The organism is Streptomyces sp. CB02980 (genome assembly GCF_014451325.2).
GTDB lineage: Bacteria > Actinomycetota > Actinomycetes > Streptomycetales > Streptomycetaceae > Streptomyces.
In genome coordinates, this window is sequence record NZ_JACSCH020000019.1 from 54,013 (window position 1) to 169,355 (window position 115,343).

Annotated in this window: 89 protein-coding genes and 4 pseudogenes (1 of these 93 running past the window's edge); 44 read left to right on the plus strand and 49 right to left on the minus strand. The window is 71.7% G+C overall.

The annotated features are described in order from the left end of the window. Nucleotides 1-49 precede the first annotated feature (49 nt). From E0F75_RS31735 to E0F75_RS31745, 3 genes are all read left to right on the plus strand, one after another. A complete protein-coding gene (locus E0F75_RS31735) occupies nucleotides 50-2,242 on the plus strand; it encodes a discoidin domain-containing protein (protein WP_229314407.1) in 2,193 nt (730 codons plus the stop codon). Between the two features lie 27 nt (nucleotides 2,243-2,269). Next, entirely contained in the window at nucleotides 2,270-3,376 is a 1,107-nt protein-coding gene (locus tag E0F75_RS31740; RefSeq protein ID WP_229314408.1) for a DUF1996 domain-containing protein, read from the plus strand. An 82-nt stretch (nucleotides 3,377-3,458) separates the two neighbouring features. Further along, a complete protein-coding gene (locus tag E0F75_RS31745) occupies nucleotides 3,459-4,877 on the plus strand; it encodes a GH1 family beta-glucosidase (protein WP_374115463.1) in 1,419 nt (472 codons plus the stop codon). A 31-nt stretch (nucleotides 4,878-4,908) separates the two neighbouring features. Here E0F75_RS31745 and E0F75_RS31750 read toward each other — a convergent pair whose 3' ends face one another. The 8 genes from E0F75_RS31750 to E0F75_RS31785 all read right to left on the minus strand — a co-directional run bounded on the left by E0F75_RS31750 (nucleotide 4,909) and on the right by E0F75_RS31785 (nucleotide 12,869). Next, entirely contained in the window at nucleotides 4,909-5,136 is a 228-nt protein-coding gene (locus E0F75_RS31750) for a hypothetical protein (RefSeq protein WP_229314409.1), read from the minus strand. A gap of 46 nt (nucleotides 5,137-5,182) precedes the next feature. Continuing rightward, nucleotides 5,183-5,407 carry a DUF6479 family protein gene (locus E0F75_RS31755; protein ID WP_229314410.1) on the minus strand — a complete coding sequence of 75 codons (225 nt, stop codon included), beginning with the start codon at nucleotides 5,405-5,407 and terminating at the stop codon, nucleotides 5,183-5,185. A gap of 114 nt (nucleotides 5,408-5,521) precedes the next feature. Further along, the gene (locus tag E0F75_RS31760; protein WP_229314411.1) at nucleotides 5,522-6,622 is read right to left on the minus strand and encodes an aldose epimerase family protein; all 1,101 of its coding nucleotides are present in this window, start codon (nucleotides 6,620-6,622) and stop codon (nucleotides 5,522-5,524) included. A gap of 34 nt (nucleotides 6,623-6,656) precedes the next feature. After that, the gene (locus E0F75_RS31765; RefSeq protein WP_229314412.1) at nucleotides 6,657-7,769 is read right to left on the minus strand and encodes a LacI family DNA-binding transcriptional regulator; all 1,113 of its coding nucleotides are present in this window, start codon (nucleotides 7,767-7,769) and stop codon (nucleotides 6,657-6,659) included. Between the two features lie 90 nt (nucleotides 7,770-7,859). After that, nucleotides 7,860-8,915, minus strand: a complete 1,056-nt coding sequence (locus E0F75_RS31770; RefSeq protein WP_229314413.1) for an ABC transporter permease — start codon at nucleotides 8,913-8,915, stop codon at nucleotides 7,860-7,862. After that, nucleotides 8,912-9,886, minus strand: a complete 975-nt coding sequence (locus E0F75_RS31775) for an ABC transporter permease (RefSeq protein ID WP_229314414.1) — start codon at nucleotides 9,884-9,886, stop codon at nucleotides 8,912-8,914. Before E0F75_RS31775 ends, E0F75_RS31770 begins: the two co-directional genes overlap by 4 nt. Beyond that, nucleotides 9,883-11,574 carry a sugar ABC transporter ATP-binding protein gene (locus E0F75_RS31780; protein WP_229314415.1) on the minus strand — a complete coding sequence of 564 codons (1,692 nt, stop codon included), beginning with the start codon at nucleotides 11,572-11,574 and terminating at the stop codon, nucleotides 9,883-9,885. The genes E0F75_RS31775 and E0F75_RS31780 overlap by 4 nt, the downstream gene beginning before the upstream one ends. 203 nt (nucleotides 11,575-11,777) lie before the next feature. Beyond that, complete coding sequence (locus E0F75_RS31785; RefSeq protein WP_229314416.1) at nucleotides 11,778-12,869, minus strand: ABC transporter substrate-binding protein; 1,092 nt, start codon at nucleotides 12,867-12,869, stop codon at nucleotides 11,778-11,780. A 613-nt stretch (nucleotides 12,870-13,482) separates the two neighbouring features. Between E0F75_RS31785 and E0F75_RS31790 the strand changes: the two genes are divergently transcribed. Further along, the gene (locus E0F75_RS31790) at nucleotides 13,483-16,788 is read left to right on the plus strand and encodes a LamG-like jellyroll fold domain-containing protein (RefSeq protein WP_229314417.1); all 3,306 of its coding nucleotides are present in this window, start codon (nucleotides 13,483-13,485) and stop codon (nucleotides 16,786-16,788) included. Between the two features lie 87 nt (nucleotides 16,789-16,875). On the opposite strand, the gene E0F75_RS31795 is transcribed toward E0F75_RS31790, so the two are convergent. The 7 genes from E0F75_RS31795 to E0F75_RS31825 all read right to left on the minus strand — a co-directional run bounded on the left by E0F75_RS31795 (nucleotide 16,876) and on the right by E0F75_RS31825 (nucleotide 39,580). Then, the gene (locus E0F75_RS31795) at nucleotides 16,876-17,322 is read right to left on the minus strand and encodes an immunity 26/phosphotriesterase HocA family protein (RefSeq protein WP_229314418.1); all 447 of its coding nucleotides are present in this window, start codon (nucleotides 17,320-17,322) and stop codon (nucleotides 16,876-16,878) included. Further along, a complete protein-coding gene (locus E0F75_RS31800) occupies nucleotides 17,319-25,616 on the minus strand; it encodes a SpvB/TcaC N-terminal domain-containing protein (protein ID WP_229314419.1) in 8,298 nt (2,765 codons plus the stop codon). The genes E0F75_RS31795 and E0F75_RS31800 overlap by 4 nt, the downstream gene beginning before the upstream one ends. Nucleotides 25,617-25,728: 112 nt before the next feature. Further along, nucleotides 25,729-26,892, minus strand: a complete 1,164-nt coding sequence (locus E0F75_RS31805) for a kelch repeat-containing protein (RefSeq protein ID WP_229314420.1) — start codon at nucleotides 26,890-26,892, stop codon at nucleotides 25,729-25,731. Continuing rightward, a complete protein-coding gene (locus E0F75_RS31810; RefSeq protein ID WP_229314421.1) occupies nucleotides 26,889-28,157 on the minus strand; it encodes a kelch repeat-containing protein in 1,269 nt (422 codons plus the stop codon). Before E0F75_RS31810 ends, E0F75_RS31805 begins: the two co-directional genes overlap by 4 nt. A 27-nt stretch (nucleotides 28,158-28,184) precedes the next feature. Beyond that, nucleotides 28,185-29,426, minus strand: coding sequence for a kelch repeat-containing protein (locus E0F75_RS31815; RefSeq protein ID WP_229314422.1), 1,242 nt, complete (start codon nucleotides 29,424-29,426; stop codon nucleotides 28,185-28,187). Continuing rightward, on the minus strand, nucleotides 29,423-38,878 hold the full coding sequence (locus E0F75_RS31820; protein WP_229314423.1) for a neuraminidase-like domain-containing protein: 9,456 nt from the start codon (nucleotides 38,876-38,878) through the stop codon (nucleotides 29,423-29,425). The genes E0F75_RS31815 and E0F75_RS31820 overlap by 4 nt, the downstream gene beginning before the upstream one ends. A 270-nt stretch (nucleotides 38,879-39,148) precedes the next feature. Continuing rightward, nucleotides 39,149-39,580: a subtilase-type protease inhibitor gene (locus tag E0F75_RS31825; RefSeq protein ID WP_229314424.1), complete on the minus strand. Its 432-nt coding sequence runs from the start codon at nucleotides 39,578-39,580 to the stop codon at nucleotides 39,149-39,151. A 437-nt stretch (nucleotides 39,581-40,017) separates the two neighbouring features. Here E0F75_RS31825 and E0F75_RS31830 point away from each other — a divergent pair, with 437 nt between their 5' ends. Together E0F75_RS31830 and E0F75_RS31835 are read left to right on the plus strand one after the other, a co-directional pair. After that, nucleotides 40,018-40,848, plus strand: coding sequence for an alpha/beta fold hydrolase (locus E0F75_RS31830; protein ID WP_229314425.1), 831 nt, complete (start codon nucleotides 40,018-40,020; stop codon nucleotides 40,846-40,848). 181 nt (nucleotides 40,849-41,029) lie between these two features. Continuing rightward, nucleotides 41,030-41,725 carry a hypothetical protein gene (locus E0F75_RS31835; RefSeq protein ID WP_229314426.1) on the plus strand — a complete coding sequence of 232 codons (696 nt, stop codon included), beginning with the start codon at nucleotides 41,030-41,032 and terminating at the stop codon, nucleotides 41,723-41,725. Nucleotides 41,726-41,735: 10 nt separating this feature from the next. Here the strand turns inward: E0F75_RS31835 and E0F75_RS31840 are convergent, their stop codons facing one another. The 12 genes from E0F75_RS31840 to E0F75_RS31895 form a co-directional block, all read right to left on the minus strand. After that, entirely contained in the window at nucleotides 41,736-42,356 is a 621-nt protein-coding gene (locus E0F75_RS31840) for a LysE family translocator (RefSeq protein WP_229314427.1), read from the minus strand. A 149-nt stretch (nucleotides 42,357-42,505) separates the two neighbouring features. Beyond that, nucleotides 42,506-43,957: a glucose-6-phosphate dehydrogenase gene (zwf, locus tag E0F75_RS31845; protein ID WP_229314428.1), complete on the minus strand. Its 1,452-nt coding sequence runs from the start codon at nucleotides 43,955-43,957 to the stop codon at nucleotides 42,506-42,508. 176 nt (nucleotides 43,958-44,133) lie between these two features. Next, entirely contained in the window at nucleotides 44,134-44,976 is an 843-nt protein-coding gene (locus E0F75_RS31850) for a universal stress protein (RefSeq protein ID WP_229314429.1), read from the minus strand. A 125-nt stretch (nucleotides 44,977-45,101) separates the two neighbouring features. Continuing rightward, on the minus strand, nucleotides 45,102-45,992 hold the full coding sequence (locus E0F75_RS31855) for an oxygenase MpaB family protein (RefSeq protein WP_229314430.1): 891 nt from the start codon (nucleotides 45,990-45,992) through the stop codon (nucleotides 45,102-45,104). Between the two features lie 146 nt (nucleotides 45,993-46,138). Further along, nucleotides 46,139-46,570 (minus strand): gas vesicle protein K, encoded by a 432-nt coding sequence (locus E0F75_RS31860; RefSeq protein ID WP_374115464.1) that lies wholly within the window; start codon nucleotides 46,568-46,570, stop codon nucleotides 46,139-46,141. Further along, nucleotides 46,567-46,782: a gas vesicle protein gene (locus E0F75_RS31865; RefSeq protein ID WP_229314431.1), complete on the minus strand. Its 216-nt coding sequence runs from the start codon at nucleotides 46,780-46,782 to the stop codon at nucleotides 46,567-46,569. Before E0F75_RS31865 ends, E0F75_RS31860 begins: the two co-directional genes overlap by 4 nt. Then, nucleotides 46,779-47,642: a GvpL/GvpF family gas vesicle protein gene (locus E0F75_RS31870; RefSeq protein WP_229314432.1), complete on the minus strand. Its 864-nt coding sequence runs from the start codon at nucleotides 47,640-47,642 to the stop codon at nucleotides 46,779-46,781. The genes E0F75_RS31865 and E0F75_RS31870 overlap by 4 nt, the downstream gene beginning before the upstream one ends. After that, complete coding sequence (locus tag E0F75_RS31875) at nucleotides 47,639-48,151, minus strand: gas vesicle protein (protein ID WP_374115465.1); 513 nt, start codon at nucleotides 48,149-48,151, stop codon at nucleotides 47,639-47,641. The genes E0F75_RS31870 and E0F75_RS31875 overlap by 4 nt, the downstream gene beginning before the upstream one ends. 22 nt (nucleotides 48,152-48,173) lie before the next feature. Beyond that, nucleotides 48,174-48,422: a gas vesicle protein GvpG gene (locus E0F75_RS31880; RefSeq protein WP_229314433.1), complete on the minus strand. Its 249-nt coding sequence runs from the start codon at nucleotides 48,420-48,422 to the stop codon at nucleotides 48,174-48,176. Nucleotides 48,423-48,440: 18 nt separating this feature from the next. After that, on the minus strand, nucleotides 48,441-49,157 hold the full coding sequence (locus tag E0F75_RS31885; protein WP_229314434.1) for a GvpL/GvpF family gas vesicle protein: 717 nt from the start codon (nucleotides 49,155-49,157) through the stop codon (nucleotides 48,441-48,443). A gap of 3 nt (nucleotides 49,158-49,160) precedes the next feature. Next, the gene (locus tag E0F75_RS31890; protein ID WP_229314435.1) at nucleotides 49,161-49,628 is read right to left on the minus strand and encodes a gas vesicle structural protein GvpA; all 468 of its coding nucleotides are present in this window, start codon (nucleotides 49,626-49,628) and stop codon (nucleotides 49,161-49,163) included. A gap of 27 nt (nucleotides 49,629-49,655) precedes the next feature. Then, the gene (locus E0F75_RS31895) at nucleotides 49,656-50,018 is read right to left on the minus strand and encodes a gas vesicle protein (protein ID WP_229314436.1); all 363 of its coding nucleotides are present in this window, start codon (nucleotides 50,016-50,018) and stop codon (nucleotides 49,656-49,658) included. 200 nt (nucleotides 50,019-50,218) lie between these two features. Between E0F75_RS31895 and E0F75_RS31900 the strand changes: the two genes are divergently transcribed. Both E0F75_RS31900 and E0F75_RS31905 read left to right on the plus strand, forming a co-directional pair. After that, the gene (locus E0F75_RS31900) at nucleotides 50,219-51,184 is read left to right on the plus strand and encodes a histone protein (RefSeq protein WP_229314437.1); all 966 of its coding nucleotides are present in this window, start codon (nucleotides 50,219-50,221) and stop codon (nucleotides 51,182-51,184) included. Between the two features lie 3 nt (nucleotides 51,185-51,187). Then, complete coding sequence (locus E0F75_RS31905; protein WP_229314438.1) at nucleotides 51,188-52,315, plus strand: SRPBCC family protein; 1,128 nt, start codon at nucleotides 51,188-51,190, stop codon at nucleotides 52,313-52,315. A 95-nt stretch (nucleotides 52,316-52,410) separates the two neighbouring features. Here E0F75_RS31905 and E0F75_RS31910 read toward each other — a convergent pair whose 3' ends face one another. After that, a complete protein-coding gene (locus E0F75_RS31910; protein WP_229314439.1) occupies nucleotides 52,411-52,584 on the minus strand; it encodes a CsbD family protein in 174 nt (57 codons plus the stop codon). Between the two features lie 96 nt (nucleotides 52,585-52,680). After that, nucleotides 52,681-52,854 carry a hypothetical protein gene (locus E0F75_RS31915; protein ID WP_229314440.1) on the minus strand — a complete coding sequence of 58 codons (174 nt, stop codon included), beginning with the start codon at nucleotides 52,852-52,854 and terminating at the stop codon, nucleotides 52,681-52,683. A 243-nt stretch (nucleotides 52,855-53,097) separates the two neighbouring features. Here E0F75_RS31915 and E0F75_RS31920 point away from each other — a divergent pair, with 243 nt between their 5' ends. The 6 genes from E0F75_RS31920 to E0F75_RS31945 all read left to right on the plus strand — a co-directional run bounded on the left by E0F75_RS31920 (nucleotide 53,098) and on the right by E0F75_RS31945 (nucleotide 58,222). Continuing rightward, nucleotides 53,098-54,054: a TIGR03557 family F420-dependent LLM class oxidoreductase gene (locus E0F75_RS31920; protein WP_229314441.1), complete on the plus strand. Its 957-nt coding sequence runs from the start codon at nucleotides 53,098-53,100 to the stop codon at nucleotides 54,052-54,054. A 152-nt stretch (nucleotides 54,055-54,206) separates the two neighbouring features. Then, complete coding sequence (locus E0F75_RS31925; protein WP_229314442.1) at nucleotides 54,207-54,431, plus strand: DUF6480 family protein; 225 nt, start codon at nucleotides 54,207-54,209, stop codon at nucleotides 54,429-54,431. A 40-nt stretch (nucleotides 54,432-54,471) separates the two neighbouring features. After that, complete coding sequence (locus E0F75_RS31930) at nucleotides 54,472-55,017, plus strand: DUF5709 domain-containing protein (protein ID WP_229314443.1); 546 nt, start codon at nucleotides 54,472-54,474, stop codon at nucleotides 55,015-55,017. 439 nt (nucleotides 55,018-55,456) lie between these two features. Next, nucleotides 55,457-55,909, plus strand: a complete 453-nt coding sequence (locus tag E0F75_RS31935) for an SRPBCC family protein (RefSeq protein ID WP_229314444.1) — start codon at nucleotides 55,457-55,459, stop codon at nucleotides 55,907-55,909. Next, nucleotides 55,902-57,491, plus strand: a complete 1,590-nt coding sequence (locus E0F75_RS31940) for an NAD(P)/FAD-dependent oxidoreductase (RefSeq protein WP_229314445.1) — start codon at nucleotides 55,902-55,904, stop codon at nucleotides 57,489-57,491. Before E0F75_RS31935 ends, E0F75_RS31940 begins: the two co-directional genes overlap by 8 nt. Before the next feature lie 407 nt (nucleotides 57,492-57,898). Then, the gene (locus E0F75_RS31945) at nucleotides 57,899-58,222 is read left to right on the plus strand and encodes a plasmid stabilization protein (RefSeq protein ID WP_229314446.1); all 324 of its coding nucleotides are present in this window, start codon (nucleotides 57,899-57,901) and stop codon (nucleotides 58,220-58,222) included. 92 nt (nucleotides 58,223-58,314) lie between these two features. Here the strand turns inward: E0F75_RS31945 and E0F75_RS31950 are convergent, their stop codons facing one another. Then, nucleotides 58,315-58,941 (minus strand): flavodoxin family protein, encoded by a 627-nt coding sequence (locus E0F75_RS31950; RefSeq protein ID WP_229314447.1) that lies wholly within the window; start codon nucleotides 58,939-58,941, stop codon nucleotides 58,315-58,317. A 155-nt stretch (nucleotides 58,942-59,096) separates the two neighbouring features. On the opposite strand from E0F75_RS31950, the gene E0F75_RS31955 reads away from it, so the two are divergent. The 4 genes from E0F75_RS31955 to E0F75_RS31970 all read left to right on the plus strand — a co-directional run bounded on the left by E0F75_RS31955 (nucleotide 59,097) and on the right by E0F75_RS31970 (nucleotide 62,758). Next, nucleotides 59,097-59,258: a hydrophobic protein gene (locus tag E0F75_RS31955; protein ID WP_229314448.1), complete on the plus strand. Its 162-nt coding sequence runs from the start codon at nucleotides 59,097-59,099 to the stop codon at nucleotides 59,256-59,258. Nucleotides 59,259-59,518: 260 nt separating this feature from the next. Next, the gene (locus tag E0F75_RS31960; protein WP_229314449.1) at nucleotides 59,519-59,923 is read left to right on the plus strand and encodes a hypothetical protein; all 405 of its coding nucleotides are present in this window, start codon (nucleotides 59,519-59,521) and stop codon (nucleotides 59,921-59,923) included. Between the two features lie 82 nt (nucleotides 59,924-60,005). Continuing rightward, complete coding sequence (locus tag E0F75_RS31965) at nucleotides 60,006-60,698, plus strand: DUF6766 family protein (RefSeq protein WP_229314450.1); 693 nt, start codon at nucleotides 60,006-60,008, stop codon at nucleotides 60,696-60,698. A gap of 764 nt (nucleotides 60,699-61,462) precedes the next feature. Continuing rightward, on the plus strand, nucleotides 61,463-62,758 hold the full coding sequence (locus tag E0F75_RS31970; protein WP_229314451.1) for a sodium:proton antiporter: 1,296 nt from the start codon (nucleotides 61,463-61,465) through the stop codon (nucleotides 62,756-62,758). A gap of 321 nt (nucleotides 62,759-63,079) precedes the next feature. Here E0F75_RS31970 and E0F75_RS31975 read toward each other — a convergent pair whose 3' ends face one another. Both E0F75_RS31975 and E0F75_RS31980 read right to left on the minus strand, forming a co-directional pair. Continuing rightward, entirely contained in the window at nucleotides 63,080-63,289 is a 210-nt protein-coding gene (locus tag E0F75_RS31975) for a CsbD family protein (RefSeq protein WP_229314452.1), read from the minus strand. Nucleotides 63,290-63,312: 23 nt separating this feature from the next. Further along, nucleotides 63,313-63,909 (minus strand): type 1 glutamine amidotransferase domain-containing protein, encoded by a 597-nt coding sequence (locus E0F75_RS31980; protein ID WP_267499807.1) that lies wholly within the window; start codon nucleotides 63,907-63,909, stop codon nucleotides 63,313-63,315. Nucleotides 63,910-64,183: 274 nt separating this feature from the next. On the opposite strand from E0F75_RS31980, the gene E0F75_RS31985 reads away from it, so the two are divergent. Continuing rightward, nucleotides 64,184-65,146: a SigB/SigF/SigG family RNA polymerase sigma factor gene (locus E0F75_RS31985; protein WP_229314454.1), complete on the plus strand. Its 963-nt coding sequence runs from the start codon at nucleotides 64,184-64,186 to the stop codon at nucleotides 65,144-65,146. Here E0F75_RS31985 and E0F75_RS31990 read toward each other — a convergent pair. Next, complete coding sequence (locus E0F75_RS31990; protein ID WP_229314455.1) at nucleotides 65,094-65,567, minus strand: ATP-binding protein; 474 nt, start codon at nucleotides 65,565-65,567, stop codon at nucleotides 65,094-65,096. The genes E0F75_RS31985 and E0F75_RS31990 overlap by 53 nt on opposite strands. A 13-nt stretch (nucleotides 65,568-65,580) precedes the next feature. After that, nucleotides 65,581-65,970: an STAS domain-containing protein gene (locus E0F75_RS31995; RefSeq protein ID WP_229314456.1), complete on the minus strand. Its 390-nt coding sequence runs from the start codon at nucleotides 65,968-65,970 to the stop codon at nucleotides 65,581-65,583. Between the two features lie 204 nt (nucleotides 65,971-66,174). Here E0F75_RS31995 and E0F75_RS32000 point away from each other — a divergent pair, with 204 nt between their 5' ends. Then, nucleotides 66,175-69,141, plus strand: coding sequence for a HAMP domain-containing protein (locus E0F75_RS32000; RefSeq protein WP_229314502.1), 2,967 nt, complete (start codon nucleotides 66,175-66,177; stop codon nucleotides 69,139-69,141). A gap of 43 nt (nucleotides 69,142-69,184) precedes the next feature. On the opposite strand, the gene E0F75_RS32005 is transcribed toward E0F75_RS32000, so the two are convergent. Continuing rightward, nucleotides 69,185-71,488 carry a SpoIIE family protein phosphatase gene (locus E0F75_RS32005; protein WP_229314457.1) on the minus strand — a complete coding sequence of 768 codons (2,304 nt, stop codon included), beginning with the start codon at nucleotides 71,486-71,488 and terminating at the stop codon, nucleotides 69,185-69,187. A 702-nt stretch (nucleotides 71,489-72,190) separates the two neighbouring features. Continuing rightward, nucleotides 72,191-72,346, minus strand: a complete 156-nt coding sequence (locus E0F75_RS32010) for a hydrophobic protein (protein ID WP_229314458.1) — start codon at nucleotides 72,344-72,346, stop codon at nucleotides 72,191-72,193. Between the two features lie 253 nt (nucleotides 72,347-72,599). On the opposite strand from E0F75_RS32010, the gene E0F75_RS40175 reads away from it, so the two are divergent. The 6 genes and pseudogenes from E0F75_RS40175 (at nucleotide 72,600) to E0F75_RS32040 (ending at nucleotide 76,234) form a co-directional block, all read left to right on the plus strand. After that, complete coding sequence (locus E0F75_RS40175) at nucleotides 72,600-72,734, plus strand: hypothetical protein (RefSeq protein ID WP_267499808.1); 135 nt, start codon at nucleotides 72,600-72,602, stop codon at nucleotides 72,732-72,734. Between the two features lie 47 nt (nucleotides 72,735-72,781). Next, a complete protein-coding gene (locus E0F75_RS40780) occupies nucleotides 72,782-73,186 on the plus strand; it encodes an STAS domain-containing protein (RefSeq protein WP_374115466.1) in 405 nt (134 codons plus the stop codon). Nucleotides 73,187-73,284: 98 nt separating this feature from the next. Next, nucleotides 73,285-73,746 (plus strand): hypothetical protein, encoded by a 462-nt coding sequence (locus E0F75_RS32020; RefSeq protein ID WP_229314460.1) that lies wholly within the window; start codon nucleotides 73,285-73,287, stop codon nucleotides 73,744-73,746. A 140-nt stretch (nucleotides 73,747-73,886) separates the two neighbouring features. Further along, nucleotides 73,887-74,357, plus strand: a pseudogene (locus E0F75_RS32025) (SRPBCC family protein); the annotation flags it as partial. A gap of 329 nt (nucleotides 74,358-74,686) precedes the next feature. Next, nucleotides 74,687-75,272, plus strand: a pseudogene (locus tag E0F75_RS32035) (HAD family hydrolase). Nucleotides 75,273-75,352: 80 nt separating this feature from the next. Further along, complete coding sequence (locus E0F75_RS32040) at nucleotides 75,353-76,234, plus strand: XRE family transcriptional regulator (RefSeq protein WP_229314461.1); 882 nt, start codon at nucleotides 75,353-75,355, stop codon at nucleotides 76,232-76,234. Between the two features lie 113 nt (nucleotides 76,235-76,347). Here E0F75_RS32040 and E0F75_RS32045 read toward each other — a convergent pair whose 3' ends face one another. Next, nucleotides 76,348-77,685, minus strand: a complete 1,338-nt coding sequence (locus E0F75_RS32045) for a family 43 glycosylhydrolase (protein ID WP_229314462.1) — start codon at nucleotides 77,683-77,685, stop codon at nucleotides 76,348-76,350. Nucleotides 77,686-78,522: 837 nt separating this feature from the next. Between E0F75_RS32045 and E0F75_RS32050 the strand changes: the two genes are divergently transcribed. Next, on the plus strand, nucleotides 78,523-79,458 hold the full coding sequence (locus E0F75_RS32050; protein ID WP_229314463.1) for a hypothetical protein: 936 nt from the start codon (nucleotides 78,523-78,525) through the stop codon (nucleotides 79,456-79,458). 149 nt (nucleotides 79,459-79,607) lie between these two features. Then, nucleotides 79,608-80,084, plus strand: coding sequence for a peptidase inhibitor family I36 protein (locus tag E0F75_RS32055; RefSeq protein WP_229314464.1), 477 nt, complete (start codon nucleotides 79,608-79,610; stop codon nucleotides 80,082-80,084). Between the two features lie 227 nt (nucleotides 80,085-80,311). On the opposite strand, the gene E0F75_RS32060 is transcribed toward E0F75_RS32055, so the two are convergent. Both E0F75_RS32060 and E0F75_RS32065 read right to left on the minus strand, forming a co-directional pair. Then, entirely contained in the window at nucleotides 80,312-80,674 is a 363-nt protein-coding gene (locus E0F75_RS32060) for a hypothetical protein (RefSeq protein ID WP_229314465.1), read from the minus strand. Between the two features lie 485 nt (nucleotides 80,675-81,159). Further along, the gene (locus tag E0F75_RS32065) at nucleotides 81,160-81,843 is read right to left on the minus strand and encodes a bifunctional 2-polyprenyl-6-hydroxyphenol methylase/3-demethylubiquinol 3-O-methyltransferase UbiG (RefSeq protein WP_229314466.1); all 684 of its coding nucleotides are present in this window, start codon (nucleotides 81,841-81,843) and stop codon (nucleotides 81,160-81,162) included. Nucleotides 81,844-82,160: 317 nt separating this feature from the next. On the opposite strand from E0F75_RS32065, the gene E0F75_RS32070 reads away from it, so the two are divergent. From E0F75_RS32070 to E0F75_RS32100, 8 genes and pseudogenes are all read left to right on the plus strand, one after another. After that, on the plus strand, nucleotides 82,161-83,573 hold the full coding sequence (locus E0F75_RS32070; protein ID WP_374115467.1) for a cytosine permease: 1,413 nt from the start codon (nucleotides 82,161-82,163) through the stop codon (nucleotides 83,571-83,573). A gap of 334 nt (nucleotides 83,574-83,907) precedes the next feature. Further along, nucleotides 83,908-84,000, plus strand: coding sequence for a putative leader peptide (locus E0F75_RS40785; RefSeq protein ID WP_353963885.1), 93 nt, complete (start codon nucleotides 83,908-83,910; stop codon nucleotides 83,998-84,000). Nucleotides 84,001-84,282: 282 nt separating this feature from the next. Then, nucleotides 84,283-85,086 (plus strand): annotated as a pseudogene (locus tag E0F75_RS32075) (sulfatase); the annotation flags it as partial. Between the two features lie 154 nt (nucleotides 85,087-85,240). Then, a complete protein-coding gene (locus tag E0F75_RS32080) occupies nucleotides 85,241-86,035 on the plus strand; it encodes an SDR family NAD(P)-dependent oxidoreductase (protein ID WP_229314469.1) in 795 nt (264 codons plus the stop codon). Nucleotides 86,036-86,254: 219 nt separating this feature from the next. Next, nucleotides 86,255-89,041, plus strand: a complete 2,787-nt coding sequence (gene lanL, locus E0F75_RS32085) for a class IV lanthionine synthetase LanL (protein WP_229314470.1) — start codon at nucleotides 86,255-86,257, stop codon at nucleotides 89,039-89,041. Nucleotides 89,042-89,086: 45 nt separating this feature from the next. Then, nucleotides 89,087-89,242 (plus strand): VenA family class IV lanthipeptide, encoded by a 156-nt coding sequence (locus tag E0F75_RS32090; protein WP_229314471.1) that lies wholly within the window; start codon nucleotides 89,087-89,089, stop codon nucleotides 89,240-89,242. A gap of 126 nt (nucleotides 89,243-89,368) precedes the next feature. Further along, the gene (locus E0F75_RS32095; RefSeq protein ID WP_374115468.1) at nucleotides 89,369-90,538 is read left to right on the plus strand and encodes an ATP-binding cassette domain-containing protein; all 1,170 of its coding nucleotides are present in this window, start codon (nucleotides 89,369-89,371) and stop codon (nucleotides 90,536-90,538) included. Continuing rightward, nucleotides 90,535-91,452, plus strand: coding sequence for an ABC transporter permease (locus E0F75_RS32100; protein ID WP_267499829.1), 918 nt, complete (start codon nucleotides 90,535-90,537; stop codon nucleotides 91,450-91,452). Before E0F75_RS32095 ends, E0F75_RS32100 begins: the two co-directional genes overlap by 4 nt. 58 nt (nucleotides 91,453-91,510) lie before the next feature. Here E0F75_RS32100 and E0F75_RS32105 read toward each other — a convergent pair whose 3' ends face one another. The 4 genes from E0F75_RS32105 to E0F75_RS32125 form a co-directional block, all read right to left on the minus strand. After that, nucleotides 91,511-92,365 (minus strand): DMT family transporter, encoded by an 855-nt coding sequence (locus E0F75_RS32105; protein ID WP_229314473.1) that lies wholly within the window; start codon nucleotides 92,363-92,365, stop codon nucleotides 91,511-91,513. A 245-nt stretch (nucleotides 92,366-92,610) separates the two neighbouring features. Then, on the minus strand, nucleotides 92,611-94,326 hold the full coding sequence (locus E0F75_RS32110; protein WP_229314474.1) for an alpha/beta fold hydrolase: 1,716 nt from the start codon (nucleotides 94,324-94,326) through the stop codon (nucleotides 92,611-92,613). 14 nt (nucleotides 94,327-94,340) lie between these two features. Next, a complete protein-coding gene (locus E0F75_RS32115) occupies nucleotides 94,341-95,978 on the minus strand; it encodes an alpha/beta hydrolase (RefSeq protein WP_229314475.1) in 1,638 nt (545 codons plus the stop codon). 669 nt (nucleotides 95,979-96,647) lie between these two features. Then, nucleotides 96,648-98,915: an MMPL family transporter gene (locus E0F75_RS32125; protein WP_229314476.1), complete on the minus strand. Its 2,268-nt coding sequence runs from the start codon at nucleotides 98,913-98,915 to the stop codon at nucleotides 96,648-96,650. Between the two features lie 175 nt (nucleotides 98,916-99,090). Here E0F75_RS32125 and E0F75_RS32130 point away from each other — a divergent pair, with 175 nt between their 5' ends. The 4 genes from E0F75_RS32130 (at nucleotide 99,091) to E0F75_RS32145 (ending at nucleotide 103,451) form a co-directional block, all read left to right on the plus strand. Next, complete coding sequence (locus tag E0F75_RS32130; protein WP_229314477.1) at nucleotides 99,091-100,263, plus strand: histidine kinase; 1,173 nt, start codon at nucleotides 99,091-99,093, stop codon at nucleotides 100,261-100,263. Beyond that, the gene (locus tag E0F75_RS32135) at nucleotides 100,238-100,900 is read left to right on the plus strand and encodes a response regulator transcription factor (protein WP_229314478.1); all 663 of its coding nucleotides are present in this window, start codon (nucleotides 100,238-100,240) and stop codon (nucleotides 100,898-100,900) included. The genes E0F75_RS32130 and E0F75_RS32135 overlap by 26 nt, the downstream gene beginning before the upstream one ends. 254 nt (nucleotides 100,901-101,154) lie before the next feature. Further along, nucleotides 101,155-102,849 (plus strand): serine/threonine-protein kinase, encoded by a 1,695-nt coding sequence (locus E0F75_RS32140; RefSeq protein ID WP_229314479.1) that lies wholly within the window; start codon nucleotides 101,155-101,157, stop codon nucleotides 102,847-102,849. Then, complete coding sequence (locus tag E0F75_RS32145; RefSeq protein ID WP_229314480.1) at nucleotides 102,846-103,451, plus strand: hypothetical protein; 606 nt, start codon at nucleotides 102,846-102,848, stop codon at nucleotides 103,449-103,451. The genes E0F75_RS32140 and E0F75_RS32145 overlap by 4 nt, the downstream gene beginning before the upstream one ends. Before the next feature lie 160 nt (nucleotides 103,452-103,611). Here the strand turns inward: E0F75_RS32145 and E0F75_RS32150 are convergent, their stop codons facing one another. Next, nucleotides 103,612-104,334: an alpha/beta hydrolase gene (locus E0F75_RS32150; protein ID WP_229314481.1), complete on the minus strand. Its 723-nt coding sequence runs from the start codon at nucleotides 104,332-104,334 to the stop codon at nucleotides 103,612-103,614. A 296-nt stretch (nucleotides 104,335-104,630) separates the two neighbouring features. Here E0F75_RS32150 and E0F75_RS32155 point away from each other — a divergent pair, with 296 nt between their 5' ends. Both E0F75_RS32155 and E0F75_RS32160 read left to right on the plus strand, forming a co-directional pair. After that, nucleotides 104,631-105,074, plus strand: a complete 444-nt coding sequence (locus E0F75_RS32155; protein WP_229314482.1) for a DUF6325 family protein — start codon at nucleotides 104,631-104,633, stop codon at nucleotides 105,072-105,074. A 39-nt stretch (nucleotides 105,075-105,113) separates the two neighbouring features. Continuing rightward, on the plus strand, nucleotides 105,114-105,407 hold the full coding sequence (locus tag E0F75_RS32160; RefSeq protein ID WP_229314483.1) for an SHOCT domain-containing protein: 294 nt from the start codon (nucleotides 105,114-105,116) through the stop codon (nucleotides 105,405-105,407). 43 nt (nucleotides 105,408-105,450) lie between these two features. Here E0F75_RS32160 and E0F75_RS32165 read toward each other — a convergent pair. The 4 genes and pseudogenes from E0F75_RS32165 to ligA form a co-directional block, all read right to left on the minus strand. Then, nucleotides 105,451-105,878 (minus strand): annotated as a pseudogene (locus tag E0F75_RS32165) (MerR family transcriptional regulator); the annotation flags it as partial. A gap of 163 nt (nucleotides 105,879-106,041) precedes the next feature. Continuing rightward, the gene (locus E0F75_RS32170; protein WP_229314504.1) at nucleotides 106,042-106,704 is read right to left on the minus strand and encodes a triacylglycerol lipase; all 663 of its coding nucleotides are present in this window, start codon (nucleotides 106,702-106,704) and stop codon (nucleotides 106,042-106,044) included. 174 nt (nucleotides 106,705-106,878) lie between these two features. Then, nucleotides 106,879-107,487: a TIGR03086 family metal-binding protein gene (locus tag E0F75_RS32175; RefSeq protein ID WP_229314484.1), complete on the minus strand. Its 609-nt coding sequence runs from the start codon at nucleotides 107,485-107,487 to the stop codon at nucleotides 106,879-106,881. 237 nt (nucleotides 107,488-107,724) lie between these two features. Further along, nucleotides 107,725-109,806 carry an NAD-dependent DNA ligase LigA gene (ligA, locus tag E0F75_RS32180; protein ID WP_229314485.1) on the minus strand — a complete coding sequence of 694 codons (2,082 nt, stop codon included), beginning with the start codon at nucleotides 109,804-109,806 and terminating at the stop codon, nucleotides 107,725-107,727. A 264-nt stretch (nucleotides 109,807-110,070) separates the two neighbouring features. Here ligA and E0F75_RS32185 point away from each other — a divergent pair, with 264 nt between their 5' ends. Both E0F75_RS32185 and E0F75_RS32190 read left to right on the plus strand, forming a co-directional pair. Beyond that, nucleotides 110,071-113,136, plus strand: a complete 3,066-nt coding sequence (locus tag E0F75_RS32185) for a DUF4132 domain-containing protein (RefSeq protein ID WP_229314486.1) — start codon at nucleotides 110,071-110,073, stop codon at nucleotides 113,134-113,136. A 323-nt stretch (nucleotides 113,137-113,459) separates the two neighbouring features. Next, nucleotides 113,460-114,152, plus strand: coding sequence for a D-Ala-D-Ala carboxypeptidase family metallohydrolase (locus tag E0F75_RS32190; RefSeq protein ID WP_229314487.1), 693 nt, complete (start codon nucleotides 113,460-113,462; stop codon nucleotides 114,150-114,152). Nucleotides 114,153-114,234: 82 nt separating this feature from the next. On the opposite strand, the gene E0F75_RS32195 is transcribed toward E0F75_RS32190, so the two are convergent. Next, a protein-coding gene (locus tag E0F75_RS32195; protein ID WP_229314488.1) for a sensor histidine kinase crosses the window boundary here: on the minus strand, nucleotides 114,235-115,343 show its 3' portion. 160 nt of this gene lie beyond the right edge of the window; only the last 1,109 of its 1,269 coding nucleotides appear in the window; the start codon falls outside the window, past its right edge; its stop codon occupies nucleotides 114,235-114,237.

Here is a 115,343-nt window from a genome sequence, read left to right on the forward strand (position 1 = left end):
CGCGCCGCCCGGAAGGCGATCCCCCTCCCCCCTCCGTCCAGGAGCCGCCATGACCGCGAACCACTCCCCCACGACACGAAGGCGCGCCGGCGCGCGCAGGCGCACGACGGCCTCGCTCGTCTCCGTCGGTGCCCTGCTCACCACCGCCCTCTCCTCCGCCACGCTGCTGACCGCGGCGCCCGCCACCGCCGCGGAGACCCTCCTCTCCCAGGGGAAGACCGCCACCGCCTCCTCGAACGAGGGCGCCGCCTGGGCCGCCTCCGCCGCGGTCGACGGCGACCTCACCGGAACCCGCTGGGCGAGCCAGTGGAGCGACGCCCAGTGGATCCAGGTCGACCTGGGCAGCAGTGCGGACATCAGCCGCGTCGTCCTGAACTGGGAGGGCGCCTACGGCAAGGCGTACGACATCCAGCTCTCCGACAACGGGACCGACTGGCGCACCGTCAAGTCCGTGACCGCGGGCGACGGGGGCACCGACGAGCTCGCGGTGACCGGCAAGGGCCGCTACGTACGCCTCCAGGGGATCACCCGGGGCACCGGCTACGGATACTCGCTGTGGGAGTTCCAGGTGTACGGCGGCGGATCCACGCAGCCCGAGCCCGGCGGCGCCGTCCGCGTGAGCGGCACCCAGGGCAACTGGCGGCTGACGGTGGGCGGGCAGCCGTACACGGTCAAGGGCGTCACGTGGGGCCCCGCGATGGCCGATGGCCCCCGCTACATGCCGGACGTGAAGTCCATGGGCGTCAACACCGTCCGCACCTGGGGTACCGACGCCGGCACCAAGCCGCTGCTCGACGCGGCGGCCGCCAACGGCGTCAAGGTGATCAACGGCTTCTGGCTCCAGCCGGGCGGCGGCCCGGGCTCCGGCGGCTGCGTCGACTACGTGACGGACAGCGCGTACAAGAGCACCATGCTCACCGAGTTCGCGAAGTGGGTCGACACCTACAAGTCCCACCCCGCCACCCTCATGTGGAACGTCGGCAACGAGTCCGTCCTCGGTCTGCAGAACTGTTACGGCGGCACCGAGCTGGAGGCCCAGCGCAACGCGTACACGACCTTCGTGAACGACGTCGCCAAGAGGATCCACTCCATCGACCCCGACCACCCCGTGACCTCCACGGACGCGTGGACCGGTGCCTGGCCCTACTACAAGCGCAACGCGCCCGACCTGGACCTCTACTCGATGAACGCCTACGGCGACATCTGCGGGGTCCGTGAGGACTGGGTGGAGGGCGGCTACACCAAGCCGTACATCATCACCGAGACCGGGCCGGCCGGCGAGTGGGAGACCCCCAAGGACGCCAACGGCGTCCCCGACGAACCCACCGACGTCCAGAAGGCCGACGGGTACACCAAGGCCTGGAACTGCGTCACCGGCCACCAGGGCGTCGCGCTCGGCGCGACCGTCTTCCACTACGGCACCGAGCACGACTTCGGCGGCATCTGGTTCAACCTCCTCCCCGACGGCCTGAAGCGCCTCTCGTACTACGCCCTCAAGAAGGCGTACACCGGCTCCGTCGCGGGCGACAACACCCCGCCGGTCATCAGCGGCATGACGGTCACGCCCGCCGGATCCGCGCCTGCCGGTGGCGAGTTCACGGTGCGCGCCGACGTCCGCGACCCCGACGGCGACCCCGTCACCACCAAGATCTACCTGAGCGGCAACTACGCCAACGGTGACAAGCGCCTGATCGACGCGCAGTACCGCTCCCTCGGCAACGGCGCCTTCGCGGTCACCGCGCCCGAGAAGCTCGGCGTGTGGAAGGTGTACGTCCAGGCCGAGGACGGTCGCGGCAACGCCGGCATCGAGACCAAGTCCGTCAAGGTCGTCGCCCCGCCGGTGGCCGGCACCGACATCGCCCTGAACCGGCCCACCACCGCCTCCTCCGCGCAGGCCTCCTACGGCGACTGCCCCTGCCCGGCGACCAACGCGACCGACGGCAACGCCGCCACCCGCTGGGCCAGCGACTGGAGCGACCCGCAGTGGATCCGGGTCGACCTCGGCTCGGTCCGGTCCTTCAACCGGCTCCAGCTCGTCTGGGACCCGGCCTACGCCCGCGCCTACGAGGTCCAGGTCTCCGACGACGGCGGCACCTGGCGGACCATCCACGCCACCACCACCGGCAACGGCGACATCGACACCATCGAGACCGGTGCCACCGCACGGTACGTCCGGCTCCAGCTCACCGCACGCGGCACCGGCTGGGGCTACTCGCTCCACGAGTTCGGCATCTACAGCTGACCCCCTGAGGAGAACGAGGAGATCACGATGAGAATCCGCGGCCGGACCCTGTCCGCCCTACTGCTCAGCGCAGCCCTGGGCGTCTCCGCCCTGACGGTGAACACCTACACCGCGGCCACCGCCCACGGGGAGACCACCGCCCCGTCCGCCGTCGCCCACGGGGCGCACGCGGCGGGCGCCGCCAACGGCCACGTCATGGCGGCCTCCGCGCTCCCCTCGGGGGACGACGCCGACGGCGACGGCTACATCCCGGCCGTGCCCCAGGTCACCGGTGTGACCCCGTCCACGGCCACCCCGCCCCCGGCCTATCATCACGAGTTCCAGGCCGGCTGCTCCGTCACCCACACCGCGCCGGACGACCCGATCGTCTATCCGGGCCAGTTCGGCAAGTCCCACGACCACACGTTCATGGGCAACACCTCCACCGACGCCGCCAGCACCACCGGCTCGCTCTACGGAGGCAGCACCACCTGCAAGGCGCCCGCGGACGCCTCCGCGTACTGGATGCCCTCGCTGTACAACGGCGACCAGAAGATCCTGCCCGTCGGCCCGCAGGTCATCTACTACAAGGCGGGCGTCACCGACTACCGGAGCGTCCGGCCCTTCCCCAAGGGACTGCGGTTCGTCGTCGGCAACCCGATGCAGACCGCCCAGGAGTTCCGCAGCCACAAGGGCTTCGTCGAGGGCTGGGAATGCGGTGACAGCTTCTTCAACACCGACATCCCGGCGAGCTGTCCGAGCCGGCCCGACGTGCAGCTCAACCTGCGCATGCAGGCCCCCAGCTGCTGGGACGGCCTGTACCTCGACACCCCCGACCACAAGAGCCACATGGCGTACCCGGTGGTCAAGCCCGGCACCAACGACAACATGTGCCCGGCCTCCCACCCGGTCGCCCTGCCGATGATCGAGTTCAAGATGGCGTGGCCCGTCAACGGCGACATGAGCCAGGTCCGCCTGGCCAGTGGTCGCGGCTACTCCTTCCACTACGACTTCTTCAACGCGTGGGAGGAGCGCACCCTCAAGGCCCTCGTCGACCACTGCATCGTCGGCGGCCTGCAGTGCGACACGCGGGGCTTCGACCTGTACCGCCCCGAACGCGGTGTCGTGCTGAACGCGGACCACCGCCTGCCCTGATCCGTCTCCCGTACCCGGCCCGGACGCCCGCGAGGGCGCCCGGGCCGCTTTCCCGTCCGCCTCTCGGCACCAGGAGGATCCCGTGACCGCCCCCGCCCCGTCCGCCACCGCCCACCACGACGCGCTCATCGACCTCCTCCCCCCGCACTTCCGCTTCGGTGCCGCCACCTCCGCCTTCCAGATCGAGGGGGCCACCGCCGAGGACGGCCGCACCCCGTCCATCTGGGACACCTTCTGCCGCGTCCCCGGGGCCGTCGACAACGGCGACACCGGAGACCTGGCCTGCGACCACTACCACCGCATGCCCGAGGACGTGGCCCTGCTCGCCGCCCTCGGCCTCGACACGTACCGCTTCTCCGTCTCCTGGTCCCGCGTCCAGCCGCACGGACGAGGACCGGCCAACCCGGCGGGGATCGGCTTCTACGACCGTCTCGTCGACGAGCTCCTCGCGCACGGCATCACCCCCTGGCTCACCCTGTACCACTGGGACCTGCCCCAGGAGCTCCAGGACGCCGGCGGCTGGCCCGCCCGTGACACCGCCCACCGCTTCGCCGACTACGCGGAACTCGTCCACGAGCGCCTCGGCGACCGCGTCGCCCACTGGACCACCCTCAACGAGCCGTTCTGCTCGGCCGTCCTCGGCCACGTCGAAGGCGTCCACGCGCCCGGAGGCCGCTCCTTCGCCGACGGGGTGCGCGCCGTGCACCATCTTCACCTCGCCCACGGACTCGCGGTCCAGCGCCTGCGCTCCGCCGCCCGACGGCCCCTCGACCTGGCCGTCACCCACCTCCTCGGCACCAGCCGGCCCGCCACCGACTCGGCGGCCGACCGCGAGGCCGCGCGCCGGGCCGACGCCCTCGGATTCCGCTTCTACCTCGACCCGATCCTGCGTGGCCGGTACCCGCAGGACCTCGTCGACGACCTGGCCGCCCGCTCCGTCGAGATCCCCGTCAGGGAGGGCGATCTGGAGATCATCAGCAGCCCCGTCGACACCCTGGGGGTCAACTACTACCGCTCGATGCGCACGTCGGGGGTCGACGAGAACGGCGCCTCCACCGACGCACGCGGCATCCCCGTCACCCGGAACCTGCCGCACGGCGGCCTGCCGGTCACCGGCCTCGGCTGGGAGGTGATGCCGCACGACCTCGCCGACCTGCTGCTGCGCATCTCCCGGGACTATCCCGGCACGCCGATGGTGGTCACCGAGAACGGCGCCGCGTACGAGGACGTTCCCGACGCCCACGGCTTCGTCGAGGACGCCGACCGCACCGCCTACCTCGCGTCCCACCTCGCCGCCGTGGCCGAGGCCCGCAGCCGGGGCGCCGACGTCCGCGGCTACTTCGCCTGGTCGCTCCTGGACAACTTCGAGTGGGCGTACGGCTATGACAAGCGCTTCGGTCTCGTCCGCGTCGACTACGCCACCCAGACCCGTACGCCCAAGCGCAGCGCCCTGTGGCTGCGCGACACGGCCCACCGCGTCCGCGGTGGCGCACCCGGGTGACGCGATCTGGGGGACCCGGGGAGGTCGGGCGTCACGCCTCCTGCTCCCGGGTCTGTTCCTCGCGGCCGAGGCCCGGGCGCTGACGCTTGGCCCGGTGGCCGCCGGCGCCCGCCCGGTCGGTGTCACCGGCGCGGCGCGTCACGGCCGCCTCGGCGTCCTCGCGCGCCTCCTTGTCACCGCTCTCACCCTCGGCCCCCGCCGGAGTGGTGGGGGCGGTGCGGCGGTCCCGCCGCTCGTCCTCGTTCGCCCTTTCCTTCACGTGGTCCTCCTTCGGGGATCCTCATCGGTCCGGCTGCGGGGCATCCTCATCGGTCCGGCCGCTCGTCCGGCGCGGTCCAGGAGTCCCGCCTCGCCTCGGCCGCCGGCGGCTGGGCGACACCGGCGGACGCCCGTCTGCGGGCCGCGCGCCGGGAACCCCACCAGAAGGCGGCGATCAGCAGGACGGCGACCACTACCCCGATCAGGATCAACAGCAGGGCGGGTGAGCCGGAGGCGGCCAGGTCGGAGGCGGTGACAGTCGAGAAAGGCATGGGCACCCTTCCTGTCGGGAACGGATCAAACCGTCTGAGTTCCGCTGCTACCCCCCGGCATCGGAATCAATCACGCGGTTCCCGAGGCGCTCGGGGCGAGCTCTTCCTCCGGCCTCAGCTCGGCCGCTGCGGGCCCCGCTCCGCCCCGCCGTCGAGGTGCGGGAAGCGGAACTCCGTACGCCGGTGTGCGGTCGTGCCGGGGCGCACCACCGCGCTGGGGTACTCGGGCCGGTTGGGGGCGTCGGGGTAGTGCTGCGTCTCCAGGCAGACCGCGCCATGGCGTTCGTGGGCGCGCCCCGTCCCGTCGGTGAGGGATCCGTCCAGGTGGTTGGCTGTGTAGACCTGCACACCCGGTGCCGTCGTCCACACCTCCATGACGCGGGTCTCCCCCGGAGCGGTCAGCCGGGCGGCGTACATCAGCGGACCCGGCTCTCGTCCCGACAGCGCCCAGCAGTGGTCGTACCCGCCGGCCCGGCTGATCTGTTCGTCCGCCGACCGGACGCAGTCCCCGAGCAGCCGGGGGGACGTCAGATCGAAGGGCGTGCCCGTCACGTCCTGGAGGGGGCCGAGCGGAATGCCGTCGTCGTCGACCGGCAGATAGGCCGCGGAGTCGACCTGGAGCGTGTGGTCCAGGACGTCCCCGGCGCCCGCCAGGTTGAAGTAGGCGTGGTTGGTGAGGCTGACCACGGTCGGGCGGTCGGTGGTCGCCGTGCAGTCGATGGACAGCGTGCCGACGGAGTCGAGGGAGTACGTGACGGCGACGTCGAGAGCGCCGGGGAACCCCATGTCGCCGTCGGGGCTGTGCAGCGACAGACGGAGTGCGGCCGTGTCGCCGTCCGTGAGGGGGCGGGCGTCCCACACCCTGGTGTCGAACCCTTCGGGACCGCCGTGCAGGGCGTGGCCGCGGTCGTTCGGGGGGACGTGGTGCGTGGTGCCGTCGAGGGTGAAGCGGCCGTGGGCGATGCGGTTGGCGTAACGGCCGATCAGCGCACCGAGGTACGGGCCCTTCTCGGCGTACTGGTCCACCGAGGTCAGCGACAGGACCACATCGGCCGTGCCGCCTTCGGTGTCGGGCACGCCGAGGGAGTGCAGGACGCCCCCGTACGTGAGGATCTCGGCGTACACGCCGGAGGTGGACTCCAGCCGCCAGAGGCCGACCTCCTCTCCGCTCGGGGCAGTGCCGAACGGCCGGTGGCGGACGGTGGGTCGGAGCATGGCGAGTCCTCAGGGCGAGCGGATGGTCGGACGGTCAGGCGGCCGGTTCGGACGGGCTGTCGTCGCCGGGTCGCGGGTCGGGGGCGGGGTCGGGGTCTGGGTCCGGGCCGGGGTCGGGGCCGGGTCGGCGGTCCGTGCGGCCGCCCCCGGTGGACTCCCGTACGACGAGCTCGTAGCCGGGGCTGATCCTGCGCGGCTCGGAGTCCGACCGGCCGCTGAGCCGCTCGACCAGGCGGTCCACGGCGAGGCGGGCGATGGCGTGCTTGTCGGGGGCGACGGTGGTGAGGCTGATCGCGCCGAAGCGGCTTTCCTCGATGTCGTCGAAGCCGACCACGGCAATGTCGTCGGGGACACGGAGGCCGCGTTCGGTGAGGGTCCGCATGGCGCCGAGGGCGATGAGGTCGTTGTACGCGAAGACCGCGTCGGGCCGTTCCCCTCTGTCCAGGAGCTCCGACATGGCCGTCGCGCCGTCGGAGCGGCCGTAGCCGTCCGTGGCGACGACCAGCGTCTCGGCCGGCTCAAGTCCCGAGGCGACGAGCTCCTCCCGCCAGCCGCGCAGCCGCAGGTGCGCGGGCCGGCGCTCGCGATCGGTGCGGGAGCCGAGGAACGCGATGCGGCGGCGGCCCAGGCCCACGAGGTGGCGGACCGCCTCGCGTGCCGCCGCCACGTTGTCGATGGCGATCTGGTCGTACGGCGCCGCGTACTCGCGCTCGCCGAGAAGCACCAGGGGCGAGGTCTCCTGCCGGGCGACCAGATCGGCCGTCTCCAGATGGATGGGGCTCAGGATCAGCCCGTCGATGACATGGGAGCGGAACTCCTGGCAGACCAGCAGTTCCCGCTCGCGCAGCCCCGCGGTGTGGTCGACGAGGACGGTGTAGTCGTGCTGGGCGGCGGCGTCGATGATGGCGCCGGCCAGCTCCGCGAAGTACGGGTTGCCGAGCTCGGGCACGGCAAAGGCGATGATGCCGGTACGCCCCTTGCGCAGATGCCGGGCGGTGAGGTTCGGCCGGTACCCGAGCTCGTCGATGGCCTGTTGCACCTTGGCACGCATCTGAGGCGTGACGTGGGGGTAGTTGTTCACGACGTTGGACACGGTCTTGATCGACACGCCTGCCCGCTGCGCGACGTCCTTGAGGCTGACGCCCACGGCACTCCTCTGATTCGGCTCTGGGTCGGTTCTGGATCGGCTCTGGCACGGCTCTGGAACGGCTCTGGTTCGAGCATGATCCGTCCCCCGTCAGACCGTACTTCGGCTCCGCGACAGGTAGCGCTGCGCGACCACGACGAGGATCAGGAATCCACCGCTCACCACCGACTGGTACGAGGAGTTGAGCGTGCCGATCTGGTTGATGAGGTTCTGGATGACGGCGAGCAGCAACACCCCCCAGAGGGTGCCGCTCACCGAACCGGCTCCGCCCACCAGCAGGGTTCCGCCGATGACGACGGCGGCGATCGCGTCGAGCTCCATGCCGGCGCCGATGATCGTGACACCGGAGGAGAGCCGGGCCGCGTTGACGGCCCCGGCGAGCCCCGCGAGGAGTCCGCTCAGCAGGTACACCGTCACCTTCGCACGGGCCACGGGCAGGCCCATCAGGGTGGCCGCGTCGCTGCTGCCGCCGACGGCGAACAGCGTCTGGCCGAACGACGTGCGCTGGAGGACCAGCCCGCCGGCGGCGAAGAGCACGAGTGCGATGAGGATCGGATGGCCGAAGCCTCCGATGCTGCCCTGGCCGAGCTCCGCGAACGCCGAGCCCTTGGGGACCAGATACGTGGTGGCGCCTTCGTCGGTGAGGGCGAGCAGCAGCCCGCGGGCCCCGAGGAGGGAGGCGAGCGTGACGATGAAGGGCGCCATGCCGGCCCGGGCGATCAGCAGACCGTTGACCAGGCCGATCGCCCCGCAGGCCACGAGTGGTACGAGGAGGGCGGGCAGGATGCCGTACGGGGAGGCCCAGGCGGCGAGCACTCCGCCCAGTGCGAAGACCGAGCCGACGGACAGGTCGATGCCACCGGTGATGATCACCAGGGTCATGCCGAGCGCGACGACGGCCAGGAACGACGCCTGCACCGTCACCCCCCGCGCGTTGTCAAGCGTGGCGAACGTGGGGTAGACGAAGGAGGCGATCACGACGACGAGGAGCAGGACGGCGAGGACGCCCTGGCGCTGCACGAGCGCGGCGAGCCGTTCCCGGCCGGAGACGTCGGCCCGCCCGCGGTCGGCGGCGGCACCGCTCCCGGTGGGTGCGGAGGGCGTGGTGCCCGTCCCCGGTGCGGCGAGCGAGGAGGTGGGGTTCATCGGGATCGGCGCTCCCGTGCGACGTAGACGGCGGCGATGATGATGGCCGCCTGGGCTATCTGGGCGGTGGAGTCGGGCAGGTCGTGCTTGACGAGCGTGGCGCGCAGCAACTGCATCAGCAGCGCACCCGCGACGGTGCCGAGCACCCGGATGGATCCGCCGCTCAGCGGGGTTCCGCCGACGACCACCGCGGTGATCGCGGACAGCTCCATGAGGGTGCCCAGGGATGACGGGTCGCTCGCGGTGAGGCGTGCGGTGGCCAGGATGCCCGCGAGGGCGGCGAGCACCCCGCACAGGACGTACACCCCGGTCAGCACCCGCCTGACGGGCAGTCCGGAGAGGGCGGCCGCGGACCGGTTGCCACCGATCGCGACGACCTGGCGCCCGAAGGTGGTCCGGTGCACGAGGAAGGCCACCGCGAGCGCCAGTACGGCCGCGATCAGGACGACCAGCGGGATGCCGAGGAGGCTGCCGGTGCCCAGCGACAGCAGGTCGGGGTTGACGATCTGCTTGAGCTGGCCGTCCGCCATCACGAGCGCGATGCCGCGGCCGCCGACGAACAGGGCCAGGGTGGCGACGATGGGCTGCAGTCCGACGACGGATACGAGGGCGCCGTTCACCGCCCCGACGACGGCGCCGGCGAGGAGCGCGATCAGCAGGGCGGGCACGAGGCCGTAGCCCAGGTACAGCGGCAGAAGTGCCGCTGCCAGCGCCATGGCCGACCCCACGGAGAGGTCGACTCCTTCGGTCCCGATCACCAGGGCCATACCGAGGGCAACGATGACGATCGGAGCGACCTGGATCAGCTGGGTGCGGAGGTTGTCGACGGTGAGGAAGTGCTCGGTGAAGAGGGCGTTGAACAGCAGGAGCGCGGCCACCGCCGCGTACACGCCGTACTCCTGGAACCACGCCGGGGCACTGCGCCGTACGGAGCCGCCGACCGGCGGCGCCGCGGTCATCTGGGTGGTCATCGGGGGTCCTCCTCGGCGTCCTTGGCCCTGCCTGCGGGCGTGGACGCGGCCACGGTCGCGGACACGGTCTCCGTCGCGGTTGCTGCATCCGTCGCTGGTGCTGTCGTCGCTGTCGCTGTCGCTGGAGAGTGGTCCGCCAGGACGGCGAGCAGCTCGCTCTCCGACACCTGGTCCCCGGTCAGTTCACCGGCCGTGGCGCCGTTCCTCAGGACGACGATCCGGTCGGAGCCCTCGACCAGCTCCTCGATGTCGGACGAGATCAGGAGGACGGCGAGGCCCTCCTGGGCGAGCTCGTCGATGAGGGCCTGGACCTCGGCCTTGGCACCGACGTCGATGCCTCGCGTGGGCTCGTCGAGCAGCAGTACCTTGGGTTCGAGGCACAGCCACCGGGCCAGGAGCACCTTCTGCTGGTTCCCGCCGGACAGTTCGCCGACCTTCTGCTCGGGGCTGGAGGCCTTGATCCGCAGCCGCTTCACGAAGATGTCGACGACACGGTCCTGCTGCACGCGGGAGACGATGCCCGCGCGCGAGAGCCGGGGCAGCGCCGCGAGCACGATGTTCTCGCGCACCGAGAGGCCGGGCACGATGCCATCGGCCTTGCGGTCCTCCGGCAGCAGGCTGATCCCGGCGCGGATGGCGCTCGCCGAGGACATCCGGTCGAGCGGCGCGCCGTCGACGGCGATCCGCCCGGTGTCCAGCGGCTGGGCGCCGGCGAGCGCCTTCGCCGTCTCGCTGCGGCCGGAGCCCAGCAGACCGCCGAGGCCCAGCACCTCCCCCGGGTGGAGTTCCAGCGAGATGTCGTCCAGCTGGTGCTTCCTGACCATTCCGGTCGCCGTGAGGACGGGCTTGCGCGCGATGTCGTGCCCCTCGCCCGCGAAGCTCGTCGTGCCGTGCCGACGGACCTCGGACAGCTCCCGGCCCAGCATCATGGAGACCAGCTGCATCCGGTCGAGGGCGGCCAGGTCGCCGGTGTGGATGTGCCGTCCGTCGCGGAGCACCGTGACCCGGTCGCAGATGCGGTAGAGCTCGTCCATGCGGTGACTCACGTAGACGACGGCGATGTTCTGCCGGCGCAGATCGCCGATCACCCGGAACAGCGTCTCGACCTCGCGCGGCTCCAGGGAGGAGGTGGGCTCGTCCATGACGACCACATGGGCCTGGACCGACACCGCGCGGGCGAGCGCCACCATCTGCTGCGCACCGATGCCCAGGGTGTGCAGCGGACGACGGGGGTCGACGCTGACGCCGAACCCGTCGAGGAGGGCCGCGGCCTCGGCGTGCATCCGGGAGAAGTCGATCAACCGGAGACGGGTCCGGGGCTCACGGCCGAGGAAGATGTTGCGCGCCACGCTCATCAGCGGAACCAGGTTCACCTCCTGGTAGATCGTGGAGATGCCGGCCTGCTGCGCCTCGAACGGGCGCGAGAAGTGGACGGGGCGGCCCGAGAGCAGCAACTCGCCGCTGTCCGGCCGGTGCACGCCCGTGAGCACCTTGATCAGGGTGGACTTGCCCGCGCCGTTCTCGCCGACGAGCGCATGGGTCTCGCCGGCGCGGAGTGTGAACGACACGTCGTCGAGGGCCACGACGCCGGGGAATCGCTTCCCGACGCCGCGCGCCTCCAGCACCGTCGGCGCGACGGACGGCGCGGTGCCGTTCGTCGCGGACGGTGCCGCTTCGGGGGGTGCCATGAGCGTGGCCTTCCGGAGATGGTTCGTGTGGGTGAGTGGTGGGTGGGGTGTCATGCGGGAGGGGCCGGTCACCACGGGCGGGGAGGTCCCGTGGTGACCCTGCGGTGCGCCCGGGGTTCCCCGCTCGGCCTCCGGTCACCGCTCCAGCGGGCGCGGCGGCTGTTCCCGCGTGCCCGGCGGCCCGAGGCGTCGGAGTCGCGGCGTCAGTACGCTCCGCCGAGGGACGCCTTGGCGTTGGACGCGTCGTAGGCGCGGTCCGCGATGATGACGTCCTCGGGGATGCCCTCTCCGGCGTAGAACTTCTGGGCCGTGGCGAACGCGAGAGGTCCGAAACGCGGGTTGGACTCGATGACGGCGTTGAGTTCGCCGTTGGCGAGAGCCTGGACGGCGTTGCGCGTGCCGTCGATGGAGACGACCTTGACGTCCTTGCCGGGGGCCTTGCCCGCGGCCTTGAGCGCGGTCACGGCGCCCAGGGCCATCTCGTCGTTCTCCGCGTAGACCGCCGTGATGTCGGGCTTCGACTGGATGAGCTGCTCCATGACCTGCTGGCCCTTGTCGCGGGCGAACTCGCCGGTCTGCTGGGCGACGATCTCGATCCCCGGGGCCTGGGCCTTGACCTGGTCGACGAAGCCCTTGGTGCGGTCGGTCGTCACGCTGTTGCCGGAGGAGCCGAGGAGGATGGCGACCTTCCCCTTTCCGCCCGTCGCCTTGATCATCGCGTCGGCGGCGCGCTTGCCCTGCTCGACGAAGTCCGAGCCGAGGAAGGCCAGGTAGTCCTTGCAGGCCGTCGCGTTGACCTTGCGGTCGATCGTGAGGACCGGCACCTTCTTCGCGGCCGCCGCCTGAAGGGCCGGCTCCAGGCCGTCGGAGTTGAGCGGCGCGACGATCAGGAACTGCGCGCCCTGGGCCAGCATGTCCTGGATGTCGCTGATCTGCTTGGAGAGCTGTGACTGCGCGTTCGTGGTGAGCAGCTTCTTCACACCGATCTTCGCGGCCTCGTCCTTGATGGACCGCGTCTCGGCGATACGGAACGGATTGGCCTCCTTCTCCGACTGGGAGAAGCCGACGACCGCGTTCTTGAGGTCCAGCTTCGGAGCGCCGTACGTGGTCAGGGAGCAGCCGGAGCCGGTGGCCGCCGACGCCGTGGGGGTCTGGACGACCTGTGCCCCCTGGCTGCTGTCGCCGCCGGCCTGGTCGGAGGTCTCGGACTTGGCGCAGCCGCCCAGCGCCAGCGTGGTGGTGGCGACCACGAGACAGGCGACGGAGAGCGCGCGGGATCTCTTCGGAAGGGTCATGTCGAGACACTCCTTGGCGGGGGACAGCACCGCCGAGTGGCGTGCGGTCGCGCGGGGATGGGAAACGTTGTCGGCCCGTCAGGAAGGTCGTGCCCACCTGGCCGATATGAGCCTGAACTGCGGAAACTCGGCCTCGACGCCCTTCGGGTGGCTGGGCGGCGTCTGCGGCTTTACAACGTTATAACTGCGCCGTGGAGCACACGGCAAGAGTCCGGCACGACGTTTCCTGAACGCGCTCTCACGCAGCAACCGCACTGCGCCACCTGTGTGGTGAGGCACGGCCGGCAGAAGGTTGCGAGGGGTCTGGACAGGCGCCGGATGGCGTGCTGTCATTCCGCTGCACGCCGATTTCCAACGTTGGAATGACGGCCGGCCGCAAGCGCCGGCCAGTCCGTGCCCGCACCGTGTCGGGCTCGGCCGCCGTCGGCCCGACGCCGCCCGAGCGACCGTGCGCCGGCCGTACGGGCCCATTCCGCCGCCGAGACGTCACCCGCACCGCCTCGTCACCACGCCCCCACCTCACCCCGCCAACCCGCGACTCCGCACGGCGGTTCAGCCGTCATGCCCTCCCCCGGTCCGGCTCCGACTCCCCTCTGCCCCGAGGAAAGATTCGATGACACGACGACACCCCCGCCCCCGCACCAGAATGTGGGCCCTCCTGACAGCGGCGGCCCTGGTGCTGCCCACGAGCGCCCTGCTCCCCACCGCGTCGGCCGCGGAACAGCACCGCGGCACGAGCGCCGCCCCGGCCGAGAACGCCGAAGTCGAGAACGCCGCCACCGAGAACGCCGCCATCGAGGTTCACGGCCTGAAGGGCGAGTACTTCAGCATGTCCGCGCCGGGCGCGCGGGACTTCGCCACGCTCGGCGGCACGTCCCTCGACCCGCGGGTCGACTTCTCCGGGCTGACGGGCACCTTCCAGAACCTCACCGGGCGGACCGAGCACACCACGGCCCGCTGGACGGGCCGGATCGAGGCGCCCGCCACCGGCGACTACACGTTCTACGGCATCGGCGACAACGGCTTCCGTCTCTTCATCGACGGGAAGCCGGTCATCGACCACTGGATCCCCGACTGGGACAGGGAACAGACCAGCGCCTCGATCCGGCTCACCGCCGGTGAGAAGCACGACTTCCGCCTGGAGATGTTCCAGGACGTCGGCGGCGCCAACATGTTCCTGCGCTGGTCGACTCCGACGATGGCCAGGCAGCTCGTACCGGAGTCGGCGTTCACCCCGCCCGCCGACTTCGAGGTATATCCGGTCGAGCTGACCGTGGACGGGAGCGGCCGCCGACTGCGTGCGAGGTTCGACGACCAGGTCACGGATCTCGCCGCCGTGAAGGACCACCTCACGGTCGAGGCCGACACCACGCCCATGCCGGTCCGCTCGGTCACGGTCGCTCCGGACGACCGCGACTCCGTCCTCGTCACCCTCTCCGAACCGATCCAGAAGAACCAGCAGGTCAGGGTCGACTACGACGGGAAGGGCGGCCTGAAGAACGGCGGGGAGACCGTTCCGCGGATCCTCCGCTCCGCGACGAACACCTCCACCCACCAGCTCACCACCGAGTGGGGCGACCGGCTGGACGTGAGGAACCCGCTGCCCGAGTACCCGCGCCCGCAGCAGGTCCGCGGCAAGTGGAAGAACCTCAACGGTCCCTGGCAGTTCGCCGGCGCCGACGCCGGCGAGCAGCCGGCCTTCGGCAAGGACCTCGACGAGAAGATCATCGTGCCGTTCCCGGTCGAGTCGCAGCTCTCCGGCGTCGAACGGCACGAGGACCACATGTTCTACCGCAGGCTCGTGAACGTGCCGAAGGACTGGAAGGTCGGCACCGGCGGCAAGGACAACCGTCTGAAGCTCAACTTCGGTGCCGTCGACTACCAGGCCCGCGTCTGGGTCAACGGCCGGCAGGTCGGCGAGCACACCGGCGGCTACAACGCCTTCAGCGCCGACGTCACCGACGCGATCAGGGGAACCGGACCGCAGGAGGTCGTCGTCGCGGTCACCGACACCGGTGGCCGGAACCAGCCCACCGGCAAGCAGTCCACCAACCCGGGCGGCATCTTCTACACCCAGTCGTCGGGGATCTGGCAGACCGTCTGGATGGAACCGGTCGCCCCCGTCTCCATCGACGAGGTCGTCACCACCCCCGACATCGACACCGGCAGCCTTGCCGTGACCGTCGCGTCCGACGACGCCACGTCCGGCGCTCGCGTCGAAGCCGTCGCCCGGGACGCCCGCGGCAAGGTCGTCGGCCGGGTCAGCGGGCCGGCCAACGCGCAGCTCCGCCTGCCCGTGGCGAACCAGCGGCTCTGGAGCCCGGACGACCCGTACCTCTACGACCTCGACGTGAAGCTGATCCAGGGACGGTCGACCGACACCGTCGAGAGCTACTTCGGCATGCGGAAGATCGCGATCGAGAAGGTCGGCGGCTTCCAGAAGCTGGTGCTCAACGGCAAGCCCGTCTACTCCCTCGCCACCCTCGACCAGGGATTCTGGCCCGACGGCCTCTACACCCAGCCCAGCGACAAGGCCCTCGCCTTCGACCTCGAAGCGCACAAGAAGCTCGGCTTCAACGCCGTGCGCAAGCACATCAAGGTGGAATCGCCGCGCTGGTTCTACCACGCGGACCGGCTCGGCCTGCTGGTCTGGCAGGACTTCGTCTCGGGCGACCTCACCGACGAGACGGGCCACAAGGCCTTCGTCGACCAGGGTCGCGAGATGATGCGCCAGCACCACAATTCCCCCTCCGTCATCGGCTGGATCGTCTTCAACGAGGGCTGGGGCGAGTGGAACCGCGAGGAGACCGGACGTATCGCCGAGTCCGTCAAGGCCGCTGACCCGTCCCGTGTCGTCAACGCCCACAGCGGCGTCAACTGCTGCAACTCCAAGGGGGATTCGGGCAAGGGCGACATCATCGACCATCACGACTACAACAACACCGACCCCGCCTTCCCCGACGCCGAGCGCGCGGCCATGGACGGCGAACACGGCGGCTTCACCCTCCGCGCCCCCGGCCACATGTGGCCCGGTGCCCCGACCGTGATCTACAGCGGCGTCGCCGACAAGGAGGCACTCACCCGCAAGTACGTCGAGAACACGGAGAAGTACTACCTGGAGGCCGCCGGCGCCGAGCTCTCCGGCTCCATCTACACCCAGATCTCCGACCTGGAGAACGAGCTCAACGGCCTGTACACGTACGACCGCAGGGAGATCAAGGTCGACCCGGTGCGCGTCCGTGAGATCAACCGGAAGGTCATCGCGGCCGGCGCCGCGGCGGGCGAGCGCGATCGGCTCAAGGGCGGCGGATCCTGGGCCCTCGACGAGGGCACCGGGACCACGGCACGGGACGCGGGCCCGAACGCCGAGGACCTGAAGCTCTCCGAGGGCACCACCTGGGCCCCCGGCGTGAGCGGCAGCGCCCTGAAGTTCGACGGCCAGGGCCAGTACGCGGAGACCGAGGGCCCCGTGGTCGACACCACCGCCGGCTACTCGGTGTCGGCCTGGGCGACGCTCGACTCCCTGCCCGGCAACTACGCGACCGTGGTCAGCCAGGACGGCCGGCGCCAGGAGAACCCCTTCTACCTGCAGTACGGGCAGGGCGCCTTCGCCTTCAGCACACCCGGCGGCAACCGCGCCCGCTACGTCACCACCCCCGAGACGGGCCGCTGGTACCACCTGGTCGGCGTCCGTGACGCCGCGAAGAACGAGATCAGGCTGTACGTCGACGGTGCCCTCGTGGCGACGGCCACCCCCGGACCGGCGGACGTCAGCACCGGGCCGCTGACCGTGGGCCGGGCCAGGTGGAGCGGCGGGAACGTCGACTTCTGGAAGGGCTCGGTCGACCAGGTCCGCGCCTTCGACAAGGCCCTCAGCTCCGAGGAGGTGACCGCCCTGCACGCACAGCAGAAGCCGTAGCCCCGCGGCGCGACCGCGTCCCGCGAACGGCCCCGTCCCGTACGCCGACCTCTCCGGCCGGCGTACGGGGCGGGGCACACGCCTCGGCTAGGACAGCCGCACCCGGGCCTCCACCTCGTCCTGGTTGGGGAGGCCCAGGAACGTGTCCAGGAGACGCCGCTCGATGTGGTGCGCGTCCCAGACCGCGGCGCGTTCCAGGCCGACGCACTCCTCGGGGGTGGCCGGTCGCACCGCCCCCTCCGAGTCGTAGGTCGTGCACTTGCGGAAGTCGGCGCGGTCCTGCGTGAACCGGACGACGGGGCGGGCTGCTTCCCCTTCCAGCGGGCGGCTCCCGATCGGTTCCCACCGGTCGCCGTCCCGCAACCGGACCGCCTGCGCGAAGAGGAGCGGTCTGGTGTCGATGTCGTCCAGGTCGGCGGACGGCTGTGTGGTCCGGTAGTCGTAGAACCCCGTGTACGCGTCGGAGAGCACCCTGCCGTAACCGTACGAACCGTCGGGCAGCGGGACCCGTAGGTAGGTTCCCGGATGTGTCATCGCTGCCTCACCGCGTCCCGGCCCAACTGGTCGATCGGCGTCCCCGTGAACGGTGCCAGTTCGCCGAATTCCACGTCCGCGACGAAGTGGAAGATCTCGCCCACGGCGCTGTCCTTGCGGACGCCTCGCTCCTTGTTCTCCGTCAGCCGGGGCCCCGGGTCGGTGTCCGTCCAGGCTCCGCCGCTGAAGCCCGTGATCCCGAGCTGGGCCGCGCGCTCCGCACCGGCGTGGTCCATGAGCTGCTGCTCCCTTCCCCGGATGGCGAGGTAGGCCGTGTCCCGGTAGCGCTCCCAGTAGTTCACCGCGTATCCGACCGCGTACTTGTCGAGCTGCGCGGGAGTGAACTCCGGGTCGTCCGGCTCATCGCGCTCGTCCACGTGATGGTTCCGGTCACGCTGCTTCATCGCCGCCTCCGCCTGGGGGTACCAGGGACGGTTGAGATCGATGACCGCGCTGGTGCGGCCCGAGTAGACGCGCCCGGTCTTCGTGTTCGTCTTCGTGTACGTCACGTACACGCGTCCCAGCCTCGGCTCCCCCTGTTTGCGCTGCGGGGCCGGTTGCGGGATGGGGAAGGGCGAGTGCACCAGTTGCTGGGCCAGGGTCAGAGCGGGGAACGCCGCCCCTTGCGTCGGCACGCCGAGGGGATTGCCGTACCGCGCGATCGCCCCCGAGCGTTGCATGTGCATGCGCACCGCGAGCGCCATCGCCAGGCCCGCGACCGCTTGTGCGGCCGCGAGCACCCCGCCGGAGGCCAGGTGGGCGGGCGCGGCGGCCGGTGAGGCTGCCGCGCCCGTCCCCCCGCTCAGCAGAGCCCCGCTCCCCCACCGTGCGGCCGCCCGTTCGAGCGCCGACGCCGCCTGTGCCAGCATCTCGGCCGTGAGTGCCTCGGCCGGTTCGTGTCCGTCCCGGTCGGTCAGGGTGACCGGGTTGCCCCGCGCGTACCGGTACAGGTTCGGTCCGTCGACGAGTCCGGAGGGATCGGCTCCGGTCCATCTGCCGAGCCAGCAGGCGTAGTGGCGGGCTCCGTGCTGGGCGAGTCCCGTCTCCTCGTCCCGCTCCATGCCCGTGTAGCGGTGGCGCTTGGGCGTCTCCGTACGGCTTCGCACCGCCTGGTAGGTCGTGCTGCCGTAGGGCGCGTACTCCTCGTACGAGATGATCTGCGCCCGCTCGTCCAGTTCGAGGCTGGCGGAGCCGAGGTGGTTCCCCGCCTGGTACCGGATCAGCCGGGACGGTGCCGGGTCGGAGCCTTGGGTGTCCCGGGTGCGCAGCTCGGTGAGGACGAAGCGTTCCTCGCCGGCGCCGGAGCCCGCCCCCGCGTCCGCCCCGGTGTGCACGGTCTCCCGTTCGAACACCGCGGTGTCCGTACCGATCGGTCCGCGGTGCCGCCGGAAGAGCTCGAAGTCCCCGAGGTAGATCCGTTCCTCGATCAGGCCCGGTGCCTTCTCCCACACCTTGCGCACCCGTCGGCCCTCGGCGTCGTACACGCAGAAGACGGTCCCGCCTCCGCCGAGGTCCGTCCGTCGCAGCCGGTCCGTGTGATCCCAGTGCAGGTTGGGGCCGGGGTCGCCGCCGCCCAGGTGCGGCATGCGGGTCATGTTGCCGTGCCGGTCGTGGGCGTACGGCTCGACGAGCGGCGGGTGGGCACCGCCGGGGTTCAGCGTCGTACTGCTGAGCCGGTTGCCGGTCTTCGCGGGGGATCCCGCCGTGCCGTCCTCCAGGAGGCTGGTCTCGGCGTACGTGTAGCCGCGTGTCCAGCCCGCGTGGGCGGGGTCGCTGCCGCGGTGCTGCACCCGCAGGATGTTGCCGACGAGGTCGTGGACGTGACGCTCGACGTATGTCCCCATCGTCTGTTGCGTGTTGGGGTGGTCGAGTCGGGTGTGGAAGGCGTTGGACGCGTCGGGCGCGGTGGGGGCTCTGCGGGCCCCGTCGGCCTGCTGGCCGAGGTGTTCGCGGCCGGTGGCCTGGATCAGACGGTAGAGCGCGTCGTGGACGTAGTCGTTGCTCGGCTCCACGCGCTGATTGCGGAAGAACACGGTCTGCTGGGCGTCGTCGTGGACGTGGGTGACGTTTCCGGACGGGTCGTAGGTGTAGTGCAGGTTCTGCAGCCCGCAGCTCCCCCCGGGTGGTGGGGGGTTGTCCGGGTTGTCGCAGTCCTCGGCGAACGACGGGCCCCGGCCCGTGACGAGGTGGACTAGCCGGAAGGTCAGCGGGTCGTGGCGGTAGCGGGTGGTGGCGCCGTTCTTGTGGGCGACACGGGTGCGCCTGCCGTGGGCGTCGTAGTCGATGTCGGCGATGCCGACCGGGGAGGGCGGCTCGCTGCCCGGGTCCAGCAGTCCGGGGGGTTCCGTGGGGTGTTCCAGCCAGACGTCGACGCGGTCGAGCAGGCCGGCCTCGTTGAAGACCGGCTGGACGACATGGAGCCGGTCGGGGGTGCGGTCGCTGTGCGGCAGAGTCGCCTGGACGGTCCGGTTCAGCGCGTCGTAGCGGACGCTGTTCTCGAAGGACTCCTCCGCCATCCGCGGGACCGCCGACCAGTCGGGTACGGCCTGGTGGTCGGCGGTCAGCGTACGGGTGTGGTGGAGCGCGTTGCCCTTGAAGTCGTACGCCTCCAGCGGTGTGCCGGTCGCGTCGAGCCGCGCGTTGACGGCGGCACCGGCGCCGTCGAAGTGCCGCAGGACGCGGGTGCGCAGGTTGAGCCGCTGTGCGCGCTCCTCGTCGGCGGGTGGCGCGTCCGGGGCGGGCTCGCCGTACTCGATCCGTTCGATCCACACCTCGCGGTCCACGGTGCGCGGGTCGGAGGCGGCGTCCCCGTCGGTGACGGTGCCGCGCACCGTTCTGGCGACGCGACGGCGCAGGGCGTCGTGGGTGCCGGCGAAGGTGTGACCCCTGCTGTCCCATTCACGGATCGGGTTGCCGAGGGCGTCCGGCAGGGTCCAGCGGGCCCCGGCCTCCATGCTGTGCTGGTGGATCCGGTTGCCGAGCATGTCGTGGGCGTACCGGACGACGACACGCCCCAGCGGATCACCGGCCTGGGTCACGGCGTCGCGCACCCGGCGCTGGTTGCCCTCGATGTCGAGCTCCGTGCGGGTGACGACGGTGTCCTCGGTGCCGTCGAGGTCGTGGCCGGGGCAGACGACGCGGTTGCGTTCGACCGTCAGGAAGGGCCTGCCCAGCGCGTCGAGGTGGGTGGTGGTGGGGGTGTCCGCGTGCGCGGCGGCGCGGAGGGCCGCGGTCTGCTCGTGCGGTCCGAGCGCGCCGCCGATCCGCTGGGCGTGCCAGGTCTCCCAGCCGGGGGATCCGACGGAGGGAGGCGTCAGGGAGAGGGGCGTGGCGGAGGGGGACCCACCGACCGGGGAGGGTCCCGCGGGGCGCAAAGCCGCGAAGTGGCGCGCGAGCAGGCCGCGGACGTCGGGGTCGGTGCGCGGGTCGCCCGTCTGGGCACCCCGGGGCGCGCAGGTGTCGTTGGCGTCGTAGGCGGTGCTTTCCCAGGGGCCGAAGACGACCTTCTCGTACGTGTGGTGGGGGTGCAGCGTGGCGACGACACGTCCGACAGGATCGTGGAAGAGCACGGGGCTGACGCCGACCGTCACGCCGAACTCGAATTCGGGTGAAGCGCTGAAGAACGGCTCGTACTGGCGGACCGGCTTGCCCTTGTTGTTGTGGACGACCCAGCCGCTGCAGACCCAGCGGGGGGTGATGATCGGGCCGCCCTCGGTCAGGGGTCCGGGTTCGGCCCGCGTCTTGCGCTGGATCTCGCGGCCGAAGCCGTCCGAGTATCCGTACCCGGTCCGGATCCTGAGGCCGTGCGGCGGGAGGGGGTCGTGGTGGTGGGTCTCGCGGGTCAGGGTCACCACCACGGCGGGGCGGCGCAGTCGGCGGAACCGGTCGAGGTCGTACACGACGCGGCTGGTGGCGCCGGCGAGCAGGTCCGCCGCTGCCGCATCGGGATCGGCGGCCGTCAGGAGGGCGTCGACGCGCGCCGGGGCGGGGTCGGTGGGGAATCCGTCCAGGGTGTCGCCTTCGGCGGGGGCGGGCGCGGCCTTCCCCATGACGGCGGTACCGGTGACCATGCCCAGGGCGTCGAAGGCCACCTCGGTCCGGTTGCGGTTGGCGTCGGCGACGAGGCGTGGCTGGAGGACCCGGTAGTCGTGGGCCTCCACCGTGGTGCGGTTGCCGAGCGGGTCGCGTACCTCGACGGTCAGCAGGTCGTCGCCGTCGAGGTCGACCACGGTGTCCTGGCCGAAGGGGTCGCGATGGCGCCGGACGACGAAGTGGTGCTGCCGGGCCTGCGCCAGCTCGGTGGCCGGCGGGTCCTCCGAGCCGGCGGAGAAGTACGACCGGCCGGACGGCAGCCACCAGTGGTCGTCGGGGTCGGTGGCGGGGAAGCGTCCGTCCGCCTTGAGGGTCCGGCCTGACAGGTAGCCGCCCCGGTCGCCCGCCGTCCCGGCGAGGACCTCCACCGGGTCCGGCAGCAGGTTCTCCATGGAGCCGTCGGGGCGGGGCCGACGGAAGACCTCGGCGAGGAGGCCGGGGGTGAGGGCGAGCGTGTACGTCTCGCCGGTGGTGGCGCGGGGCTCCAGCTGTCCCAGCGGGAGGATCCGCGAGAGGTCGTCGCTCCGGTAGTGGGCGCGGACGTGCTCGATCGGTCGGCGGCAGGGCTCGGGGGCGGGCGGCTCCTCGTACGCCACCTCCCGCGCGTACCGGTGGCGCAGCCGCCCGGGGATGTCGGGGTCGCGCTCCACGAGATCCTCGGAGAGGAAACGGCCGCGCGGCCCTGTGGGGGCGTATCCGGTCAGTTCGAAGGTGCGTGTCTCGCACGTCACGGGGTGGCGCCACGCATCTGCCGTGTCGATCGCCTGGGTGACGCGGCGCTCCGTGTACGTGAGAAGGGACGTGGTCTGCCGCTCCCGGTCCGCCGGGTGGAGGGCGTCCAGGGCGGGGTTCGGGACGCGGTGCTCGCCGCCGGCCGGATCCACCGTCACCAGGTGGGTGGAGCGGCCGTAGCCGATGGCGGCTTCCTTGAGGACGGTGCCGTACGGATCGACTTCGAGGGTGATCGTGTGCTGGGTGCGCGGGTCCGCGACATCCCGCTCGTAGTGGTGGGTGAGCGTCTCGCGCGGCCGGACGTCGAACACGGCGTACTCGTGTGCACCGCGCCCCTGGAGGCGCCGCACGGTGAAGTTCTGCTCGGTGACCGTGTACGGGGTGCGGGCCCGCGCCCGCTCGGCCGGTGTCGACTCCGGTCCGGCGTCGTCGGAGTAGACCTCACGCCGCAGCAGCGATCCCTTCAGCGCGTGGCACGCCTGCCGTTCCTCCTCGTCGGCCAGGCCGGGGGGCAGCGGAGTGTCGTCCAGCAGGAGTTCCCGGGCTGCGGCCGGCGTCAGCCCCGGCTCGCGGTGGTACTCCTGCTCGTGGTGCCGGGAGACGCGTTCCCGGCCCAGTCGGTCGCCGGTGTGGAACCACGACCTGGTGTGCGCCGGCGGCACGTACGACGCCGGGGCGGCGTTGCTCGCGTCGCCGCCCGTGCCCGGGCCGCCGACTGCTTCCAGCTCCTCGGTGTCCCACTGCTCGACCATGCCGAATCCGCAGAACTCGCGCTCCACGCCGTCGTACCGGCCGTGGTGGTAGCGGTAGCGCGTGGTGAAGCGGTTGCGGCTCACGTGGTCGTACGTCTCCACGCGTTCGACCACGTGGACGGGGAAGGCCAGCTGGGCGATCCACGGCCGGCCTTCGTGCTTGTCCTGGAGGTAGAACTTCGTCGACGGCGCGTAGCTCAGCCGGGTCTCCGCGCCGAGGTTGTTCGTCACGCCCACCAGCAGATGGGGCTTGGTGCCTCCCATGAGGTTGACGAACCGCATGGGCCGGCCGGCGTCCGAGGCGAGCGGTGAGGACCGGACGAGGCAGGTCGTCCCGTCGCCCAGGAGGTCGGCTGTGGCGACGCTCGTGGCGCTGTCGATCCGCGGGAAGGCGTGCAGGACGCGGGGCGGACTCCAGGCGTTTCCCGACTGGTTGAAGTAGAGCCGCACGCCGTCGCGGTGGAGGTAGAGGAGGTCGGTGGTGCCGGAGCCGTCGATGTCGGCCAGCCGGACGCGCTGCTGGTCGAACGCGTCCGGGTGGTCGAACCACGGCGCGTTCTCCATCGTCACCTTCGCGCCGAAGCGCCCGTGGCCGAGGTTGGGCCAGTAGCAGACCTCGCCGTTGCGGACGCGGACGAGGTCGGGGAGCCCGTCGCCGGAGAGGTCGGCGAGATGGAGGGCGTGCGTGCCGTCGGAGAAGACGGCTCGGGGGCCCCGCTCCTCGTCGGCGGCGACGGCGATCTGCCGTGCGGCCTCGAACCCCTCCTCCGCGAGCGAGCGGTACCAGACGAGGGAGGAGTCCTCGGTGACCAGGACGTCGGCGTGGCCGTCTCCGTCCAGGTCGGCGATCCGGGCGTTCGGGGCGTCCAGCGGCACGCTCGGGAGCGAGGCGAACGGCCTGAAGGGCTGCCAGCCCTCGGCCTCGTCGTGCTCGTACAGACCGGGGGCGGCGCCGTTCGTGACGACGACGTCCACGAGTCCGTCCCCGGCGAGGTCCACGAACTCGGCGCCGCTGCCGGGCGGGAGTGCGGGCATCGTGCCGACGTGTTCGACCGGCGCGAACCGGACGCGGGCGGCTGTGCCGTCCCCGGAGGCGATGCGGGAGCCCGTGCCGAATCCCGGGGCGGTCTCCGGCAGCGGGCTGATGTTGCGCTTGTAGAACCAGGCGCCCGACTGCTCGACGAGTGCGCCGGGGATGCCCTCGCCGTGCAGGTCGGTCCAGCGGTAGGTGGCCCCGTCCATGCCGACGGGGAGGTTCTCCATGGACCGGGGGTCGACGGTCTCGACCGTGTCCCGCACCGTCGGCTCGGAGTACGTGAACTCCACCGGCGGCATGCTCCGGCGGACGTACCCGGTGCCGTCGCGGCGGTGGCCGTGCTGCGTCACGGCGCGCAGGAACGCGTACACGGGCCCGTCGGCCGCCGCCGGATCGGCCTCGCCGCCGTGGGCGAGTTCGGTCGACCGTACGAGGCAGTCGACGCCGACTCCGGTCGCCTCCGTACCGGGGAAGTGATGGAACATCAGCACCCGGCGGCAGAGCCGGCCGGTCCGCACCTCGAAGCCGGACCGGTACGACGAGAAGGCGTCGGGGCGGAACGGCCACGGGTGGCGCGGGGCACCGGTGGCGTCGACGGCCTCGTCGTCCCGGGACCCGGGTGCGTCCGTGTCGTGATCGCCGTAGTCGAGTACGGCCTCGAACATCCAGCCACCCGCGAGGACCCGGGCGTCCAGGAAGTGGGGACGCCCACCGGTCTCGTCCAGGGCGGGCCTTCGGTTGCCGTAGAGGACGCGCTTCAGATAGCGGTTGGCGGTCCTGCGGAGATCGTCGCGGGCTCCCCTGTTGCGCTCCTGAGGCGTGCCGAGGTCGACGCCGGTGCCGTCCTCCGCCTTGTAGCGGTAGAGGACGACGTCCCCCTTGTCGTCACGGGTCTCGGAGATCAGCCAGCTGAAGACGCGGCCCGGGTCGCCCGGGTCGGCGATGCGGTGCTCCGGGTCGAGCCCGTACACGGTGAGGACGTTGTCCTTCGACACCGAGCGCCAGTGCACGTCACCGACCGGGGTTCCGCGGGAGGCGGCGGGAGCTCCCCCGGGCCCGGCAGGCACTCCCCCGGGCGCACCGGGGGACTCCCCCGGTGCGGCAGGAGGTCCCCCCGGTGCGGCGACGGCCGTCCAGCGCTCGATCCGGGCGCAGGCCCCCTCGACGCGCGGCCGGTAGCGGCGGACCCGGTGGCCGTCGATCTCGTCCTCGTGGACGACGAGTCCACCGGCGGGATCGCGCACCCAGGCGCCCTCGGGGTCCCGTGTGTGGCCGGGGTGGGTCGCGACCCAGTCGCCGGTGTGGTCCTGCCGGTGGACGGGGACGAGGTCCTCCTCGCCGGACAGCACGAACACGTCGGAGTCGACGGCGTCCAGGTAGCGCGGCAGTCCCTTGTCCGTCTTGCGCGTGACCGACGGAACCGACAGGCTCCAGCCGAAGCCGAAGGGGCCGTTGCCCGCTCCGGAGTCGTAGGTCAGGGCGAGGCTCGGGCCGAATCCCGAGCGGCCCGGGCTCGTGGCGACGGGCACGGAGACCGATCCTGTGCCGGTCGCGGGGTGGGCGGTGAACGTCTCCCCGATGCCGCGGATCGCTCCGCCGCCCTTCGGGAGTGTCACCTGCGGTGCGGCGACGACGAACTGCCGCGCTCCGGAACCGGATCCTTCTCGTTCGCCAGTCACCACGCCCGGTCGCCTCCGACTCGAAGCCGCCTGTTCACGGCCCTCTTGGTAACACGACCGGAATGGCCCGGTCCGTTGATCGTCCGCCGCATCGCCCGAACGGCGCCGTGCCCCGTCACAGGACGCACAGTTCACTCGTCGAGGTCAGCAGATGCGGTGCGCCCGTGGGCGTGGCGGGTCCGGAGCGGACCGTGCCGCCGGCCACCAGGACCCTTCCGTCGGACAGGACGACAGCCGCGAAGTCGGTGCGGCCGACCGTCATTCCGGGCACCGCCGTCCAGTGCCGCGTCTCCGGGTCGTACCGCGCGGAGCTGCGGTATCCCGCGTCGCCCAGGAGGTGGTTGCCTCCGCCCATCACCAGGACCTCCCCCGTCCGCAGCCGTACGGCTCGGTGCTGGGTCCGGCCGCACGGCATGTCGCTCTCCCGGGTCCACCGACCGCCCGTCGCCGGGTACCAGCGCTCCGCCGTCGCCCGGCTGTACGGATCGAGCCGGCCGTCGGCCCCGCCGTCGTCCTCGCCTCCTCCCGTGGCCAGGACGGACCCGTCGGCGAGTACGGTCAGCTCGTGACCGCTGCGCGGAGCGGACAGGCTGCCGGTGGGCGTCCACGCGTCCGTCGCCGGGTCGTAGCACTCGCCGTACGCCAGCGCCGATCCGCCGCGCCAGTCGCGACGGGTGGCCACCCAGCCTCCGGCGACCAGGACGCGGCCGTCCGGCAGCGCCGCCGCGGGGTGGTAGGACCGGGCGTCGGTCATGCCCCCGGCCTTCGTCCACCCCGGGGCCAGCGGGTCGAACAGCTCCGCCGAGTACAACGTCCGCTCCGAGCCGGCCGAGCGCCGGACCGTGCCGCCGGCCACCAGCACCCGGCCGTCCGGCAGCAGGGTCGCCGAGTGTCCGCAGCGCGCCTCGTGGAGTTCACCGGCCGGGCTCCAGTCGCCGGAGGCCGGATCGTAGATCTCGGCGGTGGCCAGCGGCCGGACCGGAAAGGCGTCGGGACCGGTGAAGCCGCCGGTCACCAGGACCCGGCCGTCGGCCAGCAGGGTGGTGGAGTGCATCCGCCGTGCGGTGGCCAGCGGCCGTCCCTGCGACCAGGCGCCGTCGCGAGGGTCGAAGAGCGCGGTTCCGTCCTGGGCGGTGAGCGCCGCGTCCGCCCCACCGGCGATCAGGACGCGCCCGTCGGCCAGCCGTACGGCGCCGCTCGCCGCCCCGGAGAGGATGCGTTCCCAGGGGAGTGGCCCGGCGGCCGACCAGCGGCCCGGGTTGCGTCGGTCGTCCGTCACGGGGTGAACACCTCCGCCGTGGCCGCGGGGACGTCGGCGCCGAGCGCCGGGGCCGCGGCACCCATGCGCGCCACTCCCCCGGCCGCGAGGACCCGGCCGTCGTCGAGGAGGACCGCGCCGAAGGCCCAGCGGCCGGTGTCCATCGGCCCGGCCACGGACCAGCTCCGCATGCCCGGGTCGTAGCGCAGTGCGCCGGCGTAGCCGACGTCCTGGCAGGCGTGGTCGGCGCCGCCGCAGACGAGCACCTCGCCCGTGCCGAGGAGCACGGCGCGGTGGTGACCGCGGCCCCACGGCAGTGACGGCTCCGGGCTCCACACCTCGGCCGCGGGGTCGTAGCGCTCCACGCCGGCCAGACCGTACGGGTCGTAGCGTCCGTCGTCGCCCGCGGCGCTGGGCCCGAAGCCCCCCACCGTCAGCACCGTGCCGTCGAGGAGGACCAGGGCCTGGTGGGCACAGCGGGCGTCGCGGAGCGCGCCGGTGGGGGTCCAGGTCCCGGCCGTCGGGTCGTACAGCTCGCACAGGCCGAGGGTCCGGGACCGGCTGCGGCCGATGTCGGTGAGGCCGCCCGCGACGAGGACCCGTCCGTCGGTCAGCAGGACGGCCTGGTGGTGCCAGCGGGCGTCTCCCATCTCCCGGGTGGGGGTCCAGGCGCCGGTGTCCGGGTCGTAGAGCTCGGCGGAGGCGAGGGTTCGCTGGGCGCGGGTGTCCCGGGGCCGCTGGCCGCCCGCGACGAGGACCCGCCCGTCGGGCAGACGGACCGCCGTGTGGCTGTGGCGGGCTTCGTGGAGTTCACCGGTGGGGGTCCAGGTCTCGTGGGCGGGGTCGTAGATCTCGGCGGTGGCCAGCGCCGGCGGCGGATAGGCCTGCGGTCCGGTGATGCCTCCGGCCGCGAGGACCCGGCCGTCGGCGAGCGGGGTGAGGGTGTGCATGCGCCGGGCCCGGCGGAGCGGGGCCGTGCCGGTCCAGCGGGTGTCGGCCGGGTGGAAGAGGGCGGTGGCGTCCAGGGTGCGCAGGTGGGGCCCGGCGCCGCCGGCGAACAGCACGCGCCCGTCCGGCAGTCGTACCGGTCCGTCCTGCTGGCCGTGCATCATCACGAGCCGGAGGGGCGGTTCTCCGGCCGGCGCCCACCGGCCGGAAGGCGCCTCGCGGCCCGACGGCGTCCCTCGGCCCCACGGCGTCTCCAGGCCCGACGGCTGCCTTCGGGCGACGGACGGGGGGCCTGCCTGGCCGGGGTGTTCGCCGCCGTCGGCGAGCAGGGTACGCATCGGTGTCCTTCCCTCCTCTACGGCCCGTTACGGCGCGTAGATCTCCGCGGTGGCGGTGACCTGGTCCTCACCGGGCAGCGGGGCCGCCGGGCCCGACTCGTCCAGGCCTCCCATGACGAGCACCCGGCCGTCGGCGAGGCCGATCGCGGCGGGGGCCCAGCGGCCCCGCAGCATGGAGAACTCCGCGGACCACGTACGGGTCGCGGCGTCGTAGAGCGTGGCGTTCGGGTAGCCGACGGCCATCGAGGCGTCGTCCGTGCCACCGATGACGAGAACGTCGCCGGAGCCGAGTCGGACGGCCCGGTGGTGGCTGCGGCCCCAGGGCAGCTGCCCGTCGGCGGTCCAGCGGTCCGACGCGGGGTCGTACCGTTCGGTGGTCCACTGGCTGTAGGGGTCGTAGGTCCAGTCGTCGTCCTTGAACCCCTGCATGTCGCCGCCGGTGACCAGGACCGCGTTTCCCGGGAGCAGGGTCGCCTGGTGGCTCTTGCGGACGGTGGCGAGGCCGGCGGTGGGGGTCCAGCGGTCTGCCGTCGGGTCGTACAGCTCGCAGTGGGAGAGGGCGGCGTGGCTGCCGCGGCCCACGGCGAGGATCCCGCCGACCATCAGGATCCGGCCGTCGTCGAAGCGGACGGCGGGGTGTCCGAAGCGGGCGTCGGTCATCGGCCGGACCGAGGTCCAGGTGCCGGTGCCCGGGTCGTACGCCTCGGCCGACCGCAGCGTGCGGTGGGAGTCCGCCGAGCGGACGGCGGCGCCGCCGGCGACCAGGACCCGGCCGTCGGGCAGGAGCGTCGCGGAGTGGGAGAAGCGCGGCTCGCGCAGCGGCCCCGTGGCGGCCCAGGCGCCGGTGGCCGGGTCGTACACCTCGCACGAACCGAGGCCGGTGGCGGGGACCGGTCCCGGCGGCTCGCCGATCCCGCCGGCCACCAGGACCCGGCCGTCGGCCAGCGGAGTGGTGCTGTGCAGTCGGCGGCCGGTCGACAAGGCCCCGGAGGGGGACCAGGTCCCCGTGGCCGGATCGAAGAGCGCGGTCACGTCGGTGGGAACCCGGCGCCCGTCCTCTCCGCCCGCGAGGAGCACCCGCCCGTCGGTCAGCTGGACGGCGGCGTCCGCCGGTTGCGCCCAGAAGCCGGCGAACGGCATCTCCCCCGCCGGCGACCAGCGGCCCGGCGCCGCCCGCCGCGCGGTGTCCGTGGGAGCGGCCGCGAAGCGCCGGGCCCACCGGCCCGGCTCCGTGAAGCGCCCCGCCCGCCCGTGCGGCTCCGCGCTCACGGGGTGCCCGCCGGATCCGTGGCGGGCTCCACCGCGTACTGCCACACGAGCAGCAGATCCGCGAAGGCGTCCGGATTGAGGCGGCCTTCGTGGAGGAGTTCGGGGGCGAGCGCCGCGATCCCGGCGACGGGTACGGTGACCCGCCACTCCTGGTCGGTCTCGGTCACCGTCCCGTGCACGCCGTCCGCGCCGGCCCGCGGCTGCCCGGCCAGGGCCGGATCCGGTGCCAGTGTGAGGTCGCCGTGCGCGCCGCCCGGCCCGCTCAGCCCGACGGTCAGTCGTCCACCCCCCGGGTAGCAGTCCCGGAAGCGCCTGGAGCCGCCGGGCGCGAGGTCCGTGGAGAGGATCAGGATCAGCTCGGGCCGCTTGAGTGCGGTGGTCCGGTCGTGGAAGAGGTACGGGAAGTGCCTCCTGGAGAGGGTGAAGGAGAGCGTGGCCGGGGTGCCGGCGGGGGTGGCGAGGAAGCGGCTCCACTGGTCGGGGAACTCCCGGCGTGCGCTGAAGTGCCGGTACAGGCCCGTGCCGCCTGCCGTGTGCAGCCACGATCCGAGCGCCTTGTGCAGCTCCGCGACGGCCGCCGCGGCCAGGGTGGCCCCGCCGTCCCTCGCGGTGTAGCGCAGCTGCATGACGACGTCGCTGATCGTCGCGTAGTCGAACTGGCGGAAGGAGTCCGGCAGCGACAGCTGCCACTCCCCGATGGCTCCCGCGCCTTCGAACGGCAGGAACCTCTCGTCGCGCAGCGTGCCGTCGAAGAGTCCGGCGTCGTCCTGTCCGGTGCTGGTCACCACCGACTGCACGGGGCCGATGTGGTCCCGGAAGCGGATGTCTCCGGGCTGGCGGCCGTGCTTGCCGCCGTTCAGCCTGGATTCGAGCCGCACACTGCTCTTGAGCAGGGTGGCGGTGAGGTTCACCCCCGTGTACGGCCCCACGACGCAGGGCACGGTGAAGCTGACCTGCTTCAGGCGGCGCATGTAGTGGCCCGGCGTGTCCAGATCGAACAGCGCCTCGGGGAGCGAGACGTACGCCCTGCCGGTCTCCTTCAGGCTCTGCAGCGCCCCGGGGTCCAGCTGGGCGAGCGAGATCCGCTTGGTCAGCTCCAGTTCGCGGGCGTTGGCCTCGTAGTAGGCCGCGTCCATCCGGTGCAGGTCGGTGAGCAGACGCTCGCCCGCGAGGAGCCCCTTGTGCAGGCTGTCCCAGTGGCCGAAGGAGACGAAGTCGGTCTCGTCGGTGCCCAGTTCGTGGCGCAGGGCCCGCTCGGCGCGCTTGGCCACGTCGTAGGCGAGCTGGTACGCCTGGAAGTAGCTGGTGCCGAGCTGGCCGACCATCCAGTCGTACAGCTCCTGGTTGGTGTACTTGCCGCGCAGCAGCACGTCGGCGTCACGGGAGTTGGTCATCAGGCGTACGTGGCTGTCCACCTCCTTCTGCGCGGCGATCCGGTGGGCGTCGGCGACCTTGATCTGGGCGGCGAACTGCTTGGCCTCCTTGTCGGCCTGCTTCTTCTGGAACTTCCACTCCTCCAGGCGGTGGTCGTATCCGCCGACCGTGGCGGACTGCTGGGCCTGTGAGGCGTCGGCGCTCAGGTAGCCGATGATGCCGTGGGCCATGCCGATCATCGCGTCGGAGAGGTTGTTGCCGCCGAAGGTGACGCCCACCGAGGTGGGGGCGCCGATCTTCAGTTCCGGGATCAGCGACAGATAGCTCGCCAGGGTGTTGATGGTGGCGGAGACCTTCTGGAGCTCGACGGACTGCGCGCTCAGGTCGGCGGCCGTCTTCTCCTTGGCGTTCATCCGGTTCTTGGCCTTGCCGGCGTAGTAGAGCTCCTTGTCCTTGGCGATGGCCTGCGACGCCTCCAGCGCCGTGATGGCTCGCCTGGCCTCCTCCAGCTGCTTCTTGCGGACGTCGAGCGCCGCGTCGAGGGCGGTGTACTCGTGGGTGGACCGCAGCCGCGCCAGCTCCTCCGCGTCGCGCTTCTCCAGCGCCGCGAGCAGCGCCCCGCCGAAGCTCTGCACCTGCTGGGCGAACTCCTTCGCCTTGGCGAGCATGGTGGCGAACCGGTAGTGCGGTACGGGGGCGTTCATGTCCGACAGAACGGTCGACAGGTCGAGGCCGGACGATGCCGCTCGGGCGAGCAGGCCAGGGTCGATCTCCGCCCCGAACAAGGACGTCTGCCGGGTGACCCCTTCGATGTTCTGCCCATGGCGGATCTTGTTCAGCCGGTCGTCGACGGTGTCCCAGTACCCGAGGAGCTTCTCGTTGCGCGGGATGCCGAAGTAGTCGAGCCAGCGCACGTTGACTCCGGGCGCGATGGACTGCGGCGCGTGACGCGGGGCGGGGATCAGATTCTCCGTGGCGGCGACCGCCGGCGCGGGAGGCTGTTCGTTCAGCTCCCGGAAGCTGAGCACGGGCGCGGGCTCCTGCCGCGTCACCTCCTCCGGCCGTCGGCCGAGGAGTTCGGCGGCCAGGACGTACAGCTGGGTGGCCTCGTTGATCGACTCCAGGGTGTCCTCACGGAACAACTGGTCCCCCCAGGCGATGAGGTTGTCCAGGTACTTCATCACCACGGCCTTCTGGTACGCGGTGGTCCGCAGCCGCGCCACGATGTCCGGCTGGAAGGGCTGCCGCAGCCAGGCGTCCACCTTGGCGGCCTCCTTCGTGTTGCCTTCGGCGAGGCGCCGCAGGATCTCCTCGATGCGCTGGTTCTGGTAGCTGTCCGGGGCATCGGGGGCGGTGGAGGTCTCGAAGAAGGGCTTGGTACGCCAGTAGCGCGCGGGGCTCGTCTCGGTGGACCGGTCGGTCGGGTCGAAGATCCGGTGGAACCACCGCTGGGCCTCGGAGAAGCGCTGGTTGGTGGAGAGGCGGCCGGCCATGAGCAGGGGGGCGTGGAAGAAGAGCTCCCAGTTGTAGACGGCGTAGGGCTTCTCGGCCTCGAAATCGACCGATTCGGGTGGGTAGTCCGGCCCGATCACCCGGTAGTGGCTGGGTGAGTAGCGATCCTCGAAGCTCTCGGTGGTGCCCGTCGCCGTGAATCGCGCGGGGTGAAGCTGAAGGTCGCGGTCGTACAGGCCTTCGACGCCGAAAAGGCTCAGTTGTGCTTTGAAGACCTCGGTGAAGGGGTGGTAGTTGGGCGTGAACTCGTAGCGGTAGTACTCGCCGCCCCGCCACCACGGATTGACCAGGTAGGAGCGCTCGCTGTCCGTGAAGAAGAGGACGTTCCGCTGCCATACCTCCGGGTAGTCCTGGTGGGGCGTGACCACGCGGTAGGGCAGGGAAAGCGGAGTCTTCATCAGAACGTCCGGGGCATCGCGCGTGAAGAACCTCCTGTTGAACTCCCCGCCGGACTGGTCCTCGACCCAGCAGTTGTTGAGGATCTTCTGGCCGGGGGGCGGGGTGAAGATCTGGTACTGATAGTCCCCTTCGAAGGCCGTCTGGCCTTCCGGGTCGTTCGGCGGGTACGTGGTGGCCCGGGCTCGGACGGCGGAGAAGCCGAACGGCTCGGCGAGCATGGTGCCGCGGCGCCTGCTCAGCCTGAACCTCCCCCAGATCGTCGAGCGGTAGGACTCGAACCTGCTCGTGTCGGACACATGGAACAAGCGCCCGTAATTGCACCAGACGACCGGTTCCCTGCTGTAGAAGTCCGACCCTGGGACGAACATGTACGGTTCCTTCTCCGCCGGATCGAAGAAGGGCAGCTGACGTGTGTCGGGCTCCCACCCCTCCGGCAGGACGGGATTGGTGCTGAGCGTCTCGCTCGACACCCGCTTCGTCGTCCACTGCCCGCCCCGGAACTCGCTCCAGTTGAGCTGGATCTGCCAGTACCTGGGACTGGGCACGAACTTGTTCTTCTCGGTGCCGTCGGGCAAGGTCTTGATCTCTTGGGGCTGGCCGGCGGGGATGAAGGTCGGCCAGAACGCGTACAGCTGCCTGTCCCACATCCCGAGCGACAGGGCTTCGCCGTCGATGTCGAGGTTGACCTTCTGCCACGGGGTCCAGTAGAGCCGGTTCACCCATGTGCGGAAGTAGTGCGTTCGGGGTGCCGACTCGGTTCGGGCGAGCAGGTAGACCGTCTCACCGCTGAAGTCGATGGGGTCGCCGTTCGGGTCGAAGTCGACGTACACACCACTGGGCTGGAGCCGGGCGACGGCGGCCAGCTCCTCGACGTAGTTCAGCAGCGCCCCCCGCGCCGTCTCGTCGTTCAGGTCCTTCTGCGTCAGGTCCGTCTCCAGCTGACCGAAGAACGGTGACTTGTCGGCCCGCAGCTCCGGCTCGAAGTAGTTCTCCGGGTACAGGAAGATCTTCTGGTTGGCCTCCCACAGCCGGTAGCGCTTCATCCACTCCCACTGCTCCCACAGGTCGGAGTCGGAGGTGGTGACCTGCGGTTCCAGGTTCAGCAGGCAGCGCTGGACGAAGAGCTGGATGCTGTACGCGGCCTGGGCGATGCGGGTGGTCTGCTGACCGGCGCCCATCTCCACGTCGAGCAGGAAGTGGTCGTGCAGCCCGTTCGCGTCCCGCCACCGCGGGGTGGTGCCGTCGAGGGCCGGATGCGCCACGAGGTAGGCCACCAGGGCGGCGCGCCCGCGCTCGCGCAGGGCGTCCTGCATGGGGCCGGCGACCGCGAGCCAGTCGGTGGCGGTGTGCCGGGCCCGGGCGGCGCCCCAGGCGGCCTGGGCGGCCTCGGGGGTGAACTCGGCGCGCAGCCACAGGTTGGCGCGCTCGGCGGAGACGCCGAGTCGGCGGTACATCGCGACGCCGCGCCGGAGTCTGTCGAGGTTGGCGAGGCTGACGAAGCGGTCGGCGATGTTGATCTGGTAGTTGCGGGCGACCATGCTGACGTCGAGGAAGGCCCAGCCGGTCAGGCGGCACAGCTCCCGGATGATCTGGCTGTCGTAGCTTCCGGGGGTGGTGGCGAGTCGGAAGACCGCCGCCAGGGTGGCGATTCCGCCGGGCAGGGCGTCGCGGAGCCGGGCCAGGGCGATCAGCGCGGACAGCCGCAGCACGGGTACGTGTGTGGGCGGGGTGGGCGGGGCCGCGGGCAGCGAGCCGAGGTCGAGCCACTGGCCGACGGCCGCGTACCGGAAGACGAAGGGAAGCTCGTCGGCGGTGAACCGGAGGGTCTTCAGGACGAGGGCGACCCGGTGGACGAGTTCGAGTGCGGTGAACTGGGGACCGAATCCGGTCCGGCTGATCACGACCGCGGGATCGCTGCCGGTGAACGCCGTGTCGAGGAATTCCTCGAACACCGGCTTTCCTGCGGCGCCCGGCAGCCACGTGCCGAGGAGCGCGTCGGCGAGAGCCGGGTCGAGTCCGGCCGCCCGGCCGATCTGCTGGACGACGGCGTCCTTGCTGAGGGTACGGCGCAGATGCGGGGCCAGCCGCTCCAGTACGAGGTGGAAGCGGTCGGCGGGGAGGGTGTCGGGCGCGTCGAACAGGGCGCCGGCGTCGGCCGCGACGAGGAAGGTGTTGGCTGACTCGGGAGCCGCTTCCTGGGCGGTGACGAGACCGTCGACCGCGGCCACGAGGACGGCGTCCGCCCCCGGCGCCTGCTTCAGCAGGCTCACCTCGGCCTCGCCGAGGTAGCCGCGCGACCGCAGAGCCTGGGCGGTCACGTCGTGGAAGACCTTCCCGGACAGTGCCGGGGGGACGGCGTACCCGGTGGGCAAGGCGGCGAGAGGGGCTGCGAACACGGGGATCCGCAGGGCCTTCATCCGGGCGGTGACGAACCGGCGCGGCCCCTGGTACAGCGCCTCGACGGCAGTCCGGAATGCGGTGCCCTCCGGGCCGGTGGGGGCCAGGGCGAGCAGGAGTCGGTGCTGGACGTCGTTCATCGGGCCGGTGAACGACAGCCGCCCGCCCTGTCCCGGTTCTCCCGGCTGTCCCGGCTCGAAGCGCACCGGCAGGTCGACGGGCAGCGACACCCCGGCGGGCAGGGCGGCCAGAGGGGCCGTGTACACGGCTGTGCCCGCCAGGGCGGCCACCGCTTCCTGGACCAGGGTGGCGTCCCAGCCCATGAGGGCCAGGTTCCTGCGGGTCAGTTCCCCCCTGTCGTCGGCGGTTCCCCGGGTCTGCTGCTGGACGGCCTGGAGAGCGGTGCGCAGGGAGGAGAGCGCGGAGACGAGTGCGGCGTCGTCCGGGACGGGCCCGTCGAGCGGGGGCCTGCGTGCGTCGAGGACGGCCTCGATGTCGACGGCGCGGAAGCCGGCTCCGGCGAAGGTCTCCATGAGGTCGACGAAGCGCCCGAGAACACCCATCTCGGAGGCGGCGGGCAGCAGCGGCAGTCCGGCCGCGGCCTCCGTCCCCGGGGGCCGCATCCGGTCGCCGGCCGCGGGTTCCGTCTCGGCGGACACGGACACGGAGGCCGAGGCGACCAGGTGGGACCAGGGGTTGGCGCCGCTGCGGGGCGCCAGCCTCAGCAGGTCGACGATGGGAAGCGAAAGGGTTCGGGCCAGGGTCACCACGCAGCTGAGGACCGTCAGGTTGACCAGGTTGAGGGACTTGCTACGAAGGGGGGTGTCAGGCCCGGTCACCAGCTCGGCCAGCTCGGCGTCGGTGACCTGGAGCGCGGCGAGCAGGGCGGCCGATACGGCGGGGGTCTCCAGGCTGCCGACGACCTTCAGCTCGCTGCGGTCCGCGTCCAGCTCGAAGGGGCTCGGGACGCCGGGCTGCGGGCTGACCACCGCCGGGTCCAGGAACAGCCGGTCGTACAGCGGCGGCTGCTCGTCGGAGGGGTACCGGTGGGTGTCCAGCGGCCGGCAGAAACCGAGGACCCGGTCCACCGGCAGGTCCAGCCGGTCGCTCATGGCGCGGACGGCGGCGACGGACCGCAGGGTGAGCGCGTCGAGACGGCCGTCGTTGTTGGATCCCTGGATCAGGCGGTCGAGCTCCCGCGGCTCCACGCCCAGGGCGTGCTGGAGGCGGACGAAGCGGTGGAGCCGTTCCAGCAGGGAGGCGTCGAGGCCGGAGAGGGTCATCTTGTCGGTGTCGTTCGGGAACCTGGCGTCGGGGACGAACCGCACCACCCCGCCCGGGTCGACGAAGCGGGTCTCCAGCACGGCCGCGAGCTCCGTGAAGCGCAGTCCGGCGGTGTCCAGGAGCGCGCGGACGTGGGTCATGGCGTCCGTCAGCGCCGCGTCGGTGGTCGCGGCGGGCCGCCCGTAGAACTCCGCGAGGGTACGCGGTGGGGTGAGCGTCTCACCGGCGATGATCTGCTGCGACACCTTGGAGAGGCCGAGCCGGGCCGCCGTCAGGAGCCGGTCGAAGTCGGTGGGGTGGGTGGTGTCGTAGCAGAGGTCGAGGACGAGGGCCTCGCGGGTGACTCCCAGGTGGCCGAGGTAGGTGGTGGTCTGCTCGCCCCAGAGGTCGAAGGGCAGCTGCCACGGGTGGACGGCGGTGCGCAGCGTGTCGTACGCACCGGTGTTGACGTGCTGGGGCTGCACGCGCAGTTCGTCCGGGCCGCCTCGGCTCTGGCGTTCGGCGGCCGGGACCGCCGTCCCCGGGGAGACGGCGGATTCGAGCACCTCGTTGACGAGGTCCACGTACGGGAGGGTGAACTCGGTGTTCTCCTTGCTGAGTTCGACGTCCCACAGGTCCCGCCGCCGGCCGTGGAGCACTTCGGCCACCGGGCCGCAGCGGGACTCCCCGGTCTGCTCGCCTCCACCGAGCCTGCGCAGGTAGTACAGCAGGTCCACGAGGTACGCCGCCTGGCTGTACACCGAGCGGCTCTCCTCGACCGGCGCGTAGTCGGCCGAGCCGAACAGGTCCTCCCAGTCGGGGATCTGCGCGGTCTGCGGCTGGATCGCGGGGAGCCAGGGCACGTCGAACTGGCCCGCGGTCCGCAGATCTGCGACGAGGTTGACCGCCTCGGCGTGCACCTGGGTGGCCCGGGCGTGGATGGCGCGGGCCTCGGCCTCGTCGACGTCGCCCGACACCTTGCGGACGAAGTCCGAGGCTCCGATTCCCGCGACGGCGTAGGACGAGTGGAAGCCGCTGTCCCGCAGGGCCTGCATCGCCTCGAAGCGGGGGGCGATCTTGAACGTCCGTTGCAGCACGGCCAGTTCGCGACGCTCCTCGGGGTCCGGGACCGTGGTGGCGTCGACGGGGGTGGCCGTGAGGTCGAAGTCGGGGTTCGCGGCCAGGAAGCGGGTGGCGGGGGCCTCGGCGTGCTCCGGGTGCGCGACGAGCCGGAAGGCGAGGTGGGCGGTGGGATACGCCGTGGCCACCCGGGTGCGGATGCCTTCGGCGTACTCCTGTACGGCGTCACGCCCCTGGCCCCCGCCTCCCTCGCTCGCGTTCTGCGCCGTCTCGGCGATCCGGTGGTCGCGAGGGCGCCGTACGGAGGTGGGGCCGGGGGGCTGCACGGAGCCTGGGCCGGTCTCCGGCACCGGCCCGGTCTCCCGCACCGGCCCGGGCACGGCCTCCGGGACTCCGCCCGCCTCGGCGACCAGATCGGCCCAACGGCCGTCCAGGCGGACGAGGTCCCGACGATGGGTGAACTCCCCCGTGTCGAATCGCGCCAGAAGCGCCTTGACCAGCGGCGGGTTGTCACCGGTGAGCCGCCCGAGCTCCAGAGCCAGGTCCAGCCGTTCGGCGTGACCGTCGAGTTCGCCGGCCAGGCTCGCGGGCGTACCGGTGCGGTCCAGGTGGGCGCTGTACAGCCGGGCTCGGGCCTCCGGTTCGGGTACCGCCAAGGCGAAGATCCGCGCGAGCGGGGAGGGCACCACGCCGTTCGCCCCGCCCGGCGCCGTGGGTGCCGCGCCGTCCGGCGTGGCCGCGTGGACCCCCTCGGCGGCCTCGGCGGCCTGGAGTTCCCGGACCCGCAAGGCCGTCATGAACTCCGCTGCTCCGTCCGCCGCGGAGATCATCCCTCCCTCAGCCGCGGCGGCCAGCGCGGCCGAGGCTTCCGAGACGCTGCGCTGGGCGAGGGCGGCCAGGTCGGCGGGCAGTCCGCGGGTGAACAGCCCGAAGTACCGCTCGGCCGGAAGCCCGGTGCTCCGCTCGTGCCGCGCGGCTTGCGCGGCATGCGCGATCTCCTGCGCGCTGTGGCCGGTGGCGCGGGAGAGATAGGCAAGCTCGTGCCCGTCCTCCGGGTCCTCGTCGACCTCCGCGAGGCCCACGCCGTCGAGGTGCGCGCCGACTGCGCTCAGCAGGGCCTCGTAACGGTTCGGCCCGCTGCCGGGCAGCCGCAGGTCGACCGTCTCTCCCGCCTCGGCGAAGGACCGTACGGTCCGCGTCGTCCGCCCGTCCAGGGTCGCGGCGATCACCAGCTCCGCGGCGGTGTCCGGCAGCCGGCACTCCAACCGGTACGCACCCCCGTCGCCGGTCCGCGTCTCGCCCAACGGCTCCGTCGAACGCAGCCGTCTCGCCGACACCAGGACCACGGCCTCCGCCACAGGCGTGCCGTCCTCCCGGAGCACTCGGCCCTGAACGGTCACGAAACGGGGGGCGACTGCACTGGTCATGGCCTCACCTGATGACGGGGTTCTTCGCCTTCTGAGCCGGCGTTCTCCGCTCGGGAGCATAGCGACGACCTACCCCAGATCATCTCGATCCGGCTTCAAACCCCTCATAGAGCCGAATTAGGGTCACAACCCCTTGTCCGCTACGCGCCCTCGCGCCCCTGCCGATTGCTCCCCGCGTCCGGGAACGGAGACACCCCGAGGGGATTCCTCCGGACATCCGTGGTCGCGGCACGGGTACGCCACGACCACAGGACCCACCCGGCCGAGCCGTCAGAACGCGAAGGCCGCCCCTCCGTTCAGGCTGACACCCATGGTGCAGGCGTTGCCGAACGTGTACTGCCACGAGGTTCGGGCCCCCTCCCACACGCCGTCCACGGTGACGGTGACCGGGTCGAAGTGCTGCGGGCACATCCGGTCCGGGGCCGGTAAGGCCAGCAGCCCCTCGAAGGCGCCGCCCTGGGAGCCGGCCTTGAGCTCGGCGCAGGCGGCCTCGGGTGCCGGGTGCGTTCCATCGGCGGTCGGCGCGCAGCTGAGCGTGACCGCACGCAGGACGGTGGCCGCACTCGCGTCGGCGCCCTTGCTGATGCTCAGCACGACGGCGGAGGGGGTGTACAGGCTGTCGGTCCGGGCTTCCGCGACAGCGGTGGTGCCGACGAGACAGAGGAGAGCGGACGCGGAGACCGCAGCGAAACGATGAAGCATGACGGGAACTCGCTTTCAATTCGAAGGGTTGAGGCGTCATCTACCTTTCGATCACCACCTCACTTGCGCTTCGGAGTGTGTCTGACACGCAGAGCGACCGCATCTTCGCGGTCGCTATCCGGACAGATGGGCCCGCATACCGTTGATCGAATGAACGTTCAGCAGGTCAGGGCCCGCCCTGGACGACTCCGCCGCGACCCCGTACCCGCTCGCCCCGGCCCCCTGGCGGCTGCCGGCCTGCGCAAGGACGCGTCAGGTTTACCGACCGGTCGTTCAGTACGGCCGATTAACGACGCTCACCGGGGCCCAGCGCGGAGCCCACCTTCGCCGCACTGCCCCAAATGAGAGATATGACGCATACCGGTATGTTCGTGCAGGAGGCCCGTGGGCAGACCCGCACGGGTCATCTCATCGGTACATCCGGGCGGAGGAAAACCGTGGGAACGGTCACTGCACAAGACGGCACCAGCATCTTCTACAAGGACTGGGGGCCACGCGGCGCACAGCCGATCGTGTTCCATCACGGCTGGCCTCTGAGCGGTGACGACTGGGACAACCAGATGCTCTTCTTCCTGGAGCACGGCTACCGCGTCATCGCCCACGACAGGCGCGGGCACGGCCGTTCCGGCCAGAGCGCGACCGGCCACGAAATGGACACCTACGCGGCCGACGTGGCAGCGGTGACCGACGCACTGGACCTGCGCGATGCCGTCCACATCGGCCATTCGACCGGGGGCGGAGAAGTCGCCAGGTACGTCGCCCGCGCCAAGCCGGGACGGGTGGCGAAGGCCGTGCTCGTCGGGGCGGTCCCGCCCATCATGGTCAAGTCCGACGCCAACCCGGGCGGCTTGCCGATCGAGGTCTTCGACGGCTTCCGGGCCTCGCTCACCGCCAACCGCGCCCAGTTCTACATCGACGTTCCGGCAGGGCCGTTCTACGGCTACAACCGCCCCGGCGCCGAGGTGTCCCAGGGTGTGATCGACAACTGGTGGCGACAGGGCATGAACGGCGCTGCCAACGCCCACTACCACTGCATCAAGGCGTTCTCCGAAACGGACTTCACCGAGGACCTGAAGCAGATCACGGTGCCTGTTCTGGTCGCCCACGGCACCGACGACCAGATCGTCCCCTACGACGACTCGGCGCCTCTCTCGGCGAAGCTGCTGCGCAACGGCAGGCTGAAGAGCTACGAGGGCCTCCCCCACGGGATGCTGACCACGCATCCCGACACCGTGAACCCCGACCTCCTCGCGTTCGTCAAGGAGTGAAGGAGCGAGACCGCCAGGGGTAGCCGTCGCTCTCCGCGGGTCGGCCGAAGGTCGAGACCAAAGTCTTACTCGTCCGGCCGACTCGGAGACTCTCGGCCGATGTCCGGCCCGGTACCGGCCTGTGATGCTGAGCAGGAGAGCTACCGGGCCGGACCCTCGTGAGGGGACGGAGACCGAGAGAGTGAGAGCGACGATGGTCAAGCAGGAACCCCCGGTCACCGTGCGACTGCCCGAGGCATGGCTGTGGGCCGTCATCCTGATCGGGGCCGTGCTCGGCGTCGGTGCGGCGTTCGCCGTGGGCCCGATCGCCGACTGGATGATCCGCCTCTTCGACGGTGCACCGGGCCCGCTCAAGCTGGTGGCCGCACTGCCGCTCGTATGGGCTGTGCCGGCACTGACGCTCGTCGGCGCGTTGGCCGGGGCATGGGTGGCGGGCGTCTGGCGCGCGGAGAATCCCGTGGTCGAGGTGGGTGCCGACAGCATCGTCGTCCATGACGGCGGCGGGGGTCGCCACGTCGAACGGGCGCAGCTCGCCGAGGCGTTCACCGACGGCCGCGATCTGGTGCTGCGTGGCGCCGACGGTGGGGAGCACGTCCGTACCCGGGTCGACAGCGGCCTGGCGGAACGCCTGCGGTCCGCGTTCGAGCAGCACGGCTACCCCTGGCGCGGCACCGTCGACCCGCACGAGTCCACCTACACCGTCTGGGTCGACAACGCGCCGGACCTCGACGAGCGCACCCACGCGTTGCTGAGGAAACGCCAGCGGGCGATCGCCGACGACCGGACGGGTGCTGCCGACGGGGCCCGCGAGGAGTTGCAGGCACGAGGCGTCAGCGTGAGGGATCGCGGCAAGGCCCAGCAGTACCGCAAGGTGTGAACCCGCGGGCTCAGGGCTGAGAGGTGGCGACCTTGATCCCGAAACCGATCAGGACGACGCCGGTGATGCGGTCCAGGGCACGTCGTACCGGGGGCTTCTCGAAGAGGGATCGCGCCCTGGCCAGCACCATCACGTAGCTGCCGAGCCAACTGAGCGTGAGGGCCGCGTGGATGAGGACCAGCAGGGTCATCCCGAGACGTGGTGAGACCCCGGACGGCGCGAGGGCGGGCAGCAGTCCCGTGTAGAAGACGGCGATCTTCGGGTTGAGGACATTGCTGACCAGCCCGGTGCGCCACGGATCGCCGACCGGGGAGGGAGCATCGGCCGCCGCGGCCACGGCGCGACCGCGCCGGCTCTGCCACAGGGCCTGGACCCCGAGGAAGCCCAGATAGGCCGCGCCGACGAGCTTGACGACCGTGTAGGCCGTTGCGGACGCCGCGAGAACGGCGGCCAGTCCGACGACGGTGAGTGTGCCCCAGATGAGCAGCCCCGCCGTGATGCCGCCGACCGTGCGCAGGCCGTCCCGCCAGCCGGACGCGATGGCTCGCTTCGTCACCACCGCCATGTCCGGGCCGGGGACCAGGGTCAGAACCGCGAGCACACCCGTGGCCGCGAGGAGCTGAACGAACATGGGCTCAGTTTCGCATCCCACCGTGGCGATGCTCGCTGCCGAAGAGCCGAGCCGGCTCACTGCGCGGGGGCTTCGCGCCGGCACGCGGCGGCATGGTGTCGACAATCGCGTGGCTGCCTTTGCGCCGTCAGCTGCCGTCGCGCCGTCAGTCAGCCGCCTTCCGGCAGGTACCAGCGGTGGGGTCGGATGAGCTGCTGCAGGCTCTCCGGTCCCCAGGATCCCGGGGCGTACGGCTCGACCGGCGGTGGGGACTGCAGCAGGGGGGCGGCCACCTCCCAGAGACGTTCGATGCCCGCGGCGTCGGTGAAGAGGGACTGGTCACCGAGCATCGCGTCCAGGATGAGGCGCTCGTAGCCCTCCAGTGCGTGGTCCTGGGTGAAGGAACCGGCGTAGTCGAAGACCATTTCGGCTTGGGCCAGGCGCATGTCGGGGCCGGGCTGTTTGGCGAGGAAGCGTGCGGTGATGGTTCCGGGGTCGTCGAAGTCGATGACCAGTTCGTTGTGGCGGCCGTCGGCGGATTCCTGGGCAGCCAGCGGGAACATGCGCATGGGCGGTTCGCGGAAGCCGAGGGTGATGACGTGGCGGCTCTCGGCGAGGGCTTTGCCGGAGCGGAGGTAGAAGGGGACGCCTGCCCAGCGCCAGTTGTCGATCTCGAGGCGCAGGGCTGCGAGGGTCTCGGTGTCGGAGGCCGGGTCGACTCCCGCTTCGTCGCGGTAGCCGTCGTACTGTCCGCGGACCACCCGGGCCGGGTCGAGGGGGCGGAGGCTCTGGAAGACCTTGTCCTTCTCCGCGCGCAGGGAGTTCGCGTCCAGGGTGGCCGGCGGTTCCATGGCGATGAACCCGAGGAGCTGGAACAGGTGCGTGACGATCATGTCGCGGAAGGTGCCGGTGCCTTCGAAGAAGTGGGCCCGGCCCTGGATGTCGATGTGTTCGGGGACGTCGATCTGCACGTGGCTGATGTGGTCGCGGTTCCAGACCGGTTCGAGGAGTCCGTTGGCGAAGCGCAGGGCGAGGATGTTGTCGACGGACTCCTTGCCCAGGAAGTGATCGATGCGGAAGACGCGGGATTCGTCGAAGACGGTGTGGATGGCCTGGTTGAGGGCACGGGCGGAGGCGAGGTCCGTGCCGAACGGCTTCTCCACGATCACGCGGGCGTCCTGGGCGAGCCCGGCGGCACCGAGCATCTGCACGACCGAGGCGCATGCCTGCGGCGGTACGGCGAGGTGGTGGAGGAGTCGTGGACTGCCGCCGATCTCCCGCTGGGCCTCTTGTACGGCGGCGATGAGCGGGCCGGGGTCTTCGGGGTCGGCGGCGCCGAACGTCAGCCGGCTCTCGAAATCCCGCCATTCCCGGCCCTCGGGCTTGGTCCGGCCGAACTCGGCGACCGCCTCGTGCGCGTGTTCGCGGAACGCGTCGTCGCTGAGGGCGACCGCGGCGGGGGCTGATCCGATGATCCGGTGGCGGTCGGGGAGCAGTCCTGCTCTGGCCAGGTGGTACAGGCCCGGCAGGAGTTTGCGGCGGGCGAGGTCGCCGGTGGCGCCGGAGATGACGATGACGTGGTCGTCGGGGGTGGGCCCGCCGGAGCTGGGGGGTGTGGCCACGTCGGATCTTCCTTTCGCCACGGCCGCGGAGAGCGCCGTGCATGGCGGAGTGGACCTTGCCGGTGAACTGTCAGGGGTGGCGCACCCGGCGGAGGAAGGCCCGGTTCAGGTCGCGCCAGGGCTCGAAGAACCGCGGTGCCGGGGAAGGATCGGTCGGGCCCGGCCCCGTCGGCGGCTCAGGCGTGGGATACGACAGCCACGGGGCAGGCGACGTGATGGAGCGCTGCCTGGGTCACGGCGCCGATGTGCGTGCCCGCCACGGCCCGCCGCATCCGGCGGCCCACCACCAGCAGTCCGGCGCCGGAGGCGGCATCGAGAAGACTGCTGCCGGGCCTGTCGTGGACGACCTCCTCGGTGACGTCGACCTGCGCGAACTGCGTCCTGTGGCGTTCCGTGGCGGCCGACAGCGCCGTTCGCAGGCTCGCGGCCGCTTCGGATCCACCCGCGCCGTCGCGGTGGTGCGGCAGGGTGGAGTGCCAGGCCGACACGATGTGCAGGGGGACCTCCCGGCGGGCCGCGAAGTCGAAGGCGAAGCCCAGAAGCTCGTCCGCGGGGTGTCGCACGTCCAGACCGAGGACGACCCGCTCGTCGCCGCCCGGACTGTTGCCTTCTCGTACCAGCACCGCCGGGCGTTCCGCCGCGGCCAGGACCTCCTGGGCCACATGGCCGGAGACGTATCCGGAGCCGTTGCCCGCGCGGTGCGAGCCCAGAACCAGCAGTTCGGCATCGGCTGAACGGGCCAGCAGAAGCCGGGAGGGGGCGTCCTCGGTCTCCTCGGTGGCGGTGACGACATCCGGGTGGCTCGTGCGGGCGCGCTCGCTCGCCTCCGCCAACAGAGCCCTCGCCTGCTCCGTACGGACGTCCCGTGACTCCCGCACGGCGGCGACCTGGTGCTCCGGCCACAGCGACGCGTTCACCAACTGAAGCCCGGCCCCGCGCGACGCGGCCTCTTCGGCTGCCCAGTCGACCGCCGCCAGGCTCCCGCTGGACCCGTTCACTCCTACTGCGATCTGCTTCATGGGGCCACTCTGGAGCCGCCGCGGGAGTCCGGCACTCCCCGGCAGGCCGACCGGGCGACCGGGGCCGGGCGACCGCACGACCGCACGTGGTCCCGTGTTCATGGAGGTGAACCCTTCGGGGAGCGTCAGCGTGGCGCGGCGGGCTCCTCGCGGGGTGGAAGAGCCGCCATCGCCCACCGGATCGTCCCCGTCAGCGCCCGTCCGGACAGTCGTACCAGCTCTTCCGGCAGGTACGGCGCTGTGTGGAGGCCCAGCAGCGTGCGGGCCCACGGCGGCAGCAGCCGGACCGCGTTCGAGGCGAGTACGGCGTAGGGGCCGCGGGCGACCCACGGCAGCGGAGGTTCGCGGAGTACGAAACGGGCCGCGTCCCGGGCCTGCGACGTGGCGCGCAGTTCGGGACGGTAGCGCGCCAGCCGGGCCGCGAGGGCGGTGCGGTCGCGCGGCGGATCGGGGACGCCGAGGGCGTGGGCGACCCGAGCCGCGTCGGCGATGTACGCGTCGCAGCCGGCGCCGTCCAGCGGGCCGGCCCCGAAGCGCTGGTGTGCGCGCAGGAAGCTGTCCACCTCCGCCACGTGCACCCAGCACAGCAAGTGCGGGTCGGCAGCGTGGTAGGGCTCGCCGGCGGGGGTGGTACCCCTGATCCGCTCGTGCACCTCACGGACGTGGTCCACGGCGCGCTGGGCGTCCTCGGCGGTGCCGTAGGTCGTGAAGGCGAGGAAGGTGCTGGTCCGCTGGAGGCGTCCCCAGGGGTCGCCCCGGAAGCCGGAGTGCCCGGCGACCGCGGCCATCGCGAGCGGGTGCAAGGACTGCAGGAGGAGCGCGCTCAGGCCGCCGATGAACATGGACGCGTCCCCGTGGACGGTGCGGATGGCCCGCTCGGGGCCGAACCAGCGCGGGCCGGGGGCGCCGTGGATACGGGCCCGGTTCTGCGCTCCCGAGGGTCCGGCGACGTGGCTGAACAGGCTGGTGCCGACCCGCTCGCGCAGGCCCGGACCCGACTTCTCGGACAGGTTCACGCTTCCATCGTCGCGCGCGGGCGCACGGAACGGGAGAGTCGCCGGTCCGCCCGGCCGCCGCGGGTCGGTACGCCGGTGCCGTACCGACCCGGGGACCACGGCCTCGGAGCGGGAGCGCACCGGACGGAAGCACGTCGCGGATCCGGTCACTCCGGCCCTCCGTCGGCCGGTGGGAGGAGAGGCCCGAGGGGGCCGAGGTCGAGGTTGAGGTCCTGGAGCGTGTAGCCGTGCTCGGCGCAGAGGTCACTCAGCGCGTCGTGCAGCGCCATCAAGGTGGCGCCCAGCTCTTCCTCCTGGTCGTCGGTGAGGTCGCCGGCGTCGACGCGCCGCAGCGCCTGTCTCTCGATGAGCTGGCGCAGGAGTTCCACGACGGTGAGGACGAGTTTGAGGAGGTCCTCCTCGACCGACTCGTGGTCGGTACGGATTCTGCGCGCGGCGCGGCTGGGTGTGTCGGCGGGGGCGGGCGGCGCCTGCACGAGGCGGAACGCGTCGCCCAGGGCACCGCCGATGCCGTCCAGGGGCGGAGACGGGTCCGGAACGCCGTTGCGCTCTCCGGGCGCCGGGCCGGACCCGGTCACGCCTGCCTCCGGGCGGACGGCCCGAGCGGATCCGCATCGGAGCCGACGGACACGATCAGAGCACGGAGAGAGACACGGACCAGATCGATGTCGGCGATCGAGATCACGATGTCCCCGGAGAGCACCACACCGCCGCTCAGCAATCTGTCGAGCAGGTCGATGAGGGCGACCTGGCGGCCGGGGAGAGGCTCGCTGGGGTGGGCGATGCTCATCGCGCCGGTCCGTCCCGTGCGGCATCCTCCCGGGGAGGCTCGGACGGCGTCGGCGGCATGGCGAAGGAGTACGGGGCCCACGGGCCGGTCACCTCGACGCGTACGCCGTCGAGGTCTGCCGCCACTGCGGCGAGCGCGGCGCGGAAGCTCTCGATCCGTTCGTCCGGGACGAGGTAGGCGTCGTTGAGGACGTTCTCCTCGGGCCCCGCCAGTGCGCCGCGTTGGGCGGGATGGCGTACACGGTGCGTACGGAACCGGGTGACGAGTGCGTCGATACGCTGCGCGGCCTCCTGGGCGTTTCGGTAGTGGTCCTCCCTGACGCTGTGCTGGGCCCGACGGCGCTGGAGGTAGGCCTTGCCCGGACTGAGCGTGCCGGTGGTCCCGGCGCCGTCGGCGCCACGGTCCTTCGGGCGCCCGGCGGCGCCGATGTACAGCTTGACGCCCCATTCGCTCCGGTCACGGAGCAGGGCGATCCTCTCGGCGAAGGCCTGCCGCTGAGCGGCCAGCGCCTCCTGGGCGCGTTCGTCGTCCTGGTAGAGGGTCGCGAGCCGCAGCGGGAGGACGGTGTCCTGACGGGAGATCGCCTGCACCACCTCGTGGTGGGCGCGGGCGATGTCCTCCAGCCATTCCAGGTCCTCGAAGCGGGCCTTCAGCGTCCGTTCGTCGAACTCGCGCGATGCCACCCGGCTGATGACGAACGCGACGGGGGACGAGGGGGCTTCGCCCTCGGCGGGCGCGTCTTCACCGAGGAGGGACACGGCCGCTCCCGACACTCCACGGACGCCTTCGACGGCTGTCCGTACTCGCCCAGTGTCGGGTACCACCGCGTAGACGTAGGTGAGGTCCTCGGCGTCGGTCATGTGCTGCGCCTTCGTCGTGCCGCCCCTCGGCGGGGAGTCGACCCTTCGTCCTCGTCCAGGTCGAGGTCCTGGCCCATGTCCGGCTCATCCGCCTCGAGTTCATCCAGCTCCGGTTCGCCGTCCCGCTCACGGCGCCGGAGCGACTCCGGGTGCCGGGAGTCGTCGCCGATGGCCGCGCCGCGCTTCAGCTCCTCCAACTCCGCGCGGAGTCGGCGGTTCTCCTCCGCCAGCGGCCCCCCGCTGTGCTTCGAGGAGAGCGAGGGATCGTGCTCCCACCAGTCGATGCCCATCTCCTTCGCCTTGTCCACGGAGGCGACCAGGATCCGCAGCTTGATCGTCAGCAGTTCGATGTCGAGCAGGTTGATGCGGATGTCTCCGGCGATGACGATGCCCTTGTCCAGGACGCGTTCGAGGATGTCCGCCAGGTTCGCGGAGGAACTCGGCCCGTACGGCACCGGCGCGGCTCTGGAAGGTGCGCTCCCGAAGCGGTCGGGCAGGGGGTCAGACACGGCAGTGGTCCTCGATTCCCCGTCATGGCGTCTGCGTGCGGTGGGCGGTGATCTCCTCGAGCCGGTCGAGCAGCTCGTCCTCGCGGTACTCGAACGTCTCCTCGTCGATCTCCCCCCGCACCAGCCGGTCCTCGAGTTCCGCGAGCTCTCTCCAGATGGGAGCCGGGTCGTAGTACTCCTCCTCGGCCCTGTCCAGGACTCTCTGGGCGACCCAGGTCACTCCGCGCACCGGCGCGAGGGGAAGCGTGAGCAGGGATGTCAGCAGTCCCATCGTTTCCCTCCTTCCGGGTCACTCCACGAAGCTGTACGGCGGCAGCGGGCCACTCAGCCGGAACTCGACACCGTCCCCGATCTGGCGGGCGAGGTTCGCCTCCGCCGTCCGGAACTCTTCCTGCCGGTCGTCGGGGACCAGGAGTGAGAAGTTGAGGAAGTCCGCTCCGGACGCCTGCCGGACGGTGTGTTCCCGAGCGAACGGCACCAGAGTCTCGACAAGTCCGGAGGCCAGGGCATCCTGCCGTTCCTGCACCTGCGCCGCGATCAGTTGGCCGAGGGCCATCGGGAGCTGGGGATCCGGGTCCCCGGTGCGCATGCGCTCGTTGAGTTCGCGCGCCTCGGGGGTCTCGCGCAGGATCTGCCGCAGGAGCTCCTCCTCGTCCTGCGACGCTCTCACGTGGTACTCGGCACACCCGCCGAGCCTTTCCAGGTTGGCGAGATAGCCGTCGGCGTTCTTCAGCAGCACCTGTTCTACGGTCGACTCGTCGGCGGCCGTGTAGCCGAACTGCAGGGGCAGGACGGGGCCGCCGCGCATCAGGTGCTCCTGCACCTCCTGATGAATCGACAGGTCACGCCGCTTGGGCCGGATCTTCTCGGAAATGTCGCTGACCACGGCACACAGAGGCCCGGAGACAATGCCGCGCACGGAGGCCGGCTCGGAGCCGACACCCGACAGGTCGTCGATGTCGAGGGGGTGGTTCTCCGCGGTGATCGCATAGACGTACAGGGCCATCGGTCACTCCTTCTCGCGTCGTGACGAGCGTCGGGCGGCGGGCCGTCGACGTCGGGGCGCGGGTTCCTCCTCTTCCTCCTCCTCGTCCGGCTCCTCGTCGTCACGGGACTTCCCGGTCAGGGAGTCCGTCACGGCCTCGACCGCACCGGTGAGCGCGCCCTTGGACTTGCCGCGGGCCCCGCCCTCCACCATGCCGCCGACCACTTCGGGCAGCTGCGCCGGAGCCTTGCGGCCGGCTTCGAGATCGAGCCTGTTGCACGCCTCGGCGAAGCGGAGGTAGGTGTCCACGCTGGCCACCACGATCCGGGCGTCTATCTTGAGAATCTCGATCCCGACCAGTGACACGCGCACGAAGACATCGATCACCAGACCGCGGTCCAGGATGAGTTCCAGGACGTCGTAGAGGCTGCCTGTGGAGCCGCCACCGCCCCTGCTGAGGGCGGCACTGCCGCTCTGCGGCACCATGGTCATGGCGCCTCCTTCCACGGCCGAACGGACTCAGAACGGCCGATCGATCATTCCTCGGTTGTAACGGCGGGTTCGTTCGAAGGAGATCAGCGTGCCGTCCCCGTCCAGGGAGACCTTGTAGCTGGCCAGCACGCTCGTCGTGTCGGGGATCCGCTCCAGTTCCAGCACTTCCACCTGCGCCTCCCACCCGTCGTCGGTGGGCTTGAGCGAGGAGACGGACTCGGGAATTCTGCCGAGCAGTTTCGCGAGTTGCTCGGTGGCCGCGGCCATGGCCGAGCCCGCGTCGGGGGCCTTCTGTCTGCTGGACGGCGGTTTCCGCCGAGCAGGCGAGCGTCTCTCACCGGCGGGGTGCGAGGCACCCCGCCGCGGGCGATCCGGATCCACTGAGTCCATGACACTTCCGCAAGACGCATAACAGCTTAAGGCTAGAATGTCACTTTATAGGGATATATGCCATGTCCGGGAGAGCAGGCGTGCCCCCACCGCCCCGGCGGGGCGTCCGGACGCGTTCTGCAGCGGACGCGCCACTTGATCCAGGGCGTTCCGCATCGAGCAGCGGAACGGCCGCAGCGCCCGGTGAAGGGACAGGGGTCATGGAGGACACGACCAAGATCGCCCTGGCAGCCGCAGTGGCAGGCGGTTACGTACTGGGACGGACGAAGAAAGCTCGCCTCGCGTTCACCGTGGCGACGTACCTCGCCGGCCGACGCTTCGGTCTCGAGCCGGGACAACTCTTGACGCAGGGACTGAGCAAGCTCAAGGACGTACCCCAGTTCGCCGAGATGGGCGAGCAGTTGAGAGGTGAGGCCCTGGACGCCGGTCGCCAGGCCTTCACCGCAGCGGCCAACCGCAAGTTGGCCGACCTCGCCGACTCCCTCCACGAGCGGACACTCGCCATCGGCAGCGGCAGCGGCGGGGACCAGGAGGACGAAGAGGAACCCGAGGACACGGACGAGAGGTACGACGACGAGGACGACGAATGGGAGTCCGAGGAAGAATCCGAGCCCGAGTACGACGAGGCCGGTGAGGACGAGGACACGGGGGAGGAAGAACCCGAGGAGGAGGAACCCGAGGAGGAGGCCGAGGAACCCGAGGAGGAGGAAGAACCCGAGGCCGAGCCGGAGGAGCAGCCACGCAGGCGCCGCGCCTCCCGCCCGTCGTCCCGCTCACGATCAGAAACCACCGGATCCTCCCGTACCCGCAAGGCCCCCCAACGACGCAGTACGACATCACCTGCCAAGAAGGCGAGCCCGGCCAAGAAGGCGGCGTCGTCGAGAACGACGACGGAGGGCACCCCCCGGAAGCGGTCGGCGACGAGCCGGAGCGCGGCGAAGAAGACCGCCCCGGCCAAGAGGGCCCCGGCGAAGAAGGCCGCTCCCGCCAAGAAGGCCGCTCCCGCCAAGAAGTCCACAACCGCCAAGAAGACCGCCGCCGGGCCGGCGAAGAAGACGACCGCAGCACGCAAGCCGGCCGCGAAGAAGGCGGCAGCACGCAAGCCGGCGGCCAAGAAGACGTCGGCCAAGAAGACGCCGGCACGCAAGCCCTCGACGCGGAGGTAGGTCATGGCATCCGAAGGCCGAAACCGCGACCGAGACCGAGACCAAGGCCGCGACCAAGACCAAGACCGCGACGGCACCGAGAAGTCCGGATCCGGTCTGGACAGGCTGCTCGGTGAACTGGGTGAATTCCTCACGGCACAGACCGGTCAACTGGCCGAGAAGGCCACGGACAAATTGGGGGACGTCACCGACCAGCTGTACGACGTGGCGGACAACGGCGGCAAACTGGCCGACATCGGCGGGCGATTGCTGAAGGGCGACTCCCCCGTCAAAGCCGTGGTGAGCCAATCACTGGGAGGACTGAAAGACAAAGTCACCGACGCGGCGTCGAATCTGTTCGGCTCGGGCCAGGGCAAGCGCAAGAGCGGCACCCAAAAGATCACCAGCATCGTCGAGACCATCGACGTGGGTGCACCTCTCCGCAGGGTCTACAACCACTGGACCCAGTACGAGGATTTCAGCGGATTCACCAAGGGCGTCCGTAACGTCTCGCAGGGCGACGAGACGAGCAGCGACTGGAAGGTCAAGGTAGGCCCCTCGACGCGCAGCTGGAAGGCGACGGTCCAGGAACAGGTCCCCGACGACTGCATCATCTGGACCTCCGAGGGCGCCAAGGGCTCCACGCGCGGCTGCGTCAGCTTCCACGAGCTGGGCCCCACGCTCACTCGGATCCTGCTCACCGTCGAGTACTACCCCTCCGGCCTCTTCGAGAAGACGGGCAACCTCTGGCGTGCCCAGGGGCGCCGTCTCCGGCTGGACCTGAAGCACTTCCGCCGGCACGTCACCCTCACCGATGACGAGCCCGAGGGCTGGCGCGGTGAGATTCGCGACGGCGAGGTCGTCCGTTCACACGAGGAGGCGCTGGAGGAGGAGAACGAATCCGACGAGGAAGGCGAGGAAGGCGAGGAAGGCGAGGAGGAAGACGAAGAGGAAAGCCGCCCCGAAGAGGAGTACGAGAGCGACGAGGCCGAAGCGGAATACGAGCCGGAGGAGGAAAGCGACGAGGAATACGAAGAGGGCGAGCCGGACGAGGAGTACGAAGAGGACGACGACGAGGGCTACGACGACGAGGCCGACGGGGCGGAGGAGGACGAGCGCGAGACGGCGGGCCGGCGCCGACGCGGGCGCTGACCCACTCGACCGTCCAAGGGAGAAGCGGCCTCCGCGGGCCGCTTCTTCCTTCGATCTCAGCACACAGGCGTCGCACAGACGCACCGGCTGACATATCAGTGCTTGAACGTGTCCTTGACCTTCTCTGCCGCCTGCTTCGCGTCGCCTTCGACCTGCTCGGCACGGCCCTTCAACTCCAGGCTTTCGTTGCCGACGGCCTTACCGGTGGTCTCCTTGACCTTGCCCTTGGCGGTCTTCGCCACGTTCTTGGCTTTCTTGCCCCCGGCCATATCCGTCACCTTCCCGCACTTGTTTCCCCACGTCTCGGAGCGAGACGCATGACTGCGCCTGCCCCGAAGGCCGGTATCCATGCATGCCGACGAGGGTCACCTCTTGAAGAAGTCCTTTCCCTTCTCCTTCCGCTCCCGGGCCTTTCCGCGCACCCCGAGAGCAGCCCCTTTTGCTTCCGTGCTCTTCTTCCCCCGCATATGAGCCGTCTTCTGAACGGCCTTGCCAACGATCTGCTCGGCCTTGGCCTTGGCCTTCTCCGTGGCACTCATGGCCTTTCCTTCCTCCTCACCACAGTCACACTTACCGCCTACCCTCGGCGCCGAGGAGGAACCAGGGGGCCTCATGTCTGCCACGCCAGTCCAGGCACAGGCACAGGCACAGGCACAGGACGCCACGACCACGTCGAAGTGCCGGATGTGTGCGTCCAGAGCCGAGTACAGCCCGCACAAGCGCATTGAGACGGCCTGCCCGGGTAGCCGGATCAAGGGGGCCGACGTGAAGGGAACGCGCGCATGACGTCCTTCGGCTACTTCCTGTCCTGCGAGGAGTTCACCCCGGACCAGCTGTTGCGCCAGGCACGCCTGGCGGCGGACGCGGGATTCACCCGCCTCGCCATCTCCGACCACTTCCACCCATGGACCAACGCCCAGGGCAGCAGCCCCTTCGTGTGGTCGATGATCGGTGCCCTGTCCCAGACGGTGCAGCTGCCCGTCACCACGCTCGTGACCTGCCCCACCGTGCGGCTGCACCCGGCGGTGACCGCCCAGGCGGCGGCGACCTCCAGTGTCCTGCTGGGCGGTCGGTTCACTCTGGGCGTGGGCACCGGTGAGGCTCTCAACGAGCACGTGCTCGGTGACCGATGGCCCGCGTTCGACGAGCGGGCGGACATGCTGGAAGAGGCGGTGAACGTGATGCGGGAGCTGTTCACCGGCCGCGACATCAGCCATCGGGGCCGGTACTACACCGTCGACAACGCCCGCCTCTACACCGTTCCGGAGGCCCCGCCCGCGATTCTGGTCTCGGGCTTCGGCCCCAAGGCCGCCGCACTCGCGGGGCGTATCGGGGACGGCTTCGTCACCATGGGCCCCGACGAGGGCGCCCTCGCGTCGTTCCGCGAGGCCGGTGGGGCCGGCAAGCCCGTCGTCGGAGGCCTGAAGGTCTGCTGGGACCAGGACCGGGACGTGGCCGTCGACACGGCGCTCCGTATGTGGCCGACCGAGCGGCTGCCCGGCGAACTGAACCAGATCCTCCCCACACCCGCCCACTTCGAGCAGGCCACTGAGCTCGTCACCCGCCGGCAGGTGGCCGACTCCGTACCGTGCGGCTCGGACGTCGAGGAGCACGTCGATGCCGTGCGTGCGTACGTGGACGCCGGATTCGGCGAGGTGTACGTAGGCCAGATTGGGCAAGGGCAGGAGGACTTCTTCACGGCCTACCGCGAGAAGGTGCTGCCCGCGCTGCACGGCTGAGCGCTGCTCCGCCGCGGCCACGAGGCCCGGCGACGTTTCGGGTACCTCGGCGGCGGCAAGTCGCGGGGCATGGAGCGTTACGGCTGGACGCTGTCGACACGGTCGACCGCGCGTCTGTTCGCCCGTTCCGCCACCCCCGGGAGATGAGTGTCATGACCAGCCCCAGCAACCCCGACCCCGACCCCCACGAGATCACCGAGGGCACCACCCGACCGGGCGCGACACCGCCGGCCGAGTCGGGTACGAGCACGGGCACGGGCCCGTACCGCCCACCGCGGCGGGGCTGGGCGACAGGCCCGCTGGTGGCCATCTGGTCGCTGGTCGTCCTGTGCGCCCTGTTCTTCCTCGTGTACGCGATCGTCCTCGCCACCGACTGACCGGCCACTCGCCCGCCCACTACACCGAAAGGAATGAGCCATGGCCCGCAATGAGTCCCACCCGACCACCGGCAGTGACCAGCCGGGCCCGAACGAGGCCCGCGGTGACGACGTGTATCAGCCCACCCCCTCCGACGACGCCGGCCCCTCCGGTGATCTCGACCCCGACAACGCGCTCATGACGGATCCGATCGACGACATGGCGGTTCCCGGCTACTCCCCGCCCGAGCGCCCTCGGGGCGTCACCCGGCACGGCACCACCCAACGGGAACAGCAGGAGGGCCAATCACTCGACGAACGGCTCGCACAGGAGATGCCCGACTCTCCGGACGAGCCGCCGGAGGACGACGGCATCGGAGACCTCTCGGGAGGCGATGGAGAACCCGTCGACGAACAAGCGGGCGCCACCCGCGCCGGACGGCTCGCGCCGGTCGACACACCGCCCGGCCGCGATGATCACGCCGTCGCCCGGGACGTGGGTCTGGACGACGGAACCGCGCCCGCCGAGGAGGCCGCGATGCACGTCGACACGGCCGTGGACGAGGGCAGCGAGCGGCCGGCGCCGCCCGAGGACGGGCCTTGGTAACGGCACCGGCCGCCGCCACAACGACACCCGCACAGGCCTCACTCGGCCGCGTGCGGCCCCGAGACGCCCGGGCTCGATTCAGTCCTGTGGTCCGGTTCTCCTGTTCCCCGGGTGCGCCTGCCGAGCGGTCGCCACGGACCGAGGGCGTGACAGCTCCGGGCTCTCGGCCGCGTCTCACTCCGGGCGCTCTGCCGCCGGGATCGGCATCGCGCGGGCACGGCCGGATCCGGATCGCGTGGGACACGGCGAACGGGGTAGTCGCATCACAACCGTGACACCACACCGTCGATGAAGGGGCACGCCCCGTCGAGGCCTCGGCCGCCGTGGCAGGGCGGCGAAACGCCGCCGCCGCACGTCGGCCCCGCGCGGGCCCACGCTCGGGGCCGTGCGGTCCTGGCACGTTCGGGGCCGCGCACCCGCCGATGCGAGGAGGATCGCCGTGGCCGTCCGTCATCAGCTCATCCGACGCACCCCCGGTGCCGTATGGGCCGTACTCGCCGATCCGACCCTTTACGGAGAGTGGGTGGCGGGTCCGTCCCGGTCCACCCCGCTCGACGACTCCTGGCCCTCACCGGGCTCCCGGCTGCGCTACACGATCCGGCTGGGCCCCTGGGCCACGGAGGGCGTCACGACCGTCCGTTACGAGGAGACCGGGAGGGAACTGGAGCTGGAGGCCTCGTTCAAGTCCCTCGGCACGGCGAGGATCTTCCTCCAGCTCAGGCCGTGGGGTGAGGAAACCCTCGTCGTCTGTGACGAGCACCCGTTGCGCGGCCTGGGAGGGGCCTTGCACAACCCGGTCAGCGAAGCGGCCCTGCAGCTCAGGCACCGGGGCATGCTGGCCCGCCTGGCCACCCTGGTGGAGCAGGAGTCCGAGGAGATGCGACGTGCCTGACGCGGTGGTGATCGGCGCCGGACCCAACGGGCTGGTGGCCGCGAACCTGCTCGTCGACGCAGGATGGAGCGTGGAGGTCCTCGAGGCCCAGGAAGAACCGGGCGGGGCCGTACGCAGCGACCGCGGGGTGCATCCGGACTACGTCTCGGACCTCTTCAGCGCCTTCTACCCGCTCGCCGCCGCCTCCCCCGTACTGGCACGGCTCGACCTCGCCGCCGAGGGCCTGCGCTGGAGCCACGCCCCCCGCGTGCTGGCACACCCCCTGGCGGACGGGAGATGCGCCGTGCTCGAACGCCGCGTGGAGGACACCTGTGCCGGGCTCGAACGGTTCGCGGGCACCGACGGCGCCTCGTGGGAGTCCCTGTACCGGACGTGGAGGCGCCTGGAGCCGGACCTCGTACAAGCCCTGTTCACGCCCTTCCCGCCGATCCGCGCGGGGCTCCGGCTGGCAGCGAAGCTCCGCGGCCCAGGAGGGCTGCGGCTGGCTCGGAGTCTGGCCCTGCCCGTACGACGGCTGGGCGAGGAGGAGTTCGTGGGAGAGGGCGGCCGGCTACTGCTGGCCGGCAACGCCCTCCACGCCGACCTGGCTCCCGAGGCTGCGGGCAGCGGCGGGTTCGGCTGGCTCATGTCGATGCTCGGCCAGAGCCGCGGGTTCCCGGTGCCCGTCGGTGGGGCCGGAGCCCTCACGGCAGCACTCGTGAGCCGTCTCCGGCGCCGCGGCGGAGTCCTGCGGTGCGGGGAGCGGGTCACGTCCGTCGTCGTCCGCGGCAACACGGCGGTGGGCGTAGGGACCGTGGGCGGGGAGACGGTCGGCGCGCGGCGAGCCGTACTGGCCGACACGTCGGCGCCGGCCCTCTACCGGGGCCTCGTCGGCGAGGAGCACGTTCCGTCGCGCCTCCTCCGGGACCTGGAGCGCTTCCAGTGGGACTTCGCGACCTTCAAGGTCGACTGGGCGCTGACGGGACCCGTGCCGTGGACGGCTCCGGGAGCGATCGGCGCCGGGACGGTCCACCTCGCCGACGGCATGGACGGCCTGACCCGGTTCGCCGCGCAGATCGCCATGGGACGGGTACCCGACGAGCCGTTCGTCCTCTTCGGCCAGATGACCACCGCGGATCACAGCCGCTCTCCCGCCGGAACGGAATCGGCGTGGGCCTACACCCACCTTCCGCAACACGTCACCGCCGACGCGGGCCCCGACGACATCACCGGCAGGTGGGACCCCCGCGAACAGGAAGCGATGGCCGCCCGCATCGAAACCCAAGTGGAACGCCTCGCACCCGGGTTCCGTGGCCTGATCGGCGCGCGCCGCATCCTGGCTCCGCCGACCCTCCAGGCCATGGACGAGAACCTGCACGGCGGCGCCGTCAACAACGGCACAACGGCCCTGCACCAGCAGGCGGTCTTCCGCCCCACACCCGGTACCGGCCGCCCCGAGACACCGGTGAGGAACCTCTACCTCGCCTCCGCGGCCGCTCACCCCGGCGGCGGGGTCCACGGCGCACCGGGGGCGAACGCGGCCCGAGCCGCCCTGGGCCCGCGCGCGCTGCGCGCCCCGCTCCACCGCGCGCAGCGTATGTGAGCGCCCCCGTACGGCCAGAAACGCGTCCACGCACGCGTGGCATCGGTCCGTGAAGGCGCTTCCCGGGAGATGCCGGGTACACGCGCACCATGCCCACGTCCAGAACTTCCGCACCAGGGAGCGCCGGCACGCTCGCGCTCCTGGCCCCCGGCTACGCATGGCTGCCCAACCGGATGCGGGCGTCTGATGTGAACGCCTCCCCTGACGAGGGGGCGGGTACCGCACCGCCGAATGCCCCCGCACCTCACCTGTTCGGGCATCCCCACCTGCCGTACGGCGAACCCGATGCCAGGGTCGAGTGATTGACGCCCGTCCCTGTGGGCAGCGGCAGAGCGGGACACGACCGCGTATTCATCCGCGTACGCGTCGCGCGTCATCCGTCCGGCGGAAAACGAAAGGGAATCGTCATGCCTCGTGGATCGAGTCCGAAGCGGGAGCGGCAGTACGAGCACATCAAGGAGAGCGCGGAGGACCGTGGGGAGAGCACCAAGCGTGCCAAGGAGATCGCCGCGCGGACGGTGAACAAGGAGCGGGCGCGTTCCGGAGAGTCGAAGACCGCGAGCAAGTCGTCGACGCAGGACATGTCGTCGTCGAGACGAGGCGGGCAGCGGTCCTCCAGCGGTTCGGAAGGCCCCACGTACGACCAGCTGTACGAGGAGGCCAAGCGCCGCAACATCCACGGACGCTCGTCGATGAACAAGTCCGAGCTCAAGAAGTCGCTGGGTCACTGAACCCTCGCCCCGGCGCGCGTGTCCAGGGCCGCGGATCCGGGTGGGCTGAGCCTCGACCGGCAGAGGTGGGGGCGGTCCGGTTCCGGCCTCGGTCAGGACGAGGCCGGGTAGGGGGCGGACTTGAGGCGGCGGGCGAGGTGGGCGGTGTTGGCGGCCAGGGTCGCCGTCGCGTCCGCGGTGGCCTCCGGGGTCTCGTCGAGGTCCTGGTAGTCCGTCTTGTGCATGGCCTCGCCGACCCAGTAGGTGACCGCGTTCGGGGCGAGGGAGAAGCCGACGTCGTTGAGGCCCTGGAACAGGTCGGCGCTCACCTTGTGGGCCCCGTCCTCGTTGCCGACGACGCAGACGGCGGCGGCCTTGCCGTAGGTGAGCATCCGGCCTTCCTCGTCGGTCTCGGACATCTCGGCGTTCAGACGTTCCATCACCCGCTGGGCGGTGCTCGCGGGGTGACCGAGCCAGATCGGCGTCGACAGGACCAGGATGTCGCAGGCGAGGATCGTGTCCCGGATCTCGGGCCAGGCGTCCCCGTCACCCATGTCGGTCGCCACGCCGGTACGCACGTCGTGGTCGGCGACACGGATCACCTTGCCGCTCACCCCGTGCTCGCGCAGAGCCTCCATGGTCTGCTCGGCCAGCAACTGCGAGCTGGAGCGGGCCGGGGAGGGGGACAGCGTGCAGACGAGGGCGACGGCACGCAGAGGGGTGGTTTCAGTGGCGTTCATGCAGCGTCCACTACCCCCGCGCCGCATTCCTATCTCTCCCCGTGATGTTCCCTGGCCCGGATGGCCAGGCGGACGTGGGCTGTCCGACGACTTCATGCATGCGGACGTGTGCGCGGCGGAAGCGGGGGCACGCGGACCATCGGAGGTTGATATCCATGGTTCCCCTGCTTCTCGTTCTACTCCTGGTCCTGCTCCTCTTCGGCGCGGGGTTCGCGCTGAAGGTTCTCTGGTGGGTCGCCATCGCCGTCCTGGTCCTGTGGCTGATCGGCTTCGTGGCCCGGCCCAGGGGCGGTGGCAGCCGCTGGTACCGCTGGTAGCGCCGGGCATCCGTCGGCATTCCTCGGCGGTTCGCTCTCACGCGACGCCCGTGGCCGCCCCCTTGAGGGCGGCCACGGGCGTCGTCGCGTGGAGAGAGCGCAGCCCGGACCCGCTCCCGGCGGACCCGGCTTCGTCTCGCCGGAGCGCCTCGAACAGGTGAGATGTGTGGCCATACGGCGGTGCGCCTCTTGTCCCGGCCCCGTACAGGGGCGTACCTGGAGGGCGGCATCCAGGTGTCGCGCACCGGCGAAGGAGGAGAATGACCGTTCCACGGCTGTTCGGAGCGCTGACGCTCGCGTTGGTCGCCTGTGCCTGCGGGGCGCCGCAGGCGCGTCAGGACGGGGCGACAAGGGCCGGCCTGGCCTTCGAGGCGTCCCTCGCCTCCGGCGACTTTCACGAGGCGTGCGCACTGCTCGCCCCCGAAAGCCGTCAGCAGCTCCAGGAGGACGAGAAGCAGCCGTGTGAGATGGCACTGCCGGCGCGGGGACTGCCCTCGGGCGGAGGCGTACGAGGCGTGGACGTCTACGGCCGCCAGGCGCTGCTCCACCTGCGCGACGAGACGCTCTTCCTGTCGCAGTTCGACGAGGGATGGCGTGTCACCGCAGCAGGATGCGTGCCCGAAGCGGGCGACGAGCCGTACCACTGCGTCCTGAAGGGGGCGTGAGGGTGCGAACCGTGTTCGCGGTGTGCGTGCTGACCGTCCTCGGGGGCCTCGGCTACTTCACCGCGATCGGGCTGATGCACCGGTGAAGCCCGAGCGTGCCCGCCGTGGCGTCTGGCGGTCGAACGGCCTCACCCTGTGTTTCGGGGCCGCGTTCCTGGTGGTCCTCTGTTTCCAAGCCGTCGCCGGGCGCGCGGAGTTCAACGAACAGCTCGCCGTCGAAGGACTTCAGCAGGTCGACTTCGGCGACTACCTGATGTCCTCGGACTTCGCCGTCGACGTCACCGAGAACTGGCAGTCGGAGTTCCTGCAGTTCTTCCTCTACATCTTCGGGACGGTGTACCTCCTGCAACGAGGCTCCCCGGAGTCCAAACCCCTGCACAAGTCGGGCACGGAGAGCGACCGCGAACAGCGCATGGGCGACCACGCGCGAGCGGACTCCCCCCGATGGGCCGGTACGAAGGACTGGAGGCAAGCCCTCTACTCCCGGTCCCTCGGTCTCGCGATGGCCGCCTTCTTCCTCCTGTCCTGGCTGGCGCAGTCGATCTCGGGCGTCGCCGCCTTCAACGAGCTGCGCCTGCGGCAGCTCCAGACGCCCATCACCTGGCACTCCTACCTTGCCTCGGCGGACTTCTGGAACCGGTCGCTGCAGAACTGGCAGTCGGAACTCCTGGCGGTGGCCGCGATGGCCATCCTCTCGGTGTACCTCCGCCAGCGCGGTTCCCCGGAGTCGAAGCCCGTGGGCGCCACGCACGAGGCCACCGGCGTCGAGGGGTGACGCGCGGGCCGCACGAAGCCGGCCGGGGTCGATCGCAAGCGACGCCTGTCGAGGGCCGCGCATACGTCCGGATGGTCCGGGAAGCCGCGACGTACCGACCTGCCGAGCGTGAGGAGAGGACCATGGGGGAGTTGACCTGGCACAGGCAGCGCGACGTGCGGGTGGACTCCGTGCCCGATCCGGTGATCGCCGATCCGACGGATGCGATCACGACACATCGCCCGGCCGGACGGGGAACCCACCCCACACGCACGGCAGGGCCCTCTGCGGCCGGCCGATGAACGGAGAGGTGATCAAGATGCGCGACCCTCGTCCCCCGAAGCGGTCGGACATACCGATTCCCCATGACCCTGAGGACCAGCAGGCCACAGCCGGTGAGGATCCGCCGGCCGTTCCCGTGCCGGACGACGGCCTCGACGATTCCGACGGATCTCCTCGCACGGACGGCGTCAGCCGGCGCACCGCCGACGCCGATGGCCGTGACACCCGTCTGCCGGAGACCGACGAAGCCGGCACAGGCCTCAAGGGCCGTCCCCGGCACGGCACCATCCATCCCGAACACCCCGTCCCCGACGAACCGACCGACTGACCCGTCCCACCGCCGCTCGGGTCGCGGAACGACCTGGGCACAGGGCGGCCCTGGGCCGGAATCGCCCTCGTCCGTACGGGATGGATCCGTACGAGATGACTTTTACGGGATGACTTCGTACGGGATGTCGTACTCCGAGGGCAGGGGCAGGTCCGTGACTGAAAGGGCGTAGAGCTTGTCCCCCACCGGCGCCGCCTCCGCGGGCACCGATCTCTCCGGCGTTTTCTACGCGGTCCTGGGACTCGGAGCGCTCGCCGCAGCCGTCCTGCCCCGGCTCGTACGCCGCAGACCTCTGTCGATGCCCATGGTGTTCCTGGCGGCCGGTGCGTTCTCCGGGCTGCTGCCGCTCCGCCTGCCGGAGCTGGACCCGGTGGCGAACCGGGTCTGGGTCGAGCACATCACCGAGCTCTGTGTGATCGTCTCCCTCATGGGCGCCGGCCTCGCCCTGAACCGGCCCTTCGGGTTCCGTGCCTGGGCCGGACCCCGGCGGTTGATCGGCATCACCCTGCCCCTCACGGTCGTCGCGACGGCCGCCCTCACCTGGCTGCTCCTCGACTGGCCCTGGGCCACCGCGCTGCTGGTCGGCGCCCTTCTCGCGCCGACCGACCCCGTGCTGGCAGCTGAGGTACGGGTGGGGGAACCGACGGACGACGAGAACGACGAGGACGAGGTCCGCTTCACGCTCACCGCCGAGGCGGGCCTGAACGACGGACTCGCCTTCCCCTTCGTCCTCGCCGCCCTCGCACTCGCGACTGCCGGAGGTACGTGGGCACAGGTGGACTGGGCGCGGTGGTTCGGCGTCGACCTCCTCGCGAAGGCCGCGATCGGCGTCGCGGTCGGTCTCGCCCTCGGCCGACTGCTGGGATGGATGTTCTTCCGGGCCGGGGCGTCGTCACTCAGGCTGTCCGAGCACATGGAGGGGTTCGTCGCCCTCGCAGCGACCTTCCTCTCCTACGGTCTGGCCGAACTCGCCCGCGGTTACGGCTTCGTCGCCGTCTTCGTCACCGCCTGCGCCGTACGGGCCGCGGAACGCGGCCACGGCTACCACAAGGTGCTGCACGGGTTCACCGAGCAGATCGAACGTCTCCTGACCGCCGGGTTGCTCTTCCTCCTCGGCCACTATCTGGTCACCGGCGCGCACGCGGCGCTGACCTGGCAGATGGTCATGCTCGCTGCGGCACTGCTCGTGATCATCCGGCCGGTCACGGGGTGGATCGCACAGCTCGGCTTCGTCACCGGCCCCCGGGAGCGGGTGGTCACCGCGATCTTCGGGCTGCGTGGCATCGGCTCCCTCTTCTACCTCTCCTACGCGCTCGGCCACCACGGATTCGACGGGCGGGCCCGAGACCTGTGGGCGCTCACGACGGCCACGGTGGCCTTGTCCGTCCTCGCCCACGGCGTCAGCGCGACACCGGCCATCCGCCGCCTGGACCGGCTGCGCGAGGCCCGCCCGCCCGACACCCCGCCCTGAGCCCACTGATGAAAGCCCGGTCTTCAAACAGCCGCTCCCAGCCGGACTCCGCCGTCCTCCGCTGCCGCGCAGCACGACCCGTCCGAAGGCGACCTCATGCCCAGAGCCGTCTCCACGGCGGGGCAAGGGCGCCGCCACGAACGCCCCGCACGGAGACACCGCCATCATGACCAACCGCACGCCTCTCCTTGGTCTCCACAACCATCTTGCAGTCGCCCCTGCCGGTGTCGACTCCTCCGGCGGGGGTCAGGCACGGCAGGGCCCCGGCAGAGAGTCTGCTGCCGGGGCCCGTGAACGATTCCGCAGCCGTTCTCGCACAGGCTAGGAGGAGCGCCGCTTCATCGCGTCGCCGGCCTTCTCACCCGCCTCGCGGGCCTGCTCACCGGCTTCGCGTACCTTTTCGCCGGCCTTGCGGGCCATGCCCGCAGCCTGGTCGGCCTGGCCTTCGGTCTCCATCCGCTCGTTGCCCGTCACCTTGCCCGCGGCTTCCTTGATCTTGCCCTTGCCCTTCTGCATGTCGCTCTTGCGCATGGTCGATGCCCTTCTGTGGGGTGTCATTCCCGCTGTTCGCCGGTGTCAAGGGCGTCGACGATCGCCGAAGCGAAGGCGTCGAGGTCCCCGGGCCTGCGGGAAGTGATGAGGGGATGGCGCCCGGAGGTGTCCACGACGACCTCCTGGTCCAGCCATGTGGCGCCCGCGTTCTCCAGGTCGGAGCGGAGCGACGGGTACGAAGTGAGTTCGCGGGCCCCGGCCAGCCCGCTCTCCACGAGCAGCCAGGGTCCATGGCAGATGGCGGCGACGGGTTTGCCCGCCTCGGCGAAGGCCGAGAGGAGACGCCGCGCGTCCCTGTCGGTCCGCAACCGGTCGGCGTTCAGGGTGCCCCCGGGTACGACCACCGCGGCGAATCCGTCCGCCGTCGCCTTCGCCAGAGTCGTGTCCGACGGGACCAGCGCACCCTGTCTGCGGTCCGATACGAGGGTCTGGACCGCCTCGTTCTTCTGCGCTGCGATCGTGACGTGAGCGCCGGCCTCGCGCAGGGCGGCCGCCGGCTTCGTCAACTCGTCCTGCTCCGTGCCGTAGTTCGTCGTGAGGATGAGTACGTTCTTGCCGTCCAGTGACACGTCGGCTCCCTGCTGGGCGTCCCGCTCCATTCGGTCGTGCGCGGGTCGGGCGACCGGCGCACGGCGAGGGCCGCAGCGGCCGAGGCCGTGAGACTTCGGCTGTGACGCCCGCATGGGCGCCGGGCCTCGTCCCTCGCCGCACCTCCTGGCGAACCAGCCGGCCCTCGTATGTCGCGCCTTCCCCGAGAAATCGCTTCAAACCACATAGAACGGGCATCCTTCTCCCAGGACACCCGACGGACCCCCGTCGCTCCTTTCGCGGTCGCGACGGCAGGCCCACCGCCACCGTCGAAGGACTCTCCTCATGTCCACCGTCAGAGCCCCTTCCGCCGCCGCGTGCACTGTCGGCACGGCCGCCGCACGCCCCGTCGGCGCCGGTCCGAGCCCTGTCACGGGGCGCCCTGGGACCGCGGGCGCGACGTTGCGCCGTGCCGCGACGGCCGGGCTCCCCACGCCCGACCGCCCGACCGACGTCTCGACGGATGACGCGCGCACCCTGTCCGTCGCCCTCTTCCGGCGGCTGCGCGAACTCGACGAGGGCACGCCGGAGTACGCGTACGTCCGCAACACCCTGGTGGAGCTCAACCTCAGCATGGTCAAGTACGCCGCCCGTCGCTTCAGGAGCCGCGCGGAGCCCACGGAGGACATCGTGCAGGTCGGCACGATCGGCCTGATCAAGGCGATCAACCGCTTCGACCCCGACCGTGCGGTCGACTTCTCCGCCTTCGCCCTCCCCACGATCGTCGGCGAGATGAAGCGCTTCTTCCGGGACACCAGTTGGGCCGTACGGGTTCCGCGCCGACTCCAGGAGCTCCGCATCGACCTGGCGAAGGCGGCCGACACCCTGGAACAGGACCTCGGCCGTCGCCCCACCCGGGCCGAGCTGGCCGCACGGCTGCACGTCTCGGAGGAGGACGTCGCGGAGGGCCAGCTCGCGGCGCACGGCTACGCCGCCCGCTCCCTGGACGGCCACTCGGATGACAGCGACGCCCCGCCCGGCGCGACGGCGCGGCGGCTGGCGGCCTCGGAGCCCTCCTATGAACTGATCGAGTCCCTGACGGCCCTGCGCCCCCTGCTCGCCCGCCTCGACGAGCGCGACCGGCGCATCCTTGAGCTGCGCTTCGGCGAGGAACTCACCCAGAGGGAGATCGGCCGCCGGGTCGGCCTGTCCCAGATGCACGTCTCGCGCCTGCTCGCCCGCATCCTCACCGAGCTCAGGAAGGGGCTGCTCGACGACGGTCCCACGGCGGACGGGACGGCAGGCTGACCTCCAGCCACACGACCTTGCCCACCGCCCCGGACGCCTTGTCCTCGCTGCCCCAGTCGCCGGCCAGCCGGTCCAGCACCATCAGCCCGTGCCCGCCGGGCTGCGAGGGCGACCGCCCGACCCGCATACGAGGATGCTCGGGGCTGGCGTCGACGACCTCCACCCGCAGCCGCCCGTGCTCGTGCCGCAGGACGAGTTCCTCGGGTCCGCCCGCGTGCAGACACGCGTTGCCGACCACCTCCGACACGAGGAGGAGGACATCACCCACCCGCTCACCCGCCTCGTCGGTCTCCGCCGGAATCCAGCCCCAGTCGGTCAGCGCCTCGGCGGTGAAGTCCCGGCAGCGCGAGACCACGCCCAGCTTCCCGTGCAGCTCGAGCCTGCGGACGTGACTCCGTCGACCGTCAAGGGACTCGACCATGGTTCCCGCCGCCTCAGGGGGCGCTCTCGGCGAGCGCCTCGCCCAGCGTCTCGTACACCTGGAAGACCGCCCGGACCCCGGTGATCTCGAACATCCGGTCCACCGGCGGCCGCAGCCCCACGAGCTCCACCCGCCCACCGTCCTCCAGTGCCCGTAGACGCGCCTTCAGCAGGGCGTTGAGCCCCGACGAGTCGCAGAACGCCAGGGCGGAGCAGTCGACGACGACCCTCCCGGCTCCGACGTGTTCCTCCAGGGCCGCACTCAGCGGGGCCATCGTGTCGCGATCGAGTTCCCCCGCGATCAGCAGGACGTCGGTGTCCGCGCCCGGCACGGGTCGGACCTCGACCGTGAACCGGTCGGGCGGGGACGCGCCCACTCCGGCCACCGGCTGTTCGTCCCGCATGAGCCCACCAGCCCTATCAGACCTTTTGCTCCTTTTGTACCTTAGCTGGAGACAGGACGTTCTGGTGCGAGCAGGTGGCGCCACCAGCGCCGAGCCCGGAGTGAGTGACCGCCCTACAGTGGAGGGGTGGCCGGGGACATCCACGGTGTACGCCGCACTCGCGCCCCTGCCCGCGCCACGATCGTCGTCCTGTGCGAGGTCCCCATGGCAGAGCGCAGACCGCCCCCCAGCCCGGTGCCGACTCACGTGGAGCTGGGCGAGGACGGCCTGCGGCAACTGCTCACGGGACTCACCGCCGTACGGGACGGAGACCTCTCCGTCCGGCTGCCCGACACCGGGGGCGGCATCCTCGCCGAGATCGCCGCGGTCTACAACGACATGGTCGGCCAACTGTCGCTCGTCACCTCCGAGGTCACCCGCGTCGCCGGCGAGGTCGGCGGGCGGGGGCTGCTCGGCGGCCGGATCCGCGAACCCGGCGCGCGCGGGGTGTGGCGGGAGCTGACGTCCGGTGTCAACACGATGGCCGACAACCTGACCTCACAGGTGCGGTCCATCGCCCAGATCGCCACCGCCGTCGCCGGCGGCGACCTCACGCGCAAGATCCGGGTGGACGCGCGCGGCGAGATCCTGGAGCTGAAGGAGACCATCAACACGATGGTCGACCGGCTCTCCTCCTTCGCCGAGGAGGTCACCCGGGTGGCCCGCGAGGTGGGCACCGAGGGAAAGCTCGGCGGTCAGGCCACGGTGCGCGGGGTGTCCGGCACCTGGAAGGACCTCACCGACAACGTCAACTCCATGGCCGACAACCTCACCAACCAGGTGCGCAACATCGCCCAGGTCACCACCGCCGTCGCCCAGGGAGACCTGACCAGCCGGATCGACGTCTCGGCCCGCGGCGAGATCCTCGAACTCAAGACCACCATCAACACGATGGTCGACCAGCTGTCGTCCTTCGCCGCCGAGGTGACTCGGGTCGCCCGCGAGGTCGGCACCCAGGGCAAACTGGGCGGCCAGGCCGAGGTCGAAGGTGTCTCCGGCACGTGGAAACGGCTCACCGAGAACGTCAACGAACTCGCCGGGAACCTGACCCGCCAGGTCCGCGCCATCGCCGAGGTCACCAGCGCCGTCGCCGAGGGAGACCTGACGCGTTCGATCACGGCCGAGGCGCCGGGCGAGGTCGGGGACCTGCGCGACAACATCAACGCGATGGTCGAGTCGCTGCGTGCCACGACCCGGGCCAACGAGGAACAGGACTGGCTCCAGACCAACCTCGCCCGGATCACCGGGCTCCTGCAGGGCACCCGGAGCCTGCCCCAGATCGCCGAACTGATCATGGCTGAACTGCCCCCGCTGGTCGGCGCCCAGTACGGCGCCTTCTTCCTGGCCGCGGACGAGGAAGAGGGCGTCGTGCTCACCATGACCGCCGCCTACGGGTCCCCGGACGCCCCCGGCACCGAGCCGCGCCGCTTCCATCTCGGCCAGTCCTTGGTCGGGCAGGCCGCCCGCGACCGCCACGCGCTCCTCGTCGAGGACGTGCCCGACGGTTACGCCACCATCTCCTCCGGATCGGGATCCGGAGAGCCGATCGCACTGATCGTCCTGCCGATCGTCGTCGAGGAACAGGTCCTGGGAGCCGTCGAGTTCGCCTCGCTCCACCCCTTCACCGGCCCGCGCCGGGAGTTCCTCGACCGCTTCGTGGACAGCGCCGGAGCGGTCCTCAGCTCACTGGTCGCCGATCTCCGCACCGACGAACTCCTCGGCCAGTACCGGCAGCTCGCGGACGAGCTGCGCTCCCGGTCGAAGGAACTGCAGACAAGGCAGCAGGAACTCCAGCGCTCCAACGCGGAGTTGCAGGAGCAGGCCGCCCTCCTCGCCCAGCGCAACAAGGACATCGAATCCAAGAACCTGGTCATCGAGCAGGCACGTCAGGAGCTGGAGGTGAGGGCTCAGCAACTCTCCCGCAACTCCATGTACAAGTCCGAGTTCCTCGCCAACATGAGTCACGAGCTGCGCACACCGCTGAACAGCCTGCTGATCCTGGCCAGACTGCTCACCCAGAACACCCAGGGGAACCTGACGGAGAAGCAGATCGACTACGCCGAGGTCATCCACTCCGCCGGCTCCGACCTGCTCCAGCTGATCAACGACATCCTCGACCTGTCGAAGGTCGAGGCCGGCAAGATGGACATCAGGCACGAGCCGTTCCCCCTCCATGTGCTCACGGAGCACTTGGAGGCCACGTTCGGGCCGGTGGCCGACGAGCGGCAGCTGGAGTTCACCGTCACCGTGGCGGACGACGTACCCGACGAACTGAACAGCGACGAGGCCCGGCTCCGCCAGATCCTGCGCAACCTGCTCTCCAACGCCCTCAAGTTCACCGACGAGGGCCGGGTGGCGCTCACCGTCGAACGGGCGGGTCCCGACGAGACGCCGGCCGATCTGCGCGACGGTCGGCTCGTCCTCGCCTTCCGGGTGACCGACACCGGCGTCGGCATCCCCGTCGAGCAGCTGAGGCTCGTCTTCGAGGCCTTCCAGCAGGGCGACGGCACGGCCGCACGGCGTTACGGAGGCACCGGCCTCGGGCTGTCGATCAGCCGCGAGGTGGCAGGACTCCTCGGCGGGACCATCGAGGCGGAAAGCGTCCCCGACCACGGCAGCGCCTTCACGTTGTATCTGCCCGTGCCCCGGTCGACTCACGACGCCGCACCGCGGACGGCTTCCGACGGCAGCCCGCGGCGGGCTTCGGGCTCCCCCTCCCTCGCCGTCCTGATCGACGAGACCGGCACCGGGAAGGCGACGGACGGTGAGACCGTACTGATCGTCGACGACGACTCCCGCAACGTCTTCGCCCTGACAGAGGTCCTCGAAGCGCACGGCCTGCGCGTGCTGACCGCCGACGGCGGTCGTGCCGGTCTCGACGCGCTCGCCGCCCACGCCGAGGTCCGGCTGGTGCTGATGGACGTCATGATGGCCGGAATGGACGGCTACACCGCCATCCAGGCGATCAGGAGGCTCCCGGGTCGCGAGAGGCTCCCTGTCATCGTGGTGACCGCGAAGGCCATGGCGGGCGACCGCGCCGACGCCATGGAAGCCGGCGCCGACGACTACGTGTCCAAGCCCGTCGACGAGGACGAACTCACCGCCAAGATCCGCTCCTGGCTCAACGGCTGACGGCTCCACCACGAGACGAGGGTCACCGCGCCGGGGGTTCGCCTCAGGACCGACGGACGCCCCCCACCCGCACGGCCACCAGGCTCGTATCGTCGTCGGTGTCCCCGGTCGCCGTGCTGAGCAGTTCGTCCACGAGCCGGCCGGGCTCACGGCCCGCGAGCCGCTCCGCCTCCGCGGCGAGCCGCGCGAGACCCTCGTCCAGTCCGGCGTGACGTCGCTCGATCAGCCCGTCGGTGTACAGCAGCAGCGTGTCCCCGGGGCGCAGGCCGATCCGCTGCTCCCGGTAGGAGAACGCGGGCACCGCACCCAGCAGAACGTCATGCGGCGGGTCGAGCAGCCGCGCCCGGCCGTCCCGCAGCAGCAGCATCGGCAGGTGTCCCGCGCTCGACCAGAGCAGGCCCCCGTCCTCCGGGTCGTACAGGGCGCACACCGCCGTCGCCGTCGTGCCGCCCCCGGTCCGCAGGGTCACTTCGTTGAGCCACCCCATCAGGCGCCGGGGCGAGTCACCGGTGAAGGCGAGCGCCCGTTGGGCGTTGCGCAGCGCCACCATCCCGGTGACCGAGTCGATCCCGTGCCCCGCGATGTCACCCACGGCCACCAGGATCTTGCCGCTCGGCAGCGCCAGCACGTCGTACCAGTCGCCGCCGACCCGGTACTCCTCCGTGGCCGGCCGGTACCGCACGGCCACTGTGAGGTCTCCGGGCAGTTCCAGGGAGGCGGGGACTTCGGGGACGATCGCCCGCTGGAGCTGGAGCGCCAGCTGATGGCGCGTCTCCGCCTGCTGATGCAGCGCGGTGAGCTGGTCGAAGGTCGCCGTCAACGCGGCCTCGGTACGCCGGCTGTCCGACACGTCCTGGTACACCCCGACGATGCCGGTGACCGTCCCTTCGCCGATCAGCGGCTCCGCCGCGACGCGGACGTGGCGCACGGCCCCGCTGGGCAGGATGATCCTCAGGACGGCCTGCCCGCCCGTCTGGTGCTCGGTCAGGGTCTTCAGGAGGTCGGTGAGGGCCGCACCGTCGTCCCGGTGCAGCCGCCCCCGCATGGCCTCCAGAGGGACCGGCGGCTCGTCCCGGTCCAGGCCGAACACCCCGTAGGCCTGCTCGGACCACGAGGTCTCGCCACCGGCGAGGCTGTCCTGGAAGGTGGCCACGCTCTGCAACCGGGCCGTCGCGCGTGCCGTCGCGAGGCCGGGATCCGTCAGGTTGTGCCACAGGACGACGACACGCTCCTCGCCGACCGGCAGCACGCGCACGTCGAGCAGCGGGGCGTGCTCCCCGGCGCGGGCGGGCGTCGGCAGCCGCGCGGCCCGCTGGGCGCGTCGGGTGCTGACGGCCCGCCGCACCATCCTGGCGAGCTCCACGTGGACCAACGGGAAGAACCTGACGAGAGGGGCGCCCTCCTCCCGGTGCGGGCTCCCCAGCGCGGCGACCGCCTCGTCGTTCAGATGGTCGGCGGCCGGCGTCCCGGTGGTGCTGTGGACGCGTAGCAGCGCCGCCGGATGGGTGAGGGAGTCGAGGATGTCGACGAGTACGGGTACCGACACGGCGGGCCGCGCCGAGTCGGCGGTGTCCAGCACTGTGCCCCCCACTCCCAGGAGACCGGTGAGGGCCTGCCGCAGCGTTCCGTCGAAGGCCGTGGGGCCAGGCCAGCCGACCAGGGCCAGACCGACCTGCTTGCCGCGGCGGAAGAGCGGCAGCAGCGCGCGTGCCGCGCGTGCCGAGGGCCCTGGCAGGATCTCCCCGCGGGCCGGCCCCTCTTCCAACCAGACAGGCACGCCCTCCGCGAGGACGGCACGGAACGGCCCCGGAGCCCCTGGAGGAATCCACTGCCACGCCGCGGCTTCGGCTGCGCCGATCCCCGCGTACCCGGCGAGACGAAGACAGCCGTGGTCCACCCGCTGCCAGAGCCAGAGGCTGTCCGCACCGTACGGGGAGAGCCCGTCCCGCAGCAGGGTGCGCGCCGCCTCGGAAGCAGTGGAGGCGGCCTCCGCCTCCGAGGCGGTACGCCGGGCGCGGCGGGCCTCTGCGAGCTGGTCGGCGGCAGTTCCTCCGTACTGCGTCGGGACGGCGTCGGCGGGACCGTCGCTCCCTGCGACGGCGTTCACCACGTCCGCGGCCAGGTCCCCGACCGAAAGACCGGTGGCTTGTGCGAGAGCGGTCAGGTGCTCGGCCGCGTCGGAGGTGGACATCCGCATCTGGGCGGCGAGCACGCCGGCGGCGAGATCGAACAGACGGCGGTGCGCGAGCTGGGCGCGCAACCACCGGTTCTCGGCGATCAGAGCGGCGAATCCGGGATCCACCAGAGCGCCGTACGGTGGTCCTGTGGGCATCGCGGAACCGGTCACGACGGCCTCCGTTCCGCCACAGGTGGACGTCCGGGCACACGCTCGTGTCCGCTCCGCATTCTACGCGTGCCCCCTGCTCGGACGCCGGTCCCGATCACCGTTCCGCGGCGCGTGGCGCTCCAGGTGCGACGTCCGTGAGCGGAGCGCGGCGCGCGGGCCGAGCGGACGGGCTGCCGCGGTCACCGATGGCTTCGACTGCGGCCGACCGACCTTCGACCCGGCCTTGATGTTCCGCGTGATCCATCAGCACCGCGTGCCCCGAAGGCTGGACGCGGTGGTCCACGACCACGTGCCGCAGCTCCGGGCGATCGATGGGCGGCGTTTCCCGGCGAAGAGGAAATCGTCGCCGACTGCGCCTCTGCCGGCTCGCCTTGGAGGACCCGCTGGGCACTTCAGGCTGCGAGGGCCTCGATGAGGTCGACGACGTTCGTGGACTCGGCGGCCGGTTCAGCCTTGGGCGATCTCGTCCAGCGCGACGCACACCGGTGATCTCCAGGGCCTTCGAACGTCCGGGCGCGACGTCCGCCAGTTCCTGGGGGCCCTGACCGCACCGGCCTCACCATGACCACCACCCGCCTCACCGAGCTCCCCCGCTTCCCCTGTCAGGCCGGCTTCCCGAGTCGAGGGTCCGCACGCGAGGCCCTCGACTCACGTCGGGCCGCCAGGTCTACGCCGGGACCTGACGCCCACCTCGGCTCCGGGTCACCACCGGTACCAGCGACCGCTGCCGCTCCGCATCAGGAACCCCAGCAGCCACAGCACGAGCACGGCTATGGCGACCCACCACAGCACGTCGAGCGCGAAGCCCGCGCCGAACAGGATCAGAATCACCAACAGGACGAGAAGCAGGGGAACCATGACGCCACCTCCGAATGCCGCCGGGGGCCACGGGCCATGGTCGGCGCGCAGCCTCCGTTCCCCCGGCGGTTGCCCGTTCTGCACGGTGTCATGCATCCGTCGTACGCGTCGTATCCACCGCACCGGTCGCAGGTCGCACCCGGGGACCTGCGGCCCCGCGTGCAAAGAACCGCGATTCCGACGGTTGTGGGATCGAGCAGCGGGCATGCGCCGTGAGAAGCGCCTTCCGCGACCCGTACGAGGGTGACCGACCATGACCACCGCACGTGAACTCATGACCCCGGACGCGACCCGTGTCCACTGGGCCGAGACACTCGTGGACGCCGCAGGCAAGATGGCCGCCGTCGATGTCGGCGCGCTGCCCATCTGCGGCACGGTCTCCGCCTAGTCCTGACTTCCGTCGCCGTACCGACGCCCGGGCTGGATGCCCTCACCATGACCAGGAACCGACGCCCCGCGCCTGCCACGGCCCGTCCGCCGGCGGATCCCCCGCCCCACCGGGTGGGGAACGGCGGACGTGTCGTCCGGGAAGCCTCGTCCGAGTCCGGCACCGTCCTTCTGACACTGACCGGCTCATTCGGCGTCAGCACCGTGTCCTGCCTGCATGAGGCCCTCACCGACGCACGGCACGAACGGGCGGCCCACACCGTTCTCGACCTCGCGCGGGTCACCTTCGGGGACTCGTCCTTCCTGCACGAACTGCTCTCCGCGCACTTCTCCCACCCCAACCTTCTCCTGATCGGACCGATCCCCCGCCAACTGCACCACCTGTTCCTCCGGACGGGCACCCTTCGCCTCTTCACCGTCGTCCCGGACCGTGCCCGTGTCGGGCTCGCCTGACGCGCCATGGTCGTCGGCGGCCGGAACCGGCAGGGCCTCGCACCCACCTCGCGGAGTTGATTCCCATGCCGCCCGCCACCCGTGCCTCCCGTTCCCCCGTGTCGTACCCCTCTCCCGAGGACGGGAGTGGACTCGCCGCGCGAACCGTCGAACTGATGGAGTTGACGCTCGTCTCCGACGAGCTGGGGAAGTTCACCGTGCCCCTCGAAGACCCGGGTGACGACATCCCGTACGAACTGCCGGAGGGCGCGGTGGTCAGCATCGCGCTGACCTTCCGGCTGGGGGCGGACACCGACGGCCTGATCTTCGAAACCATCAGGGTCCGGGAGGGCGAGGATCCCGTGGCCAGGCGAAGCGCGTTGGGCAGCTTCCGTGCCGGAGGCCCGTACGAGATCCGTCTGCCGCCGGAACGGCTGCCTCTCGGGCGCACCCACTGCGGCACCTACGACGTGACGGCGCGCATGAGCGACGCCGCGGGGATCGAACACGCCCGGGTGAAGCATCGCTTCACGCTCGTCCACCGGCTGCCCGGCGGAGCGGTCGAGGCGTCCGAGGGGTGACGGCCCCGAAGGGGGACGGGAGGGCGGACGGGAACCGGAGCGGGATCTTCACCGGATCGGGCGCCCGTGATTGGGCTCGGCCTCGCCGGGTACGCGCGGAAAGACACCGAATTGTTCGCGATACAGGCAGGAGGCACGACATGAGCATGGTGAAGCAGACGATCGACGTGGACGTTCCCGTGCGGAACGCCTACAACCAGTGGACGCAGTTCGAGGAGTTCCCCAGCTTCATGGAGGGCGTCGAGGACGTCACGCAGGTCGACGACCGACACTGTCACTGGCAGACCAAGATCGCGGGCGTCCGGCGCGAGTTCGACACTGAGATCGTCGACCAGCTGGCCGACGAGCGCATCTCGTGGCGCACCGTCGGAGGCGACGTGAAGCAGAAGGGCGTCGTCACGTTCCAAGGGCTCGACGACGGTCACACCCGGGTGAGTCTCGCCATGGACGTGGAACCCGACGGCATGGCCGAGAAGGCGGCCGACGCGCTCGGCATCCTGGACCGGCGGGTCAAGGGTGACCTCAAGCGGTTCAAGGGCTTCATCGAGGACCACGGTCACGAGACCGGCGGCTGGCGCGGCCGTGTCCGGCCCTCGGACACCGCCGACGGTCCGCCCCGCGGCGGCGGGCTGACGCCGTCCGACGCGCCGGTCCGAGAGGCTCCGGGGACGATGGGCGCGCCCGGTCCGACAAGTACGTCTTCGGGAGCTCAGGAGGCCTGGCCGATGCCGCCCGGCGACTCCGACGGCCCCCGCCTGAGCTGACCACCGGGCGAGTTCCGGCCGGCCTCCCCCCGCGCCGTCCACGCTGCCTGCCGCCCGTCCCCGATACCGGGGGCGGGCGCGACACTGGGGGGTGGCGGCTCAATGCCGAGCTCCCCCGGCCGAGCGGCTTCGAGCAGGCGTCCGCGCACACCCGCGAGGAGGACGCGGCGAAGAGCATCCCGTGCGGAGACGACGTCGACGGAACCCTTGTCTACTCCAACCCTCTTCACCTCCTCGCCTGGTGGGAGGCCTGCCTCAGGGCGACACGAGGTACCGGCCCACGCCGTGCGCCGCGGCATCGGTCAGCCGCGAGACCGGCTCCTGGAGCACGTGCTCGGTGAGGGCCGGGACCGGTCGCGCGACGATCGGCTCAGCACCGGCCACGACACCTTGTACGCCACCTTCTTCGCGGCGGGCCGTCGACGCGGACGACGTGGTCGCCGAAACCGCCACCGCGGACGACGCCGAGGCGGGCAGACCCGCCCCCGATCCGATCGAGCACGCGCCCACCCTGGTGGACGTGGCGCCCGACCGGGCCGTGCTCATCGGCGACACGTCTGGGACATGAAGGCCGCGCGCCGTGCGGACGGCGCGGGCATCGGGCTGCTGTCCGGCGGCACTCCGCGGACCTACCTGACCGAAGCGGGGGCCGCCGCCGTCCACGACGATCCGGCCCGCCTCCCCGGTCAACCGCAGCGGCCGGACTCCTCCGGGAGAGTGGATCCGGTTGCCACCAAGATCGGCCGCGTTCTACGGTTCTGAACTGCTGAAACAGCATGTTCCCCGCCTGCGCGGCCGGTTGACCGCATCCTCGTGTGTGGCTCGAACAGAAGGACGCCCTCATGGCTGCGGACCGGTCGGACGACATGGAACCGGCCCTGGTGCTGGGCCGGGCGCTGCGCGACCTCCAGCGGCGTTCCGGTCGCACGCTCCGCGCCCTCGAAGAGAGTGTGCGCATCAGCGATTCGTCGCTGTCCCGGTACTTCTGCGGCAGCACCGTCCCGCCGTGGTCCACCGTCCACGACCTGTGCAGGGCGCTGGACGGCGACCCGGCCGACTTCCGGCACCTGTGGGAAGCGGCCGACCGGGGCCAGCGCAGACCGGTGCAGGCCGACCGGGCCGGTCAGCGGGACGCGGTACCGCCGCCGCCCGTGACCGGCGGCGACCCGGCAGGAGACGCCCCCTCCGAGGGCGCCCCGAAGCCTCGTCCCTCCCTCCGGAACGGGCGTACCGCGTGGGCCCTTGCCGGGACCGTACTCGGGCTGGTGCTCGGCGCCGGCGGCGTCGTACTCGTACGGCCTTCCGCTCCGGCACCCGGTGACGACGCTCCGCCCGTGGCGACGCACGGCACTTCGGCCACGCGGGAGCACGACAGGATCTTCGTGAGCCGCGCCACGGGAGCCTGTCTCGACGACAGTCTCGACAAGGGCACTCGTTCCTTCCCGTGCAACGGCATGCCGTACCAACGCTGGACCGTCCACACCACGGCGGACGGCGGCACGCAGCTGCGGAACCACGCGACCGGCGAGTGCCTGGATCACGGCGCCGACGGCCTGCGCACCGGACCCTGCGGCCCGGCCGCCTCCCAGCGCTGGACCGTCAGCGCCGGGAGCGACTCGTCGTTCGAGGTCCGCAGCACCGCGACCCGGCGCTGCCTGGACGACAGCCCGGAAGGCCTACGGGTGCTGTCCTGCGACCGAACCGTCCGACAGAGGTGGGCCTGAGCGAGAGAAGTGGGTCCGAGCGAGAGAAGTGGTCTGAGCGAGAGAAGTGGGTCCGCGCGAGAGAAGTGGTCTGAGCGAGAGAAGTGGGTCCGCGCAAAGGTGCGTTGGCGGCTCTACGCCACCTGCACGGCATCCAGCTCCGCGTAGCGCTCCCCCTTCGAAAGGCGCAGAGTGTTCCACCCCTCGTGCAACTCCACCGGGACCTCGCGCGGCTGCCACGCGTCCCAGCCCGTGTACGGGTAGTCGACGGCGCCCGCGGCCGCGCCGTTGACCGTCAGGCCGTGCGTCGCGGCGGCCGGCGCACCCGCCGCGTCCAGCGAGCCGTTGCCGTAGCGGACGGTCAGGGTGTGCGGTCCCGACGAGGCCGCGTAGACCCGGAACTCCACGAAGCTGTCGGCTTCGTCGATGTGCCCGACGGCCCGGTCGCCCCACGCGTCCTTCGCCTCGCGGACCGTCGCCCGGTGCACGCGGGCGAGCTCCGCCTCGTAGAGCGTCTTGCTGCCCCGGACGACCGGGCGGCCGTCCGCGAAGCCGAGGTCCGCCACGTACAGCGCGCGTCGTGAGGGGTCGGCGCCCCGCCCGTGGAAGAGGATCCGGTCCCGGCCGCCGGGGCCGGTCACGACGTCCTGGCCGCCCGGTCCGCCGATCACCCCCGAGAAGGACGTCGTGGTCAGGAGGGGCTCGTCCCCCTTCACGTAAGGGCCGGTGAGGGTGTCGGCGATCGCCCAGCCCGTCGCGTACGCGGCGGTCCGGTAGTCGCCGGCCGAGTACAGGAGGACGTAGCGGCCGTCCCGCTTGACGAGCGTGGGCGCCTCGACGAGGCCGCCCTCCCACCCGCGGTCCTGCCTGAGGAGCCTGACCGGTTCCCCCGTGACGCGGGTGCCGTCCCACGAGACGGGCTGGATGTGGAGCCAGGTGTCCAGTCGGCAGCAGTTCCCGTCGCTCTTCCAGAGCAGGTGGCGGGTGCCGTTCTCGGTGTAGCTCGACGCGTCGATCGCGCCGCCCGCCTCCGTCGGGCAGACCAGGGCGCCGTCGCCGGCCGGACGGAAGGGGCCGTCGGGCGAGGACGCCAGGGCGGCGCCGATGCACTGGCGCCCGCCGACGCGGTCGCGTGCCGTGTACTGGAGGGTGAATCCGTCGCCGTTGTCGAAGACCTCCGGGGCCCAGACGTCGTGCGGGGGGTCGGGCCTGACCCAGTCGCCCAGCACCGGCAGGACGTCCTGCTCGTCGACCGTCCAATGGACCAGGTCGGTGGAGGTCGCGTGCTGGACGTTCCGGCCGGCGACGTTGGTGGCGTAGGCGTGGAACACCCCGCCGACCGCCACGACGTCCGGGTCGGCGAACTCCCGGTCGAGAACGGGTGCGGTCGGGGCGGGAGTGGCGGCACCGACCGGGAGAAACCGCAGTGCCGCCGCCGTCCGGCCCCGCGCCGGCTCGGGGGGCGCCGCCATCCGGAGCCGGTTCGACGCCGCTGCCGATATCACCGCAGTGGCCCCGACCGACTCCGGTACAGACACCCGGCTCGGAGCCGACTCCGGTGCCATCACCCGGCCTCGGACCGAGTCCGGTACGGCCGCCGGGGCCCGGATCGAATCGGGTGTCGTGGCTCCGGCGGGGAACAAGGCGAGACAGGCGGCCGCGCCCAGGGCCGCCATGGCCACGGCGAAGCCTCGGCGGGGAAGAACAGGCCCCCGGCCGATCGCCCCGGTGGCCCGGCGGCGCCCCGCACCCGCCCGACGGAACGGTCCGCCTCCTGGCTTGGTCCGTTGGTGCACGGATCGGCTCCTTCCGCTCCGGTCGTCGCGCGCTCGCGGACGACGCCGTCGACGACGCTCTCCTCCCCACGCCCTGGAGGCGCGGAGCACACCACGAGAACGACGCGGCGGTCGTCGCGTTGCGCGGTCGGCCGGACGACCCGGGGTACGGCCGACGCCGTACCCCGATGGCCGTACCGCCCGCCCGCCGTCCCTGTCCCGGGCTCGCCCGTGTCCCGGGACAGCGACGTCCCCGCAGGTCAGAGAGGTGTGGATCCCGCGACATCCCGACTTCGCCGAAGCACCCGGGACACGCTTGCGGCGCGCTCGCCGAACGGCACAGACTTCGGTTGTCCGGCCGCCGCACCGCTCGACAGCGGCGCGCCTCGGCCGGACGTCCCGACCCCCTGCTGTCCCCTGGTGCCCCCTGCCCACCGCTACGGCGAATCCACGGAACGCGGCACCAGGGCAGGCGGCGCACCCGCACCGCGGACCGTCACGGGACCGCACCCCAATCCACCGCAGGAGATCCCCATGTCCCGGAACAGCCATGCCCGCCGCTCCCTGCTTGCCGCCGCCGTGGCGGTCACCTGCACCACGATCGCGCTCTCCGTCACCGTGCAGTGGGCCCCCGACGGGCCGCCGACGGGCGAACGGCCGCCCCCGCTGCGCCCCATCGGCGCGACGGTGACCACTTCGGACGACCGGCTGCTGCACGACGCCGAGCAACGGCTGCTGAGCGACTGCATGAGCCGGCACGGATTCACGTACCGCGTGTTCCCACTCGGCGACGAGCCGGACTCCACGCTCTTCCCGTACGTCGTCGACGACGAGGCCTGGGCCCGGCGGCACGGCTACGGTGCCGAGCTGCGCCGGCAGCGGGGAGCCCTCGTGAAGAACGATCCGAACCGCGCCTACTTCGCCGCTCTGCCGGCGGACCGCAAGGCCACGGCGCTGGTCGCCGCCAACGGACCCTCCCCGGACGGGCTGACCGTACGCCTCCCGGGCGGCGGAACCATGCGCCGCAGCGATCGCGGCTGTGTCGCGGAGTCCCAACGGCGGCTCTACGGAGACCTCGGCGCCTGGTTCCGGTCATCGACCCGGGTGGGCACCCTGCAACAGATCCTCCGGAGCCGGGTCGTGGCCGACACCGGCTATCAGAGGAGCCTCGGCGTGTGGCGGCGGTGCATGGGGCGTATCGGGTACGCCTTCGCCACGCCGGCAGCCGCCCGTGCCGCCGCGCTCTCCCCCGTACGCCCCCTTCCCAAGGGCCGCGAGATCGGCCTCGCCCTGGCGGAGGTGCGGTGCGCCGTGGAGTCGGCGCTGTCCCGCACGGCCCGGCGTCTCGACGCCCACCACGACAGGCTCCTCGCCGAGGAGTACCGCGCGGACGTCGAGACGCGGGACCGGCTGAGGGCCGCCGCGCTCCCCCGTGCCCGCCGGATCCTCAGCGACGTCCCGCAGGCCTGACCCGCCTGCCCCTCTGCTCCGCCACGTGCCCCACGCACGCGGCGGCCCGCCGACCGCGGCACGAACTGCGGTCCGGCACCACCCCGTCCATCCCATCCACCCACCGATTCACCAACCCACCGATTCACCGAACCGAGAAGGAGCACACCATGCGCATCTCTCGCGCCCTCACGACGGCACTCACCGTCGCAGCCCTCACCCTGCTGACCGCCCCGGTCGCCGACGCCCGCGGCGCCGTGCCCGAGGCCGTCGCCGTCGTACCCGGGGCCGCCACGGCACCGGCCGCCGTCGCCCCTGCGGCGGTTCCCGGACCTGACGGCTTCCTCTACGCCTGGGAGCACCCCCACGCGGGCGGCTTCCACTGCCGTTGGAACGGGGAGAACGCCAACTGGGCCGGCTGCCGCGACAAGGTCTCGGACGTCTGGAACAACGGCTACCCCGGCGTCGCCGAGGACGTGAAGCTCTACCGTGACACCGACTGGAACGGCTCGTGGGTCTGCCTCCACCAGGGGCACTCGATTCCCGACCTCGGCGCGTCCGGCCTGAAGTTCTTCAGTCCCGGTCACGGCCAGGGCGAGCTCGTCAACGACCGGGTCGGGTCGCACCTGTGGGTCTCCGCCTGCTGACGTCACGCTCATCGGGTGCCGGTCCGGCGGGAACCCTCAGGAGGGGTATCCCCCGGGCCGGTCCTCGTGTCCTCGCACGTGTGCGAGGACCGGCAACCCTCCGTCGCCGAACTGCGGCCCGGATGCGTGAACATGGCCGTACATCGGCGCGGTCAGCGCCGATGTCGTGCCTTGGCCTCCGCCGGTGTTTGTCGGCGTCCGCCGGTGTTTCGGTGTCCGTCGGTGGATCAGTCGTGCGTCGATTCGTCGGCAGCCGAGCGGCGCCCGCCGACGGAGGCAACCAACGCGTCTGCCACGACCGCCGCGTCTGCCTCCGCGACATCTGCCGGGTACTCCGGCAGCAGATCGTCCCAGACCGGCATCCATGACCCGTACAGCTGGGTCTGCCCCTCGGGCCGGGCGAAGAACCAGATGTGCAGGTGCGCGCCGCCGTCCCCGATGCGGTAGACGTGGGCTCGCGAGATGTGGGGCAGGGCCTGCACATGGCGGACGATGTGGGTGGACAGGACCCCCAGCTCGGCCGCCAACTCGTCGGGCAGGTCGTCCATGTCGTAGTGCTCCAGCGGATGCAGCATGAGTACCAGCGGCACACCGACTCCCGGGATCCGCGTGAGCCGCCAGCTGTCGTTGAACCAGATCCCTTCGCCTCGGTCACGGCACGCGTCACAGTTCGACGGGTCCTCGCCGTGTCGCGGAGGCTCGGGCAGAACGGGAGGGCGCAGGGGCGAGACGCGCAATCCGTCCGCTTCGAACGGGCTGATACTCCACCCTGTCATGCGCGCGAGTGGGAGCCGACGCTCGGCATCGGCAGCGGCGAGCGCGTGGTCGTAGAACTCGTCAGGTCGCAAAGCCATGGCGCGAAGACTAGTTCGACATCGAGCCCCGGTGCGGACCGGGGTGGCCACGTTCCTCCCTGGTGGGGAGATCGCGACGGGTTGTGGATCACCTGCGGATCCGCCCATTCGCGGAGCATCCGGGCGACCCACAACCGCTCAGCACATGTGTGAGGGCCCTCCGTCGCCGTCCACGCCGGCGGGGGCGAGGAAGTCGTCGTCTCCGAGCGGCTGTTGCACGATCAGCGCAGTCGGCGGGCGCGCAGCACCAGGTCATCCGCGTGGTGCGTGCCTGCTCCGCCGTCGGGTGCCACGCGGGCGCGCTGCTCGTCCACCTCCACCACCCAGTCGTCGCCGAGGAGGGCCGTGACCGTCGAGGGCCAGACGTAGTCGGCCGGGTCGAAGCCGCTTTCGTCCGGCTGCCGGGTGTCCATTCCGGCGTGGTGGACGAGCAGCAGCACACCGCCGACCGCGACGGCCGCGATCAACGCTCGCTCGGCGGCGGCGTCCGGAGTGCGCAGCAGCGCCGGGTACTGCGCGGAGACCAGGTCGAAGGAGGCCGGCGGGAGCGCCGCGTCCGTCAGTGTGGCGTGGACCCAGCGAACGGCGACGCCTGCGTCTCGTGCGTGCCCGGCAGCCCGCTCGAGGGCCACGCCCGAGACCTCGATCGCGGTCACGTCCCATCCGTGGTGCGCGAGCCAGACGGCGTCCGCGCCCTCACCGCAGCCGACGTCGAGAACGCGCCCGGGGGTGAGCCCGGCGAGCTCTGCCACGAGCGCACCGTTCGGCCGGCCGCTCCAGAGTTGTTGCCGGTCGGCGTACCGGTTGTCCCACTCCGCCTGCACTGCGGGGTCTCCTACGTATCCGTCGACGGGGGGCGTGGGAGCGTCGGACGCGGGCGATCCCGCTGCGATGTTCTCGGTCACGAACCCACCATGCCCATCCGGCCGCTCTCATGCCGCCACTTTTGCCGGTCCGGCAAAAACGGCGGCCGAGTCGGCGTCGAGGGGGGCGAGCACGGGCCGGCGCAGCCGCAGCCCCAACCGAGCCCAGGCGGCCGGTCCGAGAGCGAGGCAACCTTTTTGAAATTCTCCATTCAGGATCTTGATACCTGTTCAGTCCTATGCGAGATTCGGCGCACGCAGCACGTGTCAACGGCTGCGCTTCGTCCGGACACACCGGAATCGCTGCGGGAGAGGTCTCCACCATGCCGGTCCAGCACACCCCCGGGGAGCGACTCTCGATGGAGACTCGCACCATCGAGGTCATTCCCGACGCCGAGCGGCACGGCACGCCGCGTAGCCAGTTCACGCTGTGGTTCGGCGCCAACATGCAGATCACCGCGATCGTCGACGGCGCGCTGTCCGTCGTCTTCGGCGCCGACGCGCTGTGGGCGATACCCGCGCTGCTGATCGGAAACCTGCTCGGTGGCATCGTGATGGCGCTGCACTCCGCGCAGGGACCGCGGCTCGGCGTCCCGCAGATGATCTCCAGCCGGGCGCAGTTCGGCGTCCACGGGGCGGTCCTGCCCCTGCTGTTGGTGATTCTCATGTACCTCGGCTTCGCCGCGACCGGCAGTGTCCTGGCCGGCCAGGCGCTGTCCGAGATGCTGCACATCGACAACACGGACGCCGGGATCCTCATCTTCGGCGCGCTGACCGCCGTGGTCGCGGTCACCGGCTACCGCCTCATCCACATCGCAGGCCGCATCGCCACCGTCGTCGGCGTACTCGGCCTCGGCTACCTTCTGGTGCGGCTGTTCACGCAGTACGACGTCGGCGCGCACGTCGGGAACAAGGGCTTCGAGACGGCGACCTTCCTCCTCGCCGTAGGGCTCGGCGCCGGCTGGCAGCTGACCTTCGGCCCGTACGTCGCCGACTACTCGCGCTACCTGCCGCGCGACACCAGCATGCGCGCGACGTTCTGGTCCACGTTCGCCGGCTCGGTCATCGGCTCCCAGTGGGCCATGACGCTGGGAGCGCTCACCGCCGCCGTCGCGGGCAAGACCTTCCTCAGCGACCAGGTGGGCTTCCTCGGCGACCTTGCCGGGCCCGCGGTCCTCGCCGTCCTCATCTACCTGGTGATCGTGGTCGGCAAGCTGACGGTCAACTGTCTCAACGCGTACGGCGGCTTCATGTCGATGCTGACCACCGTCACCGCGTTCGACGGCCGTTCGCGCATCTCGGCCGCCGCCCGTGCCGCCTACATCGTCGGCTTCACCGCGGTGTCGATGGTCATCGCGCTGGCCGCCAGCGACGACTTCCTGAACAACTTCAAGAACTTCGTGCTCCTGATCCTGATGGTGTTCACCCCGTGGAGCGCGATCAACCTCGTCGACTACTACCTGATCTCCCGCGAACGCGTCGACATCCCCGCCCTGTACGACCCGGACGGCCGCTACGGCCGATGGAACGTCACCGCTCTGACCTGCTACGTCGTGGGCGTCGCCGTCCAGATCCCGTTCCTGGCCACCAAGCTGTACACCGGTGCGATCACCAAGAGGCTCGACGGCGCCGACATCTCGTGGATCGTCGGGCTCGTGGTCACCGCGGCCCTGTACTGGCTGTGGGTCCGGCGCACGGCCAACCCGCCGGCCGAGACCGTCCACCCGGCCGTCACCGAGGCCGGCGACGACGCGACGGCGCCCGTCGGCTGACCCGTACGACACGCCCCCACAGGGCGGCGGCGTCGGGCGAGAGCGGTGCGACCGCTCGGCCCGACGCGACGCCGCCCGCGTCCCACCACACTCCTGGGCCTGGGCCTGGGCCTGGGCCGCGACGCGACGCGACCCAACTCCTGCGCAGGGACTACGGCGCAGGGCACCAGTGCGTCACAGGGCACCAGCCATACAGCCGCCGGCCGGAAGTCCTGGCGCGCCGAGCCAGTCCGGCCGGGGCGGATCCGCCGGCGTTTCGATCATGCGAACTACGCGCGTCGACCTGCCCGTACGCCGTTGACGGCCCCGTCCGGCTCGACAAGACTCCTGCCCCATGCAGCCCCTGCGTGACCCCTCGGTCACCCGCGTCCAGCGCCGACACGTGGACCTCGTCCGTGTCGCGAGCGCTGTCTGTCGCTGCCCCTGACCGGTCGCGCCTTCCCACACACCCCGCGCCCACGCTTCCTCCGCTCACCCCGTCCACCGAGCCCCGGAGGCATGCCCGCACGCCCTCCTGGAGACCTCTATGTCCACGCCCCTGTCCCGCCGCGCCCTCGGCGGGGTCGCCGCCGGTGCCGCAGCTGCCGCCGCCCTCGGAGCCACCGCGTCCGCCGCACAAGCAGCACCCGCGGGCGACGCGCGGGAGCGGCCGTTCCGAGCCGCGCACCCGCGCCGCCACTCACGACGACCCAACATCCTCTTCATCCTGGGCGACGCCGAGTACAAGGACCTGCGCTACTACACCCGGATCCTCACCGAGCGGGCCGGCGAGTACGTCAGCCGCGACCACGACAGGCCCTGGCTGCTCAACCTGAACTTCACCACCCCGCACTGGCCTTGGATAGCCGACGGCGACAAGGAGGCGAGCGACGAGATCGTCCGCCGCATCAAGGCCGGCGACCGCTCCGCCCTCTGGCACCAGGACGGCGGCTCCGTCGAGAAGTACAAGGAGATGGTCGAGGACCTCGACCGCTCGATCGGGCAGGTCCTCAAGGCGCTGAAGCGCTCCGGCCAGGAGCAGGACACGCTCGTCTTCTTCGCCAGCGACAACGGCGGCGAGCGCTTCTCCTACAACTGGCCGCTCGCCGGCAACAAGGGCTCGCTCCAGGAGGGCGGCATCCGCGTCCCCTCGATCCTGCGCTGGCCCGCCGGGATCGACAGCGGCCAGGTCAGCGACCTGCCGGTGTTCACGCCCGACTGGACGGCGACCCTGCTCGACCTGGCCGGGGCCCGCCCCCATCCCGCGTACCCCCTCGACGGCACCAGCCTCGCCGGGCATCTGCTCCGCGGCGCCGACGTACCCGAGCGGGATCTCTTCTGGCGGGTGCGGGGCGAACGGGCACTGCGCCGCGGCGACTGGAAGTACTACCGGGGCAAGTCCGGCCGCGACCAGCTCTTCCACCTGTCCGAGGACTCCCGCGAGCAGGCGGACCGGGCGCCGTTCGAGCCGGCGCGACTCGCCGAGCTGCGGGCGGCCTGGGAGCGGATCGACGCGGGGCTGCTCCGCTACTGAGCCCTGACGGCCCGGCCGGCGGGCCCCGCCGCGCCGAGTGGGCCGTACGTAGGGTGATGCAGGGATTCCCGGTGCTCTCTGACACCTGGCGGGTACAGGGGACGGGTAGTGGTGACCGACGCACGCATCGCGTTCTGTAAGGAGCCCGTCCCCCATGCTCATCGATCTGACCCGACGTACCGCGCTGGTCACCGGCTCCACCCAGGGGATCGGCGCCGCCATCGCCACCGGGCTGGCTCGGGCCGGAGCCCGCGTCGGCGTCAATGGGCGGACCGAGGAACGCGTCGAGCAGGCCATCGCGAGCATGCGGGCCGAGGCCCCCGACGCGGATCTGGTTCCGGTGGTCGCCGACGTCGCCACCGAGCAGGGCGCGATGCTGGCCGCCGAGGCGCTGCCGCACGTGGACATCCTGGTGAACAGCCTCGGCATCTTCGGCGAAGCCGACCCGCTGAAGATCAGCGACGACGAGTGGCGGCGCTACTTCGAGGTGAACGTCCTGGCCGCGGTGAGGCTCATCCGGCAGTACCTTCCCGGCATGAGCGAGCGCGGCTGGGGGCGGATCCAGAACATCGCGAGCGACTCGGCGGTGGTGATCCCCGCCGAGATGATCCACTACGGCATGTCCAAGACGGCCCTCCTGGCGGTCACGCGCGGCTTCGCCAAGCAGGCGGCGGGGACCGGTGTCACCGTCAATTCCGTCATCGCCGGCCCCACCCACACGGGCGGCGTGGAGCAGTTCGTGTACGAGCTGGTGGACCGTGCCCTGCCGTGGGACGAAGCGCAGCGTGTCTTCATGCGCGAGTACCGTCCGCAGTCCCTGCTGCAGCGGCTCATCGAACCCGAGGAGATCGCCAACATGGTGGTGTACCTCGCCTCCGAGCACGCGTCCGCCACGACCGGCGGCGCGCTGCGCGTGGACGGCGGGTACGTCGACTCCATCCTGCCGTAGCGGAGTTACCAGCTCCACGGGGCTGCGTCGCAGTCGCTTCACGTGGGAGGCGTCCCCGTCGGGGACTCGTGAGCCTCTTTCTGCGCTGGGCGCACCCGTGGGCCGCGCCGTCGCGCTGAGCGCTCGCTGGATCAAGTGAATACGGGCGGGGGCGTGTTGGTCCGGTGATGCCGCCGGGCACCTTCCGGTCAGCGGACCTCACCGTCGAGAAGGACACTGATGACGAGCCAGGCTACCGAAGTCGAACTGGAAGGCCTTCTCAACAAGGCGCTGCACGCCACGGGTACGGGCGCACGTTGGGCGGCCGAATCGGACGAGATGTGGTGCCGTGTCACGCCCGGGTCGGCTACACGGCGCGAGCAGGGGTGGAAGCTGCACCTGTCGGCGACGGCCGCCTCCGCGCCGGCCGTCCTCGAGAAGGCCCTGGATGTGTTGCTGCGGGAGAAGTCCGCGTTCAAGTTCGCCCGGTCGCTGGACCAGGTGAGTGCGCTCAACTCCCGTGCCACGCCGCGGGGAAGCTCGGGCAAGTTCATCACCGTCTACCCTCGCTCCGACGCCGAGGCGGCCCGGCTCGCCCACGAGCTGCACGGGGCCACGGCGGGGCTGGCCGGTCCTCGGATCCTGTCCGACCAGCCGTACGCCGTGCACTCGCTGGTGCACTACCGATACGGCTCGTTCGTCGGCCGGAGGCGGCTCTCGGACGACGGCCTGCTGGTGTGGTTCATCGAGGACCCCGACGGCAATCCCGTGGAGGACAAGCGCACCGGCCAGTACTCGCCGCCCTCTTGGGCCGTCTGCCCCTTCCCCGCCACAGTTCCCGTCGTACCGCGCGCGGCGGAGGGGTCCGACGGGGCGGACGGTGCGGCAGCGGCGAGTGCTCCGGTGCTGCTCGGCGGTCGTTTCGCTGTACGAGAGGCGATCCGGCACACCAACAAGGGCGGCGTCTACCGGGGCAGCGACGTCCGTACGGGCGCCCCCGTGGTGATCAAGGAGGCCCGGCCGCACGTGGAAGCCGACGCCTCAGGCTGCGACGTCCGCGACTGGCTGCGCGCCGAGGCCCGGACACTGGAGAAGCTCAAGGGCACGGGGCTGGCTCCGGAACCGCTGGCGTTGTTCGAGCACGGCGGGCACCTCTTCCTGGCCCAGGACGAGGTGCCGGGCGTCACCCTGCGCACCTGGGTCGCCGAGCACTTCCGTGACGTCGGAGCGGAACGCTACCGCGCCGACGCGCCGGCCCAGGTCGGGCGCCTGGTGGACCTGGTAGCGGCGGCGCACGCGCGAGGCTGCGTCCTGCGGGACTTCACCCCCGGCAACGTCATGGTCCGTCCGGACGGTGAGCTGCGCCTCATCGACCTCGAACTCGCCGTCCTGGACGACGAGGCCGCCCTGCCCACCCGCGTGGGAACCCCCGGCTTCAGCGCCCCCGAACGACTGGCCGACGCCCCCGTCAGCCCGACGGGCGACTACTACAGCCTCGGTGCCGCCGCGTGCTTCGTCCTGGCCGGGAAGGTGCCGAACCTGCTGCCCGAGGAGCCTGCCACCAGGGCCACGGAGCAGCGGCTCGCCGCGTGGCTGACCGCCTGCACGGGACCGCTCCGGCTGCCGGACGGCCTCGCGGAGATGGTCCTCGGCCTGATGAAGGACGACCCTGCCGAGCGGTGGGACCCGACCAGGGCGCGCGAGGCCCTCCGGAAGGCGGAGCCCTCGCGGCCACGGAACCCCTCCGCCCGACGCACGCCGCGGAACGACCGCAGTGACGACCGCAATGACGACAACCGTGACGGCAGGCGGAGTGAGGCTCCGCACGACGCGGTGGCCGGGATGGTGGACCATACGGCGACCGGGACTGTCGACCGCGCCGTGGCCGGGATCGTGGAGCATCTCATCGATTCGATGGTTCCCACGGACGAGCGCCGACTGTGGCCCGTGTCCACCCTGGCCGGGGAGTCCGACCCCTGCACCGTGCAGCAGGGCGCGGCCGGTGTCCTGGCCGTACTGACGCGGTACGGGGAGCTCACCGGCGACGACCGCCTGCCCGAGCTGATCGCCACCGCGGGCCACTGGATCGCACGCCGCACCGATCTCCGCTTCCCACGCCCCGGCCTGCACTTCGGCGGACGCGGAACCGCCTGGGCGCTGTACGACGCCGGGCGTGCCGTGGACGACCACGAGCTCATGGACCACGCGTCGGCTCTGGCACTCGCCCCGCAACAGGCGACGCCCCATCACGACATCACCCACGGCAGCGCGGGCAGCGGACTGGCCGCGGTCCATCTGTGGCACCGCACCGGCGATCCGCGCTTCGCCGAACTCGTCGTCGACGCGGCCGACCGGCTGGTCGCCGCGGCGCGGCGTGATCCGTCCGGAGTGGGCTGGCCGGTGCCCGCGGAAGCCGCCTCCTCGGAGGGCGGCAAACGCTACCTCGGCTTCGCCCACGGAACGGCCGGCATCGGCTGCTTCCTCCTCGCCGCCGCGACCGTCTCACGGCGCCCGGAGCACCTGGACCTCGCGGTGGAGGCCGGCGAGCACCTGCTGGCCGACGCCGTGCTGACCGGCGAAGCGGCCCAATGGCCCGCCCAGGCCGCGGACCTGCCCACGGCCCCGTACTGGTGCCACGGCGCGGCGGGCATCGGCAGCTTCCTCGTCAGGCTGTGGCAGGCCACCGGGGACGACAGGTTCGGCGACCTCGCCCGCCGCAGTACGCACGCCGTCATCGAGCGCGCTTCCCGCGCCGCCCTTGCCCAGTGCCACGGCCTGGCGGGCAACGGTGACTTCCTCCTCGACATGGCCGACGCCACGGGTGACCCCGTCTACCGCGCCATGGCCGAGGACCTGGCCCGCCTCATCGTCAGCGAGAGCGCCCACCGCCGTGCCCAGGTGGTCTTCCCCAACGAGTACGGGGACGTATCGACCAGCTGGAGCGACGGATCTGCCGGAATTCTGGCCTTCCTCCTGCGGATCCGTCACGCCGACCCCCGGCACTGGATGGTCCGGTTGCCGGTCTGAGCGGCAGGAAGTCTGCCGCCAGTTCACCGAACGAAGGAGAAACCCATGGAGAGCAACGACATCGAACTGCTTGCCCGCCTCCACGCCCTTCCGGAGACCGACCCCGTCGGTGTCGACGGAGCGCCGTTCGCCGCGACGTGTGAGTGCGTCGGCCTGCTGACCCTGCTCAACACGGTCTGTATCGGCATCAGCTGCGCGTAGGACAGGCACCCACCATCCGGCCGGCGGCCCACCCGGGAAGCCGCCGGCCGGATGCTCCCCTTTCCGCGCGCCCGAGTGGTCACGGGTGGCCACGGACGGCGAACCCGTAGATGAGGACGCGACCGCATGCAGCCACCCGCCGGTGACGAGGACCGACCCGACCAGACGCACCTGCCCGCCGGTGTCGACGACCTCGCCCCCACAGCCCGCATGACGGCCGCCGGCACCAACCCGCCCGTCGCGCACCACGTTCCCGAGCCCGTGTACGCGATCAGCATGCGCGGCCTGGTCAAGAGCTACCCGGGCCCGCAGGGGTCGACCACCCACGCGGTGCGCGGCCTGGACCTGGACGTGGCGCAGGGCGAGACCTTCGCCTTCCTGGGGCCCAACGGCGCGGGGAAGTCCACGACCATCGCCGTGCTGTGTGCCCTGGCCCGCCCCACCGCCGGTCAGGCCACCGTCGCCGGCGCCGATGTGCTCAGCCGGCCCCACGAGGTACGGCGACGGGTCGGCATGCTCTTCCAGCACAGCGCTCTGGATGCGGACCTGACAGCCGAGCAGAACCTCCACATCCACGCACGGCTCTACGGGCTGGCCCGCCGCCATGCCCGCTCGCGCGCCGCGGAGGTACTGGAGACGGCCGGGCTGACCGACCGGCGGCGCTCCCCGGTACGCACCCTGTCGGGCGGCATGCGGCGCCGCCTGGAGATCGCCCGGGCCCTGCTGCACTCCCCCCGGGTGCTGTTCCTGGACGAGCCGACCACCGGGCTCGACCCGCACGCCCGCGTCCAGGTCTGGGAGCATCTGCGTGCGCTGCGCGACCGGCACGGCAGCACGCTCTTCGTCACCACCCACTACCTGGAGGAGGCGGAGAACTGCGATCGCATCGCCATCATCGATCGCGGCCGCGTGGTGGCGCAGGGCACGCCCCTCGCGCTGAAGGCCGCGATCGGCGACGACCTGGTCGTGCTGCGTACCAGTGATGACACCGCGGCACGACGGGTCGTGTGCGGCATCGTGCCGCCGGACCGCGCCCTCACCGCGGACGGCGGCGGGGTCTCCCTGCGAGTGCCGGACGGCAGCACCTGGATTCCGCGCCTGTGCGCGGCACTGCAACGCCACGGCATCGCCGTACACGCCGCTTCCGCAGCCCCGCCCACGCTTGACGACGTGTTCTTCCACCACACCGGCCGCAGCCTCGACACCGCCAAACCCGGCCAGGCACCGGCCGGCCCCATCGCTCCGTGCGCGACCACGCCGTGCGCGAGCACGTCGGAAACCGGCGGCAGCCGATGACCGACCTCACCGTGAAGGCCCCGGAGACTCCCCACACTCCGGACGGCCCAGGTGCTCCGGGTGCCCCTGGCGTCTCCGGCACCTCGGGCATCCACGGCAGCGGGTGGCCGGCCCGGCTCCGGCACGAACTGCGCGCGATCCACGCCTTGGTCCACCGCGACCTGCTGCGCCTGGCGGGCCAGCGCACCCACACCGCACTGATGCTGCTCCACCCGATGCTCTACCTCCTCATCCTGGGAGGCGGACTGGCCGCCCTCATCCCCCGTTCCTCCCTGGGCGTCGGCTACCAGACCTATCTCTTCCCCGGCATGCTGATGATGACGGTGCAGACACCGGCCATCATGGTCGGCATCCGTCTGATCACCGACCGGCAGAGCGGCTACCTGCGGGAGCTCCTCATGGCCCCCGTCAGCCGGGCCACCCTCCTCCTGGGACACTGCGCCGGCGGCACCATGACCGCCACGGCGCAGGGCGCCGTACTGCTCGGCCTCGCCGGCACGGTCGGTCTGCCGTACGACCCGCTCCTCCTCGTCCTGCTCCTCGCCGGGATGATCCTCGCCTCGTTCACCATCACCGCTCTGGCTCTGGCCCTGGCCGTCACCCTCCGCAGGGCGGAGACGTTCCACACGCTCCTCGGCCTGATCATGATGCCGCTGCTGTTCCTCTCCGGCGGCTTCTTCCCCCTGCACACTCTGCCGGGCTGGGCCCACACTCTCGCCGCCGCCAACCCGCTCGCCTACGCGGTGGACCTGCTCCGGCGCTGCATCACCCACCTCGTACCCGACCAGCAGGCCGCCACCGGCATCGAATGGGCAGGCCGACAGCCGCCGCTCCCCCTCGAAGCCGGCCTCCTCCTCGCCACCGGCCTCCTCGCCCTGCTCTGGGCCGCGCGACGCTTCAACCGTCCGGAGTGACACACCGCCGTCCCGAGTGACACGGCCGTCCGTCCCGACACACCGCCGGAGTACGTGGTCAGGTCGTGCCGACGCCGCTGCGAGCCAGCGTGAACACCCCGAGGACGATCAGGGCGATCCCCGCGAGCTGCGGCAGCAGCCACCAGCCCGCCCGCACATGCTCCTCGTACAGCAGGACGCCGAGGCTCAGGCTCACGGTCGCGTCGCCGAGGGTCAGGGCCGGCTGCGAGGCGACGAGCGGACCGCCCTGCATGGCGTGTTCGAGCAGCAGGAGGGCCGCGATCCCCGCCGCACCGAAGGCATAGGTCTGCCAGGCCGTCAGGAAGGCGCCGATGCCGCCGTCGCCGAGGATGTGCATGGACGTCTTCATGAGGGCGGCGGTGAGCGCGTAGCAGATCGCCGTCGCGGCGCCGAGACAGCCGGCCCTCGCGCGCCCGGGCGGTCTGCGCAGTCCGACGGCGGCGAGCGCCACCACCGCGACGGCGCAGACCACCAGGACCGGCACCCAGCGGTCCAGTGCCACATGGGTGCGGTTGCCGGTGGGCGAGGCGGCCGCGAGCGCCACTCCGAGGCCCAGCACGACCCCTGCCACGGCAGCCCAGAGCCGGGCGGGCAGTCGCTCGCGCGTCAGGAGGGTGGCGATCAGCAGGGCGAGAGGAAGTTCCAGTACGAAGAGCGGCTGCACGAGGGCCAGCGGCCCGGTCGCGAGGGCCGCCGCCTGTCCGACACCCGCGGCGATGACGGCGAGGATGCCGGCCAGCCACAGGGGGCGGTGCAGCAGGTCGAGGATCAGTCCGGGCCGGAAGGAGTCGGACTGCGGGACGGTGAGCGCCGCACGCCGCTGGAGCACCGTGGCCAGCGCGTTGCTGAACGCGGCGAACAGCGAGAAGAGGACCGGCAGGACGACGCCCATGAACCGATCCTCACCGGGGCGGCGGCCGACCGGGGGACGACACCGGCGGGCGCCCGTCCGGAGGACCCGGTCGGGCCAATGCGGCTCTCGGACGATGCCGGGCGGATACGGGGGGCGAGGTGCCGTGTTCACCGCTCGGGGCCACACGCCGCGGACGGCTTCGCACCGATGCGCCCGGCCCCCTGCTCCGATGCGAGCAGGGGGCCGGGCGGCCGGGTGTGTCTCCGGTGCGGTGCCGAGCGTGCCTAGGGCGCGATCTCGAACTGCGGCGGCTGGAGGCCCGCCAGACAACGGGTGTCCGGCGCGGCCGGGTCGGCGAAGAACGAGGTGGTGATCGTCTGCGCGCACGGCGAGTCGGCGAAGACCACGTGGGCCACGTAGGGGACCGTGACGGCGTGGGACCGGCTCAGCGTGCGGGCCACGTAGGCCCCGTTGCTGGGTGCGGTCTGGGCGTCGAAGCCGCCGGACAGGGCGAGGGTCGGGATGTCGCTGCGGGTCACGTCCCGGATCCAGGGAGGCGCCGGGGGGACGTCCCAGGCACGGCAGTCGTCGTGGAGCCAGGCGAGTTGCGGGGCGTTGGCCAGCATCGATCGGGGGAACGACGGGAACGCGCGGCGTCCGCCCCGGATGATGTCGGCGCGGCTCTCGTACGGGGTCCACTGGCTGCAGAAGACGCCGTAGACCAGCCCGTGGGCGACCCTTCCGATGGCCTGCGGGCTGTACTTGCCGCCCGCGAGCTGCTCGGCGATCCGCTGCGGGTTGCCGTGGGCGAGTTCGTCGATGGAGCGGGGCACTCCGGCCGCCACGTGGGTGGCCGAGGTGAGCCAGGTGACCAGGTTGCCCCCGTCCAGCACGACCTTCACCGGCTCCGGGTGCACCGGGACCGTGACGGTGGTGGTGATCGGGTCGGCCTCCAGCTCACTGACGAGGCGGAGGAAGGTGGCCTTCAGGTTCGGGTAGCGGGTGTTGCAGGCGGGCTGCTCCGCGCAGGCCTTGAACAGACCGTCGAATCCCTCTCGTGCGGCCTTCCAGGTCACGGCCCCGCCGCCCAGGGACGGCGGCAGGACGCCGTCGATGCCGACCGACCGGATGCCCTTCGGGTGCAGGCGCATGTAATTGAGCGCCAGATGGGTGCCGTAGGAGATGCCGAAGACGTTCCACTGCTTGACGCCCAGCGTCTTGCGCAGGGCGTCGTAGTCGGCCGAGCTCTCGATGTCGTTGTAGGTGCCGCGGTCGGCCCCCGTGCCGTCCACGCGGTCCCGGCATGCCCGGGTCGCCTCGACGTGCAGGCGGCCGGTGGACGGCGCGTTGGAGACGAGACCGAGGGCGCGGGCGTTGAACTCGTCGATGTTCGGACAGGTGAGCACCGGGTCGGCCGAGTAGGTGCCGCGCTGGGACATGAAGATCACGTCACGGTCGCGGTTCAGGTCGCCGGCGAGCGCCATCGGGATCTCGGAGACCGCGTCGTCGCCGGGTCCGCCGGCGAACCACACGATCGGGTCGGGCGCCGGGGTGCGGGACTCCGCGGGCATGATCGCGACGGCGAGGGTGATCCTGCGGCCCTCGTGGGCCCAGGGCCCCTTGGACTCGTTGGGCCCCTTGGGCTCCTTGGGTCCCTTGGGCCCCATGGGCTTGCTGGCTTCCTTGGGTCCCTTGGGCTTGTTGGGCCCCTTGGGCCGGGAGCGGTTCTCGGGCACGGTGAGCGTGCCGCAGCGGGCCCGCGCGAGGTCGGGGATCGGGTCCGCCGTCCTGGGGCAGGGGCCCGGTTCGAAGCGGGCGTCGCCCACCGTACGGGCGACCGTGCCGATCGGACCGGTCGGGCCGGTCGGGCCGTCGGTGCCGGACTCGGCGTGCGCGGGCATCGCGGCCAGGCCGACGACGAGAACACCGGCCGTGGCTCCTGCCAGCGTCGCCGGGAGCCGTCGGGCGAGGCGCCGACGGGGGGTCGTGCGAGGGGACATCGTGCGTCTCCAGGTCAGGGGATGATGGTGAACGGCTTGGGCACGACACCCGCCACGCAACGCGTGTCGGGCGCGGTCGGCCGGGCCAGGAAGGAGACCAGGACCGACGCGGCGCAGGGCTCCTGCGGCACCACCCAGTGGGTGATCCCGGGGACCACCACGGCGGTCGAGCGGGGCAGTGTGCGGCCGGCGAACGGCCCCCAGCTGGCGCCGGTCTTCGCGTCGAAGGTCCCGGTGATGATGAGCGCGGGCACCTTGCTGTGGGTGGCGACCCGCTGGACCGCGGTGCGGTCCGGTACGTTCCAGGCGCGGCACAGGTCGTGCTCGAAGGGCAGCTGCGGTGCGTGGGCGAGCACGGAGTCCGGGAAGCCGGGGAAGGCTCGTCGGCCCGCCTCCAGCAGGTCGCGCTTCGAGAAGCCCGGCGCCCACTCGGCGCAGGCCACCGAGTGCGTCAGCCCGTGGGCGAACTCGCCGATGGCGGGCGTCGCGCCGGCGGCCTGGGCCCGCGCGAGGCGTTCCGGATGGCCGGCGGCGAGTTCGTAGAGCGCGGCGGGGACGTCGACGGACGGGACGAGTTGGCCGTTGGTGACCAGCAGGTTCACCAGTGTGCCCCCGTCGAGGACGACCTTCACCGGGGTTCCGCCGCCGGGCGGCGGTACGGTCAGCGTCAGGGGGTTCGCCTCCAGCCGCCGGACCTGCTCCGTGAGCGTGCGGGAGAGGCGCGGGTAGCGGGACTTGCAGGCGGGCTGGGCCTCACATGCCGCGAAGATCGCGTTGATCCCCTCCTGGGCGCTGTCCCAGGCCCACGGCAGGCTCACGGTCTGGGGCGGCACGACCGAGTCGATCGCCAGCGTGCGGATGCCCTGGGGGTGCCGGCGCAGGTAGGTGAGGCCCAGGTCGGTGCCGTACGAGTAGCCGTAGACGTTCCACTTCTTGATGCCCAGGGCCGTGCGGAGGGCGGCGAAGTCCGCGGCGTTCTCGGTGGTGTTGTAGGCCGTGAGGTCGTTGCCCTCGGCCGTCAGGCGGTCCCGGCACTCCTTCGCCGCGCGGACCAGCCCTCGTCCGGTGGACGGCGCGTCGTAGGGCAGTCCGACGGCGGTCGCGTTGAACCGGTCCATCTCCGGGCAGGCGAGGTTCGGCTGCGAGTGGAGAGCGCCGCGCTGGGTCATGACGATCAGGTCGCGGTCCCGGTTCACCTGGGAGGCGATCAGGAAGGGGATGGCCCCGATCGCATCGCCACCGGGGCCGCCTTCCATGAACACCACCGGGTCCGCGGCGGGCTTCGCCGAGGCGGCCGGGATGATCGCGACGGTCGTCCGGATGGTCCGGGTCTTCTTGCGGGTGCGGTTCTCCGGCACCTCCAGGAACCCGCACCGCCCGGGGATCGGCTCCGGCGTCTCGGGGCACGGACCGGGCACGAACCGTGCCGGGTGTCCCGGCCGGGGCCCCTCGGCAGGGGGTGACAGGGCGCTGCCAGGGGTGGGGCTGAGCCCGCCGAGCACGGCCAGGCCGGCCGCGACGAGCGCCGTCCTGGTACGCGCGCGGCGGGGAGTCCCCGACGGGGTGATGCGTCGCGCCGTCCGGCGCCGTACGGTCCTGACGGTCCCGCGAACGGAGGGCGGGTCGTCCGGACCGATGTTCTGTTCCGCCATGTGATCCCATTTCTCGGACGTCCCCCGCCGCTCGGGGCCGGGGCGCGTGGGCGTGGCCGCCCGCCGCGCTGTCCGGCGAGGTCGGCGCACGCCAGCTTGCGTCGGCTGCGGGAGGCCCACCACTCAAGGACTCCACTCGGAGCAGACGTTCGCCGCGCGAACAGGCGCACGTCACGAGGATGGGCGCCGGACCCTCGTCACGGGTCCGGTCCCCTCGTGGGACGGGGTGGTGGCGCATCCGGTCCGTAGCCGCTGCGGGCGGTGGACGCCCACGGTTACGGCGGGGGAGCGGGGGCGTGCGGCCGCACGGCCCGCTCGCCGTCGGCGGGGTCACCGGGACGGCGGGGGGCGTACGGGTGCTCCGGGCGGGGCGGCTGCCCCGGGCGGGCGAATGAGCCGAAGCCGCCGATGAGGTGCCGGATGAGTGAGCCGGGACCCTGGCGCGCGGCGGCCGTCAGCGCTGCGACGCCCGTGGGGTCCAGTGGGAACGCGGCGAGGTACACGGCCCGTGCCCCGAGCGACTGCGGCCCGTCGGCCGACCCCGCATCCGGCCGGACGCGGTCGCCGGGGACAGGGCGTACTCGTCCCGCGGAAACCGAGCCCACCTGCGCAAACACCCCCTGGGTGACGCGCTGAGGTGCCGGACGCCAAGGGCGGGCAGGAGTCGAGTCAACGGTCAACCAGCCGTGGACGCGGGGCCTCACCCGTGGATTCAGCGTCGGTGTCGTCGGTGCCGACCGGGCCGCGGGGAAGCATTCGGTCCAGCCACTTCGGCAGCCACCAGTTGGTCCGGCCGAGGAGTGTCATGGTCGCCGGTACCAGCACCATGCGTACGACCGTGGCGTCGATGAAGATCGCGGTGGCCAGGCCGAGCCCGAACATTTTGGTGGAGGGGTCCTCGGCGACGGCGAAGGACAGGAAGACCGCCACCATGATGAGGGCGGCCGAGGTGATGATCCGGGCGGTGCGCGAGACGCCCTCGACGATCGCCGTGCCGTTGTCGCCGGTGCGCAGGTACTCCTCGCGTACGCGGGAGAGGAGGAACACCTCGTAGTCCATCGACAGGCCGAACAGGATGGCGAAGAGGAACATCGGGATGAACGACACGATCGGAACCGTCGCTTCCAGCCCGATGAGCGCGCCTCCCCAGCCCCACTGGAAGACCGCGACCATGATGCCGTAGGCCGCGCCGATGCTCAGCAGATTCAGCAGCACCGCCTTGAGCGGTACGACGACCGAGCGGAAGACCAGCATCAGCAGCAGGAACGACATCGCCAGCACGGCGGCGACGAACACCGGCAGACGTTCGCTGGTGCGTCGGCCCACATCGGACAGGCTCGCGGCGGCCCCGCCGACGTGCGCCCTGGCCGGGCCGTGCCCGATCGCCGCGGGCAGCACCTCGGCGCGCAGCCGGGCGATGGTGTCGGCCGTGGCCTTGTCCTGAGGGCTGGTGGTCGGGAACACCACGAGGGTCGCGATGCCGGTGGCCCGATCGATGTGCGTCGGCGCGACGGATGCGATGCCCGGATCCGCCGCGACCGTTGCGACGAGTCGGTCCAGCACTCCCGGATCACCGGTGGGGTCCGCGGCGATGACGAGGGGACCGTTGGTGCCCGGGCCGAACCCCTCGGCGACGAGGTCGTAGGCCCGGCGCTCGGTACGGCTGTGGGGCAGTGAGCCGTCGTCGGGCAGGCCGACGCGCAGGCCGAGCACGGGCAGCGTCGCCGTCAGCAGCAGCCCCGCCGCGCCGATCGCGTACGGCACCGGGTGCCGGCTGACGTGCCCGATCCAGCGCCGCCAACCGGCGGCGGGAGCGGCGCCCGCCACCGTGTCCCGCCGCCGTGCGAGTCGGCCCGGCTTCCTGGTCTGCAGAGCCCGGCCGATCCGGCCGGTTCGGGCCAGGCGTGGGCCGGCGGCGCCGAGGAAGGCCGGCAGCAGTGTCACCGACGCGAGCACCATGGTCAGGACGACGATCGAGACGGCGAGCCCGCCCACCGTCATGAACGGTACGTTCGCGACCGCCAGGCCGAGGATCGATACGACGACGGTGCCGCCGGCGAAGACCACGGGTCTTCCCGCAGTGGCCACCGCTCGTCCGGCCGCCTCGTGGGGATCGAGCCCGCGCGCGAGGTACTCCCGGTGCCTGGCGAGCACGAACAGCGCGTAGTCGATGCCCACTCCGAGCCCGACCATGCTGCCCAGGACCGGTGCGAAGGTCGGGACGTCCGTCACCCCCGCCAGTACCGTCATCGTGGCGACCCCGACGGTCAGTCCGAAGACCGCCATGCCGATCGGCAGCGCGGCGGCGACGAGCGAACCGAACGCCAGGAACAGGATCGCGGCCGCGGCGAGGAGGCCGATCAGCTCGCTCGCGCCGCCGTCGGAGTCGGAGAAGGCGTAGAAGAGGCTCCCGCCCATCTCGATGCGCAGGGGCAGCTCCGCGCGCAGCCGGTCGCCGAGATCGACGAGGGCGTCGAGGTCTTCGGCCGACAGCCGGCTCTGGTCGGGGTACTGCACCCGGACGACCGCGATCCGCCCGTCGGCCGAGACGAGGCCGCCGCGCACGGCGGTGTCCCCGCCTGTGCCGAGTGCCCCCGCCGGGTCGCTCGTGCCGAGCACGTGCGGCAGCCGCTGCACCTCGGCCCGCAGCCGCGCGAGAGCGGTGCGCGCGCCGTCGTCGGAGAACGTCGCACCGTCGTCGACGGGGGTGACGACCACTTGGGCGGTCATCCCCTCCTGGCCGGTGCCGGCCCGCTCGATCAGTTCCGCGGCCCGTTGGGAGTCCAGTCCCGGAGCGGTCATCGAGTCCGCGGTCCGTCCGCCGAAGGCGACGGCGGCGAGGACGGCGAGCGTGGTGGCGATCAGCCATGCCGCGATCACCCGCCAGGGATGGCGGGCGGCGCTTGCGCCCAGGTGCAACAGGGCCTTCGAGAGCATCGGGTCCTCCAACCACCTCGTCGGCCGTCCTTGTACGGCCGCCGATCCCGAGGCTCGTCGCCACGGCGCTCCGCGGCATCGGCCCGCGGGCCGCGGATCCGTCGGCCCCGGGGCGGAGTGACGCCCCGTCCTTTCGGCCGATGCGCGGCACGCTGCGGTCCCTAAGCTGAGAACCGTGCTCCGAGACGACCTGCGAACCCTGTGGACCGAACCCCGGCCGCCCGACGCGCCCGCCCGGGTCCGGCGGGACTGGGCGCTGCTCGCCGCGTGCCTTGCCGGTGTGGCGCTGGAGGCCACCCTGCGCGAGAACGTCGTGTGGCGGCCGGTGGCGGTGGTGTTCACCGTATGGCTGTGCCTGCTGCCCCTGTGGCGCCGGACCCGCCCGCTGGCGATGGTGACGCTGGCGTTCGGCTCGGTGATCCTGCTTCAGGTGGCCTCGCTCGTCGCCGCACCGCGCGAGCCCGTCGGGCTGTACACCGGCGCGGTCGTGCTCGTGCTGGTGTACGCGCTGCCCCGGTGGGGATCGGGACGCGAGATCGTGCTGGGCGGCGCGGTGATCCTCGCGGCCGGCGCGCTGTGTTCCGTCACGGACGAGACCCCGGTCGTCGAAAATGTCGTGGGCTTCGCCTTCCTGCTGCTGCCCGGCGTGATCGGGGCTGCCGTGCGGTTCCGGGTGACCGCTCGCGAGCGGCAGTTGGACCAAGTGCGCTCCCGCGAGCGCGAGCAGCTCGCCCGGGAACTGCACGACACGGTGGCCCACCACGTGTCGGCCATGGTGATCATCGCCCAGGCGGGCCGGGTGCTCGCGGGCACCGCCCCGTCCGCCGCCGTCGAGGCGCTGGAGGGGGTCGAGGAGGAAGGGGCGCGCACGCTGGAGGAGATGCGCGCCATGGTCGCCACGCTGCGCGACCGCGGGGTCGGCGCCGAGCTGGCGCCCCCTGCCGGAGTCGCGGATCTGGAGCGCCTGGTGCGCACCCCGGGTGGTCGCCTCAGGGTCGACCTGGGGCTCGACGGCGAACTGGACGCGCTGCCCCCGGCCGTGGACGCGGCCGTCTACCGGATCGTGCAGGAGTCGGTGACCAACGCCCTGCGCCATGCGGTCGACGCGACCGAGCTCGTCGTCCGGGTCGCCGCGGAACGGCACACGGTACGGGTGAGCGTGCGCGACAACGGCCGGCGCACCGGCCGTGGTCGCGACGGATACGGACTTACCGGACTGCGCGAGCGCGCGACCCTGCTCGGCGGCACACTACGAGCCGGCCCGGGTACCGACCGGGGCTGGCATGTCGAAGCCGAACTGCCGAGAGCGAGGAGCGAGAGCCGTGTCCATTCGCGTCCTCGTCGCTGACGACCAGACGATCATCCGCACCGGGTTGCGGATCATACTGAACGCCCAGCCCGGCATCGAGGTGGTCGGCGAGGCCGCCGACGGGCGGGAAGCGGTACGTCTGGCCCGCGAACTACGCCCCGACGTCTGCCTGTTCGACATCCGCATGCCCGTACTCGACGGGCTCGAGGCCACCCGGCTGGTCGCCGGCCCGGGCGTCGCCGACCCGCTGGCCGTGGTCGTCATCACCACGTTCGACCTCGACGAGTACGTCTACGGCTCACTGCGTGCCGGCGCCCGCGGATTCCTCCTCAAGGACACGGGACCGGACCTTCTGGCCCAGGCCGTACGGTCGGCGTCCGACGGTGAGGCGCTCATCGCGCCCAGCGTCACCGTCCGTCTGCTCCAGGCATTCGCGGATCTGCCCGCCGGCCGGCCCGCGGCCCAGCCGGTCTCACCCGTCACCGCCCGCGAGGAGCAGGTGCTCCTCGCCGTCGCCCGCGGGCTGACCAACACCGAGATCGCCGACGCGCTGCACATCAGCCTCAGTACGGTGAAGACGCATCTGGCCAGCCTGATGGCCAAACTCGGCGCCCGCAACCGGGTCGAGATCGCGATGTGGGCCTACGAAACGCGCCGTATCCTCCCCGGAACCTGAGCCGGGTGCCGGGCCATGTCCCATGAGAGATACGACGCTCTAGTACGTCCCTGCGTGTGTGTCAGTCGATCTGCCCCGGTCGTCCCCGCCCCGGTTCGTACTCCCCTCTCCCCCGGGCCTCCGGCTTCCCACGGGTCCCTTCCGTAGGCCGGGTTCAGCAGTGAGCACGGTCGCCCCCTTCCCCGGGGAACCGGCCGTGGCGAGAATCTGTCCCTGTCAGGGGGAAAGTCGGCCACGGCGTCAGGGGGACGGGCATGGGCGCATGGGTGGTGCCGGGGTACACCGAAGCCCGGGAGCTGGGTGCCGGTGGCAGCGGGCGCGTGGTGCTCGCCACGCACGATGCGACCGGTCTGCCGGTCGCCGTGAAGTACCTGAGTGAGCGGTTCCGTTCGGACGAGGCGTTCGTGCGGGGGTTCCGGTCCGAGGCCCGGCTGCTCGGGGCCCTGGACAGTCCGTATGTCGTCGGGCTCTACGAGTACGTCGAGGCGCCGCGAGGCGCGGCCATCGTGATGGAGCTCGTCGACGGCGTCGCGTTGCGTGCCCTCATCGCGCGGGAGGGGTCGACGGGCCCCGAGGCCGCTCTCGTCGTGCTCAAGGGCTCGCTCCTGGGCCTCGCCGCCGCTCACCGTGCGGGAGTCGTGCACCGCGACTACAAGCCCGAGAACGTTCTGGTCGCCGCCGACGGGTCGTCCAAGCTCGTCGACTTCGGGATCGCGGCCGGCCGGGGCGCCACACCGGGTGTCGCCGGAACGCCCGCCTACATGGCGCCCGAGCAGTGGAACGGCGCTCCCGCTTCACCGGCGGCCGACGTCTACGCGGCGACGGCGACCTTCTTCGAGTGTCTGACCGGCCGTAAGCCGTTCTCCGGCGACAACTTCGCGGAGCTCGCTCTGCACCACATCGATTCGCCCGTTCCCGACGGTCAGGCGCCGGAGCCGCTGCGCCCGCTGATCCGGCGAGGTCTGGCCAAGTCTCCGCACGAGCGGCCGGAGAACGCGGCCGCGTTCGTGACCGAGCTGGAAGCGGTCGCCACGGCCGCCTACGGACCGGACTGGGAAGAGCGCGGCCGGGGACGGCTGGCGGCGTTGGCCGCGCTCCTGCCCCTGCTGTTCCCTTCCTCCGGCGGCGGCGCGTCGGAGGGCACGACCGTGTTCGCCACCACGACGCTGCCGGCCCCGCCGCCGCGCCCCCGGTGGCGTCTCCCGCGCGGGGTGCCGGCGGGTGCGGCCGCGCTCGTCCTGGCGCTGCTGCTCGCCCTCGCCGCGCGGGCCGGCGTCGAGGAGACGAACGGTGACAAGGCCGCCCAGGCCTTCGCGACGACGAGCACCGGGCCGGGCGCGTCCCCGCCCGGGCCCGACACAGCACCACCGGCGCCGTCGGCGGCGCCGTCGTCCCCGGACGGCCCGGAACTCTCGCCGTCGGCAACGACGCCGACGCCCTCCTCGTCCGGGAGCACCGGGCCGAGCGCCACCTCCGACGGGCCTTCCACCGACGACACGACGACGGCGCCGACCACGACCTCTCCCCCGACGCCCACGTCCGGCTCGGCATCGCCCACCGCTCCCACACCCACGTCCCCGACCGTCACTCCCCCGACCACGACCACGACTCCCGCTCCCCCTCCCGTCGCCGTGACCGCGGTCTCCGTCACGAGCCTGCGCCAGACGGGGCCGACCACTGCCTCGGGCACCGTCGAGGTCACGACGGACGGAACGGGGCCGGTGACGATCCACGTGGAGTGGTTCACCGGCGACGAGAACGGAGCGCCCGGCGCGCCCGACGGCTCCGAGACCTACCGGCGCGAAGGAGCGACCCGGTACACCCTCGCGCTCACCCATGACGTCCGGGGTGCCGGATGCTACTGGGGGCTGCGCGCGACCACGTACCCCGCCGCCTCGAACGGCGGTTCCCTGCAGCAGATCTTCATCCGGCGGTGCACGATCTCATGAACGACGACGACTACAGCGCCACCGAGCTCGGCAGCCACTGGTTCGAGCGTCCGACGCCGGAAGCGACACCCGACCGGGTGGAGGGCGAAGTGCTGCGGTTCGGGCCGGGCGTGACCGCGGCGGCCCTCCGGCGGGCCGAGAACAGTCCCACGGTGGTCGAGATCTGGCACGGCACGCTCCCCGGCGTCCCCGCGCCACGGCCCGCCCGCTCCCGAGGGCCGTGGCGCTACGCGTTCGCCGCCGTCGTGCTGGTCGCCGTCCTGATCTTCCTCGCCTGGCGGCAGTACGGGCCGGGCGTCGCGGTGCGGAACGTCACCGTCAGCGCCCCGGAATCCAGGCTGGGCTGCGACGGCACGGCCGACGTGGTGGGCCTGGTACGCACGGACGGGCGGCCCGGCACCCTCACATACCGCTGGGAACGCAGCGACGGAACCCGGTCCGGGGCCCTGAGCGAGAAGCTGGCCCGCGGACAGAAGGAAGCGAGTCTCCATCTTCTGTGGACCTTCCACGGGCCCGGCACCCACCAGGCCGTGGCACGGCTCGTGATCACCTCCCCCAGTGCCCACTCGTCGGCGGCGACGTTCACGTACGACTGCGGCTGACTCGGCCGACGTGCGGCGGGTGTCCCGTACGAAGCGCTACGGATGGTGCTCAGGGGGTACGGAAGGCAACCGCCGCCGTCGAGAGGGCCGGGACCCGTCCTCGACGGCGGCAGTCCGGCCGGCGCCGCCTACCGTCCGCTGCCCGCCGGGGGGCTTGGCGTCACTTCAGGTGCCGGTCCAGGAACCGGCACCCGTCCTCCAGCTCGAACCACGGGGTCCCGGTGTGCCCTCCGAGATTGGCGTGCAGCGTCTTCTCCTCGCTGCCGAAGGCGTCGAAGAGGTCCAGGGCCCGTTGCCGGGGGTTTCCTTCGTCGTCCCACTGCAACAGGAACAACAACGGAATGGTGACCTGCCGGGCCTCCTCGCGCTGGGCTCGGGGCACGAACCCCCCGGCGAAGAAGCCGGCGGCCGCGATGCGCGGCTCGGCCACGGCCAGCCGGATGCCGAGGGCGGTCCACCCCCCGGAGTACCCGACCCGGCCGCCGATCTCGGGCAGCTCGAGGACGGCGTCCAGAGTCGTCTGCCATTCCGGGACCGCGTTCTCGACCAGCGGGCCGATGAAGGACTCGAAGATCTCGTCGACCGGTTCACCGGCCTGCGTCGCCCGCCGGAGCTCGGCACGGACCTGCTCGTCGGCGGCGGAACGGGGACGGTCGCCGCACCCGGCGGCGTCGATGGTGGCCACCGCGTAGCCGCGCGACGCGGTGTACCGGGCCCGGGCCACCAGCCGGGGGTCCGCCTTGGGCAGGCCGTTGTTGTGGGACATCAGGACCAGCGGGGCCGGTGCGGATCCAGGCGTCCACAGGGTGCCGGGGATCTCCCCGAGGGTGAATTCGCGCTCGAGGACGCCGTCGTCGAGGCGTTGTTCAGAAGTGAATTGCACGGTCGTGCCTTTCGGGAGGGCTCTTGAACGGCGCTCCCGGACGACCTATCGCCCGACCGCGACCCCGGAGGGGAGCACCCATGTCGATACTGCGTTCACGGGTACCACCTCCTCTTGCTCTCGCACGGCCGCCGCGAGGCTAGCAACGCTCGCCGTGGTCCGCCAACGGGTTTTCGCGGTGGCCTCGGATGTCGGTTCCGGTCGAGGCGAGGCGCCTTCGTACCGACATGCGCGAGGACCCGCCCGGTGGTGGAATGGATCCACCGAGAGAGCCACGACACCAGGGGTTGGGCGCCGTGAACGACGAAGCCGAAGAACTGGGACCGATCGACTACCTGATCGTGGAGTTCCCAGGCAACCGAATGACCGGCGAGGGCCTGCCCCTCCTGGTCGATCTCGTGGATCGTGGCCTCATTCGCATCCTCGACCTGACGTTCGTCAGGAAGGAGGAGGACGGCTCCGTGAGCGGCCTGGAGATCGCCGACCTCACCGGTGACGGCGAGCTCGACCTGGCCGTCTTCGAGGGCGTGTCCTCCGGGCTCCTCGGTCAGGACGACCTCGAAGAAGCCGCGAGCGCCCTGCAGCCGGGCAGTTCCGCCGGCGTCCTCGTCTACGAGAACCGCTGGGCGGCGCCCTTCGCGGCGGCCCTGGCCCGCGGTGGTGCCCAGGTGGTCGCCTCCGGACGGATCCCGGTACCCGCCCTCCTGGCCGCGCTCGAGAGCACGGACGACGCCCGCTGAGCGTCGGCTGACGTCAGTCGAGGAAAGAAGGGAACGTCCATGCCAGGCCTCCTCCGCGGTGTCGCGCGTACGGCCGTCGTCGCCGGAACCGCAACCGCCGTATCGAACCGGGTGAGCCGCCGCCAGCAGGGGCGGTGGGCGGCACAGCAGGAACAGCAGTACGCAGCTCCGCCACCGCCACCGCCCCCTGCGGCCGCACCCGCGCCCGCCCCGGCGGGCTCCGACATGACGAGCAAGATCGATCAGCTGAAGCAACTCGGCGAGCTCAGGGACCAGGGCGTACTCACCGACAGTGAGTTCGAGGAACAGAAGCGCAGGATTCTCCAGGCCTGAGGCCGGGGCCGCCATGGCACTGATGCCGGTGCCGGGACGCGGTTCACGTCATGAGCAGGCGGAGGCCGAGATCTGCCGCGTCGAGGCCGGTGAGGTCGCTGATTCGCTCCGCCCACCTGCCGGAGTCGAGGTCTTCGCCGAGGCGCCGCACTGCCCTCTGCTCGGCCTCCGGCCCACCCTCGTCCACACCGACATCGCACGGCGCACGTGATCCTCCAGGTACGCGCCCGGTCGGCGCCAGAACGCCTCGAACAGGCCATCGGCGCAGTCCCACGGGATCGGCACCGGCTCGGCGCGGGCGCCGATCGCGTCTGCCATCCCCGCGAGCGACGGAAAGCCCTCGAGGACGGCGGCGAACTCGGGCAGGTAGTCGCGGGTGAGCCAGAACCGGTCCTGCCATCCGGGCTCGTCCGTGTAGAACGTGAGCACCACCACGCGGCGGGCCACACGCCGCATCTCGCGCGTCCGCGCGTCCCCGAGCGCGCCCCGGATCCGCCACGTGAGGGTCGAGAACCGTCCCGCGTCATGGGCCAGTCGCGCAGCACGCGGAGCGCCGCGGCGCCCGTCGCCGTCCGCCCGCGAGCCGGGACCACGGCCGGTTCAGCCGCGAGCCCGGCCACGGGCTGGACACCCCTCAGGAACGGAGGAACGCGCGGACGCCCTGGGAGACGGTGTCGTCACCGAGGAGGTCGTTGTGGGCCAGGCAGCCCGCGGCGTTGTTGGTCGCCCCGGTCAGGGGAACACTGCTGTCGGGGTTGATGACCTCGTCGCAGTTGGACCACCAGGTGGCGTAGCGCACGGTCCCGGGCGTCTCGTCGCCCGACGCGAGGCCCTTCTGGACGTACGAGCCCGGAGTCATGTCGCGGCAGGCCTGGTCCCACAGCGCGCAGGCCCATGCGGTGCTCGTGCCGTGGTTGGGACCGGCGAGGGAGACCCAGTGGGCGACCGAGGCCTGGCCGGCGGGGTCGTACTTCGCGTACCAGCGGGTGACGAGGCTGCCGAAGGAGTGCGCGACGAGGTCGACCCGGCTCGCACCGGTCTGGCGCTTCACGCTCTCGATGTACGCCGCGAGTTCGCCGGACAGTACCTCGTTCACGGACCGGTGCGTGTCGTAGCCGAAGGAGAACAGCTCGCCGTCCGCGTATCCGTCGGCCTTGAAGTCCTCACGCAGGCCGCCCCATACGCCGGGGTCCGCGTTGTAGCCGTGGACGAACACGACCGGCGTGTGGGCGACCGCGGCCGCACTCCGGACGGGCGCCTGGGCTCGGACCGCGGCGGTGGGCACGAGCAAGGACACGACGGTGGCCAGTATCGGAACGGCGATCCTGGCGGCGATCCGGGAACCGGGCTTCAACACACTTCCCCCTACGACGTGTTACGCACGAGTAGTCAGGAGCATGGTGGGGCCTCGGGGCCTGGATGAACAGCCCTCGTACGCCAGGGGTGTTCCGCGCAGCGCCGGCCGACTCCCTCACCGGGCGCCGGCCGCCGGTGGCGTCCAGCTCGGGTCTCGGCCGCTGAGGCCCACCGCCCGGTCCAGGAGCGGCGCGTCGTCCGCGACGGGCACCACGGCTCCGAAAATGCCTCCTCCTCGGGTCTCGTCCTCCGCGGCCGCCAGCAGGAACGCGTGCGAGGCCCCCAGCGCGGTGTCGTCGGGGGTGTACGCCTGGCCGGTGGCCCGGGCCAGGTCCCAGCCGTGGATCACCAGTTCGTCGACGGCGACCGCCGCCGCGATCTCGCCGGGCAGGTCCACGCTGCCCGCACGGGTCATGCCCGTCCAGGCGGACGGCTCCCTCCAGGCCTCGGCCAGTTCGTCCAGGACCTGCGGCAGCACCTCGCGCCAGTCGGCGGGGAGGGAGGGCACAGCCGTGTCGGGGGCTGTGTCCGTCGTGGGCCCCAGGTCCTTGCGGGCCGCGTCGCGGAAGGCCACGGCAAGTCCGGTGAGGTGGCCCAGGAGGTTCCCGACCGCGTAGTCGGGGCAGGGCGTCGGGTCGGCGAGCCTCGTGTCGGGGACGGCCGCCGCGAGACGGGCCACGACGCGGGTCTGTGGCCCGAGGTCGAATGTCGTCGATTCGGTCATCTGCCGCTCCTTGGGCGCTTGGGTGTGCGGGGTAGACCGGGTGCGGCGCACGGACTCATCGGTTGTCGCGCTCCCGATCGAGGCGCCGGCCACGGAGCAGTCCCGCGCGCGACGGCAGAGGGTGGCGCCTCGGTAAGCGGGCTCCTCGTCTTCGGCAGGGGGCTTCATCGTCGCCCTGCTGCGACCCGGGGGCGCGGCGAACCGCCGCGCCCCCGCCCTCATCAGCTCATCGGCCCATCAGGCCAGGTAGTCGGCAACCCGCTCCGCGAAGGCCTCCGGGGTGAGGACTTCCACGCCGAGTTCGGCGGCCTTGACCGCCTTCGAGCTCGGCTTGCCGTTCGCCGACGGGGCTGCCACGAGGATGGACGTCTTCGCGCTGACGCTGCTTCCCGCGCGACCGCCGGCCTTCTCGATCAGGGCGTTCATCTCGGAGCGGCCGAATCCGTCCAGCGGGCCGGCCATCTTTCCGGTGACCACGACGACCTTGCCCTCCAGCGGACCGCCGCTCTGGGCCGCCGACGGAGCCTCGGGCTCGGTCATGTTGACGCCCGCCGCTGTCAGCTTGTCGATGACGGAGGCCAGCGCTGCCACCTGCTCGACGACGACCGGGGCCTTCTCCGGGCCGATCCCCTCGACGTCCTGCATCTCGGTGGCGTCGGCCTGCCGGATCGCGTCCATGGTGCCGAAGTGCCGGGCGATACGGCGGGACATGCTGCGCCCGGTGCCGAGCACTCCCAAGGCGCAGAAGACACGGTTGAGGGGGCGGCCCTTCGCGGCCTCGATCTGCTCGGCGAGCTTGGCCCCCCGCTTCGCGCTGCCGGACGCGGCCGTCAGCTGCTCCACGGTCAGTGTGAAGAGGTCCGCCACGTCGCGGACGTCGCCCGAATCCACCAGAGCCGCCACGTACGTCTTGCCGAGGCCGTCGATGTCGAGCATCTCGCGCCCGGCGGCGTACTCGATCAGGGCCGGGAGCGCGCACGCCGTGCCCTTCGCGCAGCGCCACCGCTCCTGTGCCGTGTTGATCTCGCCACCGCAGCGGGGGCACGCCTCGGGCAGGGGCACCGGCGTCGCTCCGGCCGGGCGGAGCGGGACGACCGCCGCCTGGACGCGCGGGATGATGTCGCCCGCCTTGTACACCGTCACCGTGTCGCCGATGTGGAGGTCGCGGCGGCGGATGTCCGCCGGGTTGTGCAGGGTGGCCCGGGTGACCGTCGATCCGTCGATCTCGACCGCGGTGAGGATCGCGGTGGGGGCCAGGACGCCGGTGCGGCCGACCTCCCACACGACGTCCTCCAGCACCGTCTGCCGCTCGATCGCAGGCAGCTTGACCGCGATGGCCCAGTGCGGGAAACGGGAGCCGAGTCCGGCCGCCTCCTGCTCGGCCGTGTCGTTCAGCTTGATGACCAGGCCGTCGATTCCTACGGGCAGCTCCGTACGTATCGCGGCGACGGCATCGGCCTGTGCCTGGGCGGCGGCCAGATCGGAGACGACGAGCAGGCCTGCCGGGGAGGCCGCGGTCGTCTGCACCCCGGCATCGGCCACCGCTGCCAGCGCCTCGGCGTGGGTCGCTCCCGCCGGCAGGAACGACACGCCGTCCAGCTCCACCACCCCGTACGCCCAGAACGTCATCCGGAGCCGGTACGGGCGGCCCTTCGCCCTCAGCGTGCCCGCCGTGCCGTTGCGGGGGTTGACGAAGACCTGCGCGCCATGGGCGGTGCGGACCTCGTTCGCCGTCTCGAACTGCTCCTGGGTGAAGGCGACCTCGCCCCGGACCTCGACGGTGACCGGCTCGGCGAGCTGCTCGGGCAGGCCGTCGATCTGACCGATCACATGGCTGACGTCCTCGCCGTGCCTGCCGTCGCCGCGGGTGATGACCTGCACCAGGCGGCCGTCGCGGTAACGGGCGGCCACGGCCGCTCCGTCGATCTTCGGCTCGACGGTGAAACCACCGGCCGGGGCGCGGCCGAGGCGACGCTCGACGGAGGCGCCCCAGGCCACCAGCCCCTCGGCGTCGAAGACATTGTCCAGGCTCAGCAGTCGAGTGGTGTGCGCGACGTCGCCGGCCGGGGCGGCACCGTCCGCCACCAGGCCGGTGGGGCTGTCCGGGGAAACCTCTGCCGGGTTCTCCTCCTCCCAGGCCAGGACGGCGAGCCGAAGCCGGTCGTACGAGGTGTCGTCCATCGCGCTGTCGCCGTCCCCGTAATAGGACTGCGAGGCCTCGCGGAGGCGCTGGAGGGCGGCCTCGTACGCGGCGCGGTCGGACACGGTGGGCAGGTCGGACAGGCCGGACAGCGCCTCATCGGCGGGAATCGTCGTCATGAGGAGATCCTCTCGCGAGGGTCTGACAATGCCCGGTGAGCCCGGTTGGAGCCGCTCAGGCGCCGGGGCTGCGCGCCGCCGATGTGATGCCGCGTCTTGGTTGCCGGTCACGCCGTCCGACGGTCGGCGCACCTCGTCGGAGGGTGTTGTCAGTGGCTCCCGGTACGTTGTGGTCAGCTGCTCGAACTCCTGGGGCGGCGATGCACGACGGGGGTACAGACGATGAGTTCGAACGGTGTGTGGAGGGCTGTCGGAGGGCACGAGGTGACACTCGATCCCTGGGCCGGGCCGAAGCCGGTGCTGCGCTGCCGGACCGTGGCGGGGCGCGAGCTGAAGAAGGTGCCTGCGGCGCTCGGCGCCGAGCCGGTGGTGCGGGAGCTGACCGCGCTGGCGGAGTGGATCGGTGACCATGCCGCCGGTGTGCTCACGAGCGTCGAGCAGTGGATGACGCAATCCCTGCCGGTGCCCGCCGCGTTGATACGGGAGGTGTGGCCCGACCCGTACTGGCGGCGCGCGTTGCGGTACGCGGTGGTCGCGCCGTGCGGCGGGACCGAGGCAGACGTGGAGCGGGCCGGGGTGCTCACGGGCGTGGTGCCGCGGCCGGGCGGTGCGCTCGTGGTGGCGGGGCTCGACGGGGAGGAGCGCGAGCTCGGCGACGCGGTCGTCGTGATGCCTCATCCGGTGCTCCTCGATCCGCGCGGCACCGGCCTCCTGGAGCAGTGGCGAAGGCTGCTCGTCTCGCTGGGCGGCGAGCAGGGGATCGAGCAGGTGGACCGTGCGGTGTACGTACGGCCGGACTGCTCCCCCGCACCCGGGAGTCGGGGCCTGCGAGAGGGGATCTCCGCCTTCCATGGCGCCCTGTTCGCGTCCGGTGCGCACGTCGAGCGGGTGGTGCGGTCCTTCGGCGGGCGGATCGACGGGGAGCGTGCGCGCTTCGCCTTCGGGCACGGCGGACGGAGGTACGGCATGGTGGCCGACCTGCGCCATCAGGGCCCCGCGGCGCCGGTGAGCCTGTACGGCTTCCGGTTCGCCGAGGCGCGGGAGCGGCAGGGGGCAGGGGCGTACGACGCGGTGCCCCGGCCCGTGTGGTCCGAGGGGATCAGAGCGATGGCGACCCTCTACGACGAGCGGGAGGCGGCTTCGGGAGGTGCGTCCGGGAGTGTGGCGGCCGACGCCGACGCCGGCTATCAGGGCTTTCTCGTGGCGTGCGCGGAGTACGCCACGGCCGGCGCGCCGGAGGCCGGCGGCCTCGAGCCCCGGCAGCCCGCCGGCGCACGTCGGTTGCTGGACGCGGGCGCGGTCCTCGCGGGTCCCCTTGTCGGTCAGGACGAGGAGTCGTTGACCGCGCGGCGCTACGGCTCGCCGTGGCTGGAGGGCGACGAGTGCTTCGTACGCCTTGTTGTGGCACGGGCCGTCGGGGCGCAGGACGCGGTGGCGCGGGCGCTGGGTCTGGAGCCGGACGCGGGTGAGGCCACGCCGGTGGGCAGGGCGCCGATCCGGCCTCTTGACCTCCTGACCCGGGTCTGCCGTGCGCATCCCGGGCTCGCACGGGAGGCGATGGGATTGCTGGCCCCGTTGCGTACCTGTGCGAAGACCGCGGGTACGAAGCCGGGCCGGGTCGCGACACAACTCCGGGCACGTCTGCAGAAGCTGACCGTGACTCACCCCGAGCTCCTGCCCCACGCCCTGGACGAAGGGGCGCGGATCGTGGCCGCGGAGGGCAGTGTCGCCATGGCCAGGCCGCTGTACGTCGAAGCGCGGACGGCCGAGCAGCGGCTGGGGGGCATCGACGAGGCCGCCCTGTGGGAGCTCGTCTCGGAGTTCCGCGAGCTCGGTGTCGTCGACGAGAGGCTGCTCAAGCAGTACCGCACGGACCTCGCCGCGCGCTCGTCCGAGAGCGACGCGTACGAGCGCTATCGCCGGCTCGTCCTGGAGTGGTGTCGGGCCGAGAGCACGATCCCGACGCCGGTCGTCCGGGACGGGGTCACCCACCATCGGCAGCGGGACGTCCCGTCCTCGTTCGCCGTCGAGCTCGCGCAGGGAGTGGGCGGCCCGCCGACCGTCGACGACACACAGGCGGAGATCTTTCATCTACTGCTGCGCAACGGCGGATTCGAGAGGGCGACGGCGTCCGTCTGGGAGGCGTGGGCCGCGCCGCTGGAGCGGGATCTTGCGGAGCACACCGACACCGCCGACCGTCTGAGGACCCACTTTCCGGAGCCCGGGGGTTCTTCCGCCGCGGCGAGAACGGCGGCCGCGGAAGCGTGGCTCGCGCTGATGGCGCGGGTCGGACTGCTGGAGCGGTTCACCGGGACGGCCGAGCCCGTCTCCGCCGAGTCGGCGGAGCGGGCGAACGCCTGGCTGACGCAGTTCTTCGGGCGGTACGCGGGCCTGCGGCAGCCCGTCGCCGGACTGGAACCGGTCGTTGCATCGGTTGCCTCCCTGATGCGTGCGGCGGGTGAGACCCGCGAGCCGCTGGTCGGGCTGAAGACCAGGTCGTTGGGAGGCGACTTCTGGGGCGTCGGGTTCGATCTCGGGCTGCTCGCCCTGATGAAGCGGGTGGGGGTGCCGCTCGGTGAGCCGGCGGGCGAGCAGGGCGTCTACGCCCTGCAGTGGATACAGCGGCGAGGGACTGCCGGTGTCGAGTCCGTGCTGGCCGACCCCGGCTTCCGGGAGCCGATCCGCGGCGAGCTGACCGGAGCCGTACGGGGAAGCCTGGGATACACCGTGACACGGCACTGTCTGACGCCGTTCCCGAAGGTGACCAGGCAGGTGGCCGCATCGGAGCCGTTGCGGGAGCTGATGGCCGGGATCCTGGACGAGCGTGCCCGGCGCGTGCGGGCGGGCGGCGCGGGCGGCCTGTTCGCGCTCCAGGATCTGCTGCTCCATGTGGAGCCGTTCGTCGTCGCCGGGGCGGTGAAGCACGTCGACGGGTACGTACGGGAGGCGCTGGCCGCCGACCCGGCCGTACTGCTCGCGGAGACCCTGCGCGCCGGCTGCCTCGCCCACGAACACCAGGGCGACGACCTGGCGACGGCCTGCGGACTTCGGAAGGTGACCGCCGGCCACACGCGGGAGCTGCTGGAGTCGACGGACGAGACCGTCAGGGACCGCCATGCGGAGATGTTCGGCGTGGAACCCGCCACCCGCAGGAGCAGATACCTCGACTTCCGCCCGGGGAGCGCGTTCGCCCAGGACCTTCTGCCCGGTGTCGAGAAGGCGCTGCCGGGGATCTCGGACGACTCCTGTCGGTCGCGTGCCCTGGGGGCGGTGCAGGGCGTGCTGTGGTGCGAGAGGTGGCAGGCGACGCTCCGGGGGTTCATGCCCTGACGTCCGCTGCCGCCCCGCCGTCACCGGCCTCGCCGGTGGAGGACGGGCGCCCGCCACCGGGAACGGCTCGAACGTCCTGCGACGTCCGCCGCCGGCGGTGGCGGTGACCCTGGCGACAGGGGCGCCATCGCGTTCATCCGGGCACCATTGGCTCGACAAATGACGCCTGCTCCGGCGTGGTTGACGCGCGTCGACCGGGCCGTCAGTCTCGGGGGGACTCTCAGCCCTGGGTCACCTCGGATTCGTGAGGCCATGGAGGATCGATGTCCCGACGCCCCCTGCGTTCCCTGCCGCTCCGCCTCCTGCTATCTCTTGTCATGATCATGACTGTCTCTTTGGGCGGGGTGGTCGCCACCGCCGGCACCGCCCAGGCCGACGGCTGCTACACCTGGTCGCGCACCCTCTCCCAGGGCGCCTCCGGCGCCGATGTCACGGCGCTGCAGATTCGGGTGGCCGGGTACCCCGGCTACGGCGGAGTGCTGGCGATCGACGGCGCCTACGGCCCCGGAACGGCGGCCGCGGTCAAGCGCTTCCAGGCCGCCTACGGGCTGGCCGCCGACGGTGTCGCCGGCCCCGCGACGTTCAGCAAGATCTACGCACTCCAGGACGACGACTGCACCCCCGTCCACTTCTCCTACGCCGAGCTCAACGACTGCAACACCACCTGGGCCGGCGGCGCCGTGAGCGCGGCCACCGCCAAGTCCAACGCCCTGCGCACGATGTGGAAGCTGGAGGCCCTGCGGCACGCCCTCGGCGACCAGAGCATCCGCGTCACGAGCGGCTTCCGCAGCCAGGCCTGCAACGACGCGGTCGGCGGCGCCGCCTCGAGCCGCCATCTCTACGGCGACGCGGCCGACCTCGGCGCCGGACCCCACTCGCTGTGCCTGCTGGCCCAGCAGGCCCGTAACCACGGCTTCAACGGGATCCTCGGCCCGGGCTACCCCGGACACGGCGACCACACCCACCTCGACCACCGGGCCGGCCGCTTCTGGTCGGCGTCCAGCTGCGGCATCTGACGACGCGACCGCGTACCTCGCTCCGGGATCAGCGGCATCGGCGTCCGGCGGAGTGCGCCCGTGGGGTGTGACGCGTGCCGGGTCAGGCCGTCGCCGGGCGGACGGGGATCGCCGCTGAGAGGACCGTGCCCTCGCCCGGAAGGGATTCGATGGTGAGTGTGCCGCCGAGTTGACGGGTGCGGGTCCTGATGGCGGGGAGGCCGTGGCCGCGCGAGCCTGCCGGCTCACCGTCCCCTGCCCTCCCCTCCCGCTCCCCTCCCCCGTCCCGCGCGGCGGCGGGTTCGGCGGCGGGTTCAGCCGCGGGGTCGAAGCCGTGGCCGTCGTCGGCGACGTCCAGGACGACTTGGTCGTCGAGGTACGTCAGGGTGAGCGCCGCGGTCGTCGCCCCGGAGTGTTCTCGGACGTTCGCGAGGGCGCCCTGGGCGATGCGGAGCAGCGCGGACTGGACGCGTTCGGGCAGGGGCGCGATGGGAGTGCCGTCGATGTGGCAGTGGACGGTGAGGCGGTGGGAGGTCTCTCGCCGCGCGAGCTTCAGGAGGGCCTGGTCGAGGCCGTTGCCGTCGGCAAGGTCGGCCGGCGCCAGGTCGTGGACGAAGCGGCGGGCCTCGGCGAGGTTGTGCTCGGCGATCGCGGTGGCGGTACGCACATGGGTGCGCGCGGTCGCCGGATCGGTGTCCCAGACGCGGTCGGCGGCCTGGAGCAGCATCTGCTGGCTGGACAGGCCCTGCGCCAGGGTGTCGTGGATCTCCATGGACAGGCGCTGGCGTTCGGCGAGGGTGCCCTCGCGGCGCTCGATCGCGGCGAGTTCGCGCCGGGTGCGGATCAGGTCGTCGATCAGCTCGCGCTGGCGCCGCGCCTGACGGTCCATCTGGACGAAGACCGCGACGGCGATCGCGGCGATCGCCGGTGGTGCGAGGAACACGTCGACGTCCAGCCGACCGGCCAACCGTAGGTGGGCGGTCACCGAGGCCGCGGTGATCAGCGCGATGAGAGCGATCGCGGCCGGTGGACGCAGGGTGCGCAGGCCGATGAAGAAGAGCGGGACCGCGCACCAGCCGAAGCTCGGCGCAAGCCAGACCAGCGCCATCCAGACGGCGACGACCGCCCCGAGCCAGACGTAGCGGCGCTTCGTCGGGCTGGGGCCCAGGAGCGGTTCGACGACGTAGAGGACCGCCAGGGTGGCGGAGAGGG

Coding starts and splice junctions, on each gene's coding strand:
- E0F75_RS32090 (WP_229314471.1), top strand. CDS start 89,087: ATGGAGAGCAACGACATCGAACTGCTTGCCCGCCTCCACGCCCTTCCG.
- E0F75_RS32145 (WP_229314480.1), top strand. CDS start 102,846: ATGAACGACGACGACTACAGCGCCACCGAGCTCGGCAGCCACTGGTTC.
- E0F75_RS32055 (WP_229314464.1), top strand. CDS start 79,608: ATGCGCATCTCTCGCGCCCTCACGACGGCACTCACCGTCGCAGCCCTC.
- E0F75_RS31920 (WP_229314441.1), top strand. CDS start 53,098: ATGACGTCCTTCGGCTACTTCCTGTCCTGCGAGGAGTTCACCCCGGAC.
- E0F75_RS31950 (WP_229314447.1), bottom strand. CDS start 58,941: ATGAACGCCACTGAAACCACCCCTCTGCGTGCCGTCGCCCTCGTCTGC.
- E0F75_RS31915 (WP_229314440.1), bottom strand. CDS start 52,854: ATGAGTGCCACGGAGAAGGCCAAGGCCAAGGCCGAGCAGATCGTTGGC.
- E0F75_RS31885 (WP_229314434.1), bottom strand. CDS start 49,157: ATGGCCCTGTACGTCTATGCGATCACCGCGGAGAACCACCCCCTCGAC.
- E0F75_RS31925 (WP_229314442.1), top strand. CDS start 54,207: ATGACCAGCCCCAGCAACCCCGACCCCGACCCCCACGAGATCACCGAG.
- E0F75_RS31865 (WP_229314431.1), bottom strand. CDS start 46,782: ATGAGCATCGCCCACCCCAGCGAGCCTCTCCCCGGCCGCCAGGTCGCC.
- E0F75_RS31840 (WP_229314427.1), bottom strand. CDS start 42,356: ATGTTCGTTCAGCTCCTCGCGGCCACGGGTGTGCTCGCGGTTCTGACC.
- E0F75_RS31945 (WP_229314446.1), top strand. CDS start 57,899: ATGCCTCGTGGATCGAGTCCGAAGCGGGAGCGGCAGTACGAGCACATC.
- E0F75_RS31780 (WP_229314415.1), bottom strand. CDS start 11,574: ATGGCACCCCCCGAAGCGGCACCGTCCGCGACGAACGGCACCGCGCCG.
- E0F75_RS40785 (WP_353963885.1), top strand. CDS start 83,908: ATGCAGCCCCTGCGTGACCCCTCGGTCACCCGCGTCCAGCGCCGACAC.
- E0F75_RS31825 (WP_229314424.1), bottom strand. CDS start 39,580: ATGCTTCATCGTTTCGCTGCGGTCTCCGCGTCCGCTCTCCTCTGTCTC.
- E0F75_RS32160 (WP_229314483.1), top strand. CDS start 105,114: ATGCCAGGCCTCCTCCGCGGTGTCGCGCGTACGGCCGTCGTCGCCGGA.
- E0F75_RS31975 (WP_229314452.1), bottom strand. CDS start 63,289: ATGCGCAAGAGCGACATGCAGAAGGGCAAGGGCAAGATCAAGGAAGCC.
- E0F75_RS32125 (WP_229314476.1), bottom strand. CDS start 98,915: ATGCTCTCGAAGGCCCTGTTGCACCTGGGCGCAAGCGCCGCCCGCCAT.
- E0F75_RS31990 (WP_229314455.1), bottom strand. CDS start 65,567: ATGGTCGAGTCCCTTGACGGTCGACGGAGTCACGTCCGCAGGCTCGAG.
- E0F75_RS32110 (WP_229314474.1), bottom strand. CDS start 94,326: ATGTCCCCTCGCACGACCCCCCGTCGGCGCCTCGCCCGACGGCTCCCG.
- E0F75_RS31755 (WP_229314410.1), bottom strand. CDS start 5,407: ATGCCTTTCTCGACTGTCACCGCCTCCGACCTGGCCGCCTCCGGCTCA.
- E0F75_RS32190 (WP_229314487.1), top strand. CDS start 113,460: ATGACTGTCTCTTTGGGCGGGGTGGTCGCCACCGCCGGCACCGCCCAG.
- E0F75_RS31900 (WP_229314437.1), top strand. CDS start 50,219: ATGGAGGACACGACCAAGATCGCCCTGGCAGCCGCAGTGGCAGGCGGT.
- E0F75_RS31905 (WP_229314438.1), top strand. CDS start 51,188: ATGGCATCCGAAGGCCGAAACCGCGACCGAGACCGAGACCAAGGCCGC.
- E0F75_RS40780 (WP_374115466.1), top strand. CDS start 72,782: ATGACCAGGAACCGACGCCCCGCGCCTGCCACGGCCCGTCCGCCGGCG.
- E0F75_RS32050 (WP_229314463.1), top strand. CDS start 78,523: ATGTCCCGGAACAGCCATGCCCGCCGCTCCCTGCTTGCCGCCGCCGTG.
- E0F75_RS31740 (WP_229314408.1), top strand. CDS start 2,270: ATGAGAATCCGCGGCCGGACCCTGTCCGCCCTACTGCTCAGCGCAGCC.
- lanL (WP_229314470.1), top strand. CDS start 86,255: ATGACGAGCCAGGCTACCGAAGTCGAACTGGAAGGCCTTCTCAACAAG.
- E0F75_RS31890 (WP_229314435.1), bottom strand. CDS start 49,628: ATGACCATGGTGCCGCAGAGCGGCAGTGCCGCCCTCAGCAGGGGCGGT.
- E0F75_RS31880 (WP_229314433.1), bottom strand. CDS start 48,422: ATGGGACTGCTGACATCCCTGCTCACGCTTCCCCTCGCGCCGGTGCGC.
- E0F75_RS31930 (WP_229314443.1), top strand. CDS start 54,472: ATGGCCCGCAATGAGTCCCACCCGACCACCGGCAGTGACCAGCCGGGC.
- E0F75_RS31995 (WP_229314456.1), bottom strand. CDS start 65,970: ATGCGGGACGAACAGCCGGTGGCCGGAGTGGGCGCGTCCCCGCCCGAC.
- E0F75_RS32040 (WP_229314461.1), top strand. CDS start 75,353: ATGGCTGCGGACCGGTCGGACGACATGGAACCGGCCCTGGTGCTGGGC.
- E0F75_RS31775 (WP_229314414.1), bottom strand. CDS start 9,886: ATGACCACCCAGATGACCGCGGCGCCGCCGGTCGGCGGCTCCGTACGG.
- E0F75_RS31770 (WP_229314413.1), bottom strand. CDS start 8,915: ATGAACCCCACCTCCTCGCTCGCCGCACCGGGGACGGGCACCACGCCC.
- E0F75_RS31960 (WP_229314449.1), top strand. CDS start 59,519: ATGACCGTTCCACGGCTGTTCGGAGCGCTGACGCTCGCGTTGGTCGCC.
- E0F75_RS31790 (WP_229314417.1), top strand. CDS start 13,483: ATGACACGACGACACCCCCGCCCCCGCACCAGAATGTGGGCCCTCCTG.
- E0F75_RS32095 (WP_374115468.1), top strand. CDS start 89,369: ATGCAGCCACCCGCCGGTGACGAGGACCGACCCGACCAGACGCACCTG.
- E0F75_RS31955 (WP_229314448.1), top strand. CDS start 59,097: ATGGTTCCCCTGCTTCTCGTTCTACTCCTGGTCCTGCTCCTCTTCGGC.
- E0F75_RS32105 (WP_229314473.1), bottom strand. CDS start 92,365: ATGGGCGTCGTCCTGCCGGTCCTCTTCTCGCTGTTCGCCGCGTTCAGC.
- E0F75_RS32010 (WP_229314458.1), bottom strand. CDS start 72,346: ATGGTTCCCCTGCTTCTCGTCCTGTTGGTGATTCTGATCCTGTTCGGC.
- E0F75_RS32080 (WP_229314469.1), top strand. CDS start 85,241: ATGCTCATCGATCTGACCCGACGTACCGCGCTGGTCACCGGCTCCACC.
- E0F75_RS32070 (WP_374115467.1), top strand. CDS start 82,161: ATGGAGACTCGCACCATCGAGGTCATTCCCGACGCCGAGCGGCACGGC.
- E0F75_RS32115 (WP_229314475.1), bottom strand. CDS start 95,978: ATGGCGGAACAGAACATCGGTCCGGACGACCCGCCCTCCGTTCGCGGG.
- E0F75_RS32175 (WP_229314484.1), bottom strand. CDS start 107,487: ATGACCGAATCGACGACATTCGACCTCGGGCCACAGACCCGCGTCGTG.
- E0F75_RS31820 (WP_229314423.1), bottom strand. CDS start 38,878: ATGACCAGTGCAGTCGCCCCCCGTTTCGTGACCGTTCAGGGCCGAGTG.
- E0F75_RS31850 (WP_229314429.1), bottom strand. CDS start 44,976: ATGAAGCAGATCGCAGTAGGAGTGAACGGGTCCAGCGGGAGCCTGGCG.
- E0F75_RS31760 (WP_229314411.1), bottom strand. CDS start 6,622: ATGCTCCGACCCACCGTCCGCCACCGGCCGTTCGGCACTGCCCCGAGC.
- E0F75_RS31810 (WP_229314421.1), bottom strand. CDS start 28,157: ATGCGTACCCTGCTCGCCGACGGCGGCGAACACCCCGGCCAGGCAGGC.
- E0F75_RS31985 (WP_229314454.1), top strand. CDS start 64,184: ATGTCCACCGTCAGAGCCCCTTCCGCCGCCGCGTGCACTGTCGGCACG.
- E0F75_RS32140 (WP_229314479.1), top strand. CDS start 101,155: ATGGGCGCATGGGTGGTGCCGGGGTACACCGAAGCCCGGGAGCTGGGT.
- E0F75_RS31980 (WP_267499807.1), bottom strand. CDS start 63,909: ATGGAGCGGGACGCCCAGCAGGGAGCCGACGTGTCACTGGACGGCAAG.
- E0F75_RS31795 (WP_229314418.1), bottom strand. CDS start 17,322: ATGACACATCCGGGAACCTACCTACGGGTCCCGCTGCCCGACGGTTCG.
- E0F75_RS32045 (WP_229314462.1), bottom strand. CDS start 77,685: ATGGCGGCGCCCCCCGAGCCGGCGCGGGGCCGGACGGCGGCGGCACTG.
- E0F75_RS32100 (WP_267499829.1), top strand. CDS start 90,535: ATGACCGACCTCACCGTGAAGGCCCCGGAGACTCCCCACACTCCGGAC.
- E0F75_RS32000 (WP_229314502.1), top strand. CDS start 66,175: ATGGCAGAGCGCAGACCGCCCCCCAGCCCGGTGCCGACTCACGTGGAG.
- E0F75_RS31735 (WP_229314407.1), top strand. CDS start 50: ATGACCGCGAACCACTCCCCCACGACACGAAGGCGCGCCGGCGCGCGC.
- E0F75_RS31910 (WP_229314439.1), bottom strand. CDS start 52,584: ATGGCCGGGGGCAAGAAAGCCAAGAACGTGGCGAAGACCGCCAAGGGC.
- E0F75_RS31870 (WP_229314432.1), bottom strand. CDS start 47,642: ATGACCGACGCCGAGGACCTCACCTACGTCTACGCGGTGGTACCCGAC.
- E0F75_RS31785 (WP_229314416.1), bottom strand. CDS start 12,869: ATGACCCTTCCGAAGAGATCCCGCGCGCTCTCCGTCGCCTGTCTCGTG.
- E0F75_RS31895 (WP_229314436.1), bottom strand. CDS start 50,018: ATGGACTCAGTGGATCCGGATCGCCCGCGGCGGGGTGCCTCGCACCCC.
- E0F75_RS40175 (WP_267499808.1), top strand. CDS start 72,600: ATGACCACCGCACGTGAACTCATGACCCCGGACGCGACCCGTGTCCAC.
- ligA (WP_229314485.1), bottom strand. CDS start 109,806: ATGACGACGATTCCCGCCGATGAGGCGCTGTCCGGCCTGTCCGACCTG.